Source organism: Methanospirillum stamsii (assembly GCF_003173335.1).
Classification (GTDB): domain Archaea; phylum Halobacteriota; class Methanomicrobia; order Methanomicrobiales; family Methanospirillaceae; genus Methanospirillum; species Methanospirillum stamsii.
On record NZ_QGMZ01000006.1, the window covers coordinates 115,343 to 209,309 of the forward strand.

Genomic DNA, 93,967 nt, shown 5'->3' on the forward strand with positions numbered 1-93,967 from the left:
GGATTTTTCAGAATTTTGTTAAGGGAAAAAGCGTTCAAATATCTTTTTTTAGGTGAGGAGAATCTGGCACAGGGGATTTTAAATGAATAACCTGTACAATTAAATATCTGCATGTGGATTACTGCTACGAGGATATCCGAGGGAGAATAGATAATGGTTGATGTATCATTTGAACTTCGAAAATTCGTATCTCCCGAATTTATCATCGGAGTAGATGCACGAAAACTTGCCGGGAGATATGCAAAAAACCTTGGTGCAAGTCATGTGTTCCTCGTGACCGGGAACAATCTTATTCGTGCCGGATGGGTCCGTGATGTCATTGAAAGTCTTGATTCCGAAGGAATTCGCCATACCCTGTTTGCTGACATAACACCAAACCCCCGCGATTTTGAGGTTATGAACGGGGCAAAACTCTATAAAGAGGCTGGTTGTGATGCAGTTGTTGCACTTGGAGGCGGAAGCCCGCTAGACTGTGCAAAAGGTATCGGGATTGTTGCATCAAATGACCAGCATATCCTGGAATTTGAAGGGGTGGATAATGTCATCATTCCGGCTCCTCCGCTTATATGTATTCCGACGACTGCCGGATCAGCAGCTGATGTATCACAATTTGCCATTATTACCGATACCGCAAGAAAGGTTAAGATTGCAATTATCAGTAAGAAGATTGTTCCGGACATCTCCCTTATTGACCCGGTTCCACTAACTTCACTAACAGCAGAACTTACCGCACATACCGGTATGGACGCCCTGGTTCACAGTATTGAAGCATATGTCTCAAATGCTTCTTCTCCGGTTACTGACATCCAGGCACTTGAATCAATCCGTTTAATTAGCGCATATCTTCCCCTTGCATACCATAATCCGGACAATATCGGTTATCGGTATAAAACAATGCTCGGAAGCCTTCTTGCAGGTCTTGCTTTTTCAAATGCAAGTCTTGGGGCAGTGCATGCAATGGCTCACAGTCTTGGCGGGCTATCAGATCTTCCGCATGGAGAGTGTAATGCACTTCTTCTTGAGTCCGTGATAGATTTTAATTTTGAGGTTTGTCCACAGAGATATGAAACAATTGCCGGTGCAATGAACATTGATTGCCAGTCTCATCAGGAGTCACAGATAAAACAAATGTTATTACATGCTCTTCAAAAACTAAGAGTAGAACTGGGCATTACTGAACGACTCGGCGACCTTGGCGTTACCAGGGAAAACCTATCAGATCTTGCAAAATCAGCAATGAAAGATCCCTGTCTGGCAACTAATCCACGTAAACCAACATTATCAGATCTGGAAAAAATATATGAAAAAGCACTCTGAAGATGCTCCCGACTGGGAAGATCAACGGATGAAGATAATCGGCCTTGGAGAGTCTTCTATCCGGAAAAGTTACTACCCTGAACTTCAGCAGCGGCTCAATGAACTGGAAAAAACAAACAGTGACCTCCTTGATGCAATTGAAGAGATCCAGGAGAAAGAGTTTGAAATCCGGCAGAATTATGAAGAACTGAGAAGTATCCAGGCTGCTCTTAATATGGCAAGGAAGAAACTGAATACGCTTAATACCTTCACCTTCCAGGACATTCAGAGTGCTTTGTTTTCCCTGAACGGTTTTTTAACCCTTACCCAGGAGCTTGTAACAGGTGATGACGAAAAAAATTATCTGGATAAGTCCCTGGAGCAGATGCAGAAGATGGAACGAGTTCTCCATTTAGCCAGGCAGTATCAGAATATGGGGCTTCATCCCCCAAAATGGCAAAATGTCATGGAAGTATACGTATACGCGGCATCCCACCTGGATATTTCATATTATGATCGGGATATCCGTCTTGAAGGTCTGGAATTATTTGCCGATCCCCTTCTTGAAGACGCCATTTTTTACCTTCTTGAAAATATTATTTACCACAGTGGTCATGCAACAAAATACCGTTTCTGGTATGAAACAACAGATTCCGGACTGACTCTTATTTTAGAGGATAATGGGACGGGTATTCCGGATGACAGAAAAGAGAACATATTTAACCGGGGAACCGGACTTGTCGGAGGGTCCGGACTCTTTTTGGTCCGGGAGATCCTTTCAATAACCGACATACAGATATCGGAAAAGGGAGAGTATTCAAAAGGAGCACGTTTTGAAATATCTGCTCCTCCATCAGGATTCCGGATCCTGGAAAAGAATGAGAATTTATGAATGCTCTAATAGTATTTTGATTCCGATAAGAATAAGAATTAATCCGCCAAGGATATCTACTCTTTTTCCAAGGATATGCCCTAGTTTTCCTCCGGTGTAAATCCCAAATACTGACATCACACCTGAAACAATACCGATGATTACTGCAGGGATAACCGGAATGATCTCCAGAAAGGCAAATCCGATGCCTACTGCCAGAGCATCAATACTGGTCGCAATGGAGAGGGTGATTATTGCGAGGATATGAAAGACATCCGGAGATTCTTCTTCTCCATCCTTTATCCCTTCAATTACCATCTTTCCTCCAATTATAAAAAGAAGACCAGATGCAACCCAATTGTCATAGGCATTGATAATTTCAGCAAAGCCACTTCCAAGGAACCACCCAAGTAAAGTCATGCCACACTGAAAACCTCCAAAAAAGAGGGCCAGTATTGCTGCAGCACGTAACCGGGATGTCTTCTGATGTGCCCCTGCCGCAAAAGAGACTGCAAGGCAATCCATTGCAAGTCCGATTCCAATGAGGAATGACGTGATAAAAAGTTCCATGCTGTGGATTAATATTATAGCCAGTGAGGTTAGAATATTTTGATATTGGGTTTTTGAAAACCCCTTTTAATTCAGGCTTTGATAGGAAACATCTCATCAAAAACTTGTAATATTATATTTTATGGAGGTCATTCTCACAAGGACGGTCAAAGCCATACAGGCAATAAAACCGCTTGGATATGGGAGATTAAGCACCCAGGAGATGACATAGGCACATGCTCCGGCAAATGATGCTAATGCATAAAACTGGCTTGGACGAAATACCTCGGGAATTTGTGCAAACAGAATGTCCCTGAGGACTCCCCCGAAAGAGGCGGTAATAATGCCCATAATTGGAGCGATTACCGGAGGAATCCCCGATGTTAACGCATACAGGGTTCCCAGATATGCCCACATGCCAAGAGCAAATGAATCGATCAACGCAAATGATCCGGACGTGCCAAACATCAGTCTGATAACCGGCTGGATGATACCGGATGAGTGGGATGAATCTGATTGATTACTTTTTGTGGAGATTGGTATCAGGAGAATCCCGATAATTCCAACGATAAAAATACTTGTTAGATAAATGGGATCCTGAAGCCAGAAGAGAGGATATCTGCCAAGAAGCAGATCCCTGATGGTTCCACCTCCGACTGCTACAATGGCGGCTATTACCAGGGCACCAAAATAGTCAAGCCCGTGTCTTCGTGCATCATAGACACCTGTGGATGCAGATAGAATTATTGCAATCCATTGTATAACGGCCTGGAAAAGAAGCAATAAGTCATCAAATTCAGGTTCCATTCATCCGTTTTTGTGGTCCAAAAAAATGTTCACTGGTTTAAAAAGTCAGGTTAGGAAGAGTTACATTCTCCCCATAAATTCCGGATCCAAGCCACCAGGCATCATCAACTTTTTCAACATACCCCAGTTTCTTTTCAATGGTGTTATTGTGAGCAGGGTTTACATAATAAAAAACTACAAAACCGGTGTTATTAACTGCAGTATCCCGGAGATTTTTAATGAATAATCCACCTGCAGCATCTTCTTCCATGAGCCGGCTTTTTCCGATAAGTTCTGTTTGTAATGGATGTGCAATCGTCACTCCATCAAAATCATATGCATAGATATACAGGTTTCCTCTGAAAAATGAACCATTTCTGTCACTAAATTCTGCTAATGCTTCCTCCCGGGGAGTTGCCTTTGAATATGCGACGGCCTCTTTTACAAATGAGACCATTTCAGAGACCGGATCAGGTGAAAGAGAGACATTTTGTGAATCGTTCATAAGAGGTAATTCTGTATGAGCAGGAAGAACAGAATCTGTTCCATTCACATCTGCTGATGCTGTCAGAATGAGAAAACTAGAAAAAATAAAGAAGATGAGGATTGCTTTTATCATGCACTAGTATTATAGCTCACATTACTTTTGTATATCGGTAATACAGAATTTTTTTATCCGGACTCACAGCCTTAATCGTTTTCGGCGAACAAATGATACATGATGACGGATATCAAACAGGGGGAACCGGATCAGGATACGGGAAAGGAAAAGGAAAAGAAACTTACAAAGCCGCCTTTTTACCTTCCGGAGTTCGAAGCAGCATACCGGTATATTGTTGATGATTATGATGTCAAGCCCCGTGATATTGCAATTTTCATCCCCTGTGCGGTCAGAAAACCCTATAGTACAAGTCCCAGTCACCGGATAATGAGAAAGATTATCGAAGAAGTGCTTCAGCCTGATACCTACCATATTGTGATATTTGGAACCTGTGGAATTGTTCCTTCAGAACTGGAGACGATGTATCCTTTTGCACATTACCAGTATATGCTGGGAAAGGTTAAAGATAAAAAGATCCAGGATGATTTTCTTCGTATCGAAACCGACCGGGTTGCCGGATATTTAACGAAAACAAAAAACACCTATAAGAGACGGATTGCATATTGCATCGGCCCGTTTCGTGAATCACTCATCAGGGGGTCTCAAAAATCAGGAGTAATAATCGACAGTATTCTTCCAGGCCAGGATGTTATTGACAAAGTCATGGAACTTGACTGTCCTTTTCAGGAAGGAAGTCTGAATATGGATGAATACCTTCTCGAATTTTACCAGGGACTTATCAGGATGAGAGATTCACTGAATTGACCAGGATAGTCACATTAGAATCACGAAACCGAAAAAAAGGTTTTTTATTATTCTTCAAGGGTGGAGATATCTCCCGGATCCACACCCATCTCCTTTGCTTTGAGAACTCTCCTCATAATCTTCCCGCTCCGGGTTTTGGGAAGTTTGTCCATGAATTCTATTCCTGAAGGCATGGCAATCGGACCGATGGTCATCCTGACATGATAGATGAGTTCTGATATCAGTTTCTGGCTGGGTTCATAACCCTGACAGAGGACAACGAAGGCTTTTACTGCCTGTCCTTTCATGTCATCCGGAACACCGATGACTGCTGCTTCTGCAATGGCTTCATGTGCCACAAGTGCTGATTCCACCTCTGCAGTCCCGAGATTATGTCCGGCCACAATGATGATGTCATCAGATCTTCCAAGGACCATGATATACCCATCTTCATCACGGACAGCGAGATCTCCCACGGTATACCAGTGATTGATCTGGTTCCAGTACTGTAAGTACCGCTCTTTATTTTTGTGAACGGTTCTCATCATGGAGGGCCAGGGTTCCTTTATGACTAAAAGGCCACCCTGTCCGGCAGGAACCGGTTTGCCCTCTTTATCAACAACATCCGCCACGACTCCAGGGATTGGAACCCCGGCAAACCCGGGCTTCATGGGCTGGCCGAGAGGGGTTGTTATCATGTGTATTCCGGTCTCAGTCTGCCACCAGGTATCAAGTATCGGGCATTGATTCTTACCGATGACCCGGTAGTACCACTCAAATGCCTCCGGATTTAAGGGTTCACCGACTGAACCGATGATCCGGAGTGAACTCAGGTTGTACTTATTTGGCCATTCTTCTCCGACCCTCATGAACATCCTGATGGCGGTAGGTGCAGTGTAGAATATGGTAACACCAAATTCTTCGATTATCTTCCACCAGACTCCGGGATCAGGATAGTCAAGGGTTGTCTCGGTTATTACCACCGTTGCACCCACAGACAGAGGACCATACACAATGTAACTATGTCCGGTGATCCATCCGGTGTCTGCCGTACACCAGTGGACGTCATTCTCCTTTAAATCAAAGATATATTTACTGGTGTAATGTGTTCCGACAAGATACCCTCCGGTAGTATGCACAATTCCTTTTGGCTGACCGGTTGTCCCGCTGGTATAGAGGATAAACAGGGGATCTTCACTGTCCATCTCTTCCGGAGGACATTCTTCACTTACTCCTTCCTGAATTGCGTAAAAATCCACTTCCATTTCAGAGTAGAGTTCAACCGGACAGCGTTCCCTGCTCAGCACCACAATTTTTTCTACACTTGGGGCATTCTTTACCGCTTCATCAACAATGCTCCGGAGTGGTATGAACTTTCCACGTCTTATGCCAACATCTGCGGTGATTACCACCTTTGCATCCGCATCACGAATTCTGGTATGGAGAGCTTCTGCTCCAAATCCGGCAAAGACGATTGAGTGTACTGCACCAATCCGGGTACAGGCAAGCATTGCTATGACGTGCTCCGGAACTAAGGGCATGTACAGACACACACAATCTCCCTTTTTGACACCAAGGTTTTTCAAAGCATTGGCAAACCGCATTACTGCACGGTATAACTGTCGGTATGTGTAGATCTCTTCTTTTCCCCGTTCACCTTTCCAGATGAGTGCAAGCTTATTTCGTCTTCCGTTCTTTACATGCCGGTCCAGACAATTTGCAGAGACATTGAGTTTTCCCCCACAAAACCAGCGGGCTTGTGGCCATTCCCAATCCCGGATCTTATCCCAGGGTTTTATCCAGTCCAATTCCCTGGCTTTTTTTGCCCAAAATCCATCCGGGTCGGATAAAAATTCTGCATAAGCCTTTTTGTAATCGCCGAGTGCAGAATTCGCCTGATATGAGGGATCCGGAATGTATGTTTTTTTGTCCAGTTTGACATCGAAGTTTTCAGCCATTGTAGCACCATTGTGGGTTTTCATACAGATTGCTATCCGGACATGGATACCAATCCCTTCCAGATTCCTGGAGAGGTCATGATCAGACTGCTGATCACATGATCAATCGTGTAGAATTTAATTTTAAATATTATTGCATATGTAGTACAAATATGTTGATCATAAAGAGGGCTGATTAACTCATTGTTTCAGAGTAAAAAGAACAAAATTATTCGTTGAAAAATTTACTGCTGAAAAATATTCTCTCATCATGATATTTTCTCTTTACATCCCGATTCATCTTCGCGCAATGTACAACATTACCGATGCACCAAATTAACCATCCTTAATGAGAAAGAATTTTTTATTTCCGGACAATAATGGAGATATTTTTTCATATCCGATCGTTCCGGGGGTAATCTTTCGAAGCTGGAGGTTCTCCCGCCTATGACCGAAACTCATATATTCTCTTAATAGGATTTACTCACACAGACAATACTTCTTATTCCCTTATCCTCATGAATCATGTAATACGATAAAACAGGCTACCCCGGAGTTGTCATGCATGAGCCCCCTAAAGAGCCAAAAAACAGCTTCCGTAAATGCACAAAGCCCGTCCAGGGTAACTACCTCAAGGGAGCCATACCTGAAAAAATTTTATTATACCTTACTAGTCCTGATTTTACTCTGCATTATCTTTTTTTCTCTGATTTCAGTCATCGTATCAGTATTTATTCTGGATACCTTCCAGTCAATTGAAGAAAAAGATATGGAATCCAGGATGAATCGTTTTTCAGAAAATCTTAATAATTCTATCGCATATGTGGGAAAAACAGTGGCAGATTATGCAGTATGGGACGATATGGCACGGTTTACCGAAGGGTCCTATCCTGCTTTTTCAAATGAGGGGATGAGTCAGGATTCATTCAAAGCAATAGGAATAGATATTGTAGCGATTTTGAATGATTCAGGAGATATCATCTATGAAGATGACTACACCAATCCGGTCGGGGATAAGTTTCCTTTGCAACCGGTATTGTCAGGTTACATACAAAGTCAAAGCCCCCTTGTCCAAAATGACGAAAACATTACCGGTTTAACATCCCTTGTTTTCCATACCAAGAATACATCAGGGATTTTAGTGTCTCACCCGGTCCAATATCACACAACGGGTACCGACGGGGAGGGATATGTTATCATGGGAAGATATTTCCATCCGGCGTATCTTCAGGAGTTATCCATAATTCTGGATGAACCGGCATTCCTGGCGGATAAATGCAAAGTGGAACAATTATTCCCTATCCAGGATGAACACCCCGGACAAAGAAGTATTTCAACCCAGGTAATAAACGAGAGTGCCATCGCTTCATACCTGAAAATTCCTGATCCGTTAAGTAAAGAGACCACGTATTTCGGGGTAATATATCCAAGAAAACTGTATCAGGAAGGCCTGTCCACCCTTACTTCTTACCTGCTGGTCATCCTGGCAGTATGATTGCCTTTTCAATTCTTTTTTTGTTCGGGCTCCGGTTTTACCTCGGATATGCAGATAGATCTGCAAAAATTGCCCACGAAAAAGATACATCATATCAGATGATCATTTCTGAAATCGAAGACGGATATTTCCGTGCAAACCCGGAGGGAGTTTTAGAGGCTATTAGTCCAAGTACAGTTAAAATGCTCGGACATAGTAATGTGGATGATATCATTGGAAGGCCATTATCTGATTTTTACCAAAACCCCGATGATCGGATTGTTATGAGAAACAGGTTATTCTCTGAAAAAACCTTAAAAAACCATCCGCTTGTGTTGAAACGGAGTGATGGTTCCCTGGTGTACATCACAGCAAATGTTCATCTCATATATGCAGAAGATGGTAAAATAACCGGTATTGAGGGTATTGCTCACGACAACACCGATGCCCTGCTGGCTGAAAAAACTCTGCATGAGGGTGAATCATTTTACCGACTGATTTTTGAAAGTGCAAATATCGGTCTTTTTCAATGCACAGCAGATGGTGTCGTGCTCTTGGTCAATCCGGTTTTTGCATTTACGTTAGGATATTCCGGACCAGACCAGATGGTTCGGGAAAAGGTAAACCTCATCGAAACATTAGGACTTGATTCGGAGGGGTACGACCGGTTAAGAGAAGAACTGAGTTATCAGGGAGCGGTCAGAAATCTGGAAATTTCGCTGAAAAAACGGGATGAAACCCAGATATGGCTCAATATCAACGTTGTAGTCATTAAGGACTTCTCCGATCAGGCAGCGGTTTATTTTGGAACAGCCATTGATATTACTGAAAAGAAAAAGATGGAAGCCTGGCTTATTGAAAACCAGCAAAAATTCCAGAGCCTGTTTTATTTCTCACCGGTTGCCATTTTTGTATACAATACTAACGGAACTCTTATCGATTCAAATTCAGCCGCAATATCCCTTTTTGGTGCTTCGGAAAAAAGTTTGCCTGAATCTGAAAACCTCTTTTTCCGGGCATACCTCGATGATGATGAAAAAGAAGCACTGTCATCAGGAAAAGTCGTTAAAAGGGAGATACTTATGGACTTTGATACACTCAGGGAAAAATACCATATTCCTTCCTCTCATCCGGGGATACGATATCTTGACCTGATGGTAACTCCCATTCCAGGACCAGATAATCTGCCGAAATGGTTCCTGGTTCAGATAAGTGATATTACCGAACGCAAAGAAGCAGAAATTGCCAGAATTGTTGCGAATGAGCGGCTGAAAGAAGCAGAGGTTATCGCCAGACTGGGGCATTGGGAATTGGACCTCAAAAAGGACAAGCTATTCTGGTCTGATGAATTATACTCGATTTTTGAAAAGATACCCAGGCAATTCATCCCGACCTATGATACATTTCTCCGTATGATCCACCCTGAAGACCGGGGAATGGTGGATGAGGCATTCCAGCACCATATCAGGAATAAAATTCCCTATGATATCGTTTACCGGATAAAACTTGCAGATAACCGGATAAAATATGTCCGTGGTATCAGTAAGACCGAATGGGATGAAGAAGGATTGGCAGTCCGTTCGGTGGGAATTATTCATGATATCACAAACACCAGGCTGAATGAACTTGCCTTACGGGAGAGTGAACTAAAATACCGGCAAATGTTCTCCAATGTCTCTTTAGGTCTGATACTCTTTGAGTTTACTGACGAGGGAGAACCCGGTCGCATCATGGACTTAAATCCGAAAGCCCAGGAGATGTTACAAAAAACGTTATTGGAAATATTAATCGGACACAATCAGATCCAGTCCTATCTTCCCATTAGCGGATCCTCTTTTGTGAAGGATTTATCATATATTGATGCAGACATCTGTTCTTTTAAATCAGGAATTATCCGGAATGATAATGATATTCTTCCGGTTCAGGTGACTCTGGACATATTCAGACTTGAAAAAACCGTAGTGGGACTTGCGATTCTGGAAGATATAACAATCAAAAACCAGTATGAAGAGGAACGAATAGGACTGATTAAACAGATAGAAAAAAACCTCGCTGAATTATCTATATTAAATGATGGGGTCAGAAACCCGCTTACCGTCATCATGCTCCTTGTAGATGAACTGGAAAAAGAGATTTCGGACCCGGTTCTTGCACAAATTAAAAACATAGATGAACTTATCAGTCAGCTGGATCAGCGATGGATTGAATCTGATAAAATATTACAGTACCTTCAAAAACATCATCATATCACATACAAAAAAGAGAAAAAATAGTTAATATACCGGAATAAGTCCGGGATTTTCTCCGGTTATACAGGTTCCACCCTTTGGTGTAACAATAAAGGTATTCTCTATTCCAACCATCCCGACACCCGGTATTCCTTTCTTTGGTTCAAGTGCAAATACCATGTTTTCCAGAAGAGGTTCATCAAACCCCCTGGCAATTACCGGCACTTCATCAATTAACAGACCTACTCCATGACCCAGGAATTTTACCTGCCGGTCTTTGTACCCCATAAAATTTTTTAAAAAGGATTCGTCCAGGTTTTCTATGACCGAGTTGTAAATTTCAGAAGGAATATTACCCGGAACAAGTTTTTCAGCCAGAATATTCTGAATCTCCAGGCACTTGTTATGCTCACGAGTGACATCATCAGCAGGTGGTTTTCCAAACATGTATGTCATCGTCTTGTCAGTATGATATCCGCCAACCCCACATCCGACATCGACAAAAACCAGATCTCCTTTTTTAAGTTTCCTCTTCCGGTCACCGAGAAGCGGGACCGCCGGACATAGTCCTACTGATCCGCCCGGGCCGTCAAATGATGTCGGATAGAGTGAATTTTCACCAAATCCTATCTGACCGAGTAGCATCTCAGTGTTGAACATACCAAACCGGGAAATGCCATGATGACCTTCCTCAACCAGAACCTGATATAACTTTCCTGCAAATTCAGCCTCGTTGATTCCTTCGGAAAGCATTCCGGGGACGATTTCTTCAAGAACCCGGGCATGAATTTTTCCGGATTTTTTCATGAGCGATAGTTCGAACTGGCTTTTAACCGCCCGGACCATATTGACATCAGTATCGAGGGACTTTATGTCAGGAATTGGAAAATGCTTGGAAAACCGGTTATACAATGCCAGAGGAACTAATTCGGTCTCCAGGTACACAGATACAGGATGGGCAGAATATACTTTAGCTGCATCACGAAAACTGCTCATCCTCTCAATATTTTTAAACTCAGATTCATCCCTTGCACGTTCGTAACTTTTACGTACCCACAGTGTTGGATCGCCATCACGGGGAATATAGAGCATGCTGTCCTGCATAGTGCCGGTAAAATAATACAGATTGATATTCCCAAAAAAGACGGCCAATTCCCAATCCGGGTTTTTCGTATCCATTCGACTTTTAAACCGTCTCATCCGGTCGTTAAGTTCATGTAAAGGAACATGGCTGTCCATAGTACCATTTGACCATATACCATGATAGTATCTATCATGCCAACCAGTTTAAGAGAGGTATGCCAATTCTTTTATTAGTAAGCTCACACATTATCCAGTGATGGCAGCACTCTTCTCAATCAATTCAATCAGTAAAAAAATAATATATGCAGGTTCTTTTTCCCTAATCCTCGTAGCAGGGGTTATCATCCTCTTCGCAGCAGTAGCAGCCTACAACTCTTCAATATCAGGAGCTGAAAAAGAACTTCGAATAACTGCTGATCTTGAGGCTGAGAAAGTTACTCAATTACTTAATGAACCCATGCACAGTGCAGAAGCACTTGCAGAAATCCTAATGGGCCCGTACGAAGGAAAAAGCCCCCTCTCCCGGGATGAGGTTGTCCCTATCATAGGAGGGATGCTTGGAAATCACCCCTTATATAATGGAGTTTATACGATGTGGGAAGCGGATGCATATGACCAGTCAGACTCCTCTTATGCAGGTAAAAACGGATTTGGCTCTTCAGGAAGAATGAATATGTACTGGTTCCGGGAAGACGGGGCTTTTGAGCGGATGATTTACGATCCACTCTCTGACGATGCACAGACCGACTATATCAATGATTATTATACCATCCCTGCAACCTCTCACCAGAATACGCTGACCAATCCGTATGTGGAAGAATCACAGAGTAAACCGGTACTGATGGCTTCAACAGTTGTTCCGCTCATCCATAACGAAGAGTTCCTCGGGATCACCGGAGTAGATGTCACCCTTGCAGACCTTGACCGGATTGCAGATGAAGCAAATCTCTATGAAGGAAAAGGAATACTTCTCATTGTCAGTAATGACGGAACAATCGCAGGAGTTACCGGGGATATCAGAACCGTTGGGGAACCTGCAAGTTCCCTTGCACCGGTACTTGGGATATCAGAAGATACTCTGAATACTCTGTTATCCGGTCAATCCGGAGAAACATTTTATGCAGGTGAATTTGTGGGTGATTCATCAGAGATAATTATCGGAGATCCGGCATTGTCATGGAAAGTCCTGGTTTTAGTTCCCTCTGCAATTTTAACAGCCCCTGCCATCTCACTCACCGTATTCCTGGTAATTTTCGGTGTGATGGTATCAGCCGGGGGTGTGGCACTTCTCTTTGTTGTTGCGAGATCTATCACAAGACCGATAAATGAGATTACAACCGCTGCAGGAAAACTATCCGAAGGGGACTTGAGTTACCGGATCTCTCCAAAAGGAGATGATGAGGTTGCCCTCCTTGGAAGAACCTTTGATGCGATGGCGGCGAGACTTGAAGAGACCATGGATAAAGTGACCAGAGATGGAGAGGAACAGGTAGCAGTACTGCAGGAGATAACTACCATCGCAACCGCTGCATCAGGGGGGAACCTGAATATCCGTGGAGACACATCACGGTTTAGTGGAAAATATCAGAATGTTGTAGATGCGGTAAACAAAACACTTGATGCAGTAATGGAACCGGTCTCTGAAGCGATGAGATTATCAGGGGCATATGCATCAGGTAATTTTACCGCCAGATTTAATACAGGAATCCCGGTAAAGGGAGAATTTAAATCATTCAGGGAAAGTCTTGACAGCATTGGGATTCAACTTGGAATACTTATTGGAGAGATTTCAGATCAGATCCATGGATTAAAAACCGAGATGGAAGAATCTAATGCCAGTGTTGAGGAGATTGCATCCGGATCACAACAAATTGCAAGGGGAACTACTGAACTGAGTTCTCAGGCTGATCTCTCAAAAACCGGAATATCCAATATCCAGTCAGCTGTTGAAGGGGTCATTGAAATCGGATCTGATATCGCCAGTCAGACTGCACAGGCTGCAATGCGAATATCTGAGTCACAGGAGCTATCACGAAAAGGGGCCGAAAGTAGTCAGCACGCTGATTCAGGGATGAAATCTATCGTCTCTTCTCACGATGAAACACAAAAAATCATCGGTGAGATAACCTCTGAAATGGATAAAATTGGCGACATTGTCAGAATTATTACTGATATCGCAGACCAGACCAACCTTCTGGCATTGAATGCTGCAATCGAAGCTGCCCGTGCCGGAGACGCAGGAAAAGGATTTGCTGTAGTGGCAGGTGAGGTCAAATCCCTGGCTTTAGAGTCACAAAAATCAGCAGAGAAGATAAGCAGGATAATTTCCATCCTTCAGGAACGTTCAGACAGGATGAAAACGGCAATTATTATCTCACAAAAGGATATAGACTCGGGTATTCTGGCAGTTCAGGATACACTCAGCATCTTCTCTGATTTAGCATCATCCATTGAGGAAATTACCCGGGTCATCTCATCGATTGACCATGAAAGTCAGACCCAGATGACATCATATGAAAAGGTAATGGAAAATATTACCCTCATGAACGATGCATTCCATGCCATGGTTAATGAACTGGGAAATACTGCTGCATTAACCGAGGAAAATTCAGTATCTCTGGATTGCATTGCCCAGTCAATCCAGGACGCTACCATCCGGATAGACAAGATATCAGGAGAGATGTCCCGGTTTAAGGTCTGATTTTCTCTTTTATCCGCGGTTCACCCTTACATACCGGTACCCGATAACCGGATAACCTGATGTACCAAACAATATACTGGAGAGATGAGATCCGGTTGGATAGTTCATCGTGAAAATAATTACAAAGACACATGGAATCAACCGGTGTCATTCCGGAGAATGGGGGCACGGGGTTTTGTATCAGCAGTCTGAAGCGATATGCCACCATATTATTCAATTTTTTTCAGAAAAAAACCTCCAATCAACCAAGGATTTTTTTTGAGAAATCCCCGGCATGACAAACTTTATATCATCATAACACGTTGTGTATGTGCAGACGAAAGAGTAAATTCTGACAATAGTTTTTGATACCTATCGTTCAGTTCGAAAAGGATAATCTCAGTGCTATTTTTGGTAATTCTCTGGCGCAAAGTGGTATAGATCACGGCGGCCCCAACAGTTATGCAATAACCCTTACAGGGACTATCATGGAAGGAAAGAAATTATACGTAGGCAACCTGCCCTACTCCACCAACGAGACACAGCTCAGCGAACTCTTCTCTACTTATGGTGAGGTTGTCAGCGCCAAAATCATTGAAAACAAGGGTTTTGGATTTGTCGAAATGGGAACCAGCGAAGAAGCACAAGCAGCACTTGATGGTCTGAACGATACCGAATATGGCGGAAGAACCATGCGGATTGACGAAGCACGTCCAATGCAGCCACGTCGCGACTTTGGCGGCAGCAGCGGTGGAAACCGCAGCGGCGGCTTTGGCGGTAACTCCGGCGGCTTTAACAGAAGACGCTTCTAATACCAACAACAATAACCACTTTTTTTAGAATCTATCATATTTCGCTTCAGCATTAATATCCGGTTGCGTAATAAAACCCGTCATCTAACCTGATCCTTACCGGAACTTCAAAGACTGAACTGATTTTTGTGTCGGTCAATATTTGATCTTTTGGGCCATCTGAAAATATTCTGCCACCCTTAAACAGGACAACGCGGTTTATCTCCGGAATGATATCAGGAAGGGAATGAGTAACCAGTATGATGACTTTCTTACCCGCGATTTTTCTCATTGTTTTCCGGAGCATATGAAGAGCATGAAGATCCAGACTATTTGAAGGCTCATCAAGGATCAGGATTCGCGGATCATGAACCAGTGCCCTTCCGATAAGAAACCGGCGTGCTTCACCTGATGACATTTCAGTAAAGAGCCGATCTTGTAAATGAGTAATTTCAAGAAATGCACACATTTCATCAGCTTTCTTTTCCATTTCCTTGGTAATGGAATGAAAAAAAAGACCAATGCTACTGAAAAATCCGGAGAGTATGACTTCTCGTCCGGTGATGTTCTGTCTGAAAGATAATTCCAGGTCCTGTGAGACGTATCCAATCTGTGACCGGAGTTCGAAGACATCCCATCGTGTCTTACCCCAGGTCTGAAAGACGGTTCCGGATTCTGAGTAGACAGGATAGTATTCTCTTACAAGAGTTTTTATAAACGATGATTTTCCGGATCCATTGGGACCGAGTATGGCAATATGGTCACCATCCGGTATTTGTATCGATAATGAATCTAATACAACATGTCCTCCGGTGACAACGGTAACATTCTTAAAATCAATAAACAATGATGGCTGATTCATGCTACTCCGGTATGGTTCATCAGGGTCTCCATGTTTTTAAAACCTCAAATCCTTATAATCATGACTCCAAAACCGGATTTCTCCAGGATTCTGAAGGAATCGTCACTTCAAACCTGGCCCCTTTTCCTTCTTCTCCATTTTCAATGATACTAATTCCGGTCACGGCAAGAATATCACGTGAGAGGGTCAGACCAAAACCAGTATTTTTGCCATACCCCTGATCAAAAATTTTCTCTTTCTCTTTCTGACTGATACCCGGACCATTATCCTCAATGGACACCATATACGTTCCATCATTCTCTTCTGCCGAATGTACCCTTATCCAGGTAAGGCCGGTTGCATGCCGGATTGCGTTCTCTAACAGGTTATAAATGACTTTTATCGAAAGAGGATCGGCATATATCTCAACATCACCGATGTCAACAATGATGTCTACATTCTCATGATGGATATCAGATACCGCTTTTTCTGTCATCTCTCTGAGTGACTGCCAGAAGGGTTCATGAACCCCGATATTCTGGTACTCACGTGAGAACTGGAGATGATGAGTTATCTTATCCACGAGGCCAATGCAGACGGACAACATTCGCATCCGGGTAGTTTCATCCTCTTCATCTTTGAGAACTTCAAGATATCCGGCAAGTGCAGTGATGAGATTACTGATATCATGCCGGGTGAGCCGATTGAGAAGGGATATCTTTTCATTGGCCAGGCGAAGAACCTTTTCAGTAATTTTCCGTTCGGTTATATCATGAATAATCAGGATCATCCCTGCCGGTTCTCCATAGGGGTCGGTGACCAGTGTTCCGGAAATACTCAGGGTTTGTTGATCATGAATCCCCTGAAAAATCTCATAATCGGATAAAACTGATTTTTCCCGGATAATCTCCCGAATTTCTGTATATGCCGGTTCAGGGAGAGGAGGTCCGGTAAATTTTCCAGGATTTGATTGCCAGAAATGTGAAAGCAATTTGTGGGATGAGTTATTCGAACTGATTACATTTCCATCCATGTCAAGAAGTATCACACCATCCGGCATGGTCTGGATAATATTGCTTGCAACCGTTTCCGGGTTTAAAATAAATAAACCGTACCGGAGAATTGCGTAGGCAATTGCAATGGAAAATAATACAATTCCGATAAATACCAGATTTGGGACATAGATTCCAAACATTGGCAAAAAAATTACCGACTGAGATCCAAGGACGATGAGAATCAAAAGTCCGACACTGATGGTACTTGCCTGCCTTTTGAATCTGTCTTTTCCGGCTGAAATCCGTGCCTTGAATCCGACATAAAGACCCCAAAAAAAGGCTGACAGGAAGTATACCGTGGTTAACAGGTAAATGGGATTGTCCAGCACAGGAGTATAGTAATACCGGAATGAGGGTGAGTATCCTACCGTGAAGATACTTTCAGTACAAACATTCAGTAATGCGATGCAAATTGCAGGAAGGTAGAGAATAACCAGTAGATACCTGACTTTTCCGGGCCGTGAGAGAGGGTGGTCTGCAAACGCCAGGATAAAATGGATGCACATGACGATGACCAGAGCCCATAGTGAACTTGCTTTAAGCCAGAACCAGACATTTTCATAACTATTCTGATTCCAAATAAGGAATTCTCCGATGGCCCAGTACGATGCACCGATACTCACAAGCAGAAAAAGACGGTTTACCCTGTTATCCGGGTTTTTTGCACAGACAAAAATTCCGAGCCCATATGTTATGATTGCTGAGGTAATGCAGAATAGCCCAAGTATGGTAACTGTATCCATCCTGATGTAAACCTTTGATCCTTTTTAGGATTGTCACTCCGGGCAGCTTTCACTGGCTCTTTTCTTCAGATAAAAAATATGAAATAGTTATCTCATTATATTATACCCCTTTTCATAAGAAAGTCTTAACTGGTATCTGTCTTCTATAACCATATGGTTTCTTTTGAACAATTGCCACAGGTTGACCGGATTATTCTTCTTTCCGCCGGTTGTTTCATTATCCTGGCCGGGCTGAAGATGACCGGAGGGTTTATCGGCCCCATGCTGCTGTCAGTTTTTGCAGCGATCATCTTCTCAATGGTATCACAATGGCTGCAACAACGAGGAGTGAAACCAACACTTGCCAGTTACCTTGCATTTTTCACATTTTTAGCCTGTCTTGCCGGTGCCTTTCTCATGGTTATACTGTCTGTATCTCCCCTGATTGACCATATGCCTACCATTGAAAAAGGGATTTCATCCAATATGCTCATCCTCCAGTCTTCCCTGGCAAATTTTGGTGTTGATATCTCCACTTTGATTCCGGCAAGCCAGTTATCCGGATCACTATCATCCTTCTCTCCGGAGATGATCACTTCAGTCATCGGACAGGTATCAACCCTTTTTATTGTATTGTTTACTACGCTCTTCCTCCTTCTTGAAGCAACAATATTTTCCCAGAAAATAAACTCGATTCTAGGTTCATACAGGCAGGAACTTGCTGACCGGATGACTGAATTCGGCTCTGTCGTTATTGAATATGTCATCATCCGGACAAAGGTAAACCTGGTAACAGGAGCCGGTTTTGCGTTAGTTCTGTTTATTATGGGAGTGCAGGATCCCTGGCTGTGGGGACTTTTAATGTTTGTACTCAATTTTGTACCCTATGTAGGGTTTATCATTGCAGTAATTCCCCCGACTATCCTGGCACTGGTAGACATAAATCCGGCTACAGCGATTCTGGTGGTCATTCTCGCAAGCCTGGTTAACCTGTTTTCAGAGAATATTCTCTTCCCGGAACTGGCCGGAAGAGGAATGGAACTCTCACCCGCTATTGTATTCATCTCCATGATCTTCTGGGGATATTTTCTTGGCGGTTCAGGAGTGATTGTGGCCGTTCCATTAACCGTGCTTCTGAAGATGTTTCTTGAAAGTTATCCTGAAACACGAGAATTTGCTTCGTTTTTCGGAATCGATGCAAATGTCCGGAAAGGGAAAGAAGACTGATATCTGACTCCTTTGAAAATCTTTTTTATTCCGGGCGGTTCAGGTATACAGATGACTACTGATATCCCCTGGGATCCTTCCAGAAAAGAGTTCAACCCGGTCTCAATGTGCATCACACATCAGGGAGGAATGCAATTTTCAGCCAAAACAAGTACCGGTTTTACCATTCCCATTGATGCCCATGCACACCTTGGAGGCGGAGGAATGATTCCAAATCCGATAGATTACCTTTTTACTTCTCTTGGAGGGTGCATCGGAGTAAAAATTCTTCTTGATCTAAAAGACAAGGGATTTGTTCCGGAGATGCTCATTATCGAAACTCATGCAACAAGAATTCAGGATCTTCCGGCGACGTTTGATACAGTCCACCATATCATAACCCTGAAAGGCTCTTTTGATGAGGAGACCATAGCGAGGACACTTGACCGGACCATGACCCTCTTATGCCCGGTTGCGGTTATCTTTGGTAAAACGTCAAAGATGACCTGGGAATTCCGGTTATTATAAAAAGGGAATTATATAGTTCCCGGACCCATTCTTCCTTTTTTTGGTACAAAAGCAGTCTGAACAAGTTCAGGTGAAAATGATTCAGGAACTTTTCCAGTCTTTGCATAGATGTATAATGCAGTATTAAACACTCCCTGAAGAGCAGAGGCCACAATTGCAAGCACAACAATGAGCAGAACATATCCTGCAATACCGATGATTGTAAGCGTTGCATTTCCAATGAGAACAATGATAGCCAGCGGGAGTAATGCAACAAGCCCGATGAGAACGAAAATTATGGATATGGAACCAGGCCCCACGATTGATTCCCCCCAGGTTTTGCGAAATAATGAAGCAGACTCTTTTATTGAAGATGCGATGCCCAGGTCTTCCAGTATCATGACAGGAATGACAAAGTACGTTAGCAAGCCCCACGCCATGCCAATCATGCTGATGATAATCTGCCCGATGATATTACTCTCATCCCTGATGACAGATAATATCACTCCAACCGTCGCGGAGACCACTGCCCATGCAAATATCCTGCCGATATGCTTAGTGGCGTTAGATATGCCATCATGAAAAGTCGGGTCTTTGCCAGTGAGCCTGATATGAGCGCAGGTAACCAAGGCCGTGTTGAAAAAGACCACGATAAAACTGGTGATAAGATAAAAGACAAAAAGTCCTCCGTACAGAATCACCGGATTATCCATGGTACTGCCAAAAACCGTTCCGGCAATGAGTGCGGGCACGATCATAAGACTTACAAAAATTATACAGGCGATGCCTGAAAGAACTGGAAAAAGGAGGATCTCCTTATCTTTGCGAATTACCTCAAAACTCTCTTTTCCCAGTTCAATACTGCGATATATTGATTCAAACATAAATTATTTCACGTTCTGCAGAATTCTTAATTAAACTTCTGGAAATTGAGTTTTTGTTAGGATTTACTATGAAGTAATTCCCGGACACGTTCAATCTCCTCGAATTTTCTTTCATATGAACCGACGATGGATTCTTTCAGTTCTTCGAGAATTTCGTCAAGAGTTATAGCCAGATGATAGACCTTCATCGGTCTTCCTTTGTTTTCTGTAATCTGATGAACAATATGTATCCAATTTCTCTTCATCAGGTCAGTAATTGCTAAGCTCACCTCCGGTTGACGAAGATCAACCACCCGTTCTATCTCACGGGAGGTAAGATCTACGTCCTTTATAAGGATCGTAAGCACCCGGGCCACATTCCGCTTCAGCCCGATATCCCAGAATAAATCTGCAATCTCCTCATCTCCGGCGGAGAAGTGCAGACCATAGTCGCCCCCCATCAAAACATCTCTATTTTATTATGTCAATAATATATGAGATAATAGATAAATTTTGGGATCTGTCCTCTGGTCACAAGAACGAGAGAGGTATCATTAATGGACATCTCCCCCATGAATTCGGACATAATTATAAATACCTGACAGGAGACTTAATTTTGGGGTAGAGTTATGACAGACTTGCCAATCGCAGCAGTTGTAAGAATTGCAAAAGCAAACGGGGCTGAGCGTGTAGGAAGCGATGCAGCAGCGGTATTAGTTCAGAAAGCTGAGGAATATATCGGAAATCTTGCAAAGGAAGCAAATAAACTGGCTCTCCATGCAGGAAGAAAAACGATTAAGGAAGAAGACGTCGAGATGGCAGTGAAGTCTGCCTGATCCTCTTTTTTTTGATTTACGCTGTCCGGTTTGATAATATCGGTATTGATTCGGTTTTTTTATGTTCCGAATCCGGGTAATAATTTATTCCTGCGAGGGGAGAAGTGAATGACGGGCTTTAATGGTCCGGACATGGAGTATTTATATAAAAGAGGTCCTGTTCACAGAATACTTTCTAATAGCAGGCGTACCAATGTATTAAGGCGCGAGGGTACCAAAGCCTGGCCAAATGGGCCGGACTTAAGATCCGGTTTCGAAGGAATCCAAGGGTTCAAATCCCTTCTCTCGCATATTTTTTCTTATTGCTCATTATATTTAGAATAAATCGATTTTTCGATTATTATTGAACATAAGATTTATGTGGTAAGCACCATATTTATTAAAAAAAACGTGAAACTCACTTTCTCGAAAATAGCAATAAAAAAAGGTAATTTTTCACAGATTCATATGGTCGGTCTGAATGAATTTTTTCAAAAAGAAATATTAAAGAAATATTTCCAAGAATACAGACCATATATTATTCCTTTCGTAATGTTTTTGTTTCTGACCATCATCCCCATCGAAGGATATATTATGGGAAGTGGATTTGGGTATGGTGTCCGGGGTATCTGCTACCGGTTTCAAATCACCGGACTTGGAGAAAGCTTTATCCCGATAAGCTATGAGTTTCAGTACGTTTTGTCCGGACTTATATCAGGAAAGAATATGTATGCTTTGTTTATCTGGGCAGGAGGGTCTGTCTTATTTGGACTTGCAACGATGCTGCAATTTTTAAATTGTATTGAGTTCCGGCAGATTCAAAAAAGATTATCCCTGCTGTTTTTCACAATTTCAATTTTTTTATTTATTGTTTCTGAAATGGTATATTATAGTCCGTTTTTTTACGGGCCTTCCGGAGTATGTGTGTTGTTTGGAATACCTGTTGTCATCGCTCTTTGTTGGATGATGTGGCAGGAAAAAAAGGATAACGCATGAAAATTATTCATTCGATGCATTACCTGAATTCACCATAAATCATTATTGAAAACCAGCAATCCAGGGTAAAAATTCACGGACTATTGGTAGTAAAGGTGGATAATAATAGGGGGTATCCAGATAGCATTGAATTATCAAGATCATGGATATCTGCCAGATGAGTGGAAGTGCAATGAGAAATGAAATCGGATAAACCAGAATACCATTATCGATTTTATGAGCATACCACCCGACTAAAAATATGAAGAATAGTAACATTACCAGATAAATAAGTAGTGTAATTATTCCATTCATCCACAAGAAAACAGACCAGAAATCTATGGTGTTGTTGACTAAGAATAATATAAATAAGATTATTACGGGCCCAATAACTGAGAATAATACACTAAACTGTAATATTTGATGAATAATCTGCTTGTTGAAAACCTTTGATACAAGGAGGATCCCAATAATGTTGAGAGGAATATAAACAGGTGACAGATACCGGACATCCGGAAATATGCCTATACTTGTATGAAGTCCGGCAATTGATGTTAAATATGCACAGAAAATTCCAACTGATACCATGAGAAGTGAAAAAATAATTGTGCTCTCATTTTTTTTATTCTCATGAATTATTGAATAAATTTTCGGCAGAAAACCTATTCCAATAAGGAAGATGGGAACAATTGCCAGGACTGGGACTTTTAAGGTTGAAGGGCTGATGAAAACACCATACACATTTCCCAAAAAAGTATCCATGGGGACATCCGGCATTATTCTCTCAACAACGTTGTATAATATTGAGAGTATCGAATCTGAAAACCCCGATGCAGACATATCTTGGGTTTCCGGAACTTGTGAAACGGTTAACGTACTATTCGTGGAAAAATCCTGATTGTTACTATAATTTTTTAACAATTGGAAAGGCAACACCAGCGGGTGTCCGGTGACAAGAATATTACTGATGAAAAGTGGAATAATACCGATTATTGTTCCTATCGGACATAAAAACAGGAAAATTGTTCGTTTGTTTGGTTGAAATTGAAAATTATTCGTGAAATAAAAAAACAGAAGCAGAAATACCATTATCAGAAAGATAAATGCACCAACTTCCGGCCTGATCCAAGCGAGTAATCCGGTGCAGATGAATGATGAGAAAAGATACCATTGATCTGATTTTTGAATATAAAGAGTGAGGAAAAGAATGGTCATTGCAAACATGGTTGCAGTAACCAGGTGATCCTTACAGGTATTCACCCAGAAAAGGTACGATGAGCATGCAATTGATACGTAAGTTCCAAAAACAGCATATAATGGATCTGATAACAGATTTTTAAAGATTATATATACTATCCCGATAAGACAGAGAAAAAAAAACATATTCATCAGTACAATTGCAAAAACCTCGAAATGAACGGAGTCTGAACTGATATTGATTGGTTTAAAAAAAAATATATTCAACAATAGGACAGTAAAAGAAAAGAATATCAATAGATATGACAATTGTGCCCTTTTTGTCATGTTTAAGGAGAGTGCGAAAATAATGAGTATGCCACTAAAGGCCAAAGAGACATAATAAGGGATTACATCCCCCAAAAATTTCGTAATGAGCAGGAATGGATATGATATGAGCGGGATAAAACTCGTGTAAGGCAGCATATTATTTCTCGAGGAGAAATAAGAATTCGGCGTTTCATTTTGGAAAAATCCATACTTTCCTTCATTATAGAGAATCTGGTGATGTTGAGATAATTGAGAAAGTTGACTTGTTGATATCCATTCATCATTGAGGAAGATTATGGGATTTATCAAAATGAGGATTGTCAATAGAGTGACATGAAGATATTTAAAAAAAAGGTACATGAAAAAATAGAAATTAATTAGAAGGTTCTATCAATAAGAATTGCAGTGCTTCCATCTGTAAATGTACCTGTTAAAACAAGACGCTTTGATGTACTTGCTGCAGGCCATTTAAGAGCAATTGATCTTCCAACATCATTTGCATCTAATTTGTTTGTGAACGGCGTAGTATTCACCCTATACTGCAATTCATTTGTTCCATCCGTTGCAGACAATGAACCCAATGTTCCAAGGTCTGTTCCGCCATGGTTTGTTATAATTACTGCTGTTTGATCCGTTCCTGTTAATTCAGCAACAAAGGCAATATTTTTTGATTTGCTAACACTGCCTGTCATTCCAAAGACGAATGCTGCAATCACTGCAGCGAGAATTACGGTGATCGCCACCATCAGGATAACACCGATAACCGGTGAAACTGCATCATCACGTTTATACATATCACACCTCCTGAGTGCGTACGAATTCTATGCGTCAATACCATAAGAAAGTTTTTGTATAGTAAGAATAGGCAACAAAAACCATTCAATTATAAAAAAATTATCATTGTTTTTGCTTTTTAAAAGATAATCATATTGAAAATACCCGAATCTTATGTATCCAACAATTAATCCACCAAAAAACCAAAGGAAGAACAAATTTTTTGAAAAACTTAGGAGAGGTTGACATCTCAAAAAACGTTTTATTTTTTTAACTTTCATATTGCGCTCCCACCGACCAATATTTATCTCAAACCAATCTTTCACCATCACCAGCGATATCATACTCACTCACCGGAAACCCGGAATCAACTATTTCAACAAAGTAAAATTTAATCCGAAATTTCCCCATAAACTTAGAGAAATATCATAATGTCACAGGTAAAATAAAATTTAGGTGCCTGATAATGACAGACAATACCATTCAGGGGACACGAAACCCTGAGTATCTCGTTGAGATGTCAGAGTATCTGAATGCTCTAGCAAATCCGGTTCGCTTGCAAATACTCTCCTCCCTGGAAACACGTCCCATGGAGCTGAAAGAAATTGCATCCATTACCAAAACCAGTTATGAGAATATCAGAAAGCATATCGATAAACTTCTCCTCGCCGGACTTGTGAGAAAAGATGCCGGCATGAGCTCTGAGACCATGACCGGAATTCACCCGGTCTGGAAATATTCCCTTGCTCCCGGAGGAATGGAGCAGATAATAACAAACCTCTCGATGTTCTCAAAGGTTCCGCTCACGATTACCCATGCGGACCTTGCAGACCAGCTCAGCACCATCCGAAAAGACATCAGCAATCAATTCGGAGTGACATCCCCCTGCCTGTTTCTAACCTCTGGGCCGGATGAAGGAAAGATATACCCGTTAAGCGGAGAGAAGATAGCCCTTGGCAGAATAGACCCAACGGATATGAGTTATTCAAAGGTGCAAAAGAACCTGGTCATGGTCTCACAGGACTACAAATCAGTCTCGAGAATCAGCAGACCACATGCAAGAATCTATCATGGCACATCATGGGAAATTGAAGACTGTGGAAGCACTTCAGGAAGTTTCATCAATACCGAACCAATACCAGCACACACCAAACGGACAATAACTGACGGAGACATCATCATCCTGGGAACAGGAAATATGTCTGCACGGTTCCTCTTTATGGCTGAATAATAGGAAAATTTCAATCTCACCAGACCAATATGAAAAAAAGACAGATCTGTTATCTGATAGTTTGCATCATTACCGGGTTATTTTTCCTTGGAGGTTCGGTCACCGCAGATTCAGCTCCCTACACCGGAGATAATGTAACACCAGGGCCGGATTACTGGGCACCAAACCCCGAGTCTGATGGCCGCATGTTCCATGAAGGAGGAAACTCCACAAATTCCAATGGCTCTGGTCAGGTTAACGAACCAAGAGGTCCGGAAGAGATGGGGTGGCGAAATAACAACCCTCCGATCTTCGACCTGCCCATGCAGAGGTGGCAGTTTCCGGTAATTTCACTCGGAGTAAGTCTTATCATCCTGATGATAATGACAATTGCCGGAATTGCAACCGGAAGATTGTATAGATATACTTTCACCAAAAGAGCACAGATATCCCTCTTTTTTTGTCATATCATCAGTGCGCTCCTCATCGGAGGCTTTACTGTTGTTCTGTATATGTTAAGATCAACTGAAGATTTCATGGACCCCTTTTTAAGCACCATGTATGCAACTTTTGGTCTCCTTGCATATCTTGCCTTATCATCACTGATACAGGCGGTATCAGTCTATAAAACCCGTCCATTAATTCCTCTGCACCAGGGTCACATTCTCTTTGCCGTAATTGCGATAATCCTTCTCCTCTCGGTTCGCATCCCGGTTGTATTCTCATTACCCCTGACAATACTGGTTGCGCTCATCGTTATCATTCCGGGAGCGATGTTTTCTTTAATTACCAGCCATTTCACTCACAAATCAGACTACCAACACCCGGATTATAACACAGATAATACCATCACCAGATCTCTCCCTTTGATTAACGAAGAACTGCCCCCGTCTTTTCCGGAAAAATTAACCTCAAAGTACCATGACATATCGGTCATCGGAAGCGGAGGAATGGCAATAGTCTACCGGGCTGTCAGAAATGACAACAACAGAATCGTAGCCCTGAAGATTCCCTTCTCATCCGATGAGACCAGTGGAAAAACATTTTTAAATGAGATGTCAGTCTGGCGCGATCTATCGCATCCCCATATCGCACAAATAACTGACCAGAATATTTTTCCGGTCCCTTATGTGGAACTTGAATATATCCCACGATCGCTCAAAGATCTCACCCTTCCGGTCCCCCCCATAAAGACCATCACATCCATTCAGCAGGTCGGAGAAGCACTCATGTATGCCCATAGCAAAAGAGTCATACATCGGGACATTAAACCCGGAAACGTGTTATTTACCGATGAAGGAGATGTAAAACTAACCGACTGGGGACTCTCACGATTTATCGAACGGGGAGAAGATACCCGGAACACCAGTTTTTCACTCTTTTATGCAAGTCCGGAACAACTTGCACCGGAAAAATATGGAAACGGAGATCAGAGAACAGACATCTATCAGTTAGGGGTATTGCTCTATGAATTACTCTGTGGGACTCCCCCATATGGAACCCAGAACATCGGAGAACTCTTTACCCGAATTCAGAAGGACCAGTACATCCTTCCTTCAGAAATAAATGGGAATCTTATCGCATTCGATGAAATCATCACCAGATCCCTTAAGGCAGACCCGGCTGACCGGTATCAGAGCATGCAGGAATTTTTAATTGCACTGGAAACAATAAAAAAGAATTATTGAGAAAAATCGAGATAATATCTAAAACCAGATAATAATCCTTTTTACTATAATTCCACAATGGAATATGCCTCACCGATTCCGGGTATAAGGCTGTCCAAGGAGACAGAATATGTTCTTCCGGTTTTGAAATATCCCTCAAGCATACCGCTCTTTACTGTTGTTGCCCCTTTAAGTCTCTCACAGGTCGTATCACTGTGGCAGGACTCAATATCAACAGAAGGGTTGGCAAAAGTTACCTCAAGGATAAGCTGATCCCTTCCGGAATTACCCCCGGCAGTGGAGGTTGACGGCACAGTGCAGGAATTATCATTGCAGGGAGTCCACACAAGAGTATCAGTCTCCCGGTCAAATTTGATATTCTGGTTTTGACGGACCATGCCGTTTTTAGAACTCTCTCCTTCTTTCATCAGGTTTACCCTGAGTATATCTTTATCTCCATAATCAGTAAGCACAAACCTGATAACCGCAGGTTCGTCAGCTGCCAAAGCAGTTTCGGCAGTAGCGAACGAAAATAGAAGAAAAGAACTAGATAAACACAAAACAATAATGAATTGATATTTTCCGATTAGTAATAAAGGTTGATTCGTCATAGATATCCTGGTTTTATTCTTATAACAGGTACTCCCTTCTTTATGGATAATAAAATATGAACCACATGGTTGGATATATCACCTGACAGTATCATCTTATTTATCCCTCCTGGTGAGCACAATTATTGTATAACTGTATGCAGGACACCTGAGATTTCCGATTATAAAGTAACTATGACTGTAATTCTGATTATCGGTTTATCTATTTATTCCGGTAAATTGGGATAATTATTAGTACAGTATTGCATCATTTTATGAACGTGAACATTTCCCGGACCATACTATCTAAAAAACATACCTGATGATCAGATTAATAAGGGGATAATAATGGAAAGAAGTAATAAAAAAAGAACATTCCTTTTAAAAAAGCAAATTTTTTTAAAAAATAATTCGCGAAGAACTACAACATGCCTCATTAGCCTTCTGATTCTCACAATGCTTCTGTTTCAGGTTGTCTGTGCAGTGGAGACAAATGAAACAATTGATGCTGCAGGACGGGTTACCGTCACCAATGTAAACATTGAACCATCGGTCCTGATGACAGGAGATGTCGGCCTGGTCACATTTACTGTTGAAAATACCGGTTCTTCAAATGTAATTATTTCAGATGCACATCTCATCTCAAAAGATATTGTTGTTCTCAATAGTGATGTCTATTCAAGCAGCAGAACCATCGGTGCCGGAACAGATATGAAATTCACCTTTACGATTCTCGCTGACCAGCCGGAAAATATCTATTATCCTGCATTTTACCTGAATTTCCGTGATGCAGGAAGTTTGAGATACAATATTCCTGTCCGGGTTGAAGAACCACAGATGGCAGTTTCAATTTCCAATATTCCGGAGGTATTCTCAAAAGGGGTTACCAGTAAAATCAGCCTGATGATTGGGAATGCAAAAAGTGTGAACATGACCGGTATCACCATCCTTCCATCAGGGGATGGCGTTAAATTCAACCGGACATCAGCATTTATCGGAGACCTTCCGGCACATTCTGAAAAAGCAATTCACTTTGAAATTACTCCTGAATCAGAATCTGAACTCAAATTTGATATTGGTTACACTTGTGGGATGAATGCTCATGAAACATCCTATTCAATCCCGATTACCCTTGGAACCGATAAACAGGCTGCAGATCCGGTGATAAATAATGTTGAAATCACTTCAGGTAGTAGTGGAAATGTCATTGCCGGTGATGTTTCAAATGCAGGAATTTCAGATGCATACGGGGTGATGGTTGCCCTTGAAAGTGCTGCAGGTGAGGATGGAAATCCAAACCAGAAGTATGTCATCGGCACCATTACAACCGGGGATTATTCAAGTTTTGAACTGACTGTTCCCCAGACCCTGAAATCCATTCCTCTTGTAATATTGTATAAAGATGCATCCGGAAACCAGTTCTCTAAAAAGGTAACCGTAAATTCTGACCAGACAGGCAATGGCAACAATAATGGTAATTCACTATCCGGAATGAATGGAGCTCCAGGGGGCTTTCCTGAAGGCGGAACTCCACCATCAGGAGCCACACCAACCGGAGGGGGAACAACCTCATCAGGGAGTTCAGCCCGTAACGGGGGAGTAAACCCCATGAATCCTCTCTCAGGAATGGGCTCCGGAATGAACAGTCTTCCAATTATGGAGATAATCTACGGCCTTATCATTGTAATCGTAATAGTCGTTGCCTGGTACATATGGAAAAAGAAAGGCAGAGGAAGGAATAATCAAACTTCCTCCAAATAACCGTGATTTATTATGACGGATGAAGTTGTACGTCTTGAGAATATTAGTAAAATATATCCCCTCCTTTCAGGTGATGTCCTTGCACTCAATAATATATCCCTCTCCATAAAAACAGGCGAGTTCGTGGCAATTATCGGCCCTTCAGGATCCGGGAAATCAACCCTGCTCAATCAACTCGGGTGCCTGGATGTCCCGACATCAGGAGACCTGAAAATTGGTGGGAAAAGTATCACCCAGATGAGCGATTCAGAGCTCACTCATCTCCGCCTGATAATGATTGGATTTATTTTTCAAAAGTTCAACCTTCTTCCCCTCCTTTCAGCATACGAAAACGTTGAATATCCATATACCCTGAAATACCGCAAAAGGGATACATCCGGACGAGTTACAAAACTTCTCGATATGGTCGGTATCAATGAGGATCTTGCGAAACATAAACCAAGTGAATTGTCCGGCGGCCAACAACAACGGGTGGCCATTGCAAGATCTCTCGTGAATAATCCGAAAATTCTCCTGTGCGATGAGCCAACCGGAAACCTGGATTCGAAAACCGGTGTTCTGGTAATGAATATGTTAAAGAAATTAAATTCAAAAGGAAAAACCCTAATCATCGTTACCCATGACCCGGGAATTGCAGCCCAGGCAGATCGAACAATTACAATCAGAGATGGAGAACTTGTTGCAGATGTGGTGAATAATCAATGAAAGATATCATTTTTGCAATGGCTGTCAGGAATGTAAAAATCAACATTCTCCGGTCCATCCTTGCTGCAATCGGCATTACTATCGGGATTATATCCATCGCTTCCATGGGGATGCTTGGTACAAATATGACTGCATCAGTTACCGACTCACTCTCTTCAATGGCCGATAAATTATCGGTCAGTCCCTATTCCGGAAAAGGAGGAGGAGGTGGCCCTCCCGGCATGTCAGGTGATAGTGATAACCTTACCAAGAAACAATTCAAGGATATTGAAAAGATCGCCGGAAAATACGGGTATGTATACGGCGTCCATAATGTTCGTGCCAAGGTAAAAAAAGGATCGGATGAATGGAGTACTCAGGTATATGGACTCGAAACAGATGCAATGAGAACAATCCTTGATAACCTGACTGCAGGCGGATATCCAAGTACTGATAATTCTGTTCTTATCGGACCTACCTTTGCATCAGATAATGATATGGAGGTCGGAAGCAGGTTTTCAGTCGGGGGAAGCGGAGTAAAAGTATCAGGGATCATCGAATCCAGGGGTATGACCATGGATCTGAATACCGATAGCGCAATTGTCATGACTAAAGATATGTATGAATCCCTTTTTGGAGCAAAGGATGAATATAATCAGGCAAACATTGTCCTTGAGGATATAAATGATGCCGATGCCGTCACTACCGCATTAGAATCACAGATGAACCGAAGGGAAGAGACCATAAGAGTTCAGGACAGCAGCCGGATGGTTTCCATGATCTCGTCATCAGTGACAACGATCACGAGTTTTGCCTCTCTTATCGCCAGTATTTCTCTCCTTGTTGCAGCGGTATCAATTTTCAATATCATGATGATGTCAGTGACCGAACGTATCAGGGAGATTGGTGTTCTCCGGAGTATCGGAACACAAAAGAAAGAAATTCTCAGGATGTTTGTCTACGAAGCAACACTCATCGGGATAATCGGGGCAACGCTTGGAATGATTTTGAGTATTATTATGGGATACTTTTTCATCCTGATCATGGTAGGAAGCACGAAGTATTTCTTTACGTATGATAGTCTTATTCATCTGCCCTATGCAATGGTGGTTGGACTTATCATTTGTATTTTCTCCGGCCTTTATCCAGCCTGGCGTGGAGCACAGATGGACCCCATTGAAGCTCTCCGGGCAGAATAAATCATCCTACTTTTATTTATCCAACTTTTTTAATATCCTACCAACCGGTTGCAGATTCCAACCAGATATCCAGACTTTCTTTATATATTACGAAAACAATCTCTATGTGTACCTTTTAGGTACAAATACGTAAACATCCGGGACATTCCGGTTGCAGAGAGAATCTGCACCGGAATATAATAACCAGGAAATAACAGCCTTCTCATCACCATCAAGCTGGTCGCATACCTATTCCAGAGAAACGCATAATCACCCTTTCAATCGAAAGAATGTGATGAGAAACAGATATACTGGTTCATTATTCCGAATCCACCAGAGATTTTTCTATGCCAACATGAGAGAGTGCATCATGGTATGCGACCAGATTCTCCAGCTTGTTTTCATCTATTTTTCTGATAACCAGATCAGGATCCGTTATTAAGTAATATCAAACTCTTTTGATGGATATTCATGTTTTCATTTCCGTTTTTCTTATAACAGGTTTACCATAATCTATTAAGAAATCATGATGGTTTGAATACCTAAGATTATCCGGCACCAGCAGGCATTTACTCAATAAGATTTAATAATATTGCTTTTAGAATGGCCTAATTAACCCTAGGAAAAAACGTCCATGACTATTCAAAAAACACAATATTCTATCCTTATTGTTGACGATGATGATGACAACCTGCAAGTGGCGGCAAAGATCATTAGTAACGCCGGATTAAGAGCCCTGATTGCTTCAGATGGAGAGAGTGCACTTGAAATAATTGATACCCTAATTCCGGATGCAATTCTCCTTGATGTTATGATGCCCGGAATGAGCGGAATTGAATTATGCCAGAAAATTAAAACCAGGCCTGATTGTTCGATGGTCCCAGTAATATTCCTCTCTGCAGTTGGTGAAGACTCAGAGATTGAGAAGGGACTTTTGCTCGGTGGTTCGGATTATATCACGAAACCTTTCAGAGAACGTGTCTTACTTGCCCGCCTCAGATTGCATATTGAAAAAGGGTTGTATTTAAAAGAAATTGCAGAAAAGAACCAGGAACTCGTCTCTAAAAATTATCAGCTTGTTGAACTTCAAAACCAACTCCTTACAGCAAATGACGCATTAGAAAAACAAATCAATAAAAATTTAGAAATTTTTGCTGCAATGAACGATAAAATCAGGAACCCGCTTGCAGTTGCTCTGGCCATGATCGACATAACCGAAGATACAAATTCACAAAAAATTATCGAACAACTTAATAGAATAGACAAAGCAGTTGATGACCTGGACAAAGGTTTTATGGATTCTGACAAGATCAGGTCATTCCTAAAAAAACATTATAATATTGACTAAAAAATCATGAATGTCCGGACAAAAATTCTTTTTAAATTATTATTAACCTGTCTCATAGCCCTTGGTTTATTCTGGATTGTATCATCGTATGTAATCGATGTTGAGCACAAGGAGGTAGAACAAACCAATATTCTTGAAACCATGCAATTGGGTTATAATCTTCTTGCTCATGATCTCGAAGAGATCAATGCTACGATAAAAGAACAGGCGATAAGAAATGAAATTATTTCTTATGTGAATTTTAATAATATAGATGAATTAAATCAATTTCCCCCTCCTCCACCTGTAATTAATAAAACAGGTTTTATTCCCACTTTGACTGAAAACACCCTTTCTTTAAGTAACCTGGATTTTATGTACCTCTATAATGCCAGTGGAAGCCTGATATTTGATAGAGAAACAAAACAGATAAAAAACCTATCAGAATCGGGAAAAGATAATTTCAGACATCTCCTTCAAAAAAATGTTGAATTGCATAGCCATTCTGATATGAGAGGATTTCAGGATGTTGGACTTTTAGAGATATCAGAAAAACCTATGATGTTTGCATCATCTCCGATACATAACCATTCAGGATTCATGATTGGCACAATTGTCGGCGGGCGATTTATTACCCAGAAAGATGTCTATTATTACTCATCAATTCTTTCTAATTCCATTACAATAAAGCCGGTTTTTAATCTCTCCACACTTATTGGAAAGTCAGAACTGATTGGAAAGATAAAACCCGGATTCCAGGTTTTTAATACAAATGAAGGATTGGAAAATTATTCTTTCACCCTGTATCCCATGCTGGGAGGAGGAGCATGTATCCTCACCGGTTCATGGCCTGTCCCCCAATTCAGGGATGAAATAAAATATTTCATGTTATTTGGGTTTTCTATCATTTTCCTGATTTTTATTATTCTCAATATCCTTACCGTTGATCATGACATCCTTGGAAGAATGAGACAGTTGATACGAAAAATGAAAGTAATTGAGTCTCAGCAGGACTGGTCAAAGGTAAACCCTGATGTTCTCATAATACCAGGTGAGGATGATTTTTCAGACCTCTCTAAGGTAATGGCTGATCTTGTCAGACACATACTCAAAATGACACGGGATCTGGATACTGCAAGAAATGAAGCTGAATCTGCTAACCGGGCGAAGAGTATTTTTTTAGCGAATATGAGTCATGAGATTCGAACACCTCTGAATGCCATTATCGGGTTTAGTTCATTAATTGAACATGAAGTGGAGGAACCCCGGATGGTCAGATACGTGAATTCAATTCATTCAGCCGGGAACAGTCTTCTCTCTCTCATAAATGAGATCCTGGATCTCTCAAAAATTGATGCGCATAAACTGGAACTTGTGCAAAGTCCGGTAAACCTGAAAAAAGTGATGGAGGAGATTGACCTTATACTTGGAGAAAGGGCAAGGGTCAGGGGATTAAACTTTACACTGACTATACCTTCAGACATCCCGGCCATTATGCTGGATGAGAACAGAATCAGGCAGGTCCTGCTAAATATCGTGGGTAATGCAGTAAAATTTACCAAATCCGGATCTATTTCTCTATCATTACACTACGAGCCATGTGATGAAAACAGATGCATACTAACTTTTTTGGTTGAAGATACTGGTATCGGGATTCCATATGCCGACCAGGAAAAAATATTCCATGCTTTTGAACAGCAGGATTCTTCACTTGTCAAACAATATGGAGGGACAGGTCTTGGGCTTTCAATAAGTAAAAAACTGATAAAAATGATGGGAGGGACTATAAGCTTAGAAAGTGAGCCTGATGTCGGGAGTGTTTTCAGGATTCAGATTCCTGCCATTATTAGCATTGAAAACACAGATACTTTGGAGAAAGAACCATTTACTCTACCATCCTTCAAATCAGCACACCTGCTCATTGTGGATGACGTTGAAAATAACCTGATTGTACTTGCAGATATGATAAAAAAGTTAGGCCTTATTCCACATCCTTTACATTCGGCAGATGAAGCTCTTTCATCCTTCAATTTGATAAACCCGGATTTGGTCATCACCGATATCAGAATGCCGGGTATGAAGGGTGATGCAATGGCAGCAGAAATTAGAGAAAATTACAAAAAACACGTGCCAATCATTGCTCTTACTGCTCTTATAAACCCTGAAGATGAAGCAAAACTGGATCTGTTCGATGCAGTACTACGAAAACCAATCACCCTTATGGATCTGGTGCCAAAGCTCAGGGAATTCTTACCAGTCATCAACGAAAATAAGAGTTCATTAATCGAAAAACCGAAAAAGATGCAGCATGGAATTTCTCCGGAAATATGCAAAGAGGCAGACAATCTTTTCCATGCAAGGTTATCCACTTTTAAAAGAAAATTCATTCCCGGAGATGTTATTGTCCTTGCTAATGAAATGAAAGAGTTTGGAGAACAGAATGGAATTGAACTGTTCGATATTATGGCAAAAAGATTAAAACAGGCTGCAGAAGATTTCGACCTCAAAATGGTAAAAGATATCCTAAAAGAATTCGAGGAACTCGTTCATGGCAATATGTAATCCGGAAAAGGAAAAGACCATCCTTATAGTAGATGATGATGAAAATAACCTCCAGTTAGCTGCAAAGATAATACATTCCGCCGGATTTCAGGTTTTACTCGCACGAGATGGACTTTCAGCCCTGGAGATATGCGAGTCAGAACTACCTGATGCTATTATCCTTGACATTATGATGCCGGGTATGAATGGTCTTGATGTTTGTCAGCAAATGAGAGAGAAAGAAAAACTTGAGAATACTCCCATTATCTTCCTTTCCGCTGCCGGAGAAGATGAAATGCTGGAAAAGGGACTTGATTGTGGTGGTGTAGACTATGTCTCAAAACCGGTTAAAACCCGGATTCTTCTGGCAAGACTGAAATTTCATATCGAACGGGGAATCCTCCGGAAAACCATCTGTGAGAAAAATTCAGAACTCGACATAAATAATAAAAAACTCATAGAAAATGAAGCACAACTCAAAATGGCAATTCAAAAATTACAGCTTCTTTCCGGGATTACCAGACATGACATACTCAATAAAGTAACTTCCCTCAATGGATATATGGCCCTGATTGAAGATGAAGTATCAGGAGATGAAGTAACGGAATATGTAACAAGGGCAAAGGAAAATGTTGAGACCATCAGAAAGCAGATTACTTTTACCCGGGACTACCAGCAGATGGGAATGCATGCACCGCAGTGGCAAAAAGTACAGGGCATATTCCAACATGTCTTCAGGTCAATGAACAATCAATCTCTCATATTTGAAACAAACCTTGACGGTATCGAATGTTATGCAGATCCGCTTTTTGAGAGAGTCTGTTACAACCTGATTGAAAATTCCTTCAGACATGGAAAAAATCTTACAGAGATCCGGATTTTTTTTGAGATACGGGGCGATAATCTTATTCTCATTTATGAAGATAACGGAGGAGGCGTTCCAGAATCACAAAAAGAAAATATTTTTTTAAGAAAATATTATAAAAATTCTGGATTCGGGCTATTTCTTTCTAAAGATATCCTCAACATTACTGGATTGACCATACAGGAGAAAGGAAAAGAAGGAACAGGAGTCAGGTTTGAAATTACCGTTCCAAAAAAATATTACCGGCTGGGATGAATTTTATTATTTTCCAGATACTTTACTTAGTTACCTGAATTCTCCCGGATCATAGTCAGCATCATTTTAAATCGTTTTATGGCTTGTACCGCATGAGGTCTATTTGCCGGAAAGATTATGGTTTCTCCTTCCTTCATTCCGGAGGAGACACCATCTACACGAACTTCACATTCTCCCTCAAGAATGGTCACTATCGCATCAAAAGGAGCAGTATGCTCTGAAAGACCTTCCCCCTCATCGAATGAAAACAGTGTAATTGATCCGCTTTTCTTGAGAATAATCATCCGACTTGCAATGGTCCCTTCCTGGTACTGGATGAGATCTTTCATCCTGAAAACTTTTCCAAGTAATTCCTCCCGATTTTTATCACTCATTGAATTCCTCTAATTTATTTAATTGATAACATAGGTAGAGATATTCTGGAATTAAAAAAAAAATTTTTCTCATAAAAAACTTAATTCAAACCTAATACCAAAAAAAGGAATTACTTCCATACAACATCCAGAATGTAAAATTCATAAGCATTCACTCCATCTGGATTTTGGAGCGTATAATCAAGGCCCATATTCAGTCTGAACAGACCATCAGGACGGTTTTGTGGGGCTCCCCAACTGTTGAGAACTGTCCAGTATGAGTGCTCCGGGTCGGTATCGTCATACCCAATGATAAGCATTACATGGCCACCATCATTTTCTGTAGCATTTGGATCCTGAACCGGAGTGAAGATGGCATTTTCACTCTGGTTTGTCCAGAAGTCCATGAATGGGTCCCAGTTATCAGGAGTATAGATAATAATTACACCTTTTCCAGAGTATAATGCTGCCTTGATTGACTGAATAGCGGTCTCATTACCGATATACTGCTCTTCATATACACTATTCGTCGCAATCATTTGTGCACTGATATTTTCTATCGTGTAAAAAGGATCTTTCGCAATTGAAGATGCCGGAGTTGTTGTTGATTCTCCCTGCTCACACATCTGTGAACTATCTGCAAAGGATGCATTCGTGTTATTCCATGGAATTGCCATTTTTGTAGTATTGTAAAAATCTGCAAACCAGGTAGGATTTCCACCGCAACATGCCCATATCCCGGTCCCATTATGATAATTAGAATTAAAATACTGAACAGATAAGCGGTCAGTGATATTTTTCTGATAGGATAGGTCAAGTTGTAATGCTGCTGTATCAGCAAAAACCCAGCAATTTCCACAATGTTCCGGACTTCCTCCTGTCTGATCCTGTTCATCAGGTACATATACCAGGTTATTTAAAAGGCTGAAATTTCCAGGAGGTAGGTCTTTCAAATCATCCGGAATAACAAACCGGGGTGTATTTTTATTTGCCTCCTGCATTGCCAGGACAATTTCTGATTGCAGACCCATGATAGCAGCATCCGGACTACCAGAGGAACCGGTATCAGTTTCAGCATCGATGATATCTTCAGTGAGACTTTGAATATCAAGGTTTTCATATTGACTCAGGTCCATGGCCCTTCCGATGTCCACCGCATTGATATTTCTAAATACGCTAATATTTTCCGGATTAATATCCTGAAGCTTTATTCCATCAATTGTCAGGGCAGGTTGACATGAAGAACAGGTATCACTGAGCGTTACCGGGAAAAGCAGGGATATTACAACAAGAAGAATCACTGTCGTTTTCAGGTATGGAGTCATGATTGGATACAGTATATATGCATATATCTATAAAACCAAATCCCTTATTGAACCGATTTTGTTTATAGAACCGGATCACTCCACCGATATCCACAGATATAATATAGATAACAGTTTTCATAGGTACAGATAACCGTGGCTATCATAGTTCCCCTCTCATCTTATCATATTTCAAAAGCAGCACGACTCTATACTGACGTTTTCCTGAATGATGAACCTACATCAGTCCTCCATGCTCCGGACCCGGCCATGTTTCTTCCCTTTGCAGAAATTTATGTCAGGGCTGTTTTTACAAAAAACCTCAGTTTTGTTTCACTGGATCAGTCATCAGAAATGACAGGATTTATCTTCTGTCTGGACCTGCTTTCAGATATCCGGGATGAAGGAGAAGAAATGGTTCAGTTTCTCAGTCATTTTCGAGAGACGGTTGCATTGATTGAGAAACTGGAGGAAACATACTTGGATCTTTCCAGGATTACTCCCGGAACAGTTCTCCATGTGTTCCAGATTGGAGTAGATGCCAGGCATAGGAAATCCGGAATTGCCAAAGAACTCATTACCCGGGTGATTTCATGGGGGAAAACCCAGGGATATTCCAGGATTGTAGCGGACTGTACCAGTATGGCATCCCTTCGCTCCTTTGAATCATGTGGGTTTCAATGCACTGGATCAATACCGTATGATTCATTCACTGTAGATGGAAAGAATTTCTTTTCAAATTTAAATGGCAGTATATCTCTGGTTGTAAAAAACCTCTGACCGAACCTGACAAAGACTCCGGGTTTTTTTCGATACTTATATCTACATGGTTATTGAATGAAACCACATGGCATTAGTGAGAGGATTAGTAATTTCTATCCTGGTTTTTATGATTGCCATTCCGGCATCATTTGGATGTACTACTTTTGTGGTGACTGATGAGGCTTCAGAAGACGGATCTGTCTTTGTTGGCCATACAAATGATGGATTTGGAACAGGCCTTGTTGCTAACCGGATAAGGGAGGACATGGTAGTTTTCCGGCATGTTCCGGCTAAAGATCATATGGAAGGAGCGAAACGACAGGTAATTTATGATCCAAATTCAGGTGGAGAATTTCTGGGAGAAGCATCATCATCTGAAACTGAATCTGTTGTTATCGGAGAGATTCCGGAAATAAACCATACCTATGCATATATCACTGGCAGTTACGGTATAATCAACGAGCACCAGTTAATGTCCGGAGAATGCACGGATTATGCAAAGATTCATCCTTCAGCGGAAAAAGACAAACGAATTTTCTACAGTTCAGAACTCTCAAATATTGCATTGGAACGGTGTAAGACCGCCAGGGAAGCAGTACTTCTTATTGGAGATCTCATTGAAACATATGGATATTACGGAACCGGAGAAACGTTAATTTTTGCCGATCCGGAGGATGCCTGGGTCATTGAGATGTGTGGAGGAACTCCGGACGGGACCGGTGGGTACTGGGCAGCACAACAGATAACACCAGGTCATGTATTTGTTGCGGCTAACGAATTCCGGATTCGTGAACTTGACTACAATGATCATCACCAGTTATTTTCAGAAAACCTGGTTGATGATGCACAAAAAATGGGATGGTATGACCCATCAGACGGACCACTTGACTGGGCAAAAGTTTTTGGAATCGGTGAATATTCTCATCCATATTATTCACAAAGCAGAGTATGGAGGATTATGGATATTCTCGCCCCCTCACTCAAATTATCACCTTACGTGGAGGGCCCATTCTCAAAAGCCTACCCGTTCTCAGTAAAACCTGATAGCCCGGTGAATACATCAGAATCATTCTCGCTATTCCGTGACCACTATGAAGGGACGGTATTTGATCTCACCGCTGCTCCGGCAGGTGGCCCATTCGGAGATCCATACCGGGTATGGGGACCGTTTGATCTTCATGATGCCCCATATGAAGGTGAACTAAAACCAGGTTCCTGGGCAAGACCGATCTCAACAGATCCCTGTGGGTATTCATATGTCTGCCAGGGTCGGAAAGATCTTCCGGCAATCATCGGAGGCATCTGCTGGCTTGGACTTTCCTCACCTGCAGAGACCTGTTATGTTCCCTTCTATGCAGGCATTTACCGGCTTCCAACGCCATACCTTCATGGCTCTCACTGGGAATTTAATCTCAATAGTGCCTTCTGGCCGTTTGAACTCCTGCAAAACTGGGCCAGATTCATGTATAACCAGATTTCTCCGGTAATTAAAGCAGAACAATCAAGATTAGAAAGTGACGCTCTAGCCAGACAACCAGATATAGAAGCAAAAGCATTGGAACTCTACAAGCAGAATATCACTGAGGCACGAATGTTTCTCACTGCATACACCGACCAGACTGCAGTAGATACCATAAATTCCTGGATGAATCTGACCGGTAAAGTCATTGTAACCTATAGGAACGGGAATTATAATGATGTCCGGAATAAGACCATCCAGAATGTCGGGTATCCTGACTGGTGGTATGAATTATCCGGTTATCAATACGGACCCCGTGTATACGATATGGAAGGACTACAGTCAATTCCGGATGTAAAGTATACCGGAAAAGTTGCAAATGTTACTGGTGATCCAATTGCGTATATCAGTGAATACCAGACATAATTTTTTTTTCCGTTACTCTATCTTAAATAGAATAAAAACTGATGAGGTGTATGATTCCACCAGTTGAAGAAAGACAGATACGGCCCTGCTATAGTACAGATGAGTTAAAGAGATGTGTCCATTGTATTATGGATGAAATGGGGGATATCCATTGTAACTTTGATATGACTGGAGAATCCGGATATGCAAAAATTTTAAACAATGTTGTTATGCCGAATTTCCGGGAAATCAGAATTAAAAGAACGTATTTAGCTGAAGACAAACTCCATGAAGTGCCATGTATTTACCATCTCAATAAAAAAGAGTATGCAGAATCCATGATTGGATATTAACAATTTTAATCAGTCTTCTCTGTCTTTGGTAAAACCGGGATGGATTAAGAGTTATTGCTGAAAATTATGCTATTGTTCAGGCACCATATCATTATCATTCACGAAACGTTTCATTCTCATTCAATTTTGATAAAAAATTTTCTGAATGAGATTTTTGCATCACTCAATACTTAAAAGAAGGATTTTATCCATAATAAAAAGCTACTCGGAAAATAAATAAAAATTTACATCCCCATTCCGCCCATTCCGTCCATACCTCCCGGGGGCATTGCTGGTGCTGCTGACTTAGCAGAGGAAATGTTATCATCAATTCTGAGAATCATATCCGCTGTCTCTACAGCACTCGAGATCGCCCGGGTTTTCACACGGAGTGGCTCAATGACACCTTCTTTGAGCATATCCACTGGTTTTCCATTGAAAACATCCAGACCAAAGGTTGTATGCCCATTTTCATGAGCTGCACGAAGAGCAACAACCATGTCAATCGGGTCAAGACCTGCATTTTCTGCCAGGGTCCGGGGGATTATCTCAAGAGCGGTGGAAAATGCATCAATTGCAAGCTGAGCACGACCTCCTACAGTAGTTGCAAACTCCCGGAGCCGTAGTGAAAGTTCGATTTCAGGTGCTCCACCACCGGCAACAAACATCTTATCATCGACAACGGTGGAAACAACGCGGATTGCATCCTCAATGGCTCTTTCATACCCATCAACGAGGTGTTCAGTCCCTCCCCGGATGATGAGAGAAATCGCTTTGGGATTCTTACATTCTTCGACAAAGATCATCTCTTCCCCAGATACCTTACGCTCTTCGACTAAACCGGCATATCCTAGTTCCTTGGCAGAAATCGCATCAATACTGGAGATGACACTGGCACCGGTTGCCCGGACCAGTTTGTCCATATCTGAACTCTTTACCCGGCGAATCGCTAAAATTCCTGCTTTTGAGAGATAATGCTGGGCTATTTCAGTTATTGCTTTCTGACAGATGACGACATTTGCCCCGGTCTTAATGATCTTTTCAACGATCATCTTCGTCATCCGTTCTTCCTCGTTTAAGAAAGCCTCCAGTTGATCCGGGCGGGTAATCGTAATTTGAGCATCAACTTCGGTTTTTGTAAACTCAACCGGAACATTCAGGAGCATAACTTTCGCCTTGGTAATCTTTACCGGCATACCTGAATGAACACGTTCCTTATCGATGACAATACCCATGATAATCTCTGATTCTTCAATAGTCCCCCCGACTTTTTTCTCGATTTTTATATCCCCGGCATCAACTTTGCCATCTTTATCAGCAACGATAGTTACTGCTTTTGATACAAGGTCGCAGAGCAGTGATCTGGCTGATTCAACACCTTTTCCGGACATTGCGGTCTCTGCAATCTTCTTTAAGGCATTTGTATCGGTTGGTTTGATACGTATCGCAAAACTCTTCAATATTTCCTGAGCTTTCTCTCCTGCCATCCGGTACCCATGAACAATAACGGTTGGATGAATACCCTGCTCAATTAACTCTTCAGCACGCCGGAGTAATTCTCCGGCAATAACTACTGCAGTTGTGGTTCCGTCACCAACATCATCGTCCTGGGTTTTTGCAATTTCAACCATCATTTTAGCAGCTGGATGGTCAATGTCCATCTCTTTGAGGATGGTAGCCCCGTCATTGGTTATGACAATATTGCCCATAGAATCAACAAGCATCTTGTCCATACCCTTCGGACCTAAGGTACTCCGGACTACACTGGCAACCGCTTTTGCAGCGGTGAAGTTCATACTTTGTGCATCACGGCCATGATTACGGGAACTGCCTTCTGTAAGAATATAGATAGGCCGTCCACCAAGTTGTGTCGACATTTACAGACTCTCCTGTATATAAGATAGGAATGATTAATGGTTCTATAAATAGATTGGGATGGATGATCTAACCAGGTTTTTTATTCTTCGCATTCAAAAAAAAGAATTTTTCTACAATAGCACAAAATATCATTGGGAATATTGCTAAAAACCAAAATCCATAGTTAAACACTGAATGCTCCTCTACCTGGCAGGAAATGATTCATGGATCTCATCCTGTTGAGATCACCTTTGAATCTTGCTTGTCACGACTGGATCCATTTCTTTTTTAGTCTATTTTTGGTGATGGAGACCAGATATCAGATATATTATCAATTTTTTTACTCTTAACTATCCATAATCCAAGGATAAAAAATAACATTACAATAGCCATTCCAATTAAAGAAATTACATTATCTTCATTAAAATCCTGTGAAATTAATAAAATAAAATGCCGGACAATAGCAGTCAGACCAATGATTAAAATGAGTTTGATGTCGATATTACCATTTTTAAGTTCTTTTACGGTGATATAGAGTTCAACGACGATTACCGTTAATAGGGCTGTACTGATTATCCCCAATATTCCAGCGTCTGATACCGGACCATGTTGTCCTGTAATTAACCCGATAATTGACAAATATACCAAAACTAAATTGAGGATACCTATAAATATAAAAGAGATCATGGAAAAAAAGATTAATAAAACCATGGAATAATCAATCCAACCTATTTCCTCTGGCTTTAGATGTTTTAGCAGATAACTCATTCGCAATTTTTCCCTCGTACCATTAATTGTAACCCGCGTATATAGTATAACCGATTATTTATAGTTTATATTTCAGAATTAAACAGTAATGTCTATCAAATCATAAAACCATATTATTTAACCTTAGATCTCTGAAAAATTCGTGAATTGCTCTGATAAAATAATATCTATTTTTTATACCTGTGTTTGTTTCTCATCAATAATAAGGGAGATAATCGCAGCAAAAAGAAGGATAAATTAATGTTTCTTCTTCAGATTCTCTAGTTATCAATCCTTTTACAGATGAGTTGAGCAATAAGGAGAGAACTTTGTTGTGCATGGAAATAACCATCCAGCCATACAAGGTTACCACATTAAAAGAATGTGTCGCATTGAAGAGCCTCGTCTTTCACCCCCTTAAACCAGATATAATCAGATAATATCATTATTTTAAAATTTTAACCTTTACCGGATTCATTATTTCTCTTTATTCTATATGGTGGCTTAACTTTATTTATACATGAATCAATTCTTCATCCAAGGATGATATAATACATCTTTGATAACTTCAGGATCAGTAATTTGTACAAAATACAAGGACAAAAACAAGATTTTTTATAGAGAAATCATGACAGAAAATCTGGAACAGTTAAAAAAAGATCTTGAAAACCAGGTCAAACTCGCAGAGGACCGGCTGAACCAGTTACAATATCTCCAGGCAGATTTTGATAATTTTCGTAAGTGGTCTGAAAAAGAAAAAACATCTATCATTGCCCTGGCCAATGAGAACCTAATCAAAGATCTGCTCATTATACTCGATGATTTCCAACGGGCTTTACCCTCACTTGAGCAGGAACAGAACCGGGAGGGAATGGAGATGATCCGGAAAAAATTAATAAAAATCCTGGGTGAATACGGCCTCTCTCCGATCGTATGTGTGGGAAAAAAATTTGATCCTTATCTTCATGAGGTAATATGCAAGGAAAAATGCAAGGAAGAAACAAATACCATTTTAGAAGATTTCAGCACCGGTTATCAGTTGAAATCGAAGGTCATCAGACCCTCAAAAGTTAAGATAGCAGAACAGATCGAAGAAAATGAAGGTGAAAACAATGGCTAAAGAGAAGATCATCGGAATTGACCTTGGAACATCCAATAGTGAAGCAGCAGTTATACTTGGTGGAAAACCGACAATCATTCCATCGGCTGAAGGTGCTACGGTTGCCGGGAAAATGTTTCCCTCCTACATCGCATTTACTGCTGAAGGACATCTCCTCGTAGGAGAACCGGCACGCAGACAGGCAGTGAGTAACCCGGAGGATACGGTCACTGGTGCAAAGAGGAAGATGGGAACTGACTATGTGTACAAAGTTTCCGGAAAGGAATACACACCACAGCAGATATCTGCATTTCTCCTGCAAAAAATAAAAAGGGATGCAGAAGCTTTTCTCGGGGAAACAATTACAAAAGCTGTGATAACAGTTCCAGCATATTTTAATGATAACCAGCGAACCGCTACGAAGGATGCCGGAAAAATCGCGGGTCTTGACGTAGTAAGACTTGTAAATGAGCCCACAGCAGCGTCAATGGCCTATGGTCTTGATCGGAGCGGGGAATATAAAATACTGGTCTTTGATCTTGGTGGCGGGACTCTTGATGTAACTATCATGGAATTTGGTGGAGGAACGTTCACGGTTCTTGCGACCTCAGGCGATACCCAGCTCGGTGGCACTGACATGGACAATGTAGTGTATGAATGGATTGCATCAGAGTTTCAGAAACTTGAGGGTGTTGATATCAGAAAAGATAAAATGGCAATAACCCGGGTAAAAGAAGCTGCTGAAAAAGCTAAGATAGAGTTATCGACAGTTATAGAAACCGAAATTAATCTCCCGTATGCTTCTGCTACCCAGGCAGGTCCCATACACCTCTCAATGAAACTAAGCCGGGCAAAACTCGAACAACTCGTTGAACCAATTATCAAACGGTGCATCGATCCCTTTGAACAGGCGTTGAAAGATGCCGGACTGACCAAGAATGACATTCAGAAAGTAATCCTCGTAGGTGGCCCTACCCGGATGCCCATTGTCCAGAAATTCATTGAGGACCATATTGGCAAAAAAGTGGAGCGGGGAATCGATCCGATGGAATGTGTAGCCATCGGTGCGGCAATTCAGGGTGCCATATTAGGCGGTGAAATCACAGATATGGTGCTTCTTGACGTGACTCCGCTTACTCTTGGTATCGAGACGCTTGGTGGTGTGAGGACGGCATTGATTGATAGAAATACAACTATTCCTGCGAAAAAAAGTGAAATTTTCTCAACAGCAGCTGATTACCAGACATCAGTTACCGTTCATGTGCTCCAGGGAGAACGTCCCATGGCCAGTGATAATGTAAGCCTTGGTCAGTTTAATCTTGTAGGAATCCCTCCAGCTCCCCGTGGTGTTCCCCAGATTGAAGTGTCCTTTGATATTGATGCATCAGGTATTCTGAACGTATCTGCAAAGGATCTCGGAACCGGAAAAGAGCAGAAGATGACCATCACCGCTTCGACAAAACTTCCGGATAATGATGTCAAGAAAATGGTGAATGAAGCAAAGGAATTTGAAGAAGACGACAGAAAAAGAAAAGATGAAGTTGAAGTCCGTAACTCTGCAGATTCTTTACTATATACTGCAGAAAAAACAAAAACCGACCTTGCAGATAAGCTGAGTCCTGACCTTGTCGATAAAGTAAATGCAGCAATTGTTGCATTGAAAACTGCACTGGAGGGAAAAGACAGTTCTCTAATAAGGACCGAAACTGAAAAACTTCAGAAGGTTCTTGGTGAAGCAGGATCTGCAGTATACCAGGAAACCGCTAAAAAATACGCCCAGCAACAAGCGGGAGAGACGTGTTCTGCACCAGGATGTGAACAATCACAATCACCACATGAACCGAGTAGTGGCCCTGGCGGAGAAAAAGTGGTAGACGCAGATTTCAAGGTAGAAGATGAGTAAGATCTTATCCCGTAATTATTATGGCAAAAAAGGATTTCTATGAAATCCTGGGCGTAAAAAAAGATGCGTCACAGGACGATCTAAAAAAAGCATTCCGTCATCTTGCCCGAAAATATCATCCTGATCTGAACCAGGGGAGTAGCGAAGCTGAGGAAAAATTCAAGGAAGTCAATGAAGCCTACCAGGTACTCAGTGATCCACAGAAAAAAGCACAGTATGATCAGGTAGGACACGCAGATTTTAAACCTGGTGAATATACACAGGCTAATCCTCCCAGTTATGATGATCTATTCCGGGATTTCGGTCTGGGTGATATCTTTGATGCTTTTTCAACAGGCACCGGAAGAGTAAGAAGCCGGGCAGGAGCTGATCTCCGGTATGATATTGAAATCTCACTTACTGACGCTTTTTATGGAACTAAAAATACTGTAGCCGTCCCTCATCTTATCACCTGTAATACCTGTCATGGGACTGGTGCTCAGCCCGGTTTTGCCCGTACATGTTCCACATGCAAAGGGACCGGAGAAATTCGGACAATCCAGAAAAGAGGACATCAACAAGTTATGAATATTGCCCAATGCCCTGAATGTGGCGGAAGTGGAAATATTATAGAGAAACCCTGTAATATCTGTCAGGGAAGAGGGGTACTTCAAAAAACAAGAAAAATAGAAGTTACAATCCCCCGGGGCGTTGAAGACAAACAATTCCTCCGAATCGCCGGTGAGGGTGAGCCTGGAGAGAATCAGGGGCCACCAGGAGATCTGTACGCAGTTGTTCATGTGAAAAAAGATATCTCATTTGAAAGAAAGGGAGTTGATTTGTACAGTTCTACCATTATCGGGCTGAAAATAGCAATTCTTGGAGGTGAAATCTCTGTGCGTACGATCACAGGAACAGCATCACTCAAAATTCCCCGTGGGACTCAAAGCCATACTCTCTTTCGTCTCAGGGAGCAGGGAATGCCGTATCTGAATACTCATAAAAGGGGCGATCTTCTGGTAAAAATTGTGGTGAAAATTCCGGAAAAACTGACACCAAAACAAGAGAGTCTCATATTGGAAGCCCTTGCTGGAGAAAAATGAATAAATGGAGTGACAAGTATGACAAAACAGTATTACGAGTACATTTTTGAGGAACTTGAGTACATGAAAAATTATATGGACGCACTGTTCCAGCAGATTCAGGAGGCAAGTCCAATTGCGTTACTTCCTGCTTCCCACGACCCAGAGAGGAAATTGCTGCCAGGAGTTCAGGACAATCTCAAGGTTAATATTACTGAATATGAGGATGAGATTGTAATCACCGCTGAGATGATTCCCGGTGACCTGAAAAGAGACATAAAAATAGACCTGATACATCCCCTGGCTCTGAAAATTTCCTGTGTGCGTAGAGAATGGAAAAAAGAGGAGAAAATGGAATATTCTATGTTGGAACACAGTTTTGGATACATATCACAGATAGTCCCCCTTCCTAAACCAGTCGATGAGAGCGGATCAAAGGCACTGTATAAAAACGGGGTGTTAGAGGTGCATCTTAAAAAATCAGAACCAGATACTAAAAAAGAAATTTAGGTGAAATATCTTCAGGGTATCACATCATATGTCATAAAAAAATATTAGTATTTTTGAATTACGATTCAAAAAGTGATAGTGGGATAGGATGACCTGAATGAATTATGTCAGGGGGACGAATTCCTGCTTTTTGATAGGCTTCCCAGGCCCGAATTGTAATGTCAGATTTGAAGCGGAATTCATATCTCAGATCATTTACATATGCTTTTACTATTATTTTCCGGAATAATGAATAATTTCAAATGAATCAATCAGTTTTGAAACATCTGGAAGTTATACATGACATTTTTAAAAACCAGGGAACACCGATATATTCATCTACTCTGAAGTCCTTTTAGAGACATCTGGCATTTAGAGATTGTATCAGGAAATTCAATCATATTCTAAAAACCCGGAATATTTCTTTTTTTAGGGGAACTGATTACGTACAGGAGAAAGAAATCATTTGTGGAACATATCATTATTCAGACAAAAAATAATAAAAAAAGAACCTGGCATTTTATATTCAGATACAGGCCCGATTCGTGATGAACTCTATAGCGGGGACCAACTGATAGAACATGCAAAAGAATCTGCCAGTTCATTTAGAATAGATACCAGGCAAGGACTTGACCGTCTTCTTCCAAGACTTGCAGAGAATGAAATAATCCTCCTTAAAACACACAAATTACTGAATAAATCCTTTGAAGAAAACCATCCGGTCGCTCCTGCAGGAGAATGGCTTTTGGATAATTTTTACCTTGTTGAGGAACAGGTAAGAACCGCCCGTCTCCATCTCCCTGAAAAATTCAGTAAAGAACTTCCTCATATGGCTAACGGACCTCTTGAAGGGTATCCCCGGGTTTTTTATATTGCAAGAGAACTCATTGCTCATTCTGATGGGAGAATAGATGTAAATAATCTCTTTAATTTTATCGATGCATACCAAAGTGTCAGCCCTTTGTTGCTAGGCGAACTCTGGGCTGTTCCAATCATGTTAAGACTGGCTTTGATAGAGAATTTACGCAGAATATCTGACATTATCTCTTCAAACAAAACTGATCGTGATTGTGCAGATCACTATGTGGATCGGATGATCGAAGTAGCCAGGAAGGAACCAAAGAATCTCATCCTTGTTATTGCAGACATGGCACGTTCTGATCCCACCCTTACCAGTGCTTTCGTTGCAGAAATGGCACGAAAATTACAGGGGAGATCCGGCACTCTCTTATTTCCACTTTCCTGGATAGAACAGAGGCTTACTGAACGAAATCTTACCATCGAACTTTTAATAAATGCTGAGACACAGGCACAAGCAGCAGATCAGGTATCCTTTGGAAACAGTATTAACAGCCTTCGTCTCCTTGATACAATAGACTGGAGGGATTTCATCGAGAGGTTGAGTGTTGTAGAACATTCGCTTCGAAGTGACTCTGCAGATGTATATGCAGAGATGGATTTTGAAACCCGTGACCGGTACCGGCATGCAGTTGAGAAAATTGCAAAAAAAGGGGGATTCTCTGAGGAACTGGTAGCAAAAAAAGCGGTAGAACTTGCATCCATCCGTCGATTGAATCCTGATAATAATATCCGGAGTTTTCATGTAGGGTATTTCCTGATTGATGATGGTAAAGAGGAACTTCTGAAAGCACTCTCATACAATCCCCCATATTTAGATCTAATAAAAAAAACCGGACATCGTCTACTCCATACCCTCTACTTCTCTGCAATTATTTTCATAACTTTCATTGTGGTTTTTTTAGCCTGGAATTGCCATTCTTCCAGCGATTGGATAATTGCTTTGCCTTTTCTTTATTTCCTAATTTTTCCGGTAAGTCAGGGAGTGATAGAGATAGTAAACTGGATCTCTTCCCTGGTTCTCTCACCTGTCACTCTCCCAAAGATGGATTATTCAGAAGGTATCCCGGACAATAAAAAAACAATCGTTGTTATACCTACTGTTCTTTCAGAACTGGCAGATGTTTTAGACCTTATCGACTCACTGGAGATCAGATATCTTGCCAACCAGGACAAAAACCTGTATTTTGCGTTATTAACCGATCTTAAGAATGCACCTACAGAAGAGATATCTGAAGATAATATAATAGTCCAAAAACTGAGTGCAGGAATTCAATCTTTAAATGATAAATACCAAAATGAACGTACAAATCCCTTTTTTCTCATGCACCGGTCCCGTAGCTGGAACCCGGATGAAAACAAATTCATGGGATATGAAAGGAAAAGAGGAATTCTTGAGGCATTCAGCATACTCCAGTCTGGAACCGGAAAAAACCCATTCTCCTGCCTTATCGGCAACCCGGACATTCTGAAAGATATACGATATGTAATAACCCTCGATACCGACACAGAACTCCCACGAAATAGTGCAAAAAAACTGATCGGTGCATGTGCTCATCCACTTAACAAACCGGTATCAGATCCAATAACCGGGGTGATTCAGAAAGGATACGGCATTCTTCAGCCCCGTGTAACCATCTCTTTATCCAAAACCACAGTATCACGATTTGTATCCATATTCGGCGGTGAACAGGGAATAGATCCCTACACCAGGGCCGTGTCTGATGTGTATCAGGATGCTTTTCATGAAGGCTCTTTTATTGGAAAAGGAATTTATGATCTTGAAGTTTTCTCCAGGACAGTAAAAGGACGATTTCCGGAAAATCTCATTTTAAGTCATGATCTTCTGGAAGGATGTTTTGCCAGAACCGGTCTTGTCACTGATGTTCAGATCTTTGAAGAGTTCCCGGGCAGTTATCTGGCGGATATGAAAAGAAGACATAGATGGGTAAGAGGGGACTGGCAAATACTGCCTTGGTTGTTTCCATCCGTACCGGACAATACATCAGAAAAACACAGAAATCCACTCTCATTTCTCTCCAGATGGAAAATCTTTGACAACCTGAGAAGAAGTCTGGTAGCTCCTGCAACAATTCTCCTTTTTTTTATTTCATGGATTTTCCTTCAGGATCTTCTCTTCTGGACAGTTTTTATTGTTTCCCTGTACCTGGTTCCACCGATTATTACTGCAGGCTGGAACTTCCTTAAAAAACCAGCGGAACAGACCAGGAGACTACATTTTCATGATACGGCCAGAGAATTCCGGGATAAACTAATAATTCATCTCGCTACCCTTACATTCCTTCCCTACGAAGCATATAATAATTTAGATGCAATTCTTCGTTCATGCTGGCGGATGACTGTTTCACATCGTAATCTGTTAGAATGGACAACACATCAGGAAGCAGGACGGACAAGCAACTCAGGATTTTTCCATGCATACCGGAATATGTGGCCAGCTCCCTTACTAGGAATAGCAATTCTCATCTGCATGATAACCGGTAGCATAAGAAATTCTGTTGTCATAACTCTTTTTGCTCTTGCATGGACCCTTTCTCCAGCTACTGCCTGGTGGATAAGTAAACCGATAATAAACCAGACCACTCACCTTTCACAGACCCAGCAGCGTTTTTTGCGAGGAATCGCCCGGAAAACCTGGCGGTTTTTTGAGACATTTGTATCCGCTGAAGATCACTACCTTCCTCCTGATAATTACCAGGAGCAACCAGTTACAGCAATTGCTCATCGTACCTCTCCAACAGATATCGGGCTCTCTCTTCTATCAACTCTTGCTGCTTACGATTTTGGATATATTCCGGCAGGCATTCTTGTTGACAAAACCCAAAAAACCTTTACCACCATGGGAAAATTAAAGAGATTCAGGGGTCATTTTTACAACTGGTACGATACTATCACGTTAGAGCCACTTCTCCCACGGTATATTTCCACTGTCGATAGTGGAAATCTTGTTGGTGACATACTTGTTTTGAGGCAGGGATTAGATAAAATTCCAGGGGAACAAATAATTTCCCATTCTTTTTCTGATGGACTCAGTGATACGATTCTTCTCCTCTCTGGTGCTCTGGAGAAATATTCGGACCAAATGAAAACAGAGTCAATGGAATTTGTCCAGTCAAAAATAGTCGATCTACAAAATACAGTAACCCCGATGCCGTGTAGAACCTATGAAATCCAGGATTACCTCTCAAATATTAATAGAATTGCTGAGGAAATCTTCGCCATACTCAATTCTCATCCTGATGATGAATCTCGATATTGGGCAGGTGCAATTAAACGCCAGATAGAACCATTTACTACCGATCTGATGAGATTTGTTTCCTGGGGATCCACAGGAAACCTCCCTGAGAACTTAAGAAATGAGATTCCATTGGATCTGGTTCCATATCTCTCAATTTTTAGTGCAAAACTAGAAATCCTGAACAATCAATTGCCAACATTCAGAGAAATTGCAGAAATACGACAAAACCTCTTAAAAGAGATAGTTCCTCTTTTGAATTGGCTGGAAAACCAAAAAGAGACGGAAAATGCATCAGGTTCAGGATATCAATGGCTTGTCCGGACTCTTGATGAGATTCAGCATTCGAGTAAGCAGGCAGAAGAGTTACTTGTGCTATTGTCATTCCTTACAGATAAGTGCCATGAATTCTCTGAAATTGAATTTGAATTTTTGTATGATCAGACAAGTAATCTCCTTTCAATCGGATATAATGCGACAGATCTGAAACGTGATGCAAGTTTTTATGATTTACTGGCATCAGAGGCACGACTTACCAGTTTTATTGGTATTGCCCGAGGTCAGCTTCCGCAGGAACATTGGTTTGCCTTAGGGCGTCTGCTTACGACAACCGGAAAAGGAAAACCGACACTCATTTCATGGAGTGGATCGATGTTCGAATATCTAATGCCCCTCCTGGTGATGCCCACTTACGAAAATACTCTTCTTGATAGGACGTATCATGCAATAGTAGCCAGACAAATGGAATATGGCAGGCAAAGAAGTATCCCATGGGGGATTTCAGAGTCCGGGTATAACATCACTGATACCATGAAAAATTATCAGTACCGGGCATTTGGAGTTCCAGGCCTTGGATTCAAACGAGGTCTTTCTGAAGACTTGGTCATTGCTCCTTATGCGGCAATAATGGGACTGATGGTAGATCCCCCTGCAGCATATGTGAATATCAAAGAGATGGAGACTCTTGGTTACGAAGGTCAGTATGGGTTTTATGAAGCCGTGGATTTTACTCCGTCCAGAGTCCCTCCAGGCAAAAAACATGCAATAGTACAATCATTCATGGTGCACCACCAGGGAATGGCTCTTCTCTCCCTCGCTTATACCCTTCTGGATCGCCCGATGCAAAAAAGATTTGAAGCAGATCCGATTCTTCATGCAACGTTGATGCTACTTCAGGAAAAAATGCCACGGATAGCACCCTTTTATCCACATACCGGAGATCTTCAGGGGGTTCATAAAAAAACAGGTATTTCAGAATCTTTTATGCGAACCTTCAATACAGCAGACACACCCCGTCCTGAAGTGCATCTCCTCTCAAACGGCAGATTCCATATTATGATAACGAATAGTGGATCAGGCTACACCCGATGGAATGATCTTGCAATAACAAGGTGGCGGGAAGATCCTACCACTGACAATTGCGGTTCGTTCTGCTATATCAGGGATCTTGCAAGTGGGGAATTCTGGTCAAACGGATATCAACCAACCATAAAAAAACCTGATACATACCAGGTAGTATTCAAACAGGCCTGTGCTGAGTTTCATCGAAAAGACAGGGAATTTGATACGCGTACCGAGATTATTGTCTCTCCGGAGGATGATGTCGAACTACGCAGGATACGGGTGACAAACAGATCCTGGAAACGGCGAACCATTGAATTTACCAGTTACGCCGAAGTGGTACTTGCCCCTCAGTCTTCAGATGAATCCCATCCGGCCTTTAGTAACCTGTTTGTTCAGACGGAAATAATCAGGGAGAAAAATGCAATATTAGCTACGAGAAGACCACGATCAGCAGGAGAAAATCCCCCCTGGATGCTCCATCTTATGACGACTCATGGAAATCAGGTACGAAATGTTTCATTTGAGACAGATCGCTCTCAATTTATCGGTCGGGGAAATTCTCTTTCAAATCCTGTTGCTATGACCGATTCTTCTACCCTTTCTGATACTTCTGGTTCTGTTCTTGACCCCGTTGTTTCAATTAGATGCACTATCACTTTGGAACCACAGGAAACAGCAGGAGTGAATATCTTTACCGGAGTTTGTGAAAGCCGTGATGGGTCAGTATCCCTGATAGAAAAGTATTACGATGAATACATCGCTGACCGGGTTTCAGAATTAGCCTGGACTCATACCCAGGTTATGCTTACCCAGCTTAATGCAACTGAACGTGATGCACAATTGTATGGAGCACTCGCATCTTCAATTATTTACGCAAATCCTTCAAGAAGGGCAGCCAGGAAAGTGCTGCAAAAGAATACCCGGGGGCAGTCAGGTCTTTGGGGGTATGGTATTTCAGGTGATGTCCCTATTGTGCTTGTCCGGATTCAGAGCAGGAAACATATCCGTCTTATAAAAGAAATGGTTCAGGCACATGCCTACTGGAGAATGAAAGGACTGGTTGTTGACCTGGTAATCTGGAATGAAGATCAATCAGGATACCGACAGGAACTGAATGAAGAAATTATGCATCAGATGCCCCAGGGGACTGATTCGATGTTATTAAACCAGAAAGGGGGCATTTTTATCAGACGTCTTGAGCAGATGTCTGACGAGGATCGCATCCTTATCCAGACCGTGGCCCGGATGATAATTTCTGATAGATGGGGCACCCTTACGGAACAGATTGAACGTGAATCAGGGGACGAGATAAAAGTCTCTCATTTGCTCCCTTCACGTTCACCTTCCGATGAAAAAGAAGCAGATTTGCATATATCAGGCGATGATCTTCTCTATTTTAATGGTACCGGAGGATTTTCTCAGGATGGAAAAGAATATTTCATCTTTACAGGAAAAGGAAAAAAAACACCTGCACCCTGGATAAATGTCATTGCTAACGAGAATTTTGGGACGATACTATCAGAGAGTGGAAGTTCGTATACCTGGAGTGAAAATTCTCATGAATTCAGGCTCACCCCTTGGATGAACGACCCGGTACAGGATCTTTCAGGAGAGGTCATTTATATCAGGGACGAAGAGACGGGGGAATACTGGTCTCCTACTCCTTTCCCTGCAGGAAGAGAAAATAGTTACATTGTTCGGCATGGATTTGGATATTCTGTTTTTAAGTCATGTAAAGGGGGAATTCTTACAGAACTAACAGTCTTTGTGTCAATCAACCTTCCGGTGAAAGTTATGTCTCTTCGGATAAGAAACCAGTCCGGCCGGACCAGAACTCTGTCAGTCACCGGATATGTTGAATGGACTCTTGCAGAACTCAGATCAAAATCACTTTTCTACGTGATTACAGAAACCGATAAGGATTCATGCGCAGTTTTTGCTAAAAATCCATATAATAATGAATTTCCAGGAAGAGTCGCATTTCTTGATTCAAACATCGTTAGTCGCACCATAACCGGTGACCGGTATGAGTTCATCGGGAGAAACAGAGGACTAGATAAACCTGCAGGAATGGAACAGGTTCACTTATCAAATAAAGTTGGAGCCGGGCTTGATCCCTGTGCAGCGATGCAAGTTCCCTGTGAACTTACTGATGGTGAGGAACAGGAAATTATTTTTACCCTCGGCGTGGGGAAAGATGATGAAGATGCAAAAAACCTTGTCAAACAAACCCGGGGAATAGGAAAAGCACGTGCAATGTTAAAAGAGTTGCATGAATATTGGAATGAAACGCTAAACCAGGTTAAAATCAGAACCCCTGATCCATCTGTGGATCTTCTCATGAATGGATGGCTCATATACCAGACAATTACCTGCAGACTCTGGGCACGAACGGGATTTTATCAATCCGGAGGGGCATTCGGATTTCGGGATCAATTGCAGGACGTGATGGCTCTCATACATACAAGACCGGAACTTGTGAGAGCACAACTTCTTCTCAATTCCGGACACCAGTTTGTTGAAGGGGATGTCCAGCACTGGTGGCACCCGCCAGGAAACCGGGGAGTCCGGACCAGATGCTCTGACGATTATTTATGGCTCCCATTTGTCACCTGTCGGTATGTACTAAGTACCAATGACACGGGAATTCTGGATGAACCAATACCTTATCTCGAAGGGAGGAAAATTCTCCCGGATGAGGATTCATATTATGACCTGCCAGGCAAATCCGGGGAATCTGGAACCTTATACGAACACTGCACCCGGGCAATCCGGTTCGGTTTAAAATTTGGAATACACGGCCTTCCTCTTATTGGAACCGGAGACTGGAATGATGGAATGAATCTGGTTGGTGCTGGAGGAAAAGGGGAGAGTGTATGGTTGGGATTTTTCCTTTATGATCTATTAATTCAATTTCAAAAAATTGCAGAATTGTATCATGATCCTGCATTTGCATCATTTTGTCTGACGAATGCCAGGGAGCTTAAGAAAAATCTGGAGATACATGGATGGGATGGGAAATGGAACCTTCGTGCATACTTTGACTCAGGCGAACCTCTTGGCTCTGTTACAAATCAGGAATGCAAGATAGATTCTATTGCACAAAGTTGGGCAGTTCTATCCGGTGCCATATCAGAAGAAAAAGCAATGTCCGCGATGGGTGCAGTGAAAGAGCTTCTTATCAGGCATGATGACAAGCTAATAACTCTCTTTACCCCTCCGTTTAACAACGACCCCATAGATCCAGGATATATCAAAGGATATGTCCCCGGGGTCAGGGAGAACGGAGGGCATTATTCCCATGCTGCAATCTGGGTCGTGATGGCTTTTGCTGCATTGTGTGATCATGAAACCGCCTGGAGTTTGCTGCCACTTATTAATCCGGTTCATCATTGTAAAACACCTGTTGATGTGACGAAATACCGGGTCGAGCCGTACGTTATCGCCTCAGATATCTATGCTGCTCCTCCTCATACCGGTAGGGGAGGCTGGACCTGGTACTCTGGTTCTGCAGGGTGGATGTATACACTCATTCTGGAGTCACTTCTCGGATTAAGACTCACCGGAGAGATTATAACATTAGAACCCTGTATTCCGGCAACATGGAAGTCATTTCAGATTGATTACCGATACCGGTCAACAATATATCATATTGAGGTAATGAATTCTGGCAGGGGATTACAGGTACAATCAGTTGATATTGATGGTATTTCCCAGGATGACAAAAAGATACATCTGATTGATGATCAAAGAGAACACTCAATAGTAATACATCTTGGAAATTAATATATCCTGATAGAATGACAGATATCACAGTAAATGCAGTGTATCAAATGATTAAACAAATTTTACGTAAATATTTTCAAAAACCATAATTATTATTTAATCAACATCATAATGGAGATACTAATCATCTTATGCTGGATTTCACATTGTTCCAACCATCAGAATCCACCTTTGAATATAATTTTGTAAAAACAGGGAATATTACCTCATGTCAGGATTATCCAAAGAAAAATCAGAACTGAGATCTATCCCAGAACGAAATAATAGTTCCCCACCTATTGTTGGAATTGGAGCATCAGCCGGAGGCCTTGAAGCTTTCGAAAAATTTTTTCATTCTGTTCCAATTGATACCGGGATAATTTATATTCTTGTCCCCCATCTTGATCCAGATCACGAGAGTATGCTCGTTGATATTCTCGGAAGAGTAACAAAATTATCTGTTCTTGAAGCGAAAGACCAGATGGAGGTTCATCCAAACCATGTTTACATTATTCCCCCGAACCGTGAGATGACTTTTTGCAAACGCAGGATTAATCTCAGCATTCCTGACACAGTTCATGGCCAGCCCATGAAAATTGATCTGTTCTTTCGTTCTCTCGCTGAAGAACTGGGAGATAGAGCCATAGGTATAATTTTCTCCGGTACCGGGACTGATGGAACCTTAGGTCTCCGGGCTATTCAGGGAGTTGGAGGACTTACCTTTGTACAGGATCCAAAAACGGCAAAATATAACGGTATGCCATCGAGTGCAATAAATGCAGGATATGCAACATATGTTCTCCCGGTAGAACAGATCCCTGCCAGGCTTATTGATACTCTGAAGAATTTCTATGATCAAAAAACCGGGTTTTCCCTAGTTTCAAGTGAACCACCTGTATTAGACAAAAAAGAAGCATTGTCGCGGATACTACAAATTATCAAATCCAAAACCGGCCATGATTTCTCACAATACAAAAAGAGTACAATTCTGCGTAGAATTTCCAGGCGTATGTCAGTTCATACCATAGAAGATCTGGATGGTTACGCTGGGTTTCTGCAGGAAAATTCAGAAGAAGTCAGAATTCTCTTTCGGGAATTGCTCATCAATGTTACCAGTTTTTTTCGTGACCCTGAAGCATTCGAATTTTTAAAAAATAAGGTTCTTTTAGATTTAATCAGAGTAAAAGAAAATTTTGAAGCATTCCGGGTCTGGGTGCCTGGTTGCGCAACTGGTGAAGAAGCATACTCACTTGCAATTATCATCAGAGAAGTACTTGATGAATTGGAGAAAGATTGTAAGGTCCAGATATACAGCACTGATATCGCTGAAGATGTCATAGCCATCGCACGAAGGGGTTTTTATCCACCAAATATTGTTACGGATATCACTCCGGAACGCCTGAACAAATTCTTTGTCCGGGAAGAGACAGGATTTCAGGTTAAAAAGGAAATTAGGGAGATGGTAATTTACGCAACCCAGAATATCATCAGGGATCCTCCGTTCATCAAACTGGATCTCTTAAGTAGCCGTAATCTTCTCATTTATCTTGAACCAGAACTCCAGTCCAGAGTGATTCCCGCTTTTCATTATTCATTAAATCCGGGAGGAATACTATTCCTCTCGAGATCTGAGAGTGTTGGAACCCATCAGGATATATTTAAACCACTGAGTAGAAAGTGGAAGATCTACCAGGCGACAGGAATCAGAAGCCCGGTTCTGGCAACCATGGAAACCGCCCAAACTAATGGTATTTTATATCCACCCACATTTCATTCAGACATCCCATCCGGACACAAAGAGCCGAAAGTAGTCGAACTGACAAAAAATGCATTACTTAAAGCCTACATCCCTCCATCCGTCGTAACAGATGAAGATGGAAATATTATCTATGTATATGGGGATACCGGAAAATTTCTTCGTCCGGCGCAGGGGCAGGCCACTTTGTCAGTTGTTGAGATGGCACGTGAAGGATTGCAATTAGAGCTCAGGTCTGCAATTACTATCGCAAAAACCAAGAAGACCATAGTTGTCAAAAAAGATCTGCAGGTGCGAACCAATGGTGGGTTTGAAACGGTTCATCTCGAAGTAAGGTCTGTAACAAGTTCAGAAACGACACAAAATATTCTGATTATCAGTTTTATTGTAAGCGATACAGATGACCTCGGGGAAGAATCCTTCAGGAAACAACATTCAGGCAAAAAACACATACAACCTGAACCAATAAAAAAACTTGAGGAAGAACTCCAATATACAAAAGAAAACCTTAATGCCACTATCGAGGAGATGCAGGCCGCTAATGAAGAACTGCAATCAACCAATGAGGAACTCCAGTCCACAAATGAGGAACTTGAAACATCAAAAGAGGAAATTCAATCCGTCAATGAAGAGATGATGACAGTAAACGCCGAATTACAGGCAAAAATCAGTCAACTTGCTGAAATGCAAAATGATATGAAAAATCTCCTGAGTAGTACAGGGATTGGGACAATCTTCCTTGATACTGATTTTGTCATTCGGTGGTTTACCCCTGAGGCAACAACGCTCTATAAACTCGTTGTTTCTGATGTAGGAAGAAAACTCTGTGATATCAAATCTATGATAGTACAGGATGATCTGATTGAGGAAGCACAAATTGTCCTTGATTCTCTTGTTCCAAAAGAAAAAGAGATAAAGACAATGGATAATACATGGTTTCTGGTCAGAATTTTACCCTACCGGACTCTTGAGAACGTTATCGACGGCATAGTGTTATCCTTTACCGATATTAACATTCGGAAAATTGCTGAAGAGGAAGTAATCCAGTCACGTGAGTATGCAGAGAATATCGTGAACACAATACGGGATCCTCTCCTTGTTCTGGACAAGAATTTAACCGTTGTGTCAGCGAGTCATTCGTATTATCGAATCTTTCATACATCAGCACCTGAAATAGAGGGGAAAAAACTTACAGAGATCAATAATAATCAATGGAACATCCCCCATCTAATCTCCCTTCTACAAACAATCCTGCCGGAAAAAACCTCGTTTGAAGATATTGAAGTGAAACACATATTCCCGGACATTGGGGAGCGGATTTTAATTCTGAACGCACGTGTTTTAACGGGAAAAAACGGAGTACCGGATCTAATCCTTTTAGCCATAGAAGATATTTCAGAATTAATTCGGACAAAAGAAGCCTTTGAAGAGGCAAACAAAAAATTAATTTTTCTTACAGGTCTGACCCGGCATGATATTATTAATCATATATCAGCCGTGGGGCTAACACTGGATTTGATTCAGGAAGAAAATGACCTTGAGGAGATTCATAAGTGGACTGCATCTGCTGCTGGTGTATGTAAAAATATGGAGGCAACCATTGGATTTACCAGAGAATATGAGAGTTTTGGTACGATCTCAAGTGGATGGAAATTCATATACCCAATAATCGAATCCGCAAAAACAGAAATCCATTCTGAAAAGGTTGTGATTGAAAATCAGATCTCTCCTGACCTTGAGATATATGGAGAACCAATTCTTCGCAAAGTGTTTGTTACTCTGATGGAAAATGCAATCCGACATGGTGTGAACATTTCCAGAGTTAATTTTTCAGCTCATGAATCAGAAGGGACATGTATTATTACCTGTGAGGATGATGGAGCAGGTATCCCAACCGATAAAAAAAAGAGGATTTTTAATCATGGTTATGGGAAACATACAGGAATCGGACTTTTTCTTGCCAGAGAGATTCTTTCTATCACGGGGATGTCCATCAGAGAATGTGGAATAGAAGGAAAAGGAGCAAAATTTGAGATTGTAATTCCAGCAGGTAAATTCAGAATCACAAAAAAGGAATAATTTTTTCGCTTTTTTAAAAAGCCTGTTAATTTATATACTCATTATCGGAACACTTATTCTTTACCAGATACACCGGCAACCACCCCCGAATCATTGAGTGCTGAACCTGCCCATGGACTGGGATATTCTGTCTATTGATGCTGTTGAATCGGTAATGACCCGGGTAATCTGGTCAAGGGCTGCAGATGCCTCTTCTGTAGCAGCAGATGAGTCAACCGCTTCTTTTGCAGCCTGTTCAATTAGATCCCCAAGTTCATTGACACTTGCAGTAACCTCCTCGACAGATGCTGCCTGTTCCTCACTGGCTCCTGCCACTTCACCAACCCTGATTGAAACCGTTCCAATTGCTTCAGCAATTTTGTTAAATACCGTAAGGGTTTCTCTCACGGCAACATTTCCTTCTTCAACATCCACAAGAGATGTTTTCATGGACTCCGTCACTGCCTTGGATTTCCTTTGAAGGTCTGAAATGAGGGTCGCAATTTTTTCGGCTGATTTTTGAGATTCCAGGGCCAACGATTTCACTTCATCAGCAACAACCGCAAACCCAAGGCCTGCATCACCAGCCCGGGCTGCTTCAATGGCTGCATTGAGAGCCAAAAGATTGGTCTGGTCAGCAATAGAACTGATAACATTAACAATGGTCCCGATATCCTCCATCTGTTTTCCAATCTCACCAACGACCTGATCAGTTTCATTGACAGAGCCGGAGATCTTTTGCATGCCTTTTTCTACCCTTCCAACCAGAGAGGATCCTTCCCGTGAGAGATTATCGGTTTCCTGGGTCAGGTTTGCTACTTCATTTGCCTGTCCTGCTACAGAACCAACGGTAACCGAAAGGTCACTCATCGCCTGAAGAACCTGTGATACACCTTCTCCACTCTTTTCAGAGAGATCACTGACAACAGAAGCATTATGTGCCAGGTTTTGAGCTCCGGCAGTAACCTCCTCGACACTGGCACTGGTCTCTTCCATTCCGGCAAGGAGTGAATCAACTTCCTTTTTGACCTGACCAATTGCCTGGCCGGTTTCGATACCAATTTTATTGAGTGAATCACGGAAAGGAATGAAATCCCCTTTTACCGTGACATTTGTACTGAATCTTGCAGAAAAATCCCCGAGTGCATATGCTCCGGCAAGGTTCATTGCTTCATTTACCGGACCAATGATATTATCAAGAGTAGTATTGATTCCAGCGATGATGTCACGGTAACCTCCCTTAAACTGATCAGCATCTCCCCGGATATTTAAATCCCCTTCTGCTGCTCCATTTGCGAGGGTTTTGGTCTCATCGATAAGACTGTTAATTGTTTCAGCGGTTAGCTTTAATGCAGGGCCGATTTCATCCCTCTCATCCATGATTGGGATAGATGACACTTTTTCTCCGCCGGCTATCTTTTTCATGATGCCGATAACTTCGTTCTGGAGATTATTTGCAAAATTATCCATGGTTCCGGAGAGTTCTCCAATCTCATCTTTCCTGGTCATTCCAAGTCTCATGCCGAGATGGCCGTGATTCATTTCTTCGATCATCTCAACAGTTTTTGAGAGAGGTCCGGTGATACTCCGGGTTAAAGCATATGCAAACCCGATACCAACTATAGCACCAATAATTGTGACAATAATCATGGAGGTTTTAGCTGTCTCGGCGTTACGATCATTTTCAGCTTTAATCTCTTCGGCAACCTTAAGATTAGTCTCCATAAGGCTCGTAAGAGCAGTATTACACTGAGCCCGGTAATTTGCAAGAGGAGTCCCCGCCGAAAGAGAGGCTATGGCTTCAGGAATTTTGTTCTGTTTAACAAAGTCAATAGTTTTCATTGATTCCGAATAGTACCCTTTATAGGCAGTCTTAAAGGTCTCGAATATCTCTCGTTCTTCAGGATTTAGATTAACCTTATCAATGAGAAGAGTCTGCTCATCAACAAGTTTTAATGCAGCATCTCCTGATGCCAGACTCACTTCCCGTTCTTCCGGAATTAGCATAGCCTTGTATGCATCCCCACGGAATTGTGTGAATGCTCCGTTAATGACACCGATATACTGGATTGGAAGAAGGCGATCCTGGTACATTTGATCACTCTTATCTGCGAGATTACTGATGAAAACAAAGCCCACCCCGGCAATTATTAACATTATGACTATCGTAAGCAGAAATCCACCAATCAATTTCTTACCGATTTTCACATTTTCCAGCATTTCCATCACCTGATGATGTTCACTATGACATACATCTTTATAAAACAGATCATGATCATTACATACTTATGCGTGCTTTTCTATAACCCATTATAAGAAATGCTTTACTTTCTCCGGTAAAATGGCTACATATGGCCCCGGACGAATCATCTCACTGTAAAAAGGAGATTAGATGGCATTCACTCCCGGAACCTGCAATACTGGAAAGACTGGTAACGGAAAAAAATGGTCTTACCTCATCCGAAGCCAAAACGCGACTTTTAGAATTTGGAAAAAATGAACTTCCGGAAGGGAAAAAAGCATCTGTAGTAACGATATTTATTAACCAGTTCAAAAGCCCGCTTATTTATGTTTTAATAGCAGCAGCCCTGTTATCCCGGTTTTTAGATCATCTCACCGATACTGCATTCATTACCATTGTAATACTCATAAATGCAATAATCGGCACAATCCAGGAATGGAAAGCAGAACAGAGTGCCAAAGCGTTACAGCAATTATTCAAAATAACCGCTGTCGTTTCCCGTGACGGAAAGGAAATCCGTATCCCGGCAGAAGAACTGGTTCCCGGAGATCTGGTTTTTCTTGAATCCGGAACACGTGTACCGGCGGATATTCGTCTTATCCAGGTAGCAGACTGCTCAATTGATGAATCTGTGCTGACCGGGGAATCAGTACCAGTAACAAAACAGCTTACATCTCTCCCAGATGACATTCCCCTTGGCGATCAGGTAAACATGGCGTTTGCCGGAACAACTGTGGTCAGAGGAATCTCTCGGGGGTATGTTGTGAACACTGGCATTTGCACAGAAGTTGGAAAGATTGCCAGTGCTGTTGCAGATACCATTGGTTCAAAACCGCCACTCATTATCAGGATGGAAAAATTTTCCCAGCATATTGCAATAGCAGTTCTGATTGCAACGTCAGTTCTTGGCCTGATTGCTGTATATCAGGGGATGGGCATTATTGATGTGTTCTTTTTCGCGGTAGCTCTTGCAGTATCTGCAATTCCTGAAGGTCTTCCGGTAGCTCTCACGGTGGTACTTTCAATTGCTGCTCACCGGATGGCTAAAAGAAATGTTATTGTCAGGAAGATGACCGCAGTTGAGAGTCTTGGATCATGTACCCTTATAGCCAGTGATAAAACCGGTACCCTGACAATGAATGAGCAGACCGCCCGACTCATTCTCCTGCCCGGACGTGAAGAGTTTTCGGTCACAGGAACCGGTTATTCGGGCGAAGGTGAGATAATTTCCAGTTCCGGAACACCAATTTCTGACCAGGAATCCCTCGACCTGCAGAGACTGACCCGGATTGCCACCTTGTGTAGTGAAGCTCAGCTGAAATTGGTTGAAGAGAAATGGCACTATTCCGGAGATCCGGTAGATGTGGCATTTCTGGCTCTTGCCAGAAAATCCGGTCTTGACACCACCCACATTCAGGAAACCATTGACCGTCACTTATTCATCCCTTTCGAAGCCGACCGCCGGTATTCTGCTGCAGCGTTTTCCAGTTCAGAAGGAGAAATATTCGGGATTAAAGGAGCAGCAGAAGCAGTAGTGCCTAATTGTACCCGGATGAGAACAAAGGAAGGAGATATTCCGGCAGATAACAGCATGCTTCTTGCAACCGCAGAAGAACTTGCAAAGAACGGGTACCGGGTTCTCGCAGTTGCACAGGCAATATCACCAGGAATTCCGGATGATCCAATAATAAACGGGCTTCCACCACTTGTATTGCTGGGTTATGTAGGATTTATCGATCCCATACGGCCGGATGCACAAAATTCTGTCAGGCAATGCCAGATCGCCGGCGTAAAGGTGGTTATGGTAACCGGAGATCATCCGGCAACCGCCCTTGCCATTGCAAGAGATCTTGGAATTGCCGATAGCCAGGATGAGGTTCTCACCGGCATGGAAATTGATGTCCTTGGATCGGTAGATATCCCGGAATTTTTCGATCTTGTCCAAAAAGCCCGGGTATTTGCACGGGTCACACCGGTTCAGAAACTTGCCATTGTTGATGCTCTCATCAGGATGGGTCACTTTGTTGCTGTCACCGGCGACGGGGTAAATGATGCTCCTGCTCTTCGCCGGGCACATATCGGGGTTGCAATGGGTTCAGGAACTGATATTGCAAAGGATAATTCATCGATGATCATTACCGATGATACCTTTTCATCAATCGTTGCCGGTATTGAAGAAGGACGTTTTGCATATGATAATATCAGAAAAGTTACGTATCTGCTTGTTTCAACCGGAGCAGCAGAAGTAATTCTCTTTACCTGTTCCCTGATAGCCCATCTTCCCCTTCCGCTTCTTGCTGTACAGCTCCTCTGGCTGAACCTGGTCACAAATGGAATCCAACATATCGGTCTTGCATTCGAACCTGGGGAAAAAGGAGCAATGGAACGGCCACCACGGCCACCTTCCCAGGGTATTTTCAATAACCAGATGATCAGCCAGATCCTGATATCTTCAGTTGTGATGGGACTTGTCGGGTTTATTGCCTGGTATTATATGATACATACCGGAGTAGAGGAAAATACCGCACGAAACCTTGCAGTCCTCCTCTTTGTGCTCCTTGAAAATGTCCATGTCTTTAACTGTAGATCTGAGTATGTATCAGCATTCAAAACACCTCTAAAAAGAAATCTTTTCCTTGTAGGATCAGTATTAGCGGCCCAGACATTTCACCAGATTGCAATGCATGTTCCAATCCTCCAGGAGGTTTTGGGACTTCAGCCAGTAACCTTATCACAATGGGTAGTACTGTTTACCCTTGCATGTACTACAGTCCTGGCAATGGAAATATTTAAACTGATTGGGCCGGGATTTCTAAAATATCACCGATAATTTTTCCGGATAAAACTGCCGGATTCATATTCTTGTTTTACCAGATGTATACACAGCATTCGGGTCATTATCCGGCATGTGATGCCAATAAACCATGAAGGACATATTCCAAAATCCCGGCACGACATACGGGCAGTTGTTTGTTGTTATTGGAGCAGCTCTTATCAGTTTTTCTCCGGTATTTGTCGTCCTCTCCGGAGTAAGTGCGACAACTTCGGCATTTTACCGGATGGCACTCTCCCTTCCTGCCCTCTTGCTACTGGTTATCCTATACAAAGCAAAATTATGGCAGGGAAGGAGACAATTTGGAATCGCTCTTTTATGCAGTATGGCATATACCCTTGATCTTTCCTGCTGGCACCAGAGTATTCTTCTGATAGGACCGGGCCTTGCAACAATCCTTGGGAATTTTCAGGTCTTTGTGCTGGCATTCTATAGCATCATAGTATTTCATACCAAAGTTACTGCACGGATTATTCTTGCGATTCCGGTATCAATCATCGGGCTCTTTTTAATTTGTGGACACGGAATTGAGGGAGGAACGGATGGTTTTTTTATCGGCACTATCCTGGCTCTTTCAACCGCCATCTGGTATGGAAGTTACGTCATCCTCCTTCGCTCCCTGCAGGTTACCTTTGATCTAAGCGGAAAGATATCCACTCTCTGCATGATATCAATCCTGACTACGATTATTACCGGTGTCATTGTTATCCTTACAGGAAACAGTTTTACAGTCCCTGGAATCGATTCCTGGATGTATCTCACCGGTTATGCCGTCATCTGCCAGGTTGTCGCCTGGGTTCTCATCTCTGTCGGACTTCCCTTTACCACTCCGATTAAAGTGGGACTAATTCTCTTACTCCAGCCTGCCGGGGCATTTATCTGGGACATACTTATCTTCCGGCTGCCATTTACCAGCGTAACCCTTGCCGGAGTATTTCTCACTCTCGGTGCAATATACTTGGGATCAACCAGTGATAGTTCACCAATCCCACAGGTGAGAACTGATGAATGACTGTGTTAAAGTTATAAAAGCGGATATCACCACCCTTCCTGTTGATGCAATCGTAAACGCTGCTAATAATTCTCTTCTTGGTGGTGGAGGAGTTGATGGAGCAATACACCATGCAGCAGGTCCAAAGCTGAAAGAATACTGCAGGAAACTTGGAGGGTGTAAAACAGGTGAGGCAAAAATTACTCCGGGTTTTTTACTACCTGCAAAATTTGTGATTCACACCGTAGGTCCGATATGGGGCGAAGGAAATGAAGAGCAGAAACTTGAAGACTGCTACCGTAATTCTCTACTGCTTGCTGCAGATAATGGATGTAAAACCATTGCATTTCCTGCCATCAGCACGGGAGCGTATGGGTATCCGGCTGATAAAGCTGCTGGTGTAGCGATCCGGACCATCAGAATCTTTCTTCTACAGAATAGTTCAATCGACCAGATCATTCTGGCATGCATGGGAAACCATTCATATGAAATCTTACACAATGCATTACAATCCATTATGTAAAAAAGGAACGGAATCAGGAAATATTCCGGACCAGAGACTGCAAATCTGCTGGGATCTTTCCAAAACCTTCTGCTGGAGATAATGGAAAAAGGAAAAAAGAAAATTTATTAATATCCACGGATTTCTGCCCGGACTTTTTCAAGGTTCTCAATCCGCTTCTCAAGGGCGGGGTGAGTTGAGAAAAGACCGGCAAGGGTCTTTCCGGATAAGGCCGGAATGATATAGAAGGCATTTGCACCTTCAGCGGCTACTTTTGCCTGGGTTGGCAGACGATCCATCTTGCCACTTATCTTCTGGAGTGCTGATATCAGGGCATCCGGATTATTGGTTATGTATGCTGCACCCCTGTCAGCTGCAAATTCACGGTACCGTGATAATGCCATCATCAGAAGTGTTGCAATTACCCATACCACAGCCGCAACAATTCCGGCAATAATCCAGGCTCCACCTTGTTCACGGTTGCTGAAAAGGGAGGCAAAGAGGAAGTTATTCATTATCATGGATGCAATCATGGCAACAAAACTTGCAACCGTCATAGTCAGAATGTCCCGGTTCTTGACATGCGAGAGTTCATGGGCCAGCACTGCTTCAAGTTCATTCTGATTCAAAGTCTGCATGATTGAGTCAGTTACTGCAACCACGGCATGCTTCGGACTTCTTCCGGTTGCAAATGCATTCGGCATCGGGGAGTGCATCACAGCGATACGGGGTTTAGGAAGTTCTGCTTCTGCGCATAATTTTTCAATAGTCCGGTGGAGTTCTGGTGCTTCATCGTATTCCACAATCTTCGAACCGGTGCTCATAAGGACCAGTTTGTCGGAGAAGAAATACTGGACAAAACCCATAACAACAGCTATTACGATGATAAAACCTGAAGGAAGACCTAATGCAAACAGGACTCCCATAAATACAAGATAAACAAGTAAGAGCAGTGCCCAGGTCAGGAATATTCGTCCTGTCAGGCCTGCATCACGTTTCCACTTCATATCGGTCTAAGGTACTTTACTCTTCGAGGATAAAGAATTATACCAAAACAATAGATAACCAGTCTGAAGTTAAGAAGAAAGGATTTAATCAGGAATCGGAAATGTGCATCCACCGCACCATTGGGCGTATAATCCGGCAATCATTTTAATCATCCTTTCCAAGAGCCAGCTGTACTGCTTCACCAGGTGAACAGCACCTGATAACCCCCGGAATGTCCCATGAAAAAAGACCAAATACCGGAATGCCACTCTTTAATGAATAGGATATTTCAGATAGTGTGCCATATCCACCCCCAATGGCAATGACTGCATCACTTGAACCGACCAGAATTACATTGCGTGCCTGATCCATACGTGTTTTTATTGTTATGGTGAGGTATTGATTACCTTCAGCACCTGGCAGAATACCAACCGTACATCCTCCGGATTGAAACGCCCCCCTGCATGAAGCTTCCATAATGCCTCCCATCCCTCCTGAAAGGAGACAAACTCCTTTACTGGCAAGAAGAGAACCTACTTCTGTCGCTACCTGTAGTTCAGAAGCACTTGGATCAGAAGCTCCAATCACTGCGATCTGTTTTTTTCGGGGACTTGATGAAAAATCATCATTACTCATCATAATCCATATGAAACATAATCACATAATCATGTTTTTTTGACAGGCTCATGATGATTAAAAAGAAAAGAAGACGGATTGATCTATTTTTCAATATTCTGGTGGAAATGCTTATTGCTCACAAATTACCTAATCATCAGGAATACCATGATAAAAAAGATCAATCAGCGGGTTGAAGAGTCGTTTGAATGCAGGATATTAAACCCGGTGGAATACTGGCTCTGGAAATTCAGATATGTCTCATTTCTTGCAGTCATTTTCTGTGCTTTTGCATCGGTTGCCCTTTTTTTAATGGGAACTATTGAAATAATTCACCCGGTTTCTGAGATCTTTCTCGATACTGCCGGGCTGAATCCGGGACATGAGGCACTTGAAAATGAAGAAGTCCTGAAAGGGTTTATCAGGGCACTTGACCTGTATCTTATTGCAGTTTTCTTCTTAATCTTTAGCTTTGGGTTATACGAACTCATCATATCGAAAATTGATGTTGCCAGAGATGCCTGTGATGACGTTGAACATCCGCTTCTGCAGATAACCTCGCTCGATGAACTCAAAAGCAAGATCATCAAGGTCATCATTATCATCCTCATCGTGGCATTTTTCAAAAATGTCATATCGATGAAGATAATTGCAATAAGTGATGCATTCCTTCTTTCTCTGGCTATTCTGGCATTGTGTATCGGTTCATATTTCCTGACCAAAGAACACTAACTTTTTTTCACATTTCAGACATCTACATAGCAGAACGGATCCTCTGCGGAAAAATCTCCGGTTTTATAATATGCCCGGACCCGGCATCCTCCACCACAAAGCTCAAGGAACTGGCAACTACCGCATTTGCCACCAACCAGAGATTCTTTCTTTCTAAACTCCGTAAGAACAGGATTTTTAGAGTCTGACCAAATCTGTGAGAATGGTTTTTCACGAACATTTCCCAGGTAAAAATCAGGCATACGGGCAAACTGGCAGGGATATACATTACCTTCAGCATCAATATTTGCAACCCTGGATCCTGCACTACACCCGCCTTTTAATGACTTCAGGAGGTCATATGCATCATTCAAATCTGGAGAATTATCCCGTTTCATGGATTCTACCAGGTGAATACAATCCTGAGGGGCATCAACGGTAAGAAACTCCATCGATGATGAGGGAGTACTTTTAGCCCGTTCGTACATGAGCGATAACACATCGCGTACTTCATCTTTTGTCAGTTGAAGCCGATCATACACATCACTCCCCCGTCCACAGGGGACTAACCAGTACAGACAAAACCTGCTGGCACCAAGTTCCAGTGCAAGAGAAATCAGTGGGCCGAGTTCTGCAATATTCTCCCGGGTCACGGTAAATCTGATACCAGTCCTGACTCCCGCCTCCTTACATGCAGAAAACGCCTGAATTGTCCGGTCAAATGCACCCGGACTGTTACGGAACCGGTCATGAATTTTTGCACTGGCCCCATCCAGTGAGATACCCACATAGGTGATAGCACTATCCCGGATCTTCTTTGCAATATCAGGGGTGATGAGTGTTCCATTAGAACTTAATGCGGTTTTTATCCCCTTCTTATCGGCATATTCAGCAATACGAAAGAGATCGCTCCTCATAAGAGGCTCTCCGCCGGTGAGAAGAATCAGGGGGATTTTTATCTGTGCAAGGTCATCAATGGAGGCAAAAATTTCTTTGGTAGAGAGTTCATTCCTATCTGAAGCATCCGGGCCGGACCGGCTGTAACAGTGCGAACATCCAAGATTGCAGGCATTGGTAAGGTTCCAGAAAACAACAGGCCGTTGCATACCTGAAAATGCAAGATACTTCCCCGGAATATTGTCAGGAGCTGTTTTTTTGTGTTTCATTACCTCGCTGACGGTTCCTTTTCCATGCAAACACTGGGTAATCCGGTTCATTACAAATTCTCCCCGGAAAAACCTATCCTGACATGTGGAACTCGTTTACATTCCTCAGTGCTGAATAAGATAATATATTGTTCAATTCCAATCTGCTTTGCCATTGACCTTATCTCTTCGGTAACAATTTCCTTTTCATATCCATGATGCACCGTATACAGAGAATATTCCCATTTCCCCGGTATTGAGACCCGCTCATAACAATGAGTAACTCCGGGGAAGGCTGACAACAAATGCCCTGTCTTTTCCCGGTCAGCGTCATGAACATTCCATGCAACCAGGGCATTTGCGGTGACGCCAACTTTTCTCTGGCTAATTCTCGCCTTTATCTTCCTGATAACTCCGGTTTTTTTCAAATGACGGATCCGGTCAAGCACTTCATCTTCAGAAATACCAACCCGTTCTCCAATCAATGAAAATGGCTGAGCATGAAAAGGCAGTCCCTTTTCAAGTTCTTTGATAAGGGTAATATCAACGCTGTCCATATCTCTTACACCAGACTTTTTAAAACTCACAACGGGAACCGGACATCAGCCTTGTACTTTTTCACGGATATGAGATTTAACACATCATCTTCAGGGATGCCGGTTACTTCCAGAATTTTCACCAGCAGTTCATTCAATGATTCCATATCTTTTCCAATGAGAGTAAACCAGAGCGAATAATAATTATCCCTGATGAAATTATGAGTTACCTCTGGAAAAGAATTTACTAATGTAGCAATTTCATGAATTCTCTCTTCAGGCAGATGAAAAGCGATGAGTGTTCCTGCATTCATTCCAAGAGTTTCCGATTCCAGCACCGGTGAGATACTCCGGAGAATGCCGGCCTTTTGAAGGGATGAGGATCGATTGATAAATTCCTGCTCAGATATTCCGGCCTTTTCTGCCAACTCCCTGTACGGAAATGATGTAAGGGGAAAATCATCCTGGAGGAGATCGAGGATTTTTATATCAGTCTGATCTGGAAGTTGTGAATTCATGATGATCCTGCAGGGCTATAGGTACACCAGGGATCAGCAGAACACAGATCTGCAGAGATCTGTTCCGGGGGCATAAGGCCATCACACCATCCGGTTGAAAAAGCATCCTTGCCCCGATATGCACGAGCCCTGCATCCCCCACAGATAGTTTTATACTCACAGATTCCACATGACCCGGTTAACGCGTTCTCATCCCGGAGTGCGGTAAAAATTTTGGAATGATACCAGATATCATAAAATGAAGTCTCCCGGAGATTTCCAGAACTTACCGGAATATAGGGACAGGGAGTAACATCACCATTTGCATATATCCTGCAATATGTAATCCCTGCGATGCATCCTTTTCCCCACCGGGGATTTATGATACCCTCTTCTTCTGCAATCCTTCTGAACTGGGGGGCACAAGTGGGCCTGACATTGATATCCACATCCCTCGAGGCAACAAGCATTTCCCGGATAATTCGTTCATACTGTTCAGGACTTTCTACTCCCATCTCTTTTCCCCTGCCAGTACTGACCGGGAAAAAGACCTGAAAATTACGGACACCAATTTCTCTGCCAAAGGTGATACCCTTCATCACTGCAGTTATTTCCGGGCGTATTACGGACATATTAATCTGAACATAGAGCCCCTCCTCCAGGCAGTACCGGATGGCTGATACAGCTCGTTCCCATACTCCGCTAACCCCCCTGAATGAATCATGAATTTCCGGATCATCTGAATCAAGGCTTACCGCAACTGCTTTCACCCCGGATTCTTTTAGTCTTTGTACTGTTTTTTTATCAAGAAAGTATCCGCTGGTCCCAAGACCGATACGAAGACCCTTTGACGTTCCATATCTGGCAATGTCAAAGATATCCGAACGACAAAGCGGCTCACCTCCGCTGAGTATCAAAACAGGCCTTCCAACTTCACAGATCTGATCGATAACATGAAAGGCTTCTTTCGTTGTGATAACATCTGCTACTTCTCTGTCTCCTGCATCAACATAACAATGATCACATTTCAGCGGACATTTGAGAGTAATATTCCAGGAGATTAGTGTCGGTGGCTGTTTTTCATTAATCAATTTCATAGTCCTGAATACAGGATCCGGGATTTTTTTCTGACGACTATCGTTTTGATGTAAAAATTTACAGTACTAACGAATCTGATTATTACCTATCTACCAGTAAACTCCTGCTAACACCATATTGAAGGTCAGAGAGATGAATTCCCCGGCAGGTATCATCATTTATTTCTGATTACCTTGATGTCTAACTCCGCTAATAATAATTCTTCCGATTATTACCAGGCATTCATGCAGACATGATAATGAAACAATGGCGAGACATCAGTATAAAATGCTTCAAAAAAACGTTTATCAACTGTTAATCTAAAAAAAGATACAATTTAGCCGGAAAAATTCAGATCAAAAAGAATGGAGATTAGTAATTCTCACACCAGAGTTCAAAGTATCCTTGGGCATGTGCACATACCGGACATGGATCAGGAGCACTGGCATCTTCATGGACATATCCGCAGTTTCTACACTTCCACTTTGTCGGTGCACTGCGTTTAAAAACGATGCCCTGCTCAATGTTTGCGAGAAGTTTGCGATACCTTCTCTCATGAGCTACTTCTGCTTTTGCTACATTGCGGAAAATTTTTGCAATCTCCGGGAATCCTTCCTTATCCGCAACATCTGCAGCCTCCGGGTACAAGACTTCCCACTCATGGTTTTCACCATCGGCTGCTGCTTTCAGGTTCTCAAGAGTGGTCCGAATCTGTCCGGATGGGTATGAAGAAGTAATCTCTGCTTCTCCACCAGGCAGCTGTTTGAAGAACAATTTTGCATGTTCTTTCTCGTTGTCAGCCGTTTCAGTAAAAATCTCAGCAATCTGCTCGTATCCTTCCTTTTTTGCCACGCTGGCAAAATAATTATACCGCATGCGAGCCTGTGATTCTCCGGCAAACGATGCAAGAAGGTTTTTTTCTGTTTTACTTCCTTTAAGTTCCATGATAATCAGCCTCATGCAGGAGCATGAACAAACGTTGTCTGTATTGGTACCTATCTGTCCGGACAAATAAAAAAGATGGCTGATCCGCAACAAGGGTTTGTCTACAGAAAAACCAGACCCTTAAAAAAGCTTCTGGTGATTGATAATACTATTTTTTTTCCAGAACCATCTCAACAAACTGTTTTTTGATTGTTGGATCTTTACAACACTCTTCAAGAAATCCAACCATATTAAGCAATTTTTGGTATGACTGCTTTGAAAGGCCGTGTTCCATGATACAGGCATCATGATCGGCAACTGATGAATCCACACCAACCAGTTCAAGCAGATGACAAAGCATTATATGAGATTGTTTGGTGCGCTTTGCAATTCCCAGTCCCTCTTTGGTTAGCGTTACCCCCCCATATGGCTCGTAATTGACCAGTCCTGCATCCTGGAGTTTTTTAAACCCGTCCGTCACCGTGGCAGGAGTAATTTTCAAAGCAGCAGCAATGTCACGTGACTTTGCATACCCTTTTTCCTGTGAAATCTCGTAGATCGCTTCAAGGAGATCCTCATTCCTTCTCGTAACTTTTTCTTCAGCCATGTAATACATATGTGTGAAAAATGCTCAGATACTACACAGACCCATTTCAGCCACGTAATGGTATGTTCTTATCTACCATATAATAATAAGAACCATGGTCTGCACTCTTTTAAAAGTATATTGCAAAAATGGCATACGGATATCAGAAGAGTTGTACGATAAGGAAGAGTAAAAAGACCGGTGGCAATGGTACGACCATGAAAAGCATATTATTACCGGTCAGGCTGATGCTCTTACCTGCAAAGGCGATTTTTCGAGGAATCTTAAACGTTAAAACTCTTTTTATCATAACCTCCGGACAATACCGGATATACCGGCTGTCTGATCATTACTTCCTTTTTTGGTTCATATGAGTAGTTCCCAAACCTTTTTTCTAAACCTGCCAACAAATAAAAAATCAACCATATGACAATCAGAATTACTCAAATACGCAGAAAAAATAATTTAACAGAATTATTACAGGCTCCCTGAATTGGATCATGGCAATATCCTTTTTATACACCATTCAGAGGTCCGATATTTTTCAAAAAAAATACTCCCAAATAACCACTGTTTTTAAAAATGAAGCACGATTTCAGATCAAGGCTATCCGGTTCCTTAAACGCCACCCAGAAAACCAAAAATTTCAATTATTTTAACAAACCAGGACAGGATTACTCCCCTATATTCGAACGCTATTAGTCATGAAACCAGGCCATACAATTGTATAGCCAAAGGGTAGATCTTTCAATACCGAGGCGATATATGAACGATTTGCTGCACCCAATAATAGCATATATAATTTAACTTTTAAAAAATTTAGGGGTTTGTGGTATTGCCCACCAAGAGATCAAAACATAATTGGGACCCGTATTGGGATTTCTATGCCAAATAGAACCTCCCCGCTAATTTTTCTACATCAATAATAACAATGATTCAACAAATAATTATTTCACCAAAATTTCTTAGGTGACAGTATATCTGAACCTACATAAGATACCTAATCTCTCAATGATTATTTCCACCATCATACCATTTGCAATCATGCCAGAAGAGCAACATAAAATTTCCTGACTGATCTGATAACATTACAATTTTTTTTAAAACATATGGCACAATATGACAGAAGGTAGCATTTCCTGTGGTATTCATAATGAATCAATTTATGATATTTACCACAAGTATACCCGGAAAAAAATCCTGTTCATTGCAGGACTGATTCTCTTAATAATCGTACTTATCGGAGTTGCTGCATCCATTGGTTCTGCAAATCTTCCATTATATGATGTTTATGCAGCTCTTATAAGCAGATTTTTTTCCTTTGGTCCGGAGAGCACCTGGACCGCAGATGTGGTTCTCTGGAAACTTCGTTTTCCCCGGATATTCATGGCTATTTTTGCAGGAATGGCTCTTGGGATAACCGGAGTAGTAATGCAGAGTGTTCTCAAAAACCCTCTTGCTGACCCTTACATGATGGGAATCCAGTCTGCTGCAGGATTCGGAGCGTCACTGGCAATAATTTTCGGAACCGGGTTTCTCTCCGGTGGATATCTCATCGCAGGAAATGCATTCTTATTCTCACTCATTGCAGTAGGAATCATCATCCTGCTCTCCGACATGAAGGATGCTTCAGCAGAGACCATGATCCTGACGGGTATAGCGGTGATGTTTTTCTTTTCTGCGATGACGACATTTATCCAGTATTTTGCCGAGGCAGAAGCGGTGAAAAGTGCTATGTTCTGGGCAGTCGGGGATCTTGGCAAAACCAGTTGGGATGATTTTTATATCGTCATACCTCTGCTTGTCTGCTGTTTCCTCTTCCTGCTATGGAAGACATGGGACATGAATATTCTTGCCGCCGGAGATGAAACCGCAAAAAGTCTTGGCATTCCGGTAAGAAGGGTCAGAATAACCATCATGATTGTTTCGTCACTTCTGGTATCCGGAGTGGTCTGCTTTATTGGTGCAATCGGATTTGTAGGTCTTGTATCTCCTCATATCTGCCGGCTTATCATCGGAGGAGATAATCAGTACCTTCTGCCGGCTTCCGGACTTGTAGGAGCAGTTCTGCTCATTGTTTCAGACACGGTTGCCAGGACGATTATGAGTCCGGCAATCATACCGGTAGGTGTTATTACCGCATTTATCGGAGTACCGTTCTTTATTTACCTTATTATGTTTCGTAAGGGGGAATTTTGGTGACATTATCATTTGAAGGAATAACACTCTCATATGGCACCGTCCCGGTGCTTCATGATCTCTCGTTTGAATTTTCAGACGCTGAAATTGTTGCAGTTGTCGGTCCAAACGGATCAGGAAAAAGTTCGCTGGTTAAATGCCTGAACCAATTAGTAAAACCACAAAAAGGTTCAGTTCATCTCGATGGTGAATGTATAAATGAACTGCATCCACGGGAAATTGCAAAAAAATTCGGGTATGTTCCCCAGAATTTCATGGATACCTTTCCGGCAACGGTCATGGATACCATCCTGATGGGAAGAAAACCCTATTCTAACTGGAGATCCGCAAAAGAGGATATCGTAAAGGTTGCTGAAGTAATGCGAATGTTAAACCTTGAACCATTTGCTCTCAGATACCATTCTGAACTCTCCGGTGGACAGAGACAGAAAGTCATGATAGCCAGGGCTTTTGCACAGGAGAGTAAAGTCCTCCTCTTCGATGAACCGACCTCTCAGCTTGATATTAAACACCAGCTTGAGATCATGGATCTTGTGAGAGATACTGTCCGGATGAAAAAGATCCTTGCGATTCTAGTCGTCCATGATCTCAATCTGGCATCCCGGTATGCTGACCGGATCATCATGATGCGTGATGGGAGAATTCAGGCTGTTGGTGATCCCAAGGATGTTCTGACCGAAGAAAATATCAAGGCAGTATATGATGTGCAAAGCCTGGTGATGCATGATGGGGGGATACCCTGTGTAGTTCCCAAACAAAGAATTGAAAATTAATTTTTTCAAACTTTTATTTCTTACATCTCCTGAAAGAAATATGTCAGATCTGTATAAAGGGGTGACATTTCTAATACAGGATTTGGATCCACCGGAATGAGGTCAGACGCGTCTTTCATGAAGTCTATCTTTGAAAAATCAATTTTTCGTATGCTCTGATCTCTCCAGCTCCGGTAATAATAAGCAGGATTTGTATGATCCCTTACCACGGTGAGATAGGTGTAATCATCTCCGGGAATGGATCCAACTCCCCTTATCTCGAAAAAGGAGGGCTCATTCCCAAATGCTACATCAACTGAATTCAGAAGATGGAATGCCTGACTGATATCACCCATTTCATATGGGATCTGCTGGTTATACTCGTTGAGTTTTGATAACCGGATAAACCGGTCAGACATGGATACGCCACCCGGTAGTCCTTCAAAGTGATTTTCAGGCATTGAATTCTTATAGTTTTCAAGGCTTGCTAGTTGCAGGGGATACACCGGTGAGTTTGTCATGACCCCATAATTATCATCAACCATGTCACCGTCATAAATATTCATTACAGGATTGTTATTCTCATCTTCCACCCATTCGATAATCATACTCTTCTTACTAGCATCATGAACACAGAGGTGGAGAGGATACGTGCTGTCAAGTCCCTCCGGGGCCCAGATCTCAACAGATGAAAGTCCTTCTTTGACCTCATCGAGGGTTTTGAAATTTCCTGCAATCCATCCGGGCAGATCAAGGTAAAACAATGCATTTTGAGGATTTGTTATATTATGGGGAAACTGTGCCTCATTTAACCAGAGGAAAGAGGCAGAGAGACCTGCTTCATTCAGAACATCCAAATAGTAGAGATGCCCTTCGTTGTACTCCTGCATTATTCCGGCAAAGTTGGCAACCCCCACAAAACCATAGGTATTATTCCAGGAAAGACCTGGTTCATCAGGTATGAGAGATGATAATGAAATATCGTTCTGTCCCTTGGGTTCCATGGCAAAATTTGTATCCGTCAATGTTGAGTAGAGGAAATCTATTGTCCTCCCGGATATTACATTATCGGGGCTTGAATTTTTCAGAATAAACTCAGAGCAGCCAGACACCGGAAAAATAACAAAAAGAATACCGATTATTGCGATAGCAACCCAAGTACAATTTCTCATAAATCATACATATCCGTTGAAATTAATATGTATATCGTTTAAAAAAGCTGAAAACTATCCATTTTATCAGCGGCAGTATCATCAGGGCGAGAAGTACTAAATCTATAAAATCACAATTGATGCAAATAAGAATAGTTATTCAAAATTCCGGATTATTTAGGACATGATGATCATTCTCTAAAATTCAGATATACCGATACCGGGCTCATAAATCCCTATGAGTCTCCGGGTCATGTAACAGAGTGTTGATACATTGATAACATTTCCACACTTTTTCCCGTGTATGAAACCGATTGAAAATGCTTTTTTTCCATCAATGAGCAGAAAGAATTCTTCTTCAACCCGGTCATACTTCATCTCATTGTAACCGGAATGCATCTCCTCGAAAAATTTAGCCAGTTCTTTGCTCATCTGCCGGGTCTTAAGACCTAATCCGGTGAATTTTCCTTTATCAAATACAAGAATGCTAATATCCACCTTCTTTTTTACTGCAAGTAAAGAATTTTTCAACTGTTTTAAGGGCTCTGGTTCATTCGTTACAATGATGATCTCCTTTTCAGCATCCCGGATAATATTTTTCGCCATGATCTGAATTCCCCGCTCACTGTGAATTGTCCAAAACGGCGTATATAGCGAGGATTCAGTTTTAAACTGCATAAGATCCCGGATAAGATCATCAATTGAATTGCAATAACTTTCACGAATTGATGCAAATACTTCTTTAGGATCCTGAGCGGCATAATATGCAGGTGAACCTGCCTGTACTGTCACAAATCCCTGGGTTTCAAGGTTATTCAGAACAGTATATATTCTTCCCTGAGGAACTCCTGATTTTTCACCAACTTCCCGTGCCGAACTTTTCCCGAGGGTTAGCAATGAGAGATATGCTTTTGCTTCATATTCGGTGAGATTGTATTTTTTTAGTCTCTCGATCATATCATGGTACATTACAACTCATCTGAGTTGTCCAAGTACATGGTTCTTTTTATCTCCTCCTCTTCAATAATTTTCAGATAATATCTACATAAAACTCTTGTTAATTCGCGATATTATGGTAATCTGTAAAAATCCCTTATGTTTTCGGATAAAGAATTATTTAAGAAAACTTTAATGAATATTTGTTAAAATAGAACAATATTTATTGTGTAATAATCAATAATTGAGTGTCAGAGTATCTAATCTGCATAATGATTATTCAGGATATTTAAATTAAAACCTGAATTCCTTATGAATTAGTCAAAAATCTTCTGATAATGAAATCGAACACTTATGTATACCGGAAATAGTCTTGGAAGTGAGGGAGTTTGAAACAATTATACAGAGTATCTCTTTGTTGCTTTCTATTAGCACTGGTCTGCTTTTGTTCAGCAGAGGGATCAATAACAGTAACAGATGATCTCGGTCGTGAGGTCACACTTGAAAAACCAGCAGAAAGAATCGCCTTTGAACATTATGCACCTGCTGAAGCTATAAAGATAGTCGGTGCATGGGATAAACTCGTTGCCCGGGACGGATATATTACTGATGAGGTATTTTTCCCAAACCTGGATGCGATTCCGGCAATCAGCCCGGAAAAACCAACCGGAAAGCTGGATCTCGATTATGAAAAGATCTATGAACTAAGGCCGGATCTTATGATTGTCCAGAAACAGGATTGGAATGATGATCAGTACAATGAAATGTTCAAAAAATTAGAACCCGAAATCCCCGTTGTTATTCTGGATTTCATTGATCCTGTTTCCCAACCGGATAGTATTGAGAAACTGGGAAAATTAACAGGTACCGAGGCAAGGGCACAAGAGTATGCAGATTTTGTCAGGAGTATAACCTCCAGGATTAATGCAAAGACATCAGTGCTTGCAGATGAGGAAAAACCAGATGTCTTTTTCAAAGGTCCTGCCTACAAACCAGAGCAGATATTCACCTATGGGAATGGCATGAAATTATGGGCTAATATGTTGAATCTTGCTGGCGGAAGAAATGCCGTGGACAATCAGAGTGCTGCATGGTTTGAAGTAGATCCAGAATGGCTTTTAAATCAACCAATAGACATCATGGTGGTACACAGCCGTGAAGCAATGTATCCGGATATTTTTGGATACCAGGCACAGGACCAGACAGTAGCAAAAGAAAAGGCCGACTCTCTCATAAAAAACCTCACATCTACTCCGGTCTTCTCCGGCAATGACGCCGTGAAAAATAACCAGGTATACCTGATTGCCGATCCTCTGACCGGGACACCCAGGTCAATTATCGGTGTTGCCTACCTGGCTAAATGGCTCCATCCTGAACTTTTTAGTGATATGAACCCTGAAGAGATTCATCAGCAGTACCTGAATTTTATCGGGGCTGATTACAATCTGAAAAACACAGGCCTTTTTGGGTATCCGGGTGAATCATCGTAAAACAAATAAAAATCTCTTTTTTCTTTTGAAGGGATGTACGTTGAAAGCAAAACAAGAAAAAATTTACCATGTGATGCGATGAAATTTTAAACGGGTAAGTTTTTTAATTACTCTTCCGGGTAAAAACATTGTTGTTTCTTTTTTGGAAATTTCTTTGTATCCCACCACATACATACCCGGGTACTTGTTCTTTTTTTTTTCAATCACCAACGGCCTTGTTCCTGCTGTATGATTCATATAAATCATTCCAGATGGTCCCCCAATAATTCTGATCTTGCATATCTGCTCCACATGAACTAAATTCCAAACAAAAATAGGAGGAAAAATCAGGGATAGGCTAAAATCCCGACATTATCGAGATCGATATCTGACCCGATATAGGTATTCAGGTATTCCTGGTGAATCTGCTTTGGATCTAAATCTTCAAAGAGCTCCGGGTGTATCCATTTTGCAATATATGCTGTTCCAATAAAGGATTTTGGATTGTTTGCAAGTTCCCAGAACTGGATAAAGATCTTATTATTTTTCACCGCATCAGAATTGGCATAGACTTCAAGATTTTTCACATCTGAAATAATTGAATCGGCTTCTTTTGTTGCATGAGCGGGATCAGTAGCCATATACCCAAATGACTTTGACTCACCAACAGCAGATAATTTACCTTTTTCATAAAAACACTGAACAATGATATCATCAATATCCTGGTTTATAAGCCATTCAAGGTCAACCGTGGATCTTCCTCCGGGCAAATCTGCAGCAATACTTTTACCACCGGCGATATCACACATCTTTCCCCAGAATGGTGCCTGTTTTCCATAGGTGGTGATTGTTTCGGTCCCCATTCCTCCTGAATCAAGGAATATGTTTGGTTTTTCTGAGTCAGAAAGAGAATTTGTTTTGCTTTTTATAGAGTCGATGACCTGATCATGAAATGCTGCATAAGCATCAGCCTTATCTGATGTACCCAGGATTTTACCTAATTTTACAATATTGTCAGCATTTTCCGGTTCACAAAAATCAAGCATGACTACTTTAATATCAGGTTCCAAAGCCTGGACCATTTTTTCATATGCATCTTTATCACCGACCCATTGGATAACCACCACATCGGGGGCCACACTGGTTGCTTTCTCAAAGTCAATCCCATGAGGGTTATTAGGAGAGTTAATCACAGGAATTTCATCAAGATTTGGATAAAAATCAGTATTTGACAACGTAGCATCTCTTCCGACTACCTTATCCCATCCTCCGGCAAGAAGGATACCCTCACCCGCTGATGGATGAGCAAAAGCTACCCTTTCTACCGGTTTATCAAACGTAATGGTTCTTCCCATGTCATCAGTTATTTCAATCGGTGTTTCCAAAGCCATAAGTCCCGGAACACCGGCACACATGAGAAATACACCCATAATCATACAATAAAAAAATTTGTTTAGCATAATACATCATATTCCATAATCTGATTTGCATATCCGGAGCTGATTTTCAGGAGTGCTGATATCAGCGATAGTTAGATCATAACAGTTTAATTCTAACTACTAAACACTATTATTTATTTGGATGATAAATGGATGAGCCGAAAAATGAGAGGTTTTTTACGTATACCTAAATTTCCGGGAACTCTTTTTTAGTTATACCCATCGCCGAACATCTTTCTTATAGTTCAGATAATCCATTCCGAAAACCTGTTCCATTTTCTTCTCTTCGATGGGTATCAAAACAACGTGTGCCAGTAAAAATAATGCTACCGGAAAGAAAAACACCACCAATGAGCCAAGAAACACTGCCAGACCAGACATCCATATAACCATTCCCAGATACATCGGATTACGACTAAACCGAAAAGGTCCGGATATAACCAATTCAGTCCCGCCTGATTTTAATTGAAACCCGGTCTTTTTGCTCCTGAATTCCTTAGCGGCTAGGGCCATACATCCAAATCCTGCAATCATAACAATTATCCCCAAATAAGAAAGAGGGGGCGTTATGATAACCTTGAGTGGAAACAGATAGTTGAGCAATATGGGCAGTACAATCAGTACGATTAATTCTATAATTCCAGACCTTCTTTTTTGTCCTGCACTATTCGATTTCATTTCCATCTTTGTTACCTCATCTCTCATTCAAAAAAAGGTTTTAAACTTTTTTATACTGCCGGATTTTTAGTATAAATCCTCCAAAACAAAACAAAGCACCCACCATCATCGCTTGTGTTGTTGCACTGGTAATAAGAGAAGTATTGGCATTCATGATTTCTCCATTAAACCCAGACATATGAAAGACGAACACAAAGACTATTGCTGCGATTGATGATCCAAGAGTCATTGCAAGATGTCTTCCGGTATTACTTAACCCGGATGCAATTGCAGACTGCTGGATAGGCAGACCTCGCATTATCTCAATATTTACAGGACTTTGAAAAAGCGTGTATCCAAGGCTGTAAACCACAAGTGCAGCAAGGAGAAGCAAAAAATGCATGGAACCTGCAAATAGTCCGAGACATAATAACCCGGATGCTCCAATTATTAATCCAAGGCTGGTATAGTGAGGCCAATGGGTTTTATCATACAGTTTTCCAATGATCGGGGTTCCTATTACAAGAATTCCGGAGACCAGCATGAAGACAAGTCCGATCTCAAGCGATGACAGGTCCCAGACAATTTCCAGATAAAACGGAAGAGAGACCTGAAGAATATAGATGGCACTAAAAAAAGCCATCATGGCAATAAGCGGGACAATGAAAGTTTTTTGTTTAAAGACAGAGAGATCCAAAAGAGGTCTTGGCTGCTTCTTCTCAATAAAAACAAAACTCACCACTAACAGGACGCTCAAAAGAAGGAATAATGCTCCAAACCAATACAGGTCCGGACCATGTACCATACACCCAAGACCGGCCATGAATGATACCATGGTTAGCACAAAAACCGCAGCACCACTCCGGTCCATCTGAAAAGACCGGAAGTTATCAGGTTTTGAGCAATCCATTGAGCGAAGGCCGAGTGTTATCAGAATTATGCCAATTGGGATATTAATCAAAAAAATAGCCTCCCATCCGGCTAAATCCAGAAGAAACCCCCCAATTACCGGACCGCTGATACTTGCAAGGCCGATAACAGCACCAAGAAGACCGATGGATGTCCCCTGCTTTTCAACCGGAGAATTCTCAAATACGATAGCCATCGCCAGAGACATTGCCATTGCTGCTCCAATCCCCTGGATAATTCTCGTAATAATAAGAGTCAAAAGATCCGGAGAAAAGGCACAACCAAGAGATGCCAGGGTAAAAAGAGTGATCCCGGATAAAAATATGAAATTTTTCCCATAATAATCCGCAAGTCTTGCGAAAATAAGCATACATGCAGTCATAGCAACCAGATACCCGGTAATGGTCCACTGAGAACTGGCGATATCAGCCTGAAAAGCCGCGGTAATACTCGGTAATGCAATCGTGATAATTGTACAGTCAAGAACGGTCATATATGCCCCAAGAAGGGCGACAAGACGAACCCATTTACCTCTATCAGTGGCATTTGATGAAGTAGATTTGATATTTTTCGTTAGCATATTTTTTCCTGTTGTTTCATCAATGGTGGGAATTGATCTATCTTTAACAGGGAACAACCAGGTGTAGTTGTATTTTTCAAAAAAAAAAGAGATAGCCAAATCCATGTAAAAAATTGAGGCTTTTAACTTAATAAGGCAAAAAATCTGGAGTTAAAAAAATCAGGTACCACCAAATCGCTGTTGTGTTCTTTCCAGCAAACCACGGTAATATTCCATCTCCGGATTCAGTTTTAATGCTTCCTCTAAAGCTGCAATCGCTTCAGAATACCTCTTAAGACTATAAAGGGCACTTCCCTTGTTGGCCCATGCAGTTGCATAATCAGGATCCAATTCAATTGCTTTTTCAAAATAAGACAAAGCCATTTCAAAATCTTTTTGATCAAAGATTACAGATCCCTTGTCATTCCAGGCAAGTGCATTATCTGGTGAAATGTTAATTGCCTCATCATATGCCGCTAGTGCTTCAGGAATCTTATCGGTTTTATGATATGCAAGACCAAGGTTAATCCAGGTTCCAGAATGACGGGGCCTTAATTCAATGGCCTTTTGATAGGCGTCGATCGCATCGTGGGTACGACCGGATGAATTCAGCACTATCCCATAATTATACCAGGTATCCGGATAATCATCCTTTAAGTCGATTGATTGTTCAAATGCATCAATTGCAGTGATGAATTCTCCGGTTAAATTCAGAACTGTCCCTTTATTATACCAGCAGAGATATGAATTCGGATCAATTTCCAGTGAACGATCATATGCAGCAAGACTCTGATTATAATCGTTTAAAATTTGGTAGACATTTCCAAGATTACTCCAGGCAATTGCAAGATTTGGATCAATGGCAACTGCTTTTTGGTAAAGATCTAGTGATTCATTAATATTACCCAACGCTTTTTGCGATACCCCCATTGCATTCCAAGCTATCGCATTATCCGGATTTATTACAAGAGCAGCCTGATATTTTTCTATGGCATCCTGGTAATCTCCTTGTCTGAAAAGACTATGCCCCTCCGCGATGAGGTCTTCTCCACCGGAATTTTCAAGTGCATCTACAACAAGAAAACAGAACGAAATGAAAAACACCAACAAAATTACTATTTTTAAATTCATCATTTGTGAAAATAGGTGTACAACCTGATATTCTTTTTCTATGAGACAGAAAATATCAAATTTTTGAGGCTGAATTAGATCCTATTTATATATGCTCCTTACCAAAACAAATAATTCAAAAATGGTGATTTTAACTAAAAATTTGCGAAAATATTTATATTTCTGATATGACAGTATAATTAGAACCGTTGTGAGGTAACCATGCATGAATGAAGGAAGTAAAATTCAGACAAAGAACCTTCTCAAAATTTCCAGCACCGTTGTGTGCCTGATCCTGATAATTTCCGGATTTATTGTTTCATCCTGCTCTGCACAACAGGAATCCGGAAATTCAGGAAGTGTTTCAATCATTGATGACTGGGGAAGAGAAGTAACCCTGGACCATCCGGCTGAAAGAATTGTTTTTGGCCACACTGCTGCCGGTGAAGGAATTCTTCTCGCCGGAGGATGGGATAAGGTAGTCGGAAGAGATGCATCAATCACGAACTATAAATTTTATCCAAATCTTGATTCCCTTCCGGTGATTAATGGCTTAAACCAGGCATTAACCTTAGACTTTGAAAAAATTACTGAATTAGAGCCGGATCTGGTAATTCTACAAAAGAAATATTCTGACCGGAAAAATTTTGATGAAATTGCTGAAACACTGGCACCGGACATTCCAATTGTGGGACTTGATTTCCTTGATCCGGAATCTGCTGACAGTATTCAAAAGTTAGGCATTTTACTTGGAACGAGTGATATTGCTGATAAATATGTCAGATTCCATGATGATACCATCAAACTCATTCGGGAAAAAACAGGTTCACTTTCAGATGATAAAAAGCCGAATGTATTCATCGATGCAGTCGGAATGGGTCCGGACCAGATCTCAACCTATGGGAAAGAAGCCTCCTTCTGGAAAAAAATCTGTGATATTGCCGGAGGAAAAAATATTGCAGCTGATCTTTCATCTGACTTCGTAAAAACAGTAGACCTTGAATGGCTTCTTGAACAGGATATTGATGACATCGTAGTCCAGGTTTGGGACAAAGAAAAGCCGGAATATGTTGGTTATACCGCAACAAATCCCGCAAAGGCAACTGAGGAAGCTCAGGCAATAATTAAGGAAATCTCTGAGAAAGATGTCTATTCACATACCGACGCAGTAAAGGAGGGTAAGGTCTTTGTTCAGGATTATCAGTTGGCAAATAATCCTAAATCTTTTATTGGAGCAGTTTATCTTGCAAAATGGCTTCATCCGGACCTGTTTACGGACATCGATCCAGAGCAGGTTCACCAGGAATACCTGACAAAGTTCATTGGTACAGACCTTGACCTGAATGATGTAGGGATATTTGGATATCCCTGATATTTTTTGAGAATTATGAAAGAATTACCAAAATTACCAGAATCTCTGAGTAGAATTTATGAACAATCCATATCGATGATTTCAGCGAATGCTCTTGCTGCCGGTGTAAAACTCTGTGTTTTCGATAACTTAAGGGAACCAGCTACTGCAGAATTACTGGCAAAAAGACAGGGATTAAATCCCGGTGCAACCCTTGTTCTTCTGGATACCCTAACAGCTTGTGGACATCTTCAGAAAAAAGATGGAATGTACAGGAATATGCCGGATACTGAACTATTTTTGGTATCTGGCAGTCCTACTTATTATGGAGAGATCCTACTTCGCGAATACCAGAGAAATTCGATGAGTCCGGATGCCATCGTAGAGCGGGTAAAATCCGGTCCGGTCCCCCAGTCACACACAAATGATATGTGTAACGAAGGCTTTTGGGAGAGTTATGCACGGTCAATGGCAAACTGGGAACGAGCCGGAACAACCCAGATGCTGGCATCCGAAATATCCGGCCTTTCTGAATTTCAATCATTCAAAACAATGCTGGACCTTGGCGGAGGACCAGGTTTGATGAGCATTGCTATCCTTAAAGAGCACCCATCTATGACCGGAGTGGTATTTGATCAGCCTTCCGTTATTCCGGTTACCCGGCAGTTTATCTCTGAGTATGGCATGGATGACCGGATGAGTACTCAGGGAGGTAATTATCTCGAAGATTCATTTGGAGCAGGATATGATCTAATTCTCTGCAGCTGTACGCTTAATTTTGCAAAACACTACATGGATACTATGGTAAAGCGGATATATGATGCCCTTAATCCGGGGGGGATTTTTGTAAGTCTGCATGATGGCATGGAAGGAGAAGGAACAACTCCAGGAGTTCATGTCCTGAACATGATGACCAGTGCGTTATCCGGGTTCGCTTGTAGTCTTGAAAAAGGGGTTATTGCAGATGCAATGAAAAATGCGGGATTTTCCAGTGTTAGTTCTAAGCAGGTCGTGCTGGACGTAGGGCCATTTGAATTGGATATCGCATTTAAATCAAAACCAGAGTAACCCTTACATTTTTGGCATCTTTTCGCTTCATTTTTGGAGAAACAAATATTTACCTAAAACAATATTTTTAGATAAACTAAAATAGAATTATCTTCAAAATAGTATTCATGAAACGGTTATTAAATAAACCATTCATAAGAAATACAACTAAATACAAGAGTAAAAGAATAACAGGAATAATTTCTGTGCTTGTTTGTTTCCTTACTTTTATCACCCTTACATGTCCTCTGGTAAGTTCTACAGACATGGAAAAACCCACGGGTGACACCAGTGTAACTATCATCGACGACTGGGGAAGAACCGTTACTCTTGATAAACCTGCTGAACGAATCGCATTCAGCCATACTGCAACAGCTGATGGTATACTTCTTGCCGGTGGTTGGGACAAAGTTGTTGGAAGAGAAGGTTCACTTACCGATCCAGATACCTATCCGAACCTTGATTCAATACCCGCTATTGATGTAAACGGACAATGTTTTGATTTGGATTTTGAAAAAATTACCGAAATTCATCCTGATCTTGTGATACTTCAGAAATATTATTCACAAAAAGAAGGATTTGATGAAATTGCAAGCAAATTAGAGCCTGATATCCCAGTAATAGGTCTTGACTTTCTTGATCCTGAATCTGCTGAATCAATAAAAAAATTAGGTATTCTCCTCGGAACCAGTGATGTTGCTGATGAATACGTGAATTTTCATGATGATGTAATCAAAAAAATTAAAGAGAAAACACAAGGTTTGTCAGATGATGAAAAACCGAATGTATTCATTGATGGTGGAGGAATGGGAACAGAACAGATATCCACCTATGGGAAAGAAGCATCTTTTTGGGAAAAAATGTGTGAGGTTGCCGGAGGAAAAAATGTTGCTTCATCACTTTCCGGTGACTATGTTACGAGCCTGGATATGGAATGGTTATTGGAACAGGACATTGATTCAATTATGGCCCAAGCTTATTATGAAAAAGGAAAGCCATCAGGAAGTGGGGAGTCAAAATCATTTGGTTACAAAGCATCTGACCCTTCACATGCGGAGGAAGAAGCCGAATCCATTCTCAATGATGTTAAAAATCTTGATGTCTATTCCAACACTGATGCGGTAAAAAATAATAATGTCCATCTTCAGTATTGGGAACTTGCCTGTACTCCAAAGGCCTTTATTGGAACGGCTTACCTGGCAAAATGGCTTCACCCGGATCTCTTTACGGATCTTGATCCAGAACAAATTCACCAGGAATACCTGACAAAATATCTGGGTACCAATTATGATTTAAAAAATCTGGGCATATTTGCATACCCCTGTTAAAAAAATCTAAAATTTTTTTTACGGTATTATACTTCTATGGTAAAAAACAGATGAAATTTTTCAAAAAAACACTATATACAGTCAATGGAAATCCCAGGTACATAAAATGAAAAAAAATCTAATTTATTACTCTTGTTTGATTCTACTCATGGTAATATGCACAATACCAGTTACAAGCAGTACGACAGAAAATGACCACCCAAGTAGTGTAACTATCATCGACGACTGGGGAAGAACCGTTACCCTTGACAAACCCGCTGAACGAATCGCATTCAGCCATACCGCTGCAGGTGAAGGAATTCTTCTTGCCGGAGGATGGGATAAAGTCGTCGGTAGAGATGGCTCTCTTACAGATTCCAGGTTTTATTCAAATCTTGATACAATTCCTGCTGTGAGCACCACCAATCAGCCATTTACTCTTGATTTTGAAAAAATTACTGAACTTCATCCTGATCTTTTTATCATCCAAAAACACTATGATTCAAGAGAACAGTTTGATGAAATAGCCAATAAACTTGAACCTGATACCCCCATCGTCGGTCTTGATTTTCTTGAACCTGAAAATGCTGACAGTATTAAAAAACTGAGCATTTTAATCGGAACCGAGCAAATCGCTGATGATTATGTTAATTTTCACGATGAGGTCATTAAAAACCTGAAAGAAAAAACAGATTCATTATCACCAGACGAAAAGCCAAATGTATTCTTAAAAAGTGGAACTTCTGATAAAATTAGTACATTTGGGAGGGATGCCTCATTCTGGAATAGAATGTGTTCTCTTGCAGGTGGAAAAAATATCGCTGACGGTCTTCCCGGTGATAATCAGGAGGTAGATCTTGAGTGGCTTACCCAGCAGGACATTGACACAATTGTTGGTTCATGTAGTAATAGAAATTACCCGGAGTCTTTTGGATATCTGGCAACCGAACCATTACATGCATCTGAAAAAGCTGACGAGATAATCAGTGATATTAAGAATAACGAGATTTTTTCACATTCAGATGCAGTTTTAGATGATAAGGTCTTCTTACTGGAAGGAACGATGATAAGCAATCCTAAAGCATTCATTGGAGCTGCATATCTGGCAAAATGGCTCCATCCGGACCTCTTCAGCGATCTCGATCCAGAACAAATCCACCAGGAATACCTGAACAGATTTATTGGAACTGATTATGATCTCAAGAATATTGGATTATTCGGATACCCGACTAATTAAAAAGACCTACAAAAATGACTGCTGATTCTGACATAAACTGGAATGAGATCTGGAAAAACACATTTGAAGATCACATGATCTCCCGTAGTCAGGGAGAATATGCTCTCATGTGGGATACGAAAGAGAAAGCAGAAAAATATCTTCAGATGATGGAACAAAATCCTGACCGTGTGCAAAAAACCCTTACTCTTTTTTCTTTTTCTCCTGATTCGAGAATTCTTGATATCGGGGCTGGTCCGGGAACACTGTCAATCCCTCTGTCCGGAAAAGTAAAGCACGTAACTGCGGTCGAACCGGCCAAAGGTATGGCAGAACTGCTGAAGGAGAGATCACAAAAAGAAACACGAGGAAATATCAATATTGTTCAGAAAAGATGGGAGGATATCGATATTCAAAAAGACCTGACTCCTCCCTATGATTTGGTCATTGCCTCGTACTCACTGGTTATGCCGGACCTGAAACAGGCCATTGAAAACATGCAAAAAGTATGTTCCGGGGAAATATGGCTGTTCTGGATGGCTGGGATGAACAGCTGGGAAAACCATATGAAAAAACTCTGGCCGGTTATCCACGGAAAAACCTTTACCTCACCACCAAAGGCAGATGTCCTGTTTAATGTGTTATACCAGATGAACATCTATCCGAATGTATCATTCACAGAAATGGGACATGTAAAGAGTTTTTCTTCCATTGAAGAAGCAGTTGAAGAAACACGCAAGAATCTTAACTGCTCTCCGGATTATGATAACCAGATTAAGGAATTGTTACTTCCTGAACTGGTTTTACAGGATGGAAAGTACATAAACCAGGAACGATACAAGAGTGTATGCTTTTCATGGAAAAATGAAGCATAAACCAATTTTTAACTGATTTTAGGAAATTTTAAGATCTCCATGACATCAGAATCCACAAAGCCAGGAACCGAGGCAGATTCCATGTATGAACTGTATGCCCAGTTCACCCGGAAGAAAATCCTTTTTATTCTTCTTCTTATAGGTATTATCATCATTCTGGTTGGTATCGCTGCTTCAACCGGATCAGCAGATCTATCTCTCTATGAAGTCTATGCAGCTCTTGTCGGAAGATTTTTCTCATTTGGTCCGGAGAGTTCCTGGGTTGCTGATGTATGCCTCTGGAAACTTCGGTTTCCCCGGATATTCATGGCAATTTTCGCAGGGATAGCTCTTGGTACCACCGGTGTTGTCATGCAGAGTGTTTTGAAAAACCCCCTGGCAGATCCCTATATGATGGGTATTCAATCTGCTGCAGGATTTGGTGCATCTCTTGCAATCATCTTCGGAACAGGGATTCTAGGTGGTTCATACCTGATTGCCGGAAATGCTTTTTTGTTCTCGCTTATCTCGGTAGGAATCATCATTATGCTGGCCGATATGAAAGGGGCGTCTGCTGAAACAATGATTCTGACCGGAATAGCGGTAATGTTCCTGTTCTCTGCGATGACTACCTTTATTCAGTATTTTGCCGAGGCAGAAGCGGTAAAAAGTGCGATGTTCTGGGCTGTTGGAGATCTTGGGAAAACCAGTTGGGATGATTTTTATGTGGTTATTCCCCTCGTGGCCATCTGTTTTCTCTACCTGCTCTGGAAAACCTGGGATTTAAATATCCTTGCCGCCGGAGATGAAACTGCAAAAAGTCTTGGAATTCCGGTCAGAAGAGTCAGGATATCCGTGATGGTTGTCTCTTCTCTGCTGGTTTCCGGAGTGGTCTGCTTTATCGGGGCCATCGGATTTGTAGGTCTTGTATCACCCCACATCTGCCGGATGATAATTGGAGGGAATAACCAGTATCTGCTACCGGCAGCCGGACTTATGGGAGCAATTCTCCTTATTGTATCTGATACGATTGCCCGGACCGTGATGAGTCCTGCTATTATTCCGGTCGGGGTGGTTACTGCATTCCTTGGTGTTCCGTTCTTTATCTACCTGATAATGTTCAGAAAGGGGGAATTCTGGTGACCCTCTCTTTTCATGGGATATCTCTATCTTACGGGACAAATCCGGTTCTACATGACCTCTCATTTGAATTCCAGGAAGCAGAGATTGTTGCCATTGTCGGACCGAATGGTTCTGGCAAAAGTTCCCTGGTCCGGTGCCTGAATAAACTGGTGACTCCCCAGTCGGGAGAGGTTATTGTCGGGGGAGAAAAGGTGTATGGGATGCATGCTCGGGAAGTTGCAAAAATTTTCGGGTATGTACCACAGAATTTCCAGGATATCTTTCCGGCAACGGTTATCGATACCATCCTGATGGGAAGAAAACCCTATGCTACCTGGAGATCCGGCAAAAATGATATCCTGAAAGTTACCGAAGTCATGAAACTCTTACATCTGGAAGAGTTTGCACTCAGGTATCATTCAGAACTCTCCGGCGGGCAGAGGCAGAAAGTGATGATTGCCCGGGCATTTGCACAGGAAAGTAAAGTCCTGCTCTTCGATGAACCTACATCACAACTTGATATCAAACATCAGCTCGAGATCATGGATCTGGTTAAAGAGACCGTCCGGATAAAAAAGATCCTTGCTATTCTTGTGGTTCATGACCTGAACCTTGCATCCAGGTATGCTGATCGGATAATTATGCTCCGGGACGGGAGGATTCATGCAGTCGGTGATCCGAAGAACGTGCTTACTGAAGATAATATCCGGGCAGTTTATGATGTGGAAAGTCTGGTTATGCATGACGGGGAGGTACCGTGTGTTGTTGCGAAAAAGAGGTTGCATGTTGGATCGTAGGTTTATCAACACTCGCCAGGAAAATCATATGATTTTTGATTGAATTATCTCTACAATGTCAAGTTCGAACCGAGAGTTTTGTGAATTATATCGTTTGATCTTTATATAAGTAATTACAATATATTGGCTGTGCTAACTTTGCATTCAAGAATGAGGTCGCACGACTCAGAATCGCGATAGAACATCAAATCTCACATGTAAATGCATTCTTTAATCAGGCGTCCCTTCAGGACTGTTTTTCGACAAAAACGCACAA

Annotated in this window: 75 protein-coding genes and 1 tRNA gene; 43 read left to right on the top strand and 33 right to left on the bottom strand. The window is 41.6% G+C overall.

The window, feature by feature from the left end:
- Positions 1-153: 153 nt before the first annotated feature.
- Positions 154-1,317, top strand: a complete 1,164-nt coding sequence (gene ercA, locus DLD82_RS02330; protein WP_109939495.1) for an alcohol dehydrogenase-like regulatory protein ErcA — start codon at positions 154-156, stop codon at positions 1,315-1,317.
- Positions 1,301-2,188, top strand: a complete 888-nt coding sequence (locus tag DLD82_RS02335) for a sensor histidine kinase (RefSeq protein WP_109939496.1) — start codon at positions 1,301-1,303, stop codon at positions 2,186-2,188. Before ercA ends, DLD82_RS02335 begins: the two co-directional genes overlap by 17 nt.
- Here DLD82_RS02335 and DLD82_RS02340 read toward each other — a convergent pair.
- The 3 genes from DLD82_RS02340 to DLD82_RS02350 all read right to left on the bottom strand — a co-directional run bounded on the left by DLD82_RS02340 (position 2,183) and on the right by DLD82_RS02350 (position 4,121).
- Positions 2,183-2,737: a manganese efflux pump MntP gene (locus DLD82_RS02340; protein ID WP_109939497.1), complete on the bottom strand. Its 555-nt coding sequence runs from the start codon at positions 2,735-2,737 to the stop codon at positions 2,183-2,185. The two genes, DLD82_RS02335 and DLD82_RS02340, sit on opposite strands and share 6 nt — an antisense overlap.
- 96 nt (positions 2,738-2,833) lie before the next feature.
- Positions 2,834-3,523: a trimeric intracellular cation channel family protein gene (locus DLD82_RS02345; protein WP_109939498.1), complete on the bottom strand. Its 690-nt coding sequence runs from the start codon at positions 3,521-3,523 to the stop codon at positions 2,834-2,836.
- A gap of 37 nt (positions 3,524-3,560) precedes the next feature.
- On the bottom strand, positions 3,561-4,121 hold the full coding sequence (locus tag DLD82_RS02350; RefSeq protein ID WP_245920341.1) for a cache domain-containing protein: 561 nt from the start codon (positions 4,119-4,121) through the stop codon (positions 3,561-3,563).
- A 102-nt stretch (positions 4,122-4,223) separates the two neighbouring features.
- Between DLD82_RS02350 and DLD82_RS02355 the strand changes: the two genes are divergently transcribed.
- Positions 4,224-4,868 (top strand): DUF5591 domain-containing protein, encoded by a 645-nt coding sequence (locus DLD82_RS02355; protein WP_109939499.1) that lies wholly within the window; start codon positions 4,224-4,226, stop codon positions 4,866-4,868.
- Between the two features lie 47 nt (positions 4,869-4,915).
- Here the strand turns inward: DLD82_RS02355 and acs are convergent, their stop codons facing one another.
- Positions 4,916-6,805 carry an acetate--CoA ligase gene (gene acs / locus DLD82_RS02360; RefSeq protein WP_109939574.1) on the bottom strand — a complete coding sequence of 630 codons (1,890 nt, stop codon included), beginning with the start codon at positions 6,803-6,805 and terminating at the stop codon, positions 4,916-4,918.
- 544 nt (positions 6,806-7,349) lie between these two features.
- Here acs and DLD82_RS02365 point away from each other — a divergent pair.
- Both DLD82_RS02365 and DLD82_RS02370 read left to right on the top strand, forming a co-directional pair.
- On the top strand, positions 7,350-8,279 hold the full coding sequence (locus DLD82_RS02365; protein WP_109939500.1) for a CHASE4 domain-containing protein: 930 nt from the start codon (positions 7,350-7,352) through the stop codon (positions 8,277-8,279).
- Positions 8,276-10,531 carry a PAS domain S-box protein gene (locus tag DLD82_RS02370; RefSeq protein ID WP_109939501.1) on the top strand — a complete coding sequence of 752 codons (2,256 nt, stop codon included), beginning with the start codon at positions 8,276-8,278 and terminating at the stop codon, positions 10,529-10,531. Before DLD82_RS02365 ends, DLD82_RS02370 begins: the two co-directional genes overlap by 4 nt.
- Here the strand turns inward: DLD82_RS02370 and DLD82_RS02375 are convergent, their stop codons facing one another.
- Entirely contained in the window at positions 10,532-11,725 is a 1,194-nt protein-coding gene (locus DLD82_RS02375) for a M24 family metallopeptidase (protein ID WP_109939502.1), read from the bottom strand.
- 100 nt (positions 11,726-11,825) lie between these two features.
- Here DLD82_RS02375 and DLD82_RS02380 point away from each other — a divergent pair, with 100 nt between their 5' ends.
- Entirely contained in the window at positions 11,826-14,270 is a 2,445-nt protein-coding gene (locus DLD82_RS02380) for a methyl-accepting chemotaxis protein (protein WP_109939503.1), read from the top strand.
- 344 nt (positions 14,271-14,614) lie between these two features.
- Positions 14,615-15,061 (top strand): RNA recognition motif domain-containing protein, encoded by a 447-nt coding sequence (locus tag DLD82_RS02385; protein ID WP_245920342.1) that lies wholly within the window; start codon positions 14,615-14,617, stop codon positions 15,059-15,061.
- Positions 15,062-15,113: 52 nt separating this feature from the next.
- Here the strand turns inward: DLD82_RS02385 and DLD82_RS02390 are convergent, their stop codons facing one another.
- Entirely contained in the window at positions 15,114-15,902 is a 789-nt protein-coding gene (locus DLD82_RS02390; RefSeq protein WP_109939504.1) for an ABC transporter ATP-binding protein, read from the bottom strand.
- A 58-nt stretch (positions 15,903-15,960) separates the two neighbouring features.
- Positions 15,961-17,679 (bottom strand): ATP-binding protein, encoded by a 1,719-nt coding sequence (locus DLD82_RS02395; protein ID WP_109939505.1) that lies wholly within the window; start codon positions 17,677-17,679, stop codon positions 15,961-15,963.
- A 153-nt stretch (positions 17,680-17,832) separates the two neighbouring features.
- Here DLD82_RS02395 and DLD82_RS02400 point away from each other — a divergent pair, with 153 nt between their 5' ends.
- Together DLD82_RS02400 and DLD82_RS02405 are read left to right on the top strand one after the other, a co-directional pair.
- A complete protein-coding gene (locus tag DLD82_RS02400; protein ID WP_109939506.1) occupies positions 17,833-18,885 on the top strand; it encodes an AI-2E family transporter in 1,053 nt (350 codons plus the stop codon).
- A 51-nt stretch (positions 18,886-18,936) separates the two neighbouring features.
- On the top strand, positions 18,937-19,392 hold the full coding sequence (locus DLD82_RS02405) for an OsmC family protein (RefSeq protein ID WP_146199666.1): 456 nt from the start codon (positions 18,937-18,939) through the stop codon (positions 19,390-19,392).
- A gap of 8 nt (positions 19,393-19,400) precedes the next feature.
- Here DLD82_RS02405 and DLD82_RS02410 read toward each other — a convergent pair whose 3' ends face one another.
- Both DLD82_RS02410 and DLD82_RS02415 read right to left on the bottom strand, forming a co-directional pair.
- The gene (locus DLD82_RS02410) at positions 19,401-20,255 is read right to left on the bottom strand and encodes a DUF6159 family protein (protein WP_109939508.1); all 855 of its coding nucleotides are present in this window, start codon (positions 20,253-20,255) and stop codon (positions 19,401-19,403) included.
- Positions 20,256-20,311: 56 nt separating this feature from the next.
- On the bottom strand, positions 20,312-20,695 hold the full coding sequence (locus DLD82_RS02415) for a hypothetical protein (RefSeq protein WP_109939509.1): 384 nt from the start codon (positions 20,693-20,695) through the stop codon (positions 20,312-20,314).
- 168 nt (positions 20,696-20,863) lie between these two features.
- Here DLD82_RS02415 and DLD82_RS02420 point away from each other — a divergent pair, with 168 nt between their 5' ends.
- The 3 genes from DLD82_RS02420 to DLD82_RS02430 all read left to right on the top strand — a co-directional run bounded on the left by DLD82_RS02420 (position 20,864) and on the right by DLD82_RS02430 (position 22,045).
- Positions 20,864-21,070, top strand: a complete 207-nt coding sequence (locus tag DLD82_RS02420) for a histone family protein (RefSeq protein ID WP_109939510.1) — start codon at positions 20,864-20,866, stop codon at positions 21,068-21,070.
- A 205-nt stretch (positions 21,071-21,275) separates the two neighbouring features.
- A tRNA-Leu gene (locus DLD82_RS02425) sits at positions 21,276-21,360 on the top strand.
- A gap of 241 nt (positions 21,361-21,601) precedes the next feature.
- The gene (locus DLD82_RS02430) at positions 21,602-22,045 is read left to right on the top strand and encodes a hypothetical protein (RefSeq protein WP_146199667.1); all 444 of its coding nucleotides are present in this window, start codon (positions 21,602-21,604) and stop codon (positions 22,043-22,045) included.
- 42 nt (positions 22,046-22,087) lie between these two features.
- Here DLD82_RS02430 and DLD82_RS02435 read toward each other — a convergent pair whose 3' ends face one another.
- Both DLD82_RS02435 and DLD82_RS18845 read right to left on the bottom strand, forming a co-directional pair.
- Positions 22,088-23,407, bottom strand: coding sequence for a hypothetical protein (locus DLD82_RS02435; protein ID WP_146199668.1), 1,320 nt, complete (start codon positions 23,405-23,407; stop codon positions 22,088-22,090).
- 500 nt (positions 23,408-23,907) lie between these two features.
- The gene (locus DLD82_RS18845) at positions 23,908-24,324 is read right to left on the bottom strand and encodes a type IV pilin (RefSeq protein ID WP_109939513.1); all 417 of its coding nucleotides are present in this window, start codon (positions 24,322-24,324) and stop codon (positions 23,908-23,910) included.
- 446 nt (positions 24,325-24,770) lie between these two features.
- Here DLD82_RS18845 and DLD82_RS02450 point away from each other — a divergent pair, with 446 nt between their 5' ends.
- Both DLD82_RS02450 and DLD82_RS02455 read left to right on the top strand, forming a co-directional pair.
- Complete coding sequence (locus tag DLD82_RS02450; protein WP_109939515.1) at positions 24,771-25,535, top strand: FHA domain-containing protein; 765 nt, start codon at positions 24,771-24,773, stop codon at positions 25,533-25,535.
- Positions 25,536-25,564: 29 nt separating this feature from the next.
- Positions 25,565-27,202, top strand: coding sequence for a serine/threonine protein kinase (locus tag DLD82_RS02455; RefSeq protein WP_109939516.1), 1,638 nt, complete (start codon positions 25,565-25,567; stop codon positions 27,200-27,202).
- 44 nt (positions 27,203-27,246) lie between these two features.
- Here the strand turns inward: DLD82_RS02455 and DLD82_RS02460 are convergent, their stop codons facing one another.
- Positions 27,247-27,792 carry a hypothetical protein gene (locus DLD82_RS02460; protein ID WP_181391208.1) on the bottom strand — a complete coding sequence of 182 codons (546 nt, stop codon included), beginning with the start codon at positions 27,790-27,792 and terminating at the stop codon, positions 27,247-27,249.
- Between the two features lie 435 nt (positions 27,793-28,227).
- Here DLD82_RS02460 and DLD82_RS02465 point away from each other — a divergent pair, with 435 nt between their 5' ends.
- The 6 genes from DLD82_RS02465 to DLD82_RS02495 all read left to right on the top strand — a co-directional run bounded on the left by DLD82_RS02465 (position 28,228) and on the right by DLD82_RS02495 (position 36,382).
- Positions 28,228-29,532, top strand: a complete 1,305-nt coding sequence (locus tag DLD82_RS02465; RefSeq protein WP_146199669.1) for a COG1361 family protein — start codon at positions 28,228-28,230, stop codon at positions 29,530-29,532.
- Positions 29,533-29,544: 12 nt separating this feature from the next.
- Positions 29,545-30,237: an ABC transporter ATP-binding protein gene (locus DLD82_RS02470; RefSeq protein WP_109939519.1), complete on the top strand. Its 693-nt coding sequence runs from the start codon at positions 29,545-29,547 to the stop codon at positions 30,235-30,237.
- Positions 30,234-31,415, top strand: a complete 1,182-nt coding sequence (locus DLD82_RS02475) for an ABC transporter permease (RefSeq protein ID WP_109939520.1) — start codon at positions 30,234-30,236, stop codon at positions 31,413-31,415. Before DLD82_RS02470 ends, DLD82_RS02475 begins: the two co-directional genes overlap by 4 nt.
- A gap of 613 nt (positions 31,416-32,028) precedes the next feature.
- Positions 32,029-32,742 carry an ATP-binding response regulator gene (locus DLD82_RS02485; protein WP_109939522.1) on the top strand — a complete coding sequence of 238 codons (714 nt, stop codon included), beginning with the start codon at positions 32,029-32,031 and terminating at the stop codon, positions 32,740-32,742.
- 6 nt (positions 32,743-32,748) lie between these two features.
- The gene (locus DLD82_RS02490) at positions 32,749-35,283 is read left to right on the top strand and encodes an ATP-binding protein (protein ID WP_109939523.1); all 2,535 of its coding nucleotides are present in this window, start codon (positions 32,749-32,751) and stop codon (positions 35,281-35,283) included.
- Entirely contained in the window at positions 35,270-36,382 is a 1,113-nt protein-coding gene (locus tag DLD82_RS02495; RefSeq protein ID WP_109939524.1) for a hybrid sensor histidine kinase/response regulator, read from the top strand. The genes DLD82_RS02490 and DLD82_RS02495 overlap by 14 nt, the downstream gene beginning before the upstream one ends.
- A 26-nt stretch (positions 36,383-36,408) precedes the next feature.
- On the opposite strand, the gene DLD82_RS02500 is transcribed toward DLD82_RS02495, so the two are convergent.
- A complete protein-coding gene (locus DLD82_RS02500; RefSeq protein ID WP_109939525.1) occupies positions 36,409-36,756 on the bottom strand; it encodes a cupin domain-containing protein in 348 nt (115 codons plus the stop codon).
- A 110-nt stretch (positions 36,757-36,866) separates the two neighbouring features.
- Positions 36,867-38,060 (bottom strand): C1 family peptidase, encoded by a 1,194-nt coding sequence (locus DLD82_RS02505; protein WP_109939526.1) that lies wholly within the window; start codon positions 38,058-38,060, stop codon positions 36,867-36,869.
- A 135-nt stretch (positions 38,061-38,195) separates the two neighbouring features.
- On the opposite strand from DLD82_RS02505, the gene DLD82_RS02510 reads away from it, so the two are divergent.
- The 3 genes from DLD82_RS02510 to DLD82_RS02520 all read left to right on the top strand — a co-directional run bounded on the left by DLD82_RS02510 (position 38,196) and on the right by DLD82_RS02520 (position 41,018).
- Entirely contained in the window at positions 38,196-38,819 is a 624-nt protein-coding gene (locus DLD82_RS02510) for a GNAT family N-acetyltransferase (RefSeq protein WP_109939527.1), read from the top strand.
- 67 nt (positions 38,820-38,886) lie between these two features.
- The gene (locus tag DLD82_RS02515) at positions 38,887-40,686 is read left to right on the top strand and encodes a dipeptidase (protein WP_109939528.1); all 1,800 of its coding nucleotides are present in this window, start codon (positions 38,887-38,889) and stop codon (positions 40,684-40,686) included.
- A 50-nt stretch (positions 40,687-40,736) separates the two neighbouring features.
- On the top strand, positions 40,737-41,018 hold the full coding sequence (locus DLD82_RS02520; RefSeq protein WP_109939529.1) for a hypothetical protein: 282 nt from the start codon (positions 40,737-40,739) through the stop codon (positions 41,016-41,018).
- 224 nt (positions 41,019-41,242) lie between these two features.
- On the opposite strand, the gene thsA is transcribed toward DLD82_RS02520, so the two are convergent.
- Positions 41,243-42,874 carry a thermosome subunit alpha gene (gene thsA, locus DLD82_RS02525; RefSeq protein ID WP_109939530.1) on the bottom strand — a complete coding sequence of 544 codons (1,632 nt, stop codon included), beginning with the start codon at positions 42,872-42,874 and terminating at the stop codon, positions 41,243-41,245.
- Positions 42,875-43,142: 268 nt separating this feature from the next.
- Positions 43,143-43,622, bottom strand: coding sequence for a phosphate-starvation-inducible PsiE family protein (locus tag DLD82_RS02530; protein ID WP_109939531.1), 480 nt, complete (start codon positions 43,620-43,622; stop codon positions 43,143-43,145).
- A gap of 607 nt (positions 43,623-44,229) precedes the next feature.
- Here DLD82_RS02530 and DLD82_RS02535 point away from each other — a divergent pair.
- From DLD82_RS02535 to DLD82_RS02560, 6 genes are all read left to right on the top strand, one after another.
- Positions 44,230-44,721: a nucleotide exchange factor GrpE gene (locus tag DLD82_RS02535; protein ID WP_109939576.1), complete on the top strand. Its 492-nt coding sequence runs from the start codon at positions 44,230-44,232 to the stop codon at positions 44,719-44,721.
- Complete coding sequence (gene dnaK, locus DLD82_RS02540) at positions 44,714-46,603, top strand: molecular chaperone DnaK (RefSeq protein ID WP_109939532.1); 1,890 nt, start codon at positions 44,714-44,716, stop codon at positions 46,601-46,603. The genes DLD82_RS02535 and dnaK overlap by 8 nt, the downstream gene beginning before the upstream one ends.
- A 20-nt stretch (positions 46,604-46,623) precedes the next feature.
- Complete coding sequence (gene dnaJ / locus DLD82_RS02545) at positions 46,624-47,685, top strand: molecular chaperone DnaJ (protein WP_109939533.1); 1,062 nt, start codon at positions 46,624-46,626, stop codon at positions 47,683-47,685.
- 18 nt (positions 47,686-47,703) lie between these two features.
- Entirely contained in the window at positions 47,704-48,174 is a 471-nt protein-coding gene (locus DLD82_RS02550; protein WP_109939534.1) for an Hsp20/alpha crystallin family protein, read from the top strand.
- Positions 48,175-48,619: 445 nt separating this feature from the next.
- On the top strand, positions 48,620-57,397 hold the full coding sequence (locus tag DLD82_RS02555) for a GH36-type glycosyl hydrolase domain-containing protein (RefSeq protein WP_245920343.1): 8,778 nt from the start codon (positions 48,620-48,622) through the stop codon (positions 57,395-57,397).
- 208 nt (positions 57,398-57,605) lie between these two features.
- Positions 57,606-61,211: a chemotaxis protein CheB gene (locus DLD82_RS02560; protein ID WP_109939535.1), complete on the top strand. Its 3,606-nt coding sequence runs from the start codon at positions 57,606-57,608 to the stop codon at positions 61,209-61,211.
- A gap of 90 nt (positions 61,212-61,301) precedes the next feature.
- On the opposite strand, the gene DLD82_RS02565 is transcribed toward DLD82_RS02560, so the two are convergent.
- On the bottom strand, positions 61,302-63,410 hold the full coding sequence (locus DLD82_RS02565; RefSeq protein ID WP_181391209.1) for a methyl-accepting chemotaxis protein: 2,109 nt from the start codon (positions 63,408-63,410) through the stop codon (positions 61,302-61,304).
- A 131-nt stretch (positions 63,411-63,541) separates the two neighbouring features.
- Between DLD82_RS02565 and DLD82_RS02570 the strand changes: the two genes are divergently transcribed.
- The 3 genes from DLD82_RS02570 (at position 63,542) to DLD82_RS02580 (ending at position 67,779) form a co-directional block, all read left to right on the top strand.
- Positions 63,542-66,262 carry a cation-translocating P-type ATPase gene (locus DLD82_RS02570; protein WP_109939537.1) on the top strand — a complete coding sequence of 907 codons (2,721 nt, stop codon included), beginning with the start codon at positions 63,542-63,544 and terminating at the stop codon, positions 66,260-66,262.
- A 94-nt stretch (positions 66,263-66,356) separates the two neighbouring features.
- A complete protein-coding gene (locus DLD82_RS02575; RefSeq protein ID WP_109939538.1) occupies positions 66,357-67,277 on the top strand; it encodes a DMT family transporter in 921 nt (306 codons plus the stop codon).
- Positions 67,270-67,779, top strand: a complete 510-nt coding sequence (locus tag DLD82_RS02580) for an O-acetyl-ADP-ribose deacetylase (RefSeq protein ID WP_109939539.1) — start codon at positions 67,270-67,272, stop codon at positions 67,777-67,779. The genes DLD82_RS02575 and DLD82_RS02580 overlap by 8 nt, the downstream gene beginning before the upstream one ends.
- 107 nt (positions 67,780-67,886) lie before the next feature.
- On the opposite strand, the gene htpX is transcribed toward DLD82_RS02580, so the two are convergent.
- The gene (htpX, locus tag DLD82_RS02585) at positions 67,887-68,765 is read right to left on the bottom strand and encodes a zinc metalloprotease HtpX (protein WP_109939540.1); all 879 of its coding nucleotides are present in this window, start codon (positions 68,763-68,765) and stop codon (positions 67,887-67,889) included.
- Positions 68,766-68,910: 145 nt separating this feature from the next.
- Positions 68,911-69,384 (bottom strand): TIGR00725 family protein, encoded by a 474-nt coding sequence (locus DLD82_RS02590; RefSeq protein ID WP_245920344.1) that lies wholly within the window; start codon positions 69,382-69,384, stop codon positions 68,911-68,913.
- A 144-nt stretch (positions 69,385-69,528) separates the two neighbouring features.
- Between DLD82_RS02590 and DLD82_RS02595 the strand changes: the two genes are divergently transcribed.
- Positions 69,529-70,092: a YqhA family protein gene (locus DLD82_RS02595; protein WP_109939541.1), complete on the top strand. Its 564-nt coding sequence runs from the start codon at positions 69,529-69,531 to the stop codon at positions 70,090-70,092.
- 14 nt (positions 70,093-70,106) lie between these two features.
- On the opposite strand, the gene DLD82_RS02600 is transcribed toward DLD82_RS02595, so the two are convergent.
- The 7 genes from DLD82_RS02600 to DLD82_RS18370 form a co-directional block, all read right to left on the bottom strand.
- Complete coding sequence (locus DLD82_RS02600) at positions 70,107-71,288, bottom strand: radical SAM/SPASM domain-containing protein (protein ID WP_109939542.1); 1,182 nt, start codon at positions 71,286-71,288, stop codon at positions 70,107-70,109.
- Positions 71,288-71,773: a siroheme decarboxylase subunit beta gene (gene ahbB / locus DLD82_RS02605; protein ID WP_109939579.1), complete on the bottom strand. Its 486-nt coding sequence runs from the start codon at positions 71,771-71,773 to the stop codon at positions 71,288-71,290. Before ahbB ends, DLD82_RS02600 begins: the two co-directional genes overlap by 1 nt.
- Positions 71,774-71,799: 26 nt before the next feature.
- On the bottom strand, positions 71,800-72,270 hold the full coding sequence (locus DLD82_RS02610) for an Lrp/AsnC family transcriptional regulator (protein WP_109939543.1): 471 nt from the start codon (positions 72,268-72,270) through the stop codon (positions 71,800-71,802).
- Complete coding sequence (locus tag DLD82_RS02615) at positions 72,267-73,346, bottom strand: radical SAM/SPASM domain-containing protein (protein WP_109939544.1); 1,080 nt, start codon at positions 73,344-73,346, stop codon at positions 72,267-72,269. The genes DLD82_RS02610 and DLD82_RS02615 overlap by 4 nt, the downstream gene beginning before the upstream one ends.
- A 352-nt stretch (positions 73,347-73,698) precedes the next feature.
- Positions 73,699-74,286 carry a rubrerythrin gene (gene rbr / locus DLD82_RS02620; protein ID WP_281267969.1) on the bottom strand — a complete coding sequence of 196 codons (588 nt, stop codon included), beginning with the start codon at positions 74,284-74,286 and terminating at the stop codon, positions 73,699-73,701.
- 133 nt (positions 74,287-74,419) lie between these two features.
- Positions 74,420-74,857, bottom strand: a complete 438-nt coding sequence (locus DLD82_RS02625; protein WP_109939546.1) for a metal-dependent transcriptional regulator — start codon at positions 74,855-74,857, stop codon at positions 74,420-74,422.
- A 142-nt stretch (positions 74,858-74,999) separates the two neighbouring features.
- Positions 75,000-75,146 (bottom strand): hypothetical protein, encoded by a 147-nt coding sequence (locus tag DLD82_RS18370; RefSeq protein ID WP_181391210.1) that lies wholly within the window; start codon positions 75,144-75,146, stop codon positions 75,000-75,002.
- Positions 75,147-75,955: 809 nt separating this feature from the next.
- Between DLD82_RS18370 and DLD82_RS02635 the strand changes: the two genes are divergently transcribed.
- Together DLD82_RS02635 and DLD82_RS02640 are read left to right on the top strand one after the other, a co-directional pair.
- Positions 75,956-77,038, top strand: a complete 1,083-nt coding sequence (locus DLD82_RS02635) for a FecCD family ABC transporter permease (RefSeq protein WP_109939548.1) — start codon at positions 75,956-75,958, stop codon at positions 77,036-77,038.
- The gene (locus tag DLD82_RS02640; RefSeq protein WP_109939549.1) at positions 77,035-77,808 is read left to right on the top strand and encodes an ABC transporter ATP-binding protein; all 774 of its coding nucleotides are present in this window, start codon (positions 77,035-77,037) and stop codon (positions 77,806-77,808) included. Before DLD82_RS02635 ends, DLD82_RS02640 begins: the two co-directional genes overlap by 4 nt.
- 20 nt (positions 77,809-77,828) lie before the next feature.
- Here the strand turns inward: DLD82_RS02640 and DLD82_RS02645 are convergent, their stop codons facing one another.
- The gene (locus tag DLD82_RS02645) at positions 77,829-78,959 is read right to left on the bottom strand and encodes a linear amide C-N hydrolase (RefSeq protein ID WP_109939550.1); all 1,131 of its coding nucleotides are present in this window, start codon (positions 78,957-78,959) and stop codon (positions 77,829-77,831) included.
- A gap of 177 nt (positions 78,960-79,136) precedes the next feature.
- A complete protein-coding gene (locus DLD82_RS02650) occupies positions 79,137-79,907 on the bottom strand; it encodes a TrmB family transcriptional regulator (protein ID WP_109939551.1) in 771 nt (256 codons plus the stop codon).
- A gap of 356 nt (positions 79,908-80,263) precedes the next feature.
- On the opposite strand from DLD82_RS02650, the gene DLD82_RS02655 reads away from it, so the two are divergent.
- On the top strand, positions 80,264-81,364 hold the full coding sequence (locus DLD82_RS02655; protein WP_109939552.1) for an ABC transporter substrate-binding protein: 1,101 nt from the start codon (positions 80,264-80,266) through the stop codon (positions 81,362-81,364).
- A 63-nt stretch (positions 81,365-81,427) separates the two neighbouring features.
- Here the strand turns inward: DLD82_RS02655 and DLD82_RS18375 are convergent, their stop codons facing one another.
- The 5 genes from DLD82_RS18375 to DLD82_RS02680 all read right to left on the bottom strand — a co-directional run bounded on the left by DLD82_RS18375 (position 81,428) and on the right by DLD82_RS02680 (position 86,041).
- Positions 81,428-81,601, bottom strand: a complete 174-nt coding sequence (locus tag DLD82_RS18375) for a hypothetical protein (protein ID WP_181391211.1) — start codon at positions 81,599-81,601, stop codon at positions 81,428-81,430.
- Between the two features lie 89 nt (positions 81,602-81,690).
- Positions 81,691-82,773 carry an ABC transporter substrate-binding protein gene (locus DLD82_RS02665; RefSeq protein WP_181391212.1) on the bottom strand — a complete coding sequence of 361 codons (1,083 nt, stop codon included), beginning with the start codon at positions 82,771-82,773 and terminating at the stop codon, positions 81,691-81,693.
- A 222-nt stretch (positions 82,774-82,995) separates the two neighbouring features.
- Positions 82,996-83,466, bottom strand: a complete 471-nt coding sequence (locus DLD82_RS02670; RefSeq protein WP_181391213.1) for a methyltransferase family protein — start codon at positions 83,464-83,466, stop codon at positions 82,996-82,998.
- Positions 83,467-83,500: 34 nt separating this feature from the next.
- Entirely contained in the window at positions 83,501-84,928 is a 1,428-nt protein-coding gene (locus tag DLD82_RS02675; protein ID WP_181391214.1) for an MFS transporter, read from the bottom strand.
- A gap of 159 nt (positions 84,929-85,087) precedes the next feature.
- Positions 85,088-86,041 (bottom strand): tetratricopeptide repeat protein, encoded by a 954-nt coding sequence (locus DLD82_RS02680; RefSeq protein ID WP_109939557.1) that lies wholly within the window; start codon positions 86,039-86,041, stop codon positions 85,088-85,090.
- 202 nt (positions 86,042-86,243) lie between these two features.
- On the opposite strand from DLD82_RS02680, the gene DLD82_RS02685 reads away from it, so the two are divergent.
- The 7 genes from DLD82_RS02685 (at position 86,244) to DLD82_RS02715 (ending at position 93,711) form a co-directional block, all read left to right on the top strand.
- A complete protein-coding gene (locus DLD82_RS02685) occupies positions 86,244-87,389 on the top strand; it encodes an ABC transporter substrate-binding protein (protein WP_109939558.1) in 1,146 nt (381 codons plus the stop codon).
- A gap of 15 nt (positions 87,390-87,404) precedes the next feature.
- Complete coding sequence (locus DLD82_RS02690; RefSeq protein WP_109939559.1) at positions 87,405-88,436, top strand: methyltransferase; 1,032 nt, start codon at positions 87,405-87,407, stop codon at positions 88,434-88,436.
- Positions 88,437-88,621: 185 nt separating this feature from the next.
- Positions 88,622-89,743 (top strand): ABC transporter substrate-binding protein, encoded by a 1,122-nt coding sequence (locus tag DLD82_RS02695; protein ID WP_245920346.1) that lies wholly within the window; start codon positions 88,622-88,624, stop codon positions 89,741-89,743.
- Positions 89,744-89,891: 148 nt separating this feature from the next.
- Positions 89,892-90,959, top strand: coding sequence for an ABC transporter substrate-binding protein (locus DLD82_RS02700; RefSeq protein ID WP_245920347.1), 1,068 nt, complete (start codon positions 89,892-89,894; stop codon positions 90,957-90,959).
- Positions 90,960-91,033: 74 nt separating this feature from the next.
- On the top strand, positions 91,034-91,813 hold the full coding sequence (locus DLD82_RS02705; RefSeq protein ID WP_219968292.1) for a class I SAM-dependent methyltransferase: 780 nt from the start codon (positions 91,034-91,036) through the stop codon (positions 91,811-91,813).
- A 39-nt stretch (positions 91,814-91,852) separates the two neighbouring features.
- The gene (locus tag DLD82_RS02710; protein ID WP_109939563.1) at positions 91,853-92,935 is read left to right on the top strand and encodes a FecCD family ABC transporter permease; all 1,083 of its coding nucleotides are present in this window, start codon (positions 91,853-91,855) and stop codon (positions 92,933-92,935) included.
- Positions 92,932-93,711 carry an ABC transporter ATP-binding protein gene (locus DLD82_RS02715; RefSeq protein ID WP_109939564.1) on the top strand — a complete coding sequence of 260 codons (780 nt, stop codon included), beginning with the start codon at positions 92,932-92,934 and terminating at the stop codon, positions 93,709-93,711. Before DLD82_RS02710 ends, DLD82_RS02715 begins: the two co-directional genes overlap by 4 nt.
- Positions 93,712-93,967 lie beyond the last annotated feature (256 nt).

Coding starts and splice junctions, on each gene's coding strand:
- ercA (WP_109939495.1), top strand. CDS start 154: ATGGTTGATGTATCATTTGAACTTCGAAAATTCGTATCTCCCGAATTT.
- DLD82_RS02335 (WP_109939496.1), top strand. CDS start 1,301: ATGAAAAAGCACTCTGAAGATGCTCCCGACTGGGAAGATCAACGGATG.
- DLD82_RS02340 (WP_109939497.1), bottom strand. CDS start 2,737: ATGGAACTTTTTATCACGTCATTCCTCATTGGAATCGGACTTGCAATG.
- DLD82_RS02345 (WP_109939498.1), bottom strand. CDS start 3,523: ATGGAACCTGAATTTGATGACTTATTGCTTCTTTTCCAGGCCGTTATA.
- DLD82_RS02350 (WP_245920341.1), bottom strand. CDS start 4,121: ATGATAAAAGCAATCCTCATCTTCTTTATTTTTTCTAGTTTTCTCATT.
- DLD82_RS02355 (WP_109939499.1), top strand. CDS start 4,224: ATGACGGATATCAAACAGGGGGAACCGGATCAGGATACGGGAAAGGAA.
- acs (WP_109939574.1), bottom strand. CDS start 6,805: ATGGCTGAAAACTTCGATGTCAAACTGGACAAAAAAACATACATTCCG.
- DLD82_RS02365 (WP_109939500.1), top strand. CDS start 7,350: ATGAGCCCCCTAAAGAGCCAAAAAACAGCTTCCGTAAATGCACAAAGC.
- DLD82_RS02370 (WP_109939501.1), top strand. CDS start 8,276: ATGATTGCCTTTTCAATTCTTTTTTTGTTCGGGCTCCGGTTTTACCTC.
- DLD82_RS02375 (WP_109939502.1), bottom strand. CDS start 11,725: ATGGACAGCCATGTTCCTTTACATGAACTTAACGACCGGATGAGACGG.
- DLD82_RS02380 (WP_109939503.1), top strand. CDS start 11,826: ATGGCAGCACTCTTCTCAATCAATTCAATCAGTAAAAAAATAATATAT.
- DLD82_RS02390 (WP_109939504.1), bottom strand. CDS start 15,902: ATGAATCAGCCATCATTGTTTATTGATTTTAAGAATGTTACCGTTGTC.
- DLD82_RS02395 (WP_109939505.1), bottom strand. CDS start 17,679: ATGGATACAGTTACCATACTTGGGCTATTCTGCATTACCTCAGCAATC.
- DLD82_RS02400 (WP_109939506.1), top strand. CDS start 17,833: ATGGTTTCTTTTGAACAATTGCCACAGGTTGACCGGATTATTCTTCTT.
- DLD82_RS02405 (WP_146199666.1), top strand. CDS start 18,937: ATGACTACTGATATCCCCTGGGATCCTTCCAGAAAAGAGTTCAACCCG.
- DLD82_RS02410 (WP_109939508.1), bottom strand. CDS start 20,255: ATGTTTGAATCAATATATCGCAGTATTGAACTGGGAAAAGAGAGTTTT.
- DLD82_RS02415 (WP_109939509.1), bottom strand. CDS start 20,695: ATGGGGGGCGACTATGGTCTGCACTTCTCCGCCGGAGATGAGGAGATT.
- DLD82_RS02420 (WP_109939510.1), top strand. CDS start 20,864: ATGACAGACTTGCCAATCGCAGCAGTTGTAAGAATTGCAAAAGCAAAC.
- DLD82_RS02430 (WP_146199667.1), top strand. CDS start 21,602: ATGTTTTTGTTTCTGACCATCATCCCCATCGAAGGATATATTATGGGA.
- DLD82_RS02435 (WP_146199668.1), bottom strand. CDS start 23,407: ATGTTTTTTTTTCTCTGTCTTATCGGGATAGTATATATAATCTTTAAA.
- DLD82_RS18845 (WP_109939513.1), bottom strand. CDS start 24,324: ATGTATAAACGTGATGATGCAGTTTCACCGGTTATCGGTGTTATCCTG.
- DLD82_RS02450 (WP_109939515.1), top strand. CDS start 24,771: ATGACAGACAATACCATTCAGGGGACACGAAACCCTGAGTATCTCGTT.
- DLD82_RS02455 (WP_109939516.1), top strand. CDS start 25,565: ATGAAAAAAAGACAGATCTGTTATCTGATAGTTTGCATCATTACCGGG.
- DLD82_RS02460 (WP_181391208.1), bottom strand. CDS start 27,792: ATGACGAATCAACCTTTATTACTAATCGGAAAATATCAATTCATTATT.
- DLD82_RS02465 (WP_146199669.1), top strand. CDS start 28,228: ATGCTTCTGTTTCAGGTTGTCTGTGCAGTGGAGACAAATGAAACAATT.
- DLD82_RS02470 (WP_109939519.1), top strand. CDS start 29,545: ATGACGGATGAAGTTGTACGTCTTGAGAATATTAGTAAAATATATCCC.
- DLD82_RS02475 (WP_109939520.1), top strand. CDS start 30,234: ATGAAAGATATCATTTTTGCAATGGCTGTCAGGAATGTAAAAATCAAC.
- DLD82_RS02485 (WP_109939522.1), top strand. CDS start 32,029: ATGACTATTCAAAAAACACAATATTCTATCCTTATTGTTGACGATGAT.
- DLD82_RS02490 (WP_109939523.1), top strand. CDS start 32,749: ATGAATGTCCGGACAAAAATTCTTTTTAAATTATTATTAACCTGTCTC.
- DLD82_RS02495 (WP_109939524.1), top strand. CDS start 35,270: ATGGCAATATGTAATCCGGAAAAGGAAAAGACCATCCTTATAGTAGAT.
- DLD82_RS02500 (WP_109939525.1), bottom strand. CDS start 36,756: ATGAGTGATAAAAATCGGGAGGAATTACTTGGAAAAGTTTTCAGGATG.
- DLD82_RS02505 (WP_109939526.1), bottom strand. CDS start 38,060: ATGACTCCATACCTGAAAACGACAGTGATTCTTCTTGTTGTAATATCC.
- DLD82_RS02515 (WP_109939528.1), top strand. CDS start 38,887: ATGGCATTAGTGAGAGGATTAGTAATTTCTATCCTGGTTTTTATGATT.
- DLD82_RS02520 (WP_109939529.1), top strand. CDS start 40,737: ATGATTCCACCAGTTGAAGAAAGACAGATACGGCCCTGCTATAGTACA.
- thsA (WP_109939530.1), bottom strand. CDS start 42,874: ATGTCGACACAACTTGGTGGACGGCCTATCTATATTCTTACAGAAGGC.
- DLD82_RS02530 (WP_109939531.1), bottom strand. CDS start 43,622: ATGAGTTATCTGCTAAAACATCTAAAGCCAGAGGAAATAGGTTGGATT.
- DLD82_RS02535 (WP_109939576.1), top strand. CDS start 44,230: ATGACAGAAAATCTGGAACAGTTAAAAAAAGATCTTGAAAACCAGGTC.
- dnaK (WP_109939532.1), top strand. CDS start 44,714: ATGGCTAAAGAGAAGATCATCGGAATTGACCTTGGAACATCCAATAGT.
- dnaJ (WP_109939533.1), top strand. CDS start 46,624: ATGGCAAAAAAGGATTTCTATGAAATCCTGGGCGTAAAAAAAGATGCG.
- DLD82_RS02550 (WP_109939534.1), top strand. CDS start 47,704: ATGACAAAACAGTATTACGAGTACATTTTTGAGGAACTTGAGTACATG.
- DLD82_RS02560 (WP_109939535.1), top strand. CDS start 57,606: ATGTCAGGATTATCCAAAGAAAAATCAGAACTGAGATCTATCCCAGAA.
- DLD82_RS02565 (WP_181391209.1), bottom strand. CDS start 63,410: ATGCTGGAAAATGTGAAAATCGGTAAGAAATTGATTGGTGGATTTCTG.
- DLD82_RS02570 (WP_109939537.1), top strand. CDS start 63,542: ATGGCCCCGGACGAATCATCTCACTGTAAAAAGGAGATTAGATGGCAT.
- DLD82_RS02575 (WP_109939538.1), top strand. CDS start 66,357: ATGAAGGACATATTCCAAAATCCCGGCACGACATACGGGCAGTTGTTT.
- DLD82_RS02580 (WP_109939539.1), top strand. CDS start 67,270: ATGAATGACTGTGTTAAAGTTATAAAAGCGGATATCACCACCCTTCCT.
- htpX (WP_109939540.1), bottom strand. CDS start 68,765: ATGAAGTGGAAACGTGATGCAGGCCTGACAGGACGAATATTCCTGACC.
- DLD82_RS02590 (WP_245920344.1), bottom strand. CDS start 69,384: ATGATGAGTAATGATGATTTTTCATCAAGTCCCCGAAAAAAACAGATC.
- DLD82_RS02595 (WP_109939541.1), top strand. CDS start 69,529: ATGATAAAAAAGATCAATCAGCGGGTTGAAGAGTCGTTTGAATGCAGG.
- DLD82_RS02600 (WP_109939542.1), bottom strand. CDS start 71,288: ATGAACCGGATTACCCAGTGTTTGCATGGAAAAGGAACCGTCAGCGAG.
- ahbB (WP_109939579.1), bottom strand. CDS start 71,773: ATGGACAGCGTTGATATTACCCTTATCAAAGAACTTGAAAAGGGACTG.
- DLD82_RS02610 (WP_109939543.1), bottom strand. CDS start 72,270: ATGAATTCACAACTTCCAGATCAGACTGATATAAAAATCCTCGATCTC.
- DLD82_RS02615 (WP_109939544.1), bottom strand. CDS start 73,346: ATGAAATTGATTAATGAAAAACAGCCACCGACACTAATCTCCTGGAAT.
- rbr (WP_281267969.1), bottom strand. CDS start 74,286: ATGAGGCTGATTATCATGGAACTTAAAGGAAGTAAAACAGAAAAAAAC.
- DLD82_RS02625 (WP_109939546.1), bottom strand. CDS start 74,857: ATGGCTGAAGAAAAAGTTACGAGAAGGAATGAGGATCTCCTTGAAGCG.
- DLD82_RS18370 (WP_181391210.1), bottom strand. CDS start 75,146: ATGATAAAAAGAGTTTTAACGTTTAAGATTCCTCGAAAAATCGCCTTT.
- DLD82_RS02635 (WP_109939548.1), top strand. CDS start 75,956: ATGACAGAAGGTAGCATTTCCTGTGGTATTCATAATGAATCAATTTAT.
- DLD82_RS02645 (WP_109939550.1), bottom strand. CDS start 78,959: ATGAGAAATTGTACTTGGGTTGCTATCGCAATAATCGGTATTCTTTTT.
- DLD82_RS02650 (WP_109939551.1), bottom strand. CDS start 79,907: ATGTACCATGATATGATCGAGAGACTAAAAAAATACAATCTCACCGAA.
- DLD82_RS18375 (WP_181391211.1), bottom strand. CDS start 81,601: ATGAATCATACAGCAGGAACAAGGCCGTTGGTGATTGAAAAAAAAAAG.
- DLD82_RS02665 (WP_181391212.1), bottom strand. CDS start 82,773: ATGGGTGTATTTCTCATGTGTGCCGGTGTTCCGGGACTTATGGCTTTG.
- DLD82_RS02670 (WP_181391213.1), bottom strand. CDS start 83,466: ATGGAAATGAAATCGAATAGTGCAGGACAAAAAAGAAGGTCTGGAATT.
- DLD82_RS02675 (WP_181391214.1), bottom strand. CDS start 84,928: ATGCTAACGAAAAATATCAAATCTACTTCATCAAATGCCACTGATAGA.
- DLD82_RS02680 (WP_109939557.1), bottom strand. CDS start 86,041: ATGATGAATTTAAAAATAGTAATTTTGTTGGTGTTTTTCATTTCGTTC.
- DLD82_RS02685 (WP_109939558.1), top strand. CDS start 86,244: ATGAATGAAGGAAGTAAAATTCAGACAAAGAACCTTCTCAAAATTTCC.
- DLD82_RS02690 (WP_109939559.1), top strand. CDS start 87,405: ATGAAAGAATTACCAAAATTACCAGAATCTCTGAGTAGAATTTATGAA.
- DLD82_RS02700 (WP_245920347.1), top strand. CDS start 89,892: ATGGTAATATGCACAATACCAGTTACAAGCAGTACGACAGAAAATGAC.
- DLD82_RS02705 (WP_219968292.1), top strand. CDS start 91,034: ATGATCTCCCGTAGTCAGGGAGAATATGCTCTCATGTGGGATACGAAA.
- DLD82_RS02710 (WP_109939563.1), top strand. CDS start 91,853: ATGACATCAGAATCCACAAAGCCAGGAACCGAGGCAGATTCCATGTAT.